This window comes from Massilia sp. Root351 (genome assembly GCF_001425045.1).
In the GTDB taxonomy this organism is placed as follows: Bacteria; Pseudomonadota; Gammaproteobacteria; order Burkholderiales; family Burkholderiaceae_D; genus Rugamonas.
In genome coordinates this window covers 1-115343 of sequence record NZ_LMDJ01000032.1, presented here as the reverse complement: position 1 = coordinate 115343, position 115343 = coordinate 1, and the positions used below count along the sequence as shown (strand labels likewise).

Annotated in this window: 93 protein-coding genes, 1 tRNA gene, 1 other RNA gene and 2 pseudogenes (1 of these 97 running past the window's edge); 56 read left to right on the top strand and 41 right to left on the bottom strand. The window is 65.4% G+C overall.

The features are described from left to right. From ASD15_RS23405 to ASD15_RS23385, 5 genes are all read right to left on the bottom strand, one after another. Positions 1-345: the 5' end (the start) of a fatty acid desaturase gene (locus ASD15_RS23405; RefSeq protein WP_057157453.1), read on the bottom strand. 858 nt of this gene lie to the left of the window's left edge; the window shows 345 of its 1203 coding nt (coding positions 1-345); it begins with the start codon at positions 343-345; its stop codon lies beyond the left edge, outside the window. A gap of 124 nt (positions 346-469) precedes the next feature. Then, a complete protein-coding gene (locus ASD15_RS23400; RefSeq protein WP_057157452.1) occupies positions 470-1792 on the bottom strand; it encodes a mechanosensitive ion channel family protein in 1323 nt (440 codons plus the stop codon). A 63-nt stretch (positions 1793-1855) separates the two neighbouring features. Beyond that, positions 1856-3175 (bottom strand): RsmB/NOP family class I SAM-dependent RNA methyltransferase, encoded by a 1320-nt coding sequence (locus tag ASD15_RS23395; RefSeq protein ID WP_057157451.1) that lies wholly within the window; start codon positions 3173-3175, stop codon positions 1856-1858. A gap of 16 nt (positions 3176-3191) precedes the next feature. Continuing rightward, positions 3192-3803: a phosphoribosylglycinamide formyltransferase gene (gene purN, locus ASD15_RS23390; protein WP_057157450.1), complete on the bottom strand. Its 612-nt coding sequence runs from the start codon at positions 3801-3803 to the stop codon at positions 3192-3194. 58 nt (positions 3804-3861) lie between these two features. Beyond that, complete coding sequence (locus ASD15_RS23385; RefSeq protein ID WP_057157449.1) at positions 3862-4260, bottom strand: barstar family protein; 399 nt, start codon at positions 4258-4260, stop codon at positions 3862-3864. 358 nt (positions 4261-4618) lie between these two features. On the opposite strand from ASD15_RS23385, the gene ASD15_RS23380 reads away from it, so the two are divergent. The 4 genes from ASD15_RS23380 to ASD15_RS23365 all read left to right on the top strand — a co-directional run bounded on the left by ASD15_RS23380 (position 4619) and on the right by ASD15_RS23365 (position 7977). Beyond that, positions 4619-5128: a glycine zipper 2TM domain-containing protein gene (locus ASD15_RS23380; protein ID WP_057157448.1), complete on the top strand. Its 510-nt coding sequence runs from the start codon at positions 4619-4621 to the stop codon at positions 5126-5128. 112 nt (positions 5129-5240) lie between these two features. Further along, positions 5241-6053, top strand: a complete 813-nt coding sequence (locus ASD15_RS23375; RefSeq protein WP_057157447.1) for a spermidine synthase — start codon at positions 5241-5243, stop codon at positions 6051-6053. An 18-nt stretch (positions 6054-6071) separates the two neighbouring features. Next, positions 6072-7838, top strand: coding sequence for a GspE/PulE family protein (locus ASD15_RS23370; RefSeq protein WP_057157445.1), 1767 nt, complete (start codon positions 6072-6074; stop codon positions 7836-7838). Positions 7839-7901: 63 nt separating this feature from the next. Further along, positions 7902-7977, top strand: a tRNA-Lys gene (locus tag ASD15_RS23365). A 111-nt stretch (positions 7978-8088) separates the two neighbouring features. Here ASD15_RS23365 and ASD15_RS23360 read toward each other — a convergent pair. Both ASD15_RS23360 and ASD15_RS23355 read right to left on the bottom strand, forming a co-directional pair. Beyond that, the gene (locus ASD15_RS23360) at positions 8089-8385 is read right to left on the bottom strand and encodes a hypothetical protein (RefSeq protein ID WP_157201126.1); all 297 of its coding nucleotides are present in this window, start codon (positions 8383-8385) and stop codon (positions 8089-8091) included. Positions 8386-8475: 90 nt separating this feature from the next. Further along, positions 8476-8859: a hypothetical protein gene (locus ASD15_RS23355; protein WP_157201125.1), complete on the bottom strand. Its 384-nt coding sequence runs from the start codon at positions 8857-8859 to the stop codon at positions 8476-8478. A gap of 77 nt (positions 8860-8936) precedes the next feature. On the opposite strand from ASD15_RS23355, the pseudogene ASD15_RS23350 reads away from it, so the two are divergent. The 3 genes and pseudogenes from ASD15_RS23350 to ASD15_RS23340 all read left to right on the top strand — a co-directional run. Further along, a pseudogene (locus tag ASD15_RS23350) lies at positions 8937-9227 on the top strand (type VI secretion system tube protein Hcp); the annotation flags it as partial. A gap of 196 nt (positions 9228-9423) precedes the next feature. Further along, positions 9424-10008: a LysE family translocator gene (locus ASD15_RS23345; RefSeq protein WP_057157440.1), complete on the top strand. Its 585-nt coding sequence runs from the start codon at positions 9424-9426 to the stop codon at positions 10006-10008. Positions 10009-10017: 9 nt separating this feature from the next. Further along, positions 10018-11496, top strand: coding sequence for a PLP-dependent aminotransferase family protein (locus tag ASD15_RS23340; RefSeq protein WP_057157734.1), 1479 nt, complete (start codon positions 10018-10020; stop codon positions 11494-11496). A 39-nt stretch (positions 11497-11535) separates the two neighbouring features. Here the strand turns inward: ASD15_RS23340 and ASD15_RS23335 are convergent, their stop codons facing one another. Continuing rightward, positions 11536-15057 (bottom strand): Dyp-type peroxidase, encoded by a 3522-nt coding sequence (locus tag ASD15_RS23335; RefSeq protein ID WP_057157438.1) that lies wholly within the window; start codon positions 15055-15057, stop codon positions 11536-11538. A 233-nt stretch (positions 15058-15290) separates the two neighbouring features. On the opposite strand from ASD15_RS23335, the gene ASD15_RS23330 reads away from it, so the two are divergent. Both ASD15_RS23330 and ASD15_RS23325 read left to right on the top strand, forming a co-directional pair. Further along, positions 15291-16049, top strand: a complete 759-nt coding sequence (locus ASD15_RS23330) for a helix-turn-helix domain-containing protein (protein ID WP_057157436.1) — start codon at positions 15291-15293, stop codon at positions 16047-16049. 28 nt (positions 16050-16077) lie between these two features. After that, the gene (locus ASD15_RS23325; protein WP_057157434.1) at positions 16078-16812 is read left to right on the top strand and encodes a hypothetical protein; all 735 of its coding nucleotides are present in this window, start codon (positions 16078-16080) and stop codon (positions 16810-16812) included. A 20-nt stretch (positions 16813-16832) separates the two neighbouring features. On the opposite strand, the gene ASD15_RS23320 is transcribed toward ASD15_RS23325, so the two are convergent. Together ASD15_RS23320 and ASD15_RS23315 are read right to left on the bottom strand one after the other, a co-directional pair. Next, a complete protein-coding gene (locus ASD15_RS23320; protein WP_157201124.1) occupies positions 16833-17255 on the bottom strand; it encodes a hypothetical protein in 423 nt (140 codons plus the stop codon). A 140-nt stretch (positions 17256-17395) separates the two neighbouring features. Beyond that, positions 17396-17704: a DUF1272 domain-containing protein gene (locus ASD15_RS23315; RefSeq protein WP_057157432.1), complete on the bottom strand. Its 309-nt coding sequence runs from the start codon at positions 17702-17704 to the stop codon at positions 17396-17398. Between the two features lie 55 nt (positions 17705-17759). Between ASD15_RS23315 and ASD15_RS23310 the strand changes: the two genes are divergently transcribed. The 5 genes from ASD15_RS23310 (at position 17760) to ASD15_RS23295 (ending at position 23295) form a co-directional block, all read left to right on the top strand. Next, the gene (locus ASD15_RS23310; RefSeq protein ID WP_057157733.1) at positions 17760-18770 is read left to right on the top strand and encodes a GlxA family transcriptional regulator; all 1011 of its coding nucleotides are present in this window, start codon (positions 17760-17762) and stop codon (positions 18768-18770) included. Positions 18771-18838: 68 nt separating this feature from the next. Further along, entirely contained in the window at positions 18839-18979 is a 141-nt protein-coding gene (locus ASD15_RS32620) for a hypothetical protein (RefSeq protein ID WP_157201123.1), read from the top strand. Continuing rightward, positions 18979-20061: a rod shape-determining protein RodA gene (rodA, locus tag ASD15_RS23305; protein ID WP_057157430.1), complete on the top strand. Its 1083-nt coding sequence runs from the start codon at positions 18979-18981 to the stop codon at positions 20059-20061. Before ASD15_RS32620 ends, rodA begins: the two co-directional genes overlap by 1 nt. A 19-nt stretch (positions 20062-20080) precedes the next feature. Further along, positions 20081-21013, top strand: a complete 933-nt coding sequence (locus tag ASD15_RS23300) for a TonB family protein (protein WP_082552098.1) — start codon at positions 20081-20083, stop codon at positions 21011-21013. Positions 21014-21132: 119 nt separating this feature from the next. Further along, on the top strand, positions 21133-23295 hold the full coding sequence (locus ASD15_RS23295; protein WP_082552097.1) for a S9 family peptidase: 2163 nt from the start codon (positions 21133-21135) through the stop codon (positions 23293-23295). A 22-nt stretch (positions 23296-23317) separates the two neighbouring features. Here the strand turns inward: ASD15_RS23295 and ASD15_RS23290 are convergent, their stop codons facing one another. Next, on the bottom strand, positions 23318-24355 hold the full coding sequence (locus ASD15_RS23290) for a lysozyme inhibitor LprI family protein (RefSeq protein ID WP_162249942.1): 1038 nt from the start codon (positions 24353-24355) through the stop codon (positions 23318-23320). Positions 24356-24511: 156 nt separating this feature from the next. Between ASD15_RS23290 and ASD15_RS23285 the strand changes: the two genes are divergently transcribed. After that, positions 24512-24949: a hypothetical protein gene (locus tag ASD15_RS23285; RefSeq protein ID WP_057157426.1), complete on the top strand. Its 438-nt coding sequence runs from the start codon at positions 24512-24514 to the stop codon at positions 24947-24949. 12 nt (positions 24950-24961) lie between these two features. On the opposite strand, the gene ASD15_RS23280 is transcribed toward ASD15_RS23285, so the two are convergent. The 6 genes from ASD15_RS23280 to ASD15_RS23255 form a co-directional block, all read right to left on the bottom strand. After that, positions 24962-26272: an MFS transporter gene (locus ASD15_RS23280; RefSeq protein ID WP_057157425.1), complete on the bottom strand. Its 1311-nt coding sequence runs from the start codon at positions 26270-26272 to the stop codon at positions 24962-24964. 148 nt (positions 26273-26420) lie between these two features. Further along, positions 26421-27188: a BON domain-containing protein gene (locus ASD15_RS23275; RefSeq protein WP_057157424.1), complete on the bottom strand. Its 768-nt coding sequence runs from the start codon at positions 27186-27188 to the stop codon at positions 26421-26423. 110 nt (positions 27189-27298) lie between these two features. Next, the gene (locus tag ASD15_RS23270; RefSeq protein WP_057157422.1) at positions 27299-27997 is read right to left on the bottom strand and encodes a hypothetical protein; all 699 of its coding nucleotides are present in this window, start codon (positions 27995-27997) and stop codon (positions 27299-27301) included. A gap of 113 nt (positions 27998-28110) precedes the next feature. Next, a complete protein-coding gene (locus tag ASD15_RS23265; RefSeq protein WP_057157421.1) occupies positions 28111-29865 on the bottom strand; it encodes a methyl-accepting chemotaxis protein in 1755 nt (584 codons plus the stop codon). 134 nt (positions 29866-29999) lie between these two features. Continuing rightward, the gene (locus ASD15_RS23260; protein ID WP_057157419.1) at positions 30000-31700 is read right to left on the bottom strand and encodes a DNA mismatch repair protein MutT; all 1701 of its coding nucleotides are present in this window, start codon (positions 31698-31700) and stop codon (positions 30000-30002) included. Positions 31701-31746: 46 nt separating this feature from the next. Next, positions 31747-32358 carry a short chain dehydrogenase gene (locus ASD15_RS23255; protein WP_057157418.1) on the bottom strand — a complete coding sequence of 204 codons (612 nt, stop codon included), beginning with the start codon at positions 32356-32358 and terminating at the stop codon, positions 31747-31749. A 103-nt stretch (positions 32359-32461) separates the two neighbouring features. Between ASD15_RS23255 and ASD15_RS23250 the strand changes: the two genes are divergently transcribed. Then, positions 32462-33370: a LysR family transcriptional regulator gene (locus ASD15_RS23250; protein ID WP_057157417.1), complete on the top strand. Its 909-nt coding sequence runs from the start codon at positions 32462-32464 to the stop codon at positions 33368-33370. A 211-nt stretch (positions 33371-33581) separates the two neighbouring features. Here the strand turns inward: ASD15_RS23250 and ASD15_RS23245 are convergent, their stop codons facing one another. From ASD15_RS23245 to ASD15_RS23235, 3 genes are read right to left on the bottom strand one after another with little or no spacing between them, the layout of a single operon-like run. Beyond that, positions 33582-35033: an efflux transporter outer membrane subunit gene (locus ASD15_RS23245; RefSeq protein WP_057157416.1), complete on the bottom strand. Its 1452-nt coding sequence runs from the start codon at positions 35031-35033 to the stop codon at positions 33582-33584. 19 nt (positions 35034-35052) lie between these two features. After that, positions 35053-36654, bottom strand: a complete 1602-nt coding sequence (locus ASD15_RS23240) for a DHA2 family efflux MFS transporter permease subunit (RefSeq protein ID WP_057157415.1) — start codon at positions 36652-36654, stop codon at positions 35053-35055. 4 nt (positions 36655-36658) lie between these two features. Continuing rightward, positions 36659-37771, bottom strand: coding sequence for an HlyD family secretion protein (locus ASD15_RS23235; protein ID WP_057157414.1), 1113 nt, complete (start codon positions 37769-37771; stop codon positions 36659-36661). Between the two features lie 190 nt (positions 37772-37961). Between ASD15_RS23235 and ASD15_RS23230 the strand changes: the two genes are divergently transcribed. From ASD15_RS23230 to ASD15_RS23205, 6 genes are all read left to right on the top strand, one after another. Beyond that, complete coding sequence (locus ASD15_RS23230; RefSeq protein WP_057157413.1) at positions 37962-38633, top strand: TetR/AcrR family transcriptional regulator; 672 nt, start codon at positions 37962-37964, stop codon at positions 38631-38633. 82 nt (positions 38634-38715) lie between these two features. After that, the gene (locus tag ASD15_RS23225) at positions 38716-38898 is read left to right on the top strand and encodes a hypothetical protein (RefSeq protein ID WP_057157412.1); all 183 of its coding nucleotides are present in this window, start codon (positions 38716-38718) and stop codon (positions 38896-38898) included. A 154-nt stretch (positions 38899-39052) separates the two neighbouring features. Next, a complete protein-coding gene (locus tag ASD15_RS23220; protein WP_057157411.1) occupies positions 39053-40285 on the top strand; it encodes an RNA polymerase sigma factor in 1233 nt (410 codons plus the stop codon). Positions 40286-40303: 18 nt separating this feature from the next. Then, positions 40304-42556, top strand: a complete 2253-nt coding sequence (locus ASD15_RS23215; protein ID WP_082552096.1) for a protein-disulfide reductase DsbD — start codon at positions 40304-40306, stop codon at positions 42554-42556. A gap of 16 nt (positions 42557-42572) precedes the next feature. After that, positions 42573-43178: a redoxin domain-containing protein gene (locus ASD15_RS23210; protein ID WP_200954072.1), complete on the top strand. Its 606-nt coding sequence runs from the start codon at positions 42573-42575 to the stop codon at positions 43176-43178. A 109-nt stretch (positions 43179-43287) separates the two neighbouring features. After that, complete coding sequence (locus tag ASD15_RS23205) at positions 43288-43575, top strand: DUF3144 domain-containing protein (protein WP_057157409.1); 288 nt, start codon at positions 43288-43290, stop codon at positions 43573-43575. 13 nt (positions 43576-43588) lie between these two features. Here ASD15_RS23205 and ASD15_RS23200 read toward each other — a convergent pair whose 3' ends face one another. Continuing rightward, entirely contained in the window at positions 43589-44500 is a 912-nt protein-coding gene (locus tag ASD15_RS23200; RefSeq protein ID WP_057157730.1) for a LysR family transcriptional regulator, read from the bottom strand. Between the two features lie 92 nt (positions 44501-44592). Between ASD15_RS23200 and ASD15_RS23195 the strand changes: the two genes are divergently transcribed. Next, a complete protein-coding gene (locus tag ASD15_RS23195; protein ID WP_057157408.1) occupies positions 44593-45018 on the top strand; it encodes a PACE efflux transporter in 426 nt (141 codons plus the stop codon). 109 nt (positions 45019-45127) lie between these two features. Beyond that, the gene (locus tag ASD15_RS31975; RefSeq protein WP_082552095.1) at positions 45128-45742 is read left to right on the top strand and encodes a hypothetical protein; all 615 of its coding nucleotides are present in this window, start codon (positions 45128-45130) and stop codon (positions 45740-45742) included. Between the two features lie 381 nt (positions 45743-46123). Here ASD15_RS31975 and lpdA read toward each other — a convergent pair whose 3' ends face one another. Genes lpdA through aceE form a run of 3 tightly spaced genes read right to left on the bottom strand, consistent with a single transcriptional unit; the run spans position 46124 to position 52321 of the window. Further along, positions 46124-47923 (bottom strand): dihydrolipoyl dehydrogenase, encoded by a 1800-nt coding sequence (gene lpdA, locus ASD15_RS23190; protein WP_057157407.1) that lies wholly within the window; start codon positions 47921-47923, stop codon positions 46124-46126. A 9-nt stretch (positions 47924-47932) separates the two neighbouring features. Beyond that, the gene (aceF, locus tag ASD15_RS23185; RefSeq protein ID WP_057157406.1) at positions 47933-49603 is read right to left on the bottom strand and encodes a dihydrolipoyllysine-residue acetyltransferase; all 1671 of its coding nucleotides are present in this window, start codon (positions 49601-49603) and stop codon (positions 47933-47935) included. A gap of 21 nt (positions 49604-49624) precedes the next feature. Beyond that, a complete protein-coding gene (gene aceE / locus ASD15_RS23180) occupies positions 49625-52321 on the bottom strand; it encodes a pyruvate dehydrogenase (acetyl-transferring), homodimeric type (RefSeq protein WP_057157405.1) in 2697 nt (898 codons plus the stop codon). A gap of 229 nt (positions 52322-52550) precedes the next feature. On the opposite strand from aceE, the gene folD reads away from it, so the two are divergent. From folD to ASD15_RS23145, 7 genes are all read left to right on the top strand, one after another. Next, positions 52551-53396 (top strand): bifunctional methylenetetrahydrofolate dehydrogenase/methenyltetrahydrofolate cyclohydrolase FolD, encoded by an 846-nt coding sequence (gene folD, locus ASD15_RS23175; protein ID WP_057157404.1) that lies wholly within the window; start codon positions 52551-52553, stop codon positions 53394-53396. 31 nt (positions 53397-53427) lie between these two features. After that, positions 53428-55512: a M3 family metallopeptidase gene (locus ASD15_RS23170; RefSeq protein ID WP_057157403.1), complete on the top strand. Its 2085-nt coding sequence runs from the start codon at positions 53428-53430 to the stop codon at positions 55510-55512. Between the two features lie 28 nt (positions 55513-55540). Continuing rightward, entirely contained in the window at positions 55541-56170 is a 630-nt protein-coding gene (locus ASD15_RS23165) for a glutaredoxin family protein (protein WP_057157402.1), read from the top strand. 52 nt (positions 56171-56222) lie between these two features. Then, positions 56223-56648, top strand: a complete 426-nt coding sequence (locus ASD15_RS23160) for a DNA polymerase III subunit chi (protein ID WP_057157401.1) — start codon at positions 56223-56225, stop codon at positions 56646-56648. Next, positions 56645-56998, top strand: coding sequence for a hypothetical protein (locus tag ASD15_RS23155; RefSeq protein ID WP_057157400.1), 354 nt, complete (start codon positions 56645-56647; stop codon positions 56996-56998). The genes ASD15_RS23160 and ASD15_RS23155 overlap by 4 nt, the downstream gene beginning before the upstream one ends. A 156-nt stretch (positions 56999-57154) precedes the next feature. Next, positions 57155-58297, top strand: coding sequence for a branched-chain amino acid ABC transporter substrate-binding protein (locus ASD15_RS23150; RefSeq protein WP_057157729.1), 1143 nt, complete (start codon positions 57155-57157; stop codon positions 58295-58297). A gap of 103 nt (positions 58298-58400) precedes the next feature. Continuing rightward, the gene (locus ASD15_RS23145; protein WP_057157399.1) at positions 58401-59531 is read left to right on the top strand and encodes a branched-chain amino acid ABC transporter substrate-binding protein; all 1131 of its coding nucleotides are present in this window, start codon (positions 58401-58403) and stop codon (positions 59529-59531) included. 56 nt (positions 59532-59587) lie between these two features. Here ASD15_RS23145 and ASD15_RS23140 read toward each other — a convergent pair whose 3' ends face one another. Beyond that, entirely contained in the window at positions 59588-59899 is a 312-nt protein-coding gene (locus tag ASD15_RS23140) for a c-type cytochrome (RefSeq protein WP_057157728.1), read from the bottom strand. A gap of 135 nt (positions 59900-60034) precedes the next feature. Between ASD15_RS23140 and ASD15_RS23135 the strand changes: the two genes are divergently transcribed. Then, on the top strand, positions 60035-60259 hold the full coding sequence (locus tag ASD15_RS23135) for a TIGR04438 family Trp-rich protein (protein ID WP_057157398.1): 225 nt from the start codon (positions 60035-60037) through the stop codon (positions 60257-60259). A gap of 38 nt (positions 60260-60297) precedes the next feature. Here ASD15_RS23135 and ilvD read toward each other — a convergent pair whose 3' ends face one another. Beyond that, a complete protein-coding gene (ilvD, locus tag ASD15_RS23130; RefSeq protein ID WP_057157397.1) occupies positions 60298-62160 on the bottom strand; it encodes a dihydroxy-acid dehydratase in 1863 nt (620 codons plus the stop codon). Between the two features lie 130 nt (positions 62161-62290). Between ilvD and ASD15_RS23125 the strand changes: the two genes are divergently transcribed. Together ASD15_RS23125 and lgt are read left to right on the top strand one after the other, a co-directional pair. Beyond that, positions 62291-63193 (top strand): LysR family transcriptional regulator, encoded by a 903-nt coding sequence (locus ASD15_RS23125; protein ID WP_057157396.1) that lies wholly within the window; start codon positions 62291-62293, stop codon positions 63191-63193. Further along, the gene (lgt, locus tag ASD15_RS23120; RefSeq protein ID WP_057157395.1) at positions 63187-64005 is read left to right on the top strand and encodes a prolipoprotein diacylglyceryl transferase; all 819 of its coding nucleotides are present in this window, start codon (positions 63187-63189) and stop codon (positions 64003-64005) included. Before ASD15_RS23125 ends, lgt begins: the two co-directional genes overlap by 7 nt. 9 nt (positions 64006-64014) lie before the next feature. On the opposite strand, the gene ASD15_RS23115 is transcribed toward lgt, so the two are convergent. The 6 genes from ASD15_RS23115 to ASD15_RS23090 form a co-directional block, all read right to left on the bottom strand. After that, the gene (locus tag ASD15_RS23115) at positions 64015-64473 is read right to left on the bottom strand and encodes an EVE domain-containing protein (protein ID WP_057157394.1); all 459 of its coding nucleotides are present in this window, start codon (positions 64471-64473) and stop codon (positions 64015-64017) included. 77 nt (positions 64474-64550) lie between these two features. Continuing rightward, positions 64551-64729: non-coding RNA, 6S RNA (gene ssrS / locus ASD15_RS31965), on the bottom strand. 46 nt (positions 64730-64775) lie between these two features. Next, positions 64776-65087, bottom strand: coding sequence for a cell division protein ZapA (locus ASD15_RS23110; protein WP_057157393.1), 312 nt, complete (start codon positions 65085-65087; stop codon positions 64776-64778). Continuing rightward, positions 65084-65380 carry a hypothetical protein gene (locus ASD15_RS23105; protein ID WP_307188301.1) on the bottom strand — a complete coding sequence of 99 codons (297 nt, stop codon included), beginning with the start codon at positions 65378-65380 and terminating at the stop codon, positions 65084-65086. Before ASD15_RS23105 ends, ASD15_RS23110 begins: the two co-directional genes overlap by 4 nt. A 339-nt stretch (positions 65381-65719) precedes the next feature. Next, a complete protein-coding gene (locus ASD15_RS23095; protein ID WP_057157390.1) occupies positions 65720-66316 on the bottom strand; it encodes a PEP-CTERM sorting domain-containing protein in 597 nt (198 codons plus the stop codon). Positions 66317-66329: 13 nt separating this feature from the next. Next, a complete protein-coding gene (locus tag ASD15_RS23090) occupies positions 66330-69647 on the bottom strand; it encodes a hypothetical protein (RefSeq protein ID WP_057157389.1) in 3318 nt (1105 codons plus the stop codon). 319 nt (positions 69648-69966) lie between these two features. On the opposite strand from ASD15_RS23090, the gene groES reads away from it, so the two are divergent. The 4 genes from groES (at position 69967) to ASD15_RS23070 (ending at position 73333) form a co-directional block, all read left to right on the top strand. Next, entirely contained in the window at positions 69967-70257 is a 291-nt protein-coding gene (groES, locus tag ASD15_RS23085; RefSeq protein WP_056393686.1) for a co-chaperone GroES, read from the top strand. A 29-nt stretch (positions 70258-70286) separates the two neighbouring features. Continuing rightward, positions 70287-71933 carry a chaperonin GroEL gene (gene groL, locus ASD15_RS23080; protein WP_057157388.1) on the top strand — a complete coding sequence of 549 codons (1647 nt, stop codon included), beginning with the start codon at positions 70287-70289 and terminating at the stop codon, positions 71931-71933. A gap of 149 nt (positions 71934-72082) precedes the next feature. Continuing rightward, positions 72083-72724, top strand: a complete 642-nt coding sequence (locus ASD15_RS23075; protein ID WP_057157387.1) for a PEP-CTERM sorting domain-containing protein — start codon at positions 72083-72085, stop codon at positions 72722-72724. Between the two features lie 69 nt (positions 72725-72793). Beyond that, positions 72794-73333 (top strand): hypothetical protein, encoded by a 540-nt coding sequence (locus ASD15_RS23070; protein ID WP_082552093.1) that lies wholly within the window; start codon positions 72794-72796, stop codon positions 73331-73333. Positions 73334-73391: 58 nt separating this feature from the next. Here ASD15_RS23070 and ASD15_RS23065 read toward each other — a convergent pair whose 3' ends face one another. Further along, positions 73392-74666: an MFS transporter gene (locus tag ASD15_RS23065; RefSeq protein WP_057157386.1), complete on the bottom strand. Its 1275-nt coding sequence runs from the start codon at positions 74664-74666 to the stop codon at positions 73392-73394. Between the two features lie 10 nt (positions 74667-74676). Then, positions 74677-75204, bottom strand: a complete 528-nt coding sequence (locus ASD15_RS23060) for a PadR family transcriptional regulator (protein WP_229418312.1) — start codon at positions 75202-75204, stop codon at positions 74677-74679. A gap of 131 nt (positions 75205-75335) precedes the next feature. On the opposite strand from ASD15_RS23060, the gene ASD15_RS23055 reads away from it, so the two are divergent. Then, complete coding sequence (locus ASD15_RS23055) at positions 75336-76004, top strand: hypothetical protein (protein WP_057157384.1); 669 nt, start codon at positions 75336-75338, stop codon at positions 76002-76004. 32 nt (positions 76005-76036) lie between these two features. On the opposite strand, the gene ASD15_RS23050 is transcribed toward ASD15_RS23055, so the two are convergent. Both ASD15_RS23050 and ASD15_RS23045 read right to left on the bottom strand, forming a co-directional pair. Beyond that, positions 76037-77914, bottom strand: coding sequence for a glucokinase (locus ASD15_RS23050; protein ID WP_057157383.1), 1878 nt, complete (start codon positions 77912-77914; stop codon positions 76037-76039). Between the two features lie 104 nt (positions 77915-78018). Next, positions 78019-79641: an alpha-glucosidase gene (locus ASD15_RS23045; RefSeq protein WP_057157382.1), complete on the bottom strand. Its 1623-nt coding sequence runs from the start codon at positions 79639-79641 to the stop codon at positions 78019-78021. Positions 79642-79891: 250 nt separating this feature from the next. Here ASD15_RS23045 and ASD15_RS23040 point away from each other — a divergent pair, with 250 nt between their 5' ends. The 7 genes from ASD15_RS23040 to ASD15_RS23010 all read left to right on the top strand — a co-directional run bounded on the left by ASD15_RS23040 (position 79892) and on the right by ASD15_RS23010 (position 90552). After that, positions 79892-81517 carry an oligopeptide:H+ symporter gene (locus tag ASD15_RS23040; protein WP_057157381.1) on the top strand — a complete coding sequence of 542 codons (1626 nt, stop codon included), beginning with the start codon at positions 79892-79894 and terminating at the stop codon, positions 81515-81517. A 362-nt stretch (positions 81518-81879) separates the two neighbouring features. Then, positions 81880-82869 (top strand): ABC transporter substrate-binding protein, encoded by a 990-nt coding sequence (locus ASD15_RS23035; protein WP_057157380.1) that lies wholly within the window; start codon positions 81880-81882, stop codon positions 82867-82869. A 12-nt stretch (positions 82870-82881) separates the two neighbouring features. Continuing rightward, positions 82882-83703, top strand: a complete 822-nt coding sequence (locus ASD15_RS23030) for an ABC transporter permease (protein WP_057157379.1) — start codon at positions 82882-82884, stop codon at positions 83701-83703. A 10-nt stretch (positions 83704-83713) separates the two neighbouring features. Further along, positions 83714-84517, top strand: coding sequence for an ABC transporter ATP-binding protein (locus tag ASD15_RS23025; protein ID WP_057157726.1), 804 nt, complete (start codon positions 83714-83716; stop codon positions 84515-84517). Between the two features lie 24 nt (positions 84518-84541). Next, positions 84542-86359 (top strand): ATP-binding protein, encoded by a 1818-nt coding sequence (locus ASD15_RS23020; protein WP_057157378.1) that lies wholly within the window; start codon positions 84542-84544, stop codon positions 86357-86359. Next, positions 86340-87713 (top strand): sigma-54 dependent transcriptional regulator, encoded by a 1374-nt coding sequence (locus ASD15_RS23015; protein WP_057157377.1) that lies wholly within the window; start codon positions 86340-86342, stop codon positions 87711-87713. Before ASD15_RS23020 ends, ASD15_RS23015 begins: the two co-directional genes overlap by 20 nt. 109 nt (positions 87714-87822) lie before the next feature. Further along, positions 87823-90552 (top strand): alpha-1,6-glucosidase domain-containing protein, encoded by a 2730-nt coding sequence (locus ASD15_RS23010; RefSeq protein ID WP_057157376.1) that lies wholly within the window; start codon positions 87823-87825, stop codon positions 90550-90552. A gap of 72 nt (positions 90553-90624) precedes the next feature. Here the strand turns inward: ASD15_RS23010 and ASD15_RS23005 are convergent, their stop codons facing one another. The 3 genes from ASD15_RS23005 to ASD15_RS22995 all read right to left on the bottom strand — a co-directional run bounded on the left by ASD15_RS23005 (position 90625) and on the right by ASD15_RS22995 (position 95414). Then, positions 90625-92256: an alpha-amylase family glycosyl hydrolase gene (locus tag ASD15_RS23005; RefSeq protein ID WP_307188300.1), complete on the bottom strand. Its 1632-nt coding sequence runs from the start codon at positions 92254-92256 to the stop codon at positions 90625-90627. Positions 92257-92327: 71 nt separating this feature from the next. Further along, positions 92328-93959 (bottom strand): alpha-D-glucose phosphate-specific phosphoglucomutase, encoded by a 1632-nt coding sequence (locus ASD15_RS23000; protein WP_057157374.1) that lies wholly within the window; start codon positions 93957-93959, stop codon positions 92328-92330. 102 nt (positions 93960-94061) lie between these two features. Next, positions 94062-95414, bottom strand: coding sequence for an MFS transporter (locus ASD15_RS22995; RefSeq protein ID WP_057157373.1), 1353 nt, complete (start codon positions 95412-95414; stop codon positions 94062-94064). Between the two features lie 185 nt (positions 95415-95599). Between ASD15_RS22995 and ASD15_RS22990 the strand changes: the two genes are divergently transcribed. The 8 genes from ASD15_RS22990 (at position 95600) to ASD15_RS22955 (ending at position 107054) form a co-directional block, all read left to right on the top strand. Beyond that, a complete protein-coding gene (locus tag ASD15_RS22990) occupies positions 95600-98008 on the top strand; it encodes a TIM-barrel domain-containing protein (protein WP_057157372.1) in 2409 nt (802 codons plus the stop codon). Between the two features lie 138 nt (positions 98009-98146). Further along, the gene (locus tag ASD15_RS22985; RefSeq protein ID WP_082552092.1) at positions 98147-99976 is read left to right on the top strand and encodes a monovalent cation:proton antiporter-2 (CPA2) family protein; all 1830 of its coding nucleotides are present in this window, start codon (positions 98147-98149) and stop codon (positions 99974-99976) included. 99 nt (positions 99977-100075) lie between these two features. Next, on the top strand, positions 100076-100480 hold the full coding sequence (locus tag ASD15_RS22980) for a GFA family protein (protein WP_057157370.1): 405 nt from the start codon (positions 100076-100078) through the stop codon (positions 100478-100480). A gap of 130 nt (positions 100481-100610) precedes the next feature. Next, on the top strand, positions 100611-102785 hold the full coding sequence (locus ASD15_RS22975) for a TonB-dependent siderophore receptor (protein ID WP_229418311.1): 2175 nt from the start codon (positions 100611-100613) through the stop codon (positions 102783-102785). A gap of 4 nt (positions 102786-102789) precedes the next feature. After that, positions 102790-103098, top strand: a complete 309-nt coding sequence (locus ASD15_RS22970; protein WP_057157369.1) for a DUF3649 domain-containing protein — start codon at positions 102790-102792, stop codon at positions 103096-103098. 8 nt (positions 103099-103106) lie between these two features. Next, entirely contained in the window at positions 103107-104828 is a 1722-nt protein-coding gene (locus ASD15_RS22965; protein ID WP_082552091.1) for a PepSY domain-containing protein, read from the top strand. Then, a complete protein-coding gene (locus tag ASD15_RS22960; protein ID WP_057157368.1) occupies positions 104825-105178 on the top strand; it encodes a DUF3325 domain-containing protein in 354 nt (117 codons plus the stop codon). The genes ASD15_RS22965 and ASD15_RS22960 overlap by 4 nt, the downstream gene beginning before the upstream one ends. 28 nt (positions 105179-105206) lie before the next feature. Beyond that, positions 105207-107054 (top strand): M2 family metallopeptidase, encoded by a 1848-nt coding sequence (locus tag ASD15_RS22955; protein WP_229418310.1) that lies wholly within the window; start codon positions 105207-105209, stop codon positions 107052-107054. A gap of 104 nt (positions 107055-107158) precedes the next feature. Here the strand turns inward: ASD15_RS22955 and ASD15_RS22950 are convergent, their stop codons facing one another. Together ASD15_RS22950 and ASD15_RS22945 are read right to left on the bottom strand one after the other, a co-directional pair. Beyond that, positions 107159-109885 (bottom strand): TonB-dependent receptor, encoded by a 2727-nt coding sequence (locus ASD15_RS22950; protein ID WP_057157367.1) that lies wholly within the window; start codon positions 109883-109885, stop codon positions 107159-107161. 272 nt (positions 109886-110157) lie between these two features. Next, a complete protein-coding gene (locus tag ASD15_RS22945; protein WP_082552090.1) occupies positions 110158-111129 on the bottom strand; it encodes an alpha/beta hydrolase in 972 nt (323 codons plus the stop codon). A 122-nt stretch (positions 111130-111251) separates the two neighbouring features. Here ASD15_RS22945 and ASD15_RS22940 point away from each other — a divergent pair, with 122 nt between their 5' ends. Both ASD15_RS22940 and ASD15_RS22935 read left to right on the top strand, forming a co-directional pair. Beyond that, positions 111252-113894 (top strand): alpha-amylase family glycosyl hydrolase, encoded by a 2643-nt coding sequence (locus tag ASD15_RS22940; RefSeq protein WP_082552089.1) that lies wholly within the window; start codon positions 111252-111254, stop codon positions 113892-113894. A gap of 413 nt (positions 113895-114307) precedes the next feature. Then, positions 114308-115232 (top strand): annotated as a pseudogene (locus ASD15_RS22935) (IS5 family transposase). The last annotated feature ends 111 nt before the right edge of the window (positions 115233-115343 follow it).

The following is a 115343-nucleotide window of genomic DNA, read 5'->3' as shown; positions in this document are numbered from 1 at the left end:
CGCGCGGTACAGCTCGGCGCCTTCCCAGAATACTTTTTTGATGCCACGGGTGACCGGGCTGTGCGGATCTTCCTCGGTATCGCACTTGGCGTGGTGCTTGCGGTGGATCGCGGCCCATTCCTTGGTCACCTGGCCGGTGGTCAGCCACAGCCAGAAGCGGAAGAAGTGGCTCGGGATGGCGTGCAGCTCCAGCGCGCGGTGCGCCTGGTGGCGGTGCAGATAGATGGTGACGCTGGCGATGGTGATATGGGTGACGATCATGGTGAAGGCGAATACTTGCCAGCCCGATGCGCCGGTGATGCCGTTGCTGAGAAATTCGAGAACTGCTTGCAAACTAAAAGTCATTACTACTCCAGAGAGGGTGTCCCATGCGCCGGCGCGGCTTTTGTAGCCCGCCGGAATATCTATTGTTGTGCGTCATTGTACGCTGAAACACCCCCCGATTGAGCGGCCAGCCAGCTGTGCCTGACTATTTTTTAGGCGTTTCTGTATCTTCTGGTAACGGTACTGGACCAATGATGCGCATCTCCCGTTGCGGGAATGGCACCGAAATTTTGTGTTCTTGCAAGGCTTTCCAGATCGCCCGGTTGACGTCCGACGTCACTCCGCCACGGCCGTTTTCCGGGTCCGCTATCCACCAGCCCACCTGCAGGTCGAGCCCGTCGGCGCCGAAATTGACCAGCGTGGCCGACGGCGGCTTGTCCTTCACCACGCGCTCGATCGACAGCGCCGCCTGCTCCAGCAAGCCCAGCGCCTGGTCCACGTCGGTGTCGTATGCGACCGACACTTTGGTGCTCAGCCACAAGTTTTTGTTCGACAGGGAGGAATTCTGCACGGCGCCCGACACCAGCATTTCGTTCGGCACGATGGATTCCACCCCGTCCAGGCCCTGCAGCACCGTGTAACGGGTGTTGATCTGCGTCACGCGGCCGGTGTACTTGTCCACCGTGATCATGTCGCCTATGGTCAGGCTGCGGTCCAGCAGGATGATGAAACCGGACACGTAGTTGCTGGCGATCTTCTGCAAGCCCAGGCCCAGGCCCACGCCCAGCGCGCCGCCGAACACCGACAGCACGGTCAGGTCGATGCCGACCATGGACAGGCTGCCCAGCACCGCCACCACGATCAGCAGCGCGCGGCCGAAGCGCGCCAGCACCACGCGCAGGCTGGAGTGCACGGTCTGCAAGCCCATCAGACGCTCCTCCAGCGCCGCGCCGGCCCACAGCGCCAGCATCAGCAGCACCACCACCGAAATGGCCGCCTGCAGGATGTCGGCCACCGATACCTTGTTCTTGCCCAGCGGCAGTACCGTATGGTCGAGGTAGAAGAACACATCGTCCCACCAGCCGGTGATATACATGGCCACGCAGGCCCATACCAGCAGCTGGAAAATCTTTTCGAAGGTCAGCATGGTGGCGCCGATCTCGCCGCCGCGGCGCGCGAACACGCGGCGCAGCAGGAAGAAAACGAAGCGGATCGCCGCCAGCGAGCCGAAGATCGGCAGCGCCACCTTCAGCAGGTGCACTTTCTGGTAGCGCACCAGCACCACCTGGGCGATGAAGATCAGGCACGCGATGGCCAGCGGGCCGATCACGCGGCTGAAGCTCTCCATGCCGAAGCGCGCCATGCCGGTGGCCGGCTCATGCGCCGTGACGCGCTTGCGCAGCAGCCCGGACAGCACATAGCCCAGCACGATGGCCAGCACCAGCGCGCCCAGCTGCCACATCAGGCCGGGATCGCGCAGGTCGGTCAGTAAATCGGTAATCAGGTTCTTCAGGGGTTCTTGCTTCATCGTTCTCGCGGGTAGATGGAAAAAGGGCCAGCTCAGCGGCCGGCCCTATTATCACTTAGTTACTTAGCCTGCGCTGTCCCGGTCGCCGGCCTCGTCGGCGTCCGGCGCCGGTTTTTCCTTCTTCGGCATCGGCTTGCGCTCGAACACGGCGGCGAAGAAGCCGTCGGTCTGGTGCTTGTGCGGCAGCAGCTTCAGGTAGTCGCCCATCTCCAGCGCGATCTTCTGCTCGGCCAGCACTTTGCTCATCGGCACCAGTTCGAAATCAGGATGCTTGGCCAGGAAATCGGCCGCCACGTCGTCGTTTTCTTCGTTCAGGAAAGAGCAGGTGGCATACACCAGGCGGCCGCCGCCTTTGACCAGGCGCGCGGCGCCGGCCAGGATGGCCACTTGCTTGTCGTGCATTTCACCGATGGCGCTTTCCGCCTGGCGCCATTTGACGTCCGGATTGCGGCGCAGCGTGCCCATGCCCGAGCATGGCGCGTCGACCAGCACGCGGTCGATCTTGCCGGCCAGGCGCTTGATCTTGGCGTCGCGCTCGTGCGCGATCTGCACCGGGTGCACATTGGACAGGCCGGAGCGTGCCAGGCGCGGCTTCAGCTTGGCCAGGCGCTTCTCGGACACGTCGAACGCGTACAGGCGGCCGGTGTTGCGCATCAGCGCGCCCAGCGCCAGCGTCTTGCCACCGGCGCCGGCGCAGAAGTCCACCACCATCTCGCCGCGCTTGGCGCCCAGGATCTGGGCCAGCACCTGGCTGCCCTCGTCCTGCACCTCGATGGCGCCGCTCTTGAACAGCGGCAGGTTCTGCAACTGCGGCTTCTTGTGCACGCGCAGGCCCAGCGGCGCGTACGGGGTCGGATCGGCGGCGATCGGCGCTTGCGCCAGTTCGGCGATCACTTCATCGCGGCCGGACTTCATGGTGTTGACGCGCAGGTCCAGCGGCGCCGGGGTGTTCAGCGCGTCGGCCAGCAGCAGCGCCTCGTCCTCGCCGAACTGGGCCACCAGCTTCTCGAACAGCCATTTCGGCATGTTCGAGCGCATCGATTTGTGCATCAGCTTGCGGTCGATCTGCATCACGCGCTCGATCCACTCCAGCTCTTCCGGCGTGACGCCGCCCAGCGAGTCGGCGCCCACGGCGTCGGCCAGGCCCAGCAGGGTCAAACGGCGCATGGTGGCGCCGCTGCCCGCTTCCGACTGGTCGGTGAAGAAGGCGCGGTTGCGCAGCACGGCGTACACGCCCTCGGCGATGGCGCCGCGTTCGCGGCCGCCAAGGCGGGGATGGTCTTTGAAGTAGCGCGACAGGGTGCTGTCGGCGGGGGCGGTAAAGCGCAAAATCTCGCGCAGCACTTCTTCGGTGCTGGCGAGTATCGCTGGTGGCAATCTCATGGAATTCCTTGGTTAATTACTTGTTATGGTCAACGATGACCTTGCCGTCTTCGATCGTCAGCCGGTCTTCAACAAACCAGCGGATGGCGCGTGGATAGAGTTCATGCTCCTGCACCAGCACGCGCGCCGCCAGCGTGGCGGGCGTATCGCCCGGCAGCACAGGCACGGCGGCCTGGTCCACCATGGGACCGTGATCGAGTTCGGCGGTAACGAAATGCACCGTCGCACCGTGTTCCTGCATGCCGGACGCGAGCGCCTGCTCATGCGTGTGCAAGCCGGGGAACAGCGGCAGCAGCGAGGGATGGATGTTCAGCATGCGGCCGGCGTAATGGGCGGTGAACGCCGGGGTCAGGATGCGCATGAAGCCGGCCAGCACCACCAGGTCCGGCTTGAAGCCGTCAATGACTTCCTGCAGCGCGGCGTCGAAGGCCTCGCGGCTAGGGTATTCCTTGTTGGCGACGACGGCGGTCGGAATGCCGTGCTCGTCGGCGAAAGCCAGGCCGAGCGCGTCGGGACGGTTGCTGATGACAGCCGCGATGCGGGCCGGCCATTGCTCGGCTTGCGCGGCGCGGACCACGGCTTCCATATTGCTGCCGCGTCCAGAAATGAGGATGACGATGTTTTTCATAGCCCGCTATTATACCTGCGTGGCGGGCCGGGCCTTCCAAACCGGGTTTGGCGCGGCCTTATTCGAAGGAATAGAAGACGCGGAACGGCACTTTCTTCTCGGCCCAGAAGTCGGCCGCGTCGCGGAACACGTCCAGCAGGCACTCGCGCGCCTCGCGGTCGAATTTCTGGGTGTTGGGCAGCTGTTCCAGCACGATCAGGAAACCGGTCTGCTCGCCGGCCTTGGCCATGGTGTCGGTCAAGGTGACGCGCAGCGCCTCGAAGTTCTTGCCGCAAGGCTTAGGGAAAAGGAATGACTCCGCGATGATGCCCAGCACTTGCTGCTTGGTCAGGCCGGCATTGCAATGCGCGTATAAAAAGTGCTGCCCCAGGCGGGCTGCCTCGTCTTGCAGATCGGTGACACGAAATGCACGAATGGACTGGACAAGGTTGGGCGGCACAGTTATCAACAAACTCATTTTTCCCTCAAATCGACCTGTTAATGTACGGTTTGCTTTTCGCTATAGTGGTTACCTATACATGGAGGCCACGGGCGGGTCATTGCGCCGGCGGCGAGTCGCGTTTCTCTATGTCAATCTGATCCCATACGGTTGTTAGGGTAACGTGTTGTATCCTGCGAATCAACACGTAAGTGACGTCTAACGCAAGTTTTGTAAGAAATAGAACATTTCGTCAGTATTCCACGGGAATCGGCGCTGTTACAAATTGTTGCCATGAGCACTGTTTTCCGCGCAGCGGCAGGATTACCATAGCATCAGCCATCCCTCCCCTGTGGATTGCATACCCGGACTATCCAACACAAACAAGAGGTATCAAATGAACATGCCATCCAAACTGTTGCTGTCGGCCCTGTGCCTGGGCGCGCTGCCGTTCGCGCAAGCGACGGAATTTGAAGATTTCGGCCGCGTGGTGCGCGTGCAGCCGCAGGTTGAGCAGGTCAACGTGCCGCGCCAGGAATGCCGCACCGAGTATGTGCAGGTGCAGCAGCCGGCTCAGCGCAGCGCGGGCGGCTCGATCGTCGGCGGCATCGCCGGCGCGCTGCTGGGCAGCCAGATCGGCGGCGGCCACGGCCGCACGGCGGCCACGGCGGCCGGCGCCATCGCCGGCGCCGTGGTGGGCGACCGCGTCGACAACCAGAACGCCCAGCCGGGCGCGGTCAGCGAACAGGCGGTGAAACAGTGCCGCACCGTGGACCACTGGGAGTCGCGCACCAACGGCTACGAAGTGACGTACGACTACCGCGGCCGCAACTACACCAGCATCATGTCCTTCGACCCCGGCCAGCGCGTGCGCCTGCGCGTATCGGTCGAGCCGATGCAGAACTGATTCGTAACTTACGCCACAGCAAGCCGGTCGCCGACCGGCTTTTTTCATTGCGCCTTGCCTTGCGGTAAGCAGGCGCGGGATAATAGACCTTCATCTCCAGGCTGGCCCTCTCATGCTGATCAAACGCAAATCCATCGAACAAGTAGAATCCTCGCGCCCCGCCACCGCGGCGGCCGCGCCGAAAGCGCCGCGCAAGGTGAAATACGCGCCGGTCACCCTGTCGGAACAGGATGGCGTGCGCTATCTGCACTTCGGCACCGAGTGGGTGCAGGGCGCCATGCGCATCCGCAAGCCGGACTGGCCGGAACTGGAGTACGCTCAGCAGATGATGGCGTGGATGCTGTGGATCGAACAGCCGCGGCGCATCGCCCAGCTGGGCCTGGGCACGGCGGCGCTGACCAAGTTTTGCTATAAACAGTTTCCGCAGGCGGACATCACCGCGATCGAGCTGAACCCGTCGGTGATGGCGATCTGCGCGTCGATGTTCAAGCTGCCGGCCAACGACGAGCGCCTGCACGTGCTGGAAATGGATGCGCTGGACTTCGTCAACGACAAGGCCAACCACGGCGCGCTCGACGCGCTGCAGGTGGACCTGTACGACGCCACCGCGCGCGGCCCGGTGCTGGACACGCCGCAGTTCTACCAGGCCTGCAATGCCTGCCTGGCGGACCATGGCATCATGACCGTCAACTTGTTCGGCGACCATCCAAGCTATGCCAAGAATATCAAGGCGATGAAGTTTGCCTTCGGCCAGGTGGTGTGCCTGCCGCAGGTACACGACGGCAACGTGGTGGCGGTCGCCTTCAAGCAGGCCCGCCCGATGGACCTGGAAGCGCTGAAGGTGCGCGCCGCGCAGATCGTGGCCGACACCAAGCTGCCGGCCAAGTCCTGGGTCAAGGGCATCCAGCAAGCGCTGCAGAAATAAAACCGGGACCTCAGCCAGATGAAAGCACTAGACCTGCAACAAATCTTCACCTGGCTGCTGGCCGATGGCCTGGTCGAGAAGGCCAACGTCAAGGCCGCCTACGCCCAGGCCCAGGGCATCCTCAAGAACACGGTCGGCGCCATGCACCCGCTGTGTGCGGTGGCCCACTGCAAGCTGCTGTCGGCCCAGCCGCCGCACCGCCTGCTCACGCTGGACATGCTGACCGAATGGCTGGCCGGCCACGCCAAGCTGCCCTTCTACCGCATCGACCCGCTGAAAATCGACTTTACCAAGGTGGCCGACGTGATGTCCGCCAACTACGCGTCGCGCTTCAACATCCTGCCGGTGGAAATGAGCATGGACACGCTGGTGGTGGCCACCGCCGACCCGTTCGCGCACGAATGGGAAGCGGAAATCGCCAAGATTTCGCGCCGCGTGGTGCGCCGGGTAATCTCCAATCCGCTCGACATCGCGCAGTACACCTCGCAGTTCTTCGCGCTGGCCAAGTCCATCAAGAAGGCCAACAAGTCCAACGGCCAGGACCTGGCGCTGCGCAACAACTTCGAGCAGCTGGTGGAGCTGGGCAAGAGCAACCGCCAGGTGGACGCCAACGACCAGCACGTGATCAACATCGTCGACTGGCTGTGGCAGTACGCCTTCGAGCAGCGCGCCTCGGACATCCATCTGGAGCCCAAACGCGACCTGGGCACGATACGCTTCCGCATCGACGGCGTGCTGCACCAGGTGTACCAGGTGCCGGCCGTGGTGATGATCGCCATGACCGCGCGCATCAAGCTGCTGGGCCGCATGGACGTGATCGAGAAGCGCCGCCCGCAGGACGGCCGCATCAAGACCCGCACCGCCGGCGGCCAGGAGATCGAACTGCGCCTGTCGACCCTGCCCACCGCCTTCGGCGAAAAGCTGGTGATGCGCATCTTCGACCCGGAAGTGGTGGTCAAGACCCTGCCCGAACTGGGGTTCCCGGAAGACGACGCGGCGCGCTGGGACGCGCTCACCAAGCGTCCGCACGGCATCATCCTGGTCACCGGCCCCACCGGCTCGGGCAAGACCACCACCCTGTACACCACGCTCAAGGCGCTGGCCACCTCGGAAGTCAACGTGTGCACGGTGGAGGACCCGATCGAGATGGTGGAGCCGGCCTTCAACCAGATGCAGGTGCAACCGGGCATCGACCTGTCCTTCGCCGACGGCGTGCGCGCGCTGATGCGGCAGGACCCGGACATCATCATGGTGGGCGAGATCCGCGACCTGGCCACCGCCGAAATGGCGATCCAGGCCGCGCTGACCGGCCACCTGGTGCTGTCCACCTTGCACACCAACGACGCGCCGTCGGCCGTGATGCGCCTGCTGGAGCTGGGCGTGCCGCACTACCTGCTGGAAGCGACGCTGATCGGCATCATGGCGCAGCGCCTGGTGCGCACGCTGTGCCCGGACTGCAAATCGCCGGACGGCCAGATCGCCGACGACGTGTGGCAAGGCATAGGCGGCGCCTGGGACCTGCCCAAGCCGGAGCGCGTGTACCGCCCGCTGGGCTGCCCCGAGTGCCGCCAGACCGGCTACCGGGGCCGCACCGGCATCTACGAGCTGCTGACGGTGACGGAGGCGTTCAGCCAGCAGGTACAGGAGGAGACCGACATCGCCGCGCTGCGCCGCCAGAGCATCGCCGACGGCATGAAGCCGCTGCGCATCGCCGGCGCCTACAAGATCGCCGAGGGCGTCACCAGCGCTGAAGAGGTGCTGAAAGTGACCTCGGCGCTGGCCTGAAGAAAAAAGCGCGCAAAAACCTTTGCAAGCCCGCAGCGACCTGTATATAATACGGCCTCTTTCGGGTCGTTAGCTCAGCTGGTAGAGCAGCGGACTTTTAATCCGTTGGTCGCAGGTTCGAATCCCGCACGGCCTACCACGAATACGCAGTACCAACGAAGGCTTACCCGCTCCGGCGCGTAAGCCTTTTTTGCGTCCCTATAAGGAACTGCTCGGAACTGCTCAACTGGGGAATGTGCAGCTTCCTGACTTATGACTCCAGTGAAGCCCACGGCCAAGGCAATGCGATATCGCGCAGCGCCGCCTTAACCGAGACGTGCATATGATGCGTATGCCCGTTCTTACCCCTGTACGGTCGCCAGCCCTTGCCTGCCTTGTCGGCATTGTAGATCCGCCTGTTCCAGATCACGTAGCTCACCCTGAAATCCAGAAGCACGAGCTTGGAGAAAAAGTGGCAATCCACGCCGTTTTCCGGATCATGGGTCAGATCGAACGCGTTGCCGTCGTTATGGTCGCTTTTCCTTTTCTGATGGGCTGCGTCGCCCATCAATCGGTCGGCTATGCGGCTGCGTTTCGAGCAGAGGGCGGTAGCGTCGGCTAGAGCACGTTTGCATGCGGCTGATGGCTGAGGCATACGTCATCCTTTCATTTGTGGTTTTGACTTCAAGTCGGTTCGCAGGCACTCCAGGTGCCGGTCGTTGGCGAATCGTCTGGCTTGCTCATACGCCTCCGGTCCGAGGACCTCAACAGCCCGGGTGACGCAGGCACCATCGGGGGATATTTTCGCGACGGCCAGGAACGATACGCGTTTCGGATACTCCAAATCACTCTGGTCGAGACTGTGGACTCGCACGATGACCGCGACTGGCATCAGTTTTCCGTCCACCTTCGCCATGCGCCATTCAGCCTTGGCCCCCAAGGTCGAAAAACCACGCGTGACCACGTCCCGGTAATCAAGCGGAAAAACCCGCCTTTCTGGCGTTACGACACTGATGGAACTACGTTCATCGTCGTCCAGCATGAGCAAGCGGAAGCCTTGGACACCGGGACAATCCATCGTGGTGGCGCCGCTCGATTCGTCATCGACATGCCTGGCACACGCCCATTCTGCTGCAGACTTGTTCGGCAGGGAAAACGATCCCCAGAGCCAAGTTCGAATTCATGCGCGCGGACGGACAAGGCGAAAGAGTCAGGTATGTCGAGATCGAACTCGAAAATGTTTTGATCGGGGCGGTCGTACCGAATGTCATGGACGGCAACATTCTTACGGAGCACGTCAGCATCAAGTATTCGAAAGTGAAGTGGAAGTACACTCAGCAGAAGATTATGGGCGGCGCGGGTGGAAACACTGCAGGTGGCTGGGATTTGTCGGCCAACAGGATTTGCTAGGGAACACACGGGCCTGCGGCGAATTAAGCTGTATCCTGAAGGCTTCCCCCCTCGGCCCAACGCCTTTTTCCATCCGTGGCAACTGTAACTGTCCACCGACTGATACAGCATGCCTCTGTGCCCTCGGCCTTGTGCCTTGTCCCTTCCCCACCCCGCTTCTAGACTTGTGCCATCTCCACGCTGCGGATTGCACACCATGACCGAACTCCTTCCCTTGATGAGCTATTGCCTGGTCATGTCGGCCACGCCCGGGCCGAACAACGTGATGCTGGCCGCCACCGGCGCCAACTTCGGCGGGCGCGGCGCGCTGCCGGCCATCCTGGGCATCCAGGCCGGCATGTTCGCGCAGACCATGCTGATGTGCGCGGGGCTGGGCAGCGTGTTCGTGGCCTACCCGCTGGCGCAGCAGGTGCTGCGCGTGGCGGGATCGCTGTACCTGGTGTATCTGGCCTGGAAGCTGAGCGGGGCTGCGGTGGGCGGCGCGCAGGCGCCGAAGGCGGTGTCGTTTGCCCAGGCCGCGACGTTTCAGGCGCTGAATCCCAAGAGCTGGGTCAAGGCCATTACGGTGGCGTCGGTGTTCATGCCTGCGGGGCACAACCCATTCGCCGGCGCGCTGCTGGTGGCCGCCGTCGGCACCTTGGTGGGCATGCCATGCAATGCGATGTGGGCCTTGTTCGGCGTCTCGATCCGCCGCCTGCTGACAGACCCGCGCAAGCAGCGCGTGTTCAATTTGACCATGGGCGCAACCCTGGTGGTGCTGGCCGTGATGTTTTTACGCTAGACTTTGGCCATGTTCTCCATTGACCGTTCCTCGCCCATTGCCCTGTCCAAGCAGATTGAGACCAAGCTGCGCCATATGGTCGAAAGCCGGGCCTTGCCCGGCGGCGCCAAGCTGCCATCGATACGCCAGCTCGCCACCCAGCTGGCAGTGAGCACCAACACCGTGGTGGCGGCGTACGACAGGCTGGTGGCGGCGGGCGTGATCGATACGCATGGCACGGCGGGCTTCTTCGTGTGCTCCACCAACGACGCCGCCAGGTCGATTCCCGACGAGGTTGCGCTGGAAGCGGGCGAAGAGCAGGAGCCGGTCTGGCTGGCGCAGCAATCGAACGATCAGCGCAGCGGCATCCTGCTGGCCAGCAGCGGCGCCTTGCCGCCCACCTGGCTGCAGGATGCGGTGCCGGCCGCCACCGTGCAAAAGGCCTTGTCACGCAGCGCCGCAGGCATGGCCTCGCGCTGTCCGCCCCAGGGGCTGCCGGAACTGCGCGAGCAGATCGCGCTGCTGTTGCGTGGCATCGGCGCGTCCTTCGACGCCGGCCATATCCTCACCACCTTTGGCAGCACCCATGCGATCGACCTGATCTGCCGCAGTTTTCTGCAGCCCGGCGACACCGTGCTGGTGGAGGACCCTGGCTACTTCCTGATGTTCGGCCGGCTGCGCCAGGACGGCATGCGGCTGGTGCCGATCAAGCGCCGCCCGGATGGCCTGGACCTGGACGAGCTGGAGGCCGCCTGCCGCGAGCACCGCCCGCGCCTGCTGTTCGTGCAGACGGCCTTGCACAACCCTACGGGGTGGAGCAGCAGCGCGGCCAATCTGCACAAGCTGCTGATACTGGCGCAGCAATACGGTTTCCTGATCGCCGAGGACGACGTGCACGGCCATTTCCAGCAAGGCCACAGCACGCGGCTGGCGTCCCTGTCCGGGCTGGACGGCGTGATTTACTACTCCAGCTTCTGCAAGGCGCTCAGCCCTGCCCTGCGCATGGGCTACCTGGCCGCCGCGCCGGGCTTGCTCAAGGTGCTGATGCGCACCAAGATCCATTCCATCATGACGACGCCGGCGCTGAACGAATACGTGCTGCTGGAAGTACTCAGGGCCGGCGGCCTGCGCAAGCATCTGGACCGCTTGCAGCGCAAGATCATGGCGGCGCGCAACGCCAGCACGCGCCAGCTGAGCGCGGCGGGCGTGCTGTTCGAGCAGCCCGGCGACGCCGGCCTGTTCTTGTGGGGCACCATGCCGGAAGGGCTGGACGTGGACTTGCTGGTGCAGGACGCCTACCGCAACAAGATCCTGCTGATGCGCGGCGCCGCCTTCTCGGCGAACGACACGCCGGACCGCCACATCCGCTTCAACGTCGCCTTCAGCCAGCATCCGCGCCTGAGCGCCTACCTGCAGGAGCGCTTGCAGGCCGTGGCCGGCGCGCGCTCAAGCCTGGCGCGCGCCAGCGGTGCGGCCAGCGGCATGGCCGGTCCGGACGGCAAGCGCTGACACCATTGCCGCCACTGCTGCCGGCGCCGCCACCGCCCGCTAGTCCGGCGTGAAGTACTGGCGCCGCTGGTGCTGCGCCTGGTGGGCCGGGAACATGGCGGCGTAGAACTCGGTCCAGCCGCCCATGCGCACCCGCACCAGGTCGTAACGTTCCGGGTCCAGCGCCGCCGCCTGGTAGGTGGCCAGGTCGGCGCAGGTCAGCGTGATCAGGTTGGAGCCGGTTTCGCCGCGCGCGTAGGCGCGCACGAACTGGCGCAGCTGCTCGAGCGGGAAGTCTTCCTTGATGTTCATGTCCACCGGCGAGGCGTTCGACAGGCCGAAGTTGACGGCGTCGAAGTCCACGCTGCTGAGCGACTGGTAGATGTTGCGGAAGGCGGGCGCCGGCGGCAGGTCTTGCGGCGCGGGCGCGGGTGACAGGTCGGAGGCGATCGGCATGCCGTTGCGCCGGCCGTCGGCCGACGCACCGCAGCCCAGGCCGTCACCGACATAGCCTTCGAAGGTGCCGATGCCGGGCGTGACCACGAATTCGATCGGCCCGAATTTCTGCGTGATGTTATCCAGCGCGCCTTTCAGCGCGCGCGGGTTGCGGATCACGTCGACGCAAGTGTGCACCATGCGTTCGATCATCCACTGCCCCAGTTCATCCACCTCGGCATTCCCCGCGCCCCACTTCGGCAGCGCCAGCGCAATCTCGCGCAGCTCCTGGTAGCGGCGCCCGCGCTCGCCGGCGTCGGCCGGCCCCAGCAGCTCGCTCTGGTACGGCTCGATCATGGTGCTGCCCCAGTCGTTGATCAGGCAGTCCACCAGTTCCGGCAAGGTGGTGACGGCGGTGGCCGGGTCGAACACCATGGCGCGGATGGCGTACAGCGAATCAATGGTATTGGACACGCCCACGCACAGCGGCGCGATCATGTTGAATTTGGCGCCGCCATTGGTCAGATCCGTGCCGCTGTCCACGCAGCCTTCGATCAGCGTCGACAGCAGCGGGCTGGGGCAATATGCGGCCAGGTTGCCGAAGTTCTGCAGGATCACGTTGTAGCTTTGCACCGTCAGCCATTCCAGCTGTTTCAGGAAGATATCGGTCAGCATGACGAAGCTGGTGATCTGGTCCGCAGGCGGCGAGCGGAAGGTCTGCTTCAGGCCGCGCAGGTACACCGGCCCGGCCGCGCCGTAAGTGGCGCCCTGGTTCAAGGTCTGCTCCAGCGCCGCCATGGGCGTGACGTTGTTGAACGAGAAGGCGGTGGCGCCTGCCAGCATCGGCTCGTAGCAGCCGTCGGCCGCGTAGTCGCGCGACCATTTCAGCGACACGCTGCCGTTCACGCCGGACTGCCGCAAGGCCTGGCACAGGCGGTCGTCCTGGTACAGGATGGGATGGGCGCCGCCGGCCAATACGCAGCGCGCCGCCTCGTCCAGGTATTCGGCCGGCATGTCGCGGTACACGCGCAGCGACAGCGTGGGCGCGTTGACCGGGATGCGGCGTGCCGCCTTCAGGCATAGCATGGTGACGGCGTTGGCCCCGCCGGTCGGGACCGGATCGTCGTTGGCGACATAGCCGCCCACCGTGATCTGCTGCACCCACTGGTTGATGCCGCCGCCCTGCGGGAAATTGCCGCCGGTGCCGCATACCGCCGTGGTGCCGTAAGTGACGTAGTCGGTGATGGCGCCGCGGTTGACGAAGGCGTTCTCGCCTATCTTCAGCCACAGGCAATCGATGATTTCCTGCGCGCGCTCGGTGGCGATATTATCGCGCTCGAGCAGCGGCGCCAGGATCTGGTCCAGGCGGCCGAACGAGGTCAGCTCGCCCACCAGGTGCAAGCAGCAGTGGAAGGAGAACACCAGCTGCACGCCGTCGAGGAAACTGGACGGCGCTTCCTCGCGCAGGCGGCGCAGGCGCTGCGCCGCCTCGCGCAGGTTGTCGCCCTGCGCGCCCGCCGGCGCGGCGGCGTCGGCGACGCGCGCCCAGTTGCCCAGGTAGGCTTGCACACCGCTGAGCGAAGCCAGCGCGGAGGCATGGAAGTCGGCCTGCGCCAGCAGGGCCGCGTCGTCCGGCTGCCGGCGCAGCCTGGCGGCGACAGTGTCGGCGGCAGCGCCGATTTCGCGCATCAGCCCTGCCACGCCCAGCGTCACCAGCTTCTGGTAGCCCGGTACGATGTGGCCCATGGCCGACCATTCGTTGACCTGGCCGCCCAGCCAGCCCGCCATGGTTTCCTCCTCGCTCAGGTAGGGCATCACTTCCTTGCCCCGGCCCAGCGTGAAGTCCGGCAGCACGCCGACCACCAGTTCCTCGGCATGGATGCGCAGCAGATTGTTGTCGCGCGCCAGCGCGGATGCCGGGTCGGACAACAGGCCGCCCAGCGTGGCCTGGTTGGCCAGGCCCTTGCGCACCATCACAGATCTGCCCATGTCCGCAGCCGGCGCCAGCGTGGACAGGTGCGGCAGGCGCGGGAACGGCGTGCGTTCCAGCCAGCCATCGCTCCAGTGCGAGAACGCGCGGCCCAGCAGGGCCAGCATGCGCGGGCCGGGTGCATCGCCGCCAATGTAGCGCCCTTCGCTCATCTGGTGCAGATAATCCTGCGAGTTGTAGAACATATAGCCGTTGGCGCTGCGCACCTGCCAATGCGGATCTTCCTGCACGTCGTCGATAGTGGCCGCCGGCACGTCCAGCTCCTGCGCATTGGGCACGTACCAGTAGCTGCCCGCCACGCCCTGCACCACGCTCATCAGGCGGTCCACCGGGCGGCCCGGCACGTCGCCCATCATGTGGCCGAGGATGGCTTCGAAGCGCGGCTGCTCGTTGCAGAAGGCCACAAACATCAAGCCCTTCTCGCGCGCCGCGCTGCCGTCCTCGGTGCCGAACGGCAGCGCCTGGCGCAGCAGCTTGCGGTTGTCGCCGTTGGCGTCCTTGATGTGGACCCGGTGGATGTGCGCATCGGCGTCGTGCTGCGGCAGGATGGCGCCGGCCGGATTACGACCCAGCATGGCGTCTTGCGCGTCTGGCCGCATGGCGCCGATGCTGTCCCAGTCGAACAGGAATTTCTGCGTAAAGCCGAAGCAGGCACCGGGGAAAGCACCGCCGGTCAGGATGTCGGAGGCCAGGTTGACCGGGTCATTGGGGTTGGTGATGCCGTCCAGGTAGCGCCCCGCCATCACTTTGCCGTCCGGCCGCTTGCCCACAGGCTGCACCTCGATCTGCGCGGCCAGCGCGTCGAGCGCGCCGCGCACGCCCTCCAGCAGCTGCGCGGCGGCGGACACGCTGTCCGCTTTCACATACAGCAGCACATCGCCGCCGGTGTCGGCCAGCTTGGAGAAGGCGTCCAGTACGCGCCGTTCCACCGGAATGTGGCGGTCGTGCCAACTGCCCCACAGCCCCGGATCGAAGGCGGCGATCAGGCCGGCGTTGCCGCCGGCGGCGTGCGCCGTGTGCGCCAGCGCGCGCACCGCCGCCAGCAGCGCAGGCCGGGTGGCCGGACTGCGGTCACGCAGCGTGATGGTAACGATCTGGCCAAAAACGGCACGGGTAAGCAACCCGTATTGAGCATGGCGGACGGCTAGTTCGGACATGGAATTTCCTTCAGAAAAGGCGATCTGGCGGCTGGGTGTTGCCAGATACTACCGGCGCCAGGCGACCAACAATCTCACTTATTGTCACTGCCGGTTACTAGCTTTATTGCAGTGACGACACATTTTTGCCTATTCATTACATATTCTGCAATATTCCTGCATATTCATCTTCTAATTCATGCACGAATCCCCAAGAATATGCCCCATAACATTCCCAGAAAGGTAAGGAATCAATGAACTTCGGCGAGCGGCTCAAACAACTGAGAACGGACAAAAACCTCACGCAGCCGCAACTGTCGGCGGCGATCGGCATTGAGCAGTCCTACTTGTCCAAACTCGAAAACGACAAATCGCAGCCGTCGGCGGACATGTTCAGCGCGGTCGTGAAAGCGCTGGAGCTGACTCCCGCCGAGTTCCTGAACGGCATCGACAGCAAGGTGCTGCACTCCTCGCTGCGCCATATCCCGGAGGTTAGCCAGTTTCTGGAGGGCAGCGTGACGCGGCGCGTGCACGACGCCCGCAAGTGGCTGTTCGGCGCGGCCTCTGCCTGCGCACTGGGCTTCGCGCTGATGCTGGCGGCCAACGACGGCATTTTCTCGGCCAACAACCAGTACAAATATGTTTCCAGGGGCGTGATCCTGAAGAACGAGTCAGACAATGTGTTTGACCAGTTCAAGCAGATCCAGGACCTGAAGCTGGCCGCCAACACCATCGGCCGCGAAGAGCATGCCCGGCAGCTGGCCGAGTTCGAGGCGTCCCGGGTGCGGCTGATGACCGTGGAATTCTGGGGCGACCGGGGCAGCGTGTTTTTCGAAGACGCCGGGAACGGACGGCGCAAGTTCGAACTGGCGGGGGTGCGCTATGTGCGCTCGCCCGCCAACAAGGTGCTGCAGTACCTCGGCGGCCTGTTCGCGTTCTGCGGCGTACTGGCCTTATTGCTGGAATGGCGGATGCGCAGGACCAGTGCAGTGATAGCAAACGAATTGAAGTAAGCCATATAACTGAAAAAGGAGATGTGACGTGTCGCAAATCAGGACGTTTTTAGCAGGTGCAACCACCATGGCCAGCACGCTGGCCGCCGTGTGCATGCTGACCGGCGCCAAAGAGCCGCCACGGCACGAGCACTTTGACGAAATCACCGTGGGCAGGATCAACATCGTCGAGCCGGACGGCACCAAGCGCATGGTGATTTCGAACATGGCGCAGTTCCCCGGCGACTTCACACAAGGCAAGGAAGGCGCCCGCCCCGACCGCAACAGCTTTGCGGGCATGCTGTTCATTAACGAGGAAGGCACCGAAAACGGCGGTCTGATCCAGAAAGGCAGCATTGCCGCCGATGGCAAGGTATCGTCCGGCCTGTCGCTAACCTTCGACCGCTTCCGCCAGGATCAGGCGCTACAACTGCTGAACAACGACAGTGCAAACCATCAGATGACGGCGCTCAAGATCAACGACGTGCCCAACTTCAAAACGACGTCGATGGAAGACGTGCGCCGCTTTGGCGAGGAGGCGAAGAAGCTGCCCGCAACCGAGCGCCAGGCGTATTGGCGGAAACTGTCCGAGCAGGGCCGCCTGAGCACCAACCGCATCTGGCTGGGCAACACCGGGGAAAAGGGATCGTCCCTGCAGTTGAAGGACGCGCAGGGCCGGGTGCGCATGCTGCTGCTGGTGAGCGCAGACGGCAAGGCTGAAATCCAGATGCTGGACGAAACCGGCAAGATCAGCAAGTCCATCACCCCGGCCTCCAAGGAATAGCCGCGGCGCTGGACCTGCGGTCAGGGCGACACGGCCGGCGGCGATGCGGTGGTTGCGCCGACATGGAAACTGCCGTCGAACTGCGGGCTGGGCGCCTCCATTGCCACGCTGCCCGCCGCCGAACGCGCGCCCTGGCTGACGGTCCAGTTCTTCGCGCCGCAGGCTGCCGCCGCAGGCCCGCTGCAGACCCAGGCGCTGCAGCCGTCCGTGACCACCGTCAGCGCCAGCGGCTTCAGGTCAGCCAGCAGATAAGTCATCGATTCAAAGTTGGGATTGAAGCGGTTGCCGCGCGTACGGGTGGCGTGCAGGCCGCCGGTCAGCACCACGACCGGGAGCGGTTCCGCCTCGCAGGCAGGCTGTGGCTTTGGCTGCGCCGCCGCCGGCAGGAACGCCGCCGCCAGCAGGAATGCCGCCAGACGGAATACAGGCACGGACATAGGCATGGGGCTTCCTTCGTGAAATCCTGAGCGCCAAGCACGGCGGGCTGGACCTGTTGGCGCGCGTGGCCAGGCACAGCGGCCGTCGCGGGCGCCGGCCTGCTTGCGCTGGCGTTCGTGCGGCGCCGCCGCGCCCAAGCCGGCGCTTAGCGCTCTTCCGGCGACAGCGCCTTGAACTGCGCCGCGAACTGGGCATGCGCCGCCGCGTCCACCGGACGATGCTTGGGCTCGGTGCGCGCCGGATCGTTGCCCAGGTAGTTGTTGTTCTTCCAGTTGCGCGCTGGCCGCACCGGCCGCTTCTCGAAGCCGCCGCCACAATTGGGACAGACGTTGGCCAGCACGCCGTCAACGCAGGCGGCGCAGAAAGTGCATTCGTAGCTGCAAATGCGCGCGTCCGGCGCCGCCGGCGGCAAGTCTTTGTTGCAGTGTTCGCAGCTCGGTCTCAGTTCCAGCATGACTACTCCAGGGATTGAATGTCCAGCCAGTGTAGCCGTGCTAGACTTGGCATTCATGACATTCAACGTTGAAAAACTGCCAGACACTGCTGCGATTGCCGCTGTGGCCACGGTACGCCTCCTGGTCTTCCCCGACTTTCTGCTGCTGGACGCCACCGGCCCGGTGCAGGTCTTCTCCACCGCCAACGACGAGTGCCGCGACGCCGGCCGTCCGCCGGCCTACCGCATCGAACTGCTGTCGCTGCATGGCGGACCGGTCGCGTCCTGCTCCGGCGTCGCTGTCATGACCTCGCCGCTGCCCTCGCCTGACGCCATGCAAGGCGCCACGCTACTTGTTTCCGGCGGGCGCGGCGTGCGCGCGGCGCTGGCCGAGCCCGCGCTGCTGCACTGGGTAACGGCGGCGGCGCGCGTGGCGCGGCGCTGCGCCTCGGTCTGCACCGGCGCCTTCCTGCTGGCCGAAGCGGGCCTGCTGGCGGGCCGCCGCGCCGTCACGCACTGGCAGGATGTGGACAGCCTGCGCCGCGAATACCCGGCAGTGCAGGTGCAGGACGACGCCATCTACATCAAGGACGGGCCGGTCTACACGTCGGCCGGCATCACGGCCGGCATCGACCTTTGCCTGAGCCTGGTGGAGGAGGACCTGGGACGCGCCGCCGCCGTCAGCGCCGCCAAGCGGCTGGTGGTGTACCACAAGCGGTCCGGCGGGCAGCGCCAGTTCAGCGCGGAGCTGCTGGCGCAGTCCAGCGGCGGCGGCCTGGCCCAGCGGCTGACCGCGTGGCTGCGGCCGCGCGCGGCGGATGACATCGATGTGGAGCGGATGGCGGAGGCGATGGCGCTGTCGGCGCGCAGCCTGCACCGCCGCCTGCGCGAAGAAACCGGGACTTCCCCAGCACAGCTGCTGGCGCGCGTGCGGATGGAAACCGCGTGCAGGCTGCTGGAAGCGGCCGGCTGCAGCATCAAGCAGGTGGCGCGGCTGTCCGGCTTCGGCACCGAATACAAGCTGCGCCGCGCGTTCGCGAAACAACTGGGCGTTCTGCCCAGCGAGTACCGCGAAAGGTTTGCCTGAGGGTTTGCGCGGGGCCGCTGCCAGGCTCTGGAAATGCTAAAATAGCATCTTTCCACGAGAGAACAAGCATGAGCCAGCAACAACACGAAGACCGCCGTTTCCGCCGCCGCCTGCTGATCCTGGCGGCCATCGCGCTGGTGGGGCTGCTGGCCCTGGCGGCGCGCCTGGTCTGGCTGCAGGTGCTGCACGGCGCGCAAGGCATGCTGTAATGCAGCGCCGTCTCAAGGCGCTGTTCGCCGTGCTGGACCCGCAGCTGACGCTGTGCATTCTGTTGCTGCTGGCCACCGGCGTACTGACCATGTACTCGGCCGGCGCAGACTTCCCGGGCCGCTTCGCGCTGCATCTGCGCAATGTGCTGATCGCGCTGGGCATCATGTGGGCGGTGGCCAGCGTGCCGCCGCCCACGCTGATGCGCTACGCCGCCCCGATCTACGCGGCCGGCGTGCTGTTGCTGCTGGCGGTGTTCATGGTGGGCGAGATCAAGAAAGGCTCGCGGCGCTGGTTGCATATCGGCTTCGACATGCAACCGTCCGAGATGATGAAGATCGCCATGCCGCTGATGCTGGCCTGGTTCTTCCACCAGTACGCCAGCCTGAAGCGCTGGAAGACCTTCGCGGTGGCGGCCTTGCTGCTGCTGGTGCCAGCCGCCCTGATCATGAAGCAGCCCGACCTTGGCACCGCGCTGTTGGTGCTGGCGGCAGGCGGCTACGTGATCGTGCTGGCGGGGCTGTCGTGGAAGGCCATGGCCGCGCTGGCCGTGGCGGGCGCCGCCAGCATCCCCATCGCCTGGCCCATGCTGCACGAATACCAGCGCCAGCGCGTGCTGACCCTGCTCGATCCGGAAGCCGACCCGCTGGGGAAGGGCTTCCAGATCAAGCAGGCCGGCATTGCCATCGGTTCGGGCGGCGTGGACGGCAAAGGCTGGCTGCAAGGCACCCAGGGACACCTCGGCTTTGTGCCCGAGCGCACGACCGATTTCATCTTCTCCGTGTACGCCGAGGAATTCGGCCTGCTCGGCATCGCGGTGCTGCTGACCCTGTACTTCCTGCTGATCGCGCGCGGGCTGGCCATCACGGCCGGCGCCACCACGCTGTTCGCGCGCCTGCTGGGCGGCGCCGTCACCATGATTTTCTTTACCTACGCCTTCATCAACATCGGCATGGTCAGCGGCATCTTCCCGGTGGTCGGCGTGCCGCTGCCCTTCATCAGCTACGGCGGCACGGCGCTGATGACGCTAGGTGTCGGCGCCGGCATCCTCATGAGCATTCAGCGCCAGCGCAAGCTGGCTTAACTTTCTTTTTTAGGTCCGTATGAAATTCCAGGTTTCAATTGCACAGCTGTTGCTGGCCATCGGCGCCGCTGGCGCCATTCACGCTGACGCAGCCGCATGCAGTACGCGCGACGTTTGTATCTCGGCCGTCATGGATGCAGCCCGTTCAGGCAATCTGGTCTCCACCCTGCAGCTCACCACCGAGCTGCGAAAGACGGCACTATTGCCCGCTACCAAACCCGGCAGCGCCAGCGCGCCCCTTGGCCCATCCGACCCACCTCACGGAAACGCCGACGATACGCTGATCGCCACGCTGGAAGCAGCCAGTGCCAAAGATGAATTCTCGCCCGACGTACGGCGCACGCTGGCGCAAGCCTACTTGAGCGCCGGCAGACCGCACGATGCGGAACGTTATCTGCGGGAGTCGGTCGCCCTGATACCAATCCACGCGCAGCTATGGGGCGACCTGGCGACGGCACTCACCATGCAGGGCAAGACCAGCGATGCCGTCTCGGCACTGGTGGTTGCCTACGCCTTCGCAGCGGACCAAGGGCAGGCCCGCAAACTTTATGAGCAGGCCGCCGCCATGTCGCCGCTGCAAGCCATGCGCCCTGTGTACGCCGAAACCCTGGCAGCACTGGCATCCATGCCGCCACTGCCCGAGACCGGCACCGGCAAGAAAAACAAGCCGGACAAGATGATCGCAATTCAAAATCCCGAGGAATGCGCCAAGCCGGATTGGCCGCGGCACTCGCTGCGGCGCGAAGAAACCGGGACCGTGACAATCGCCTTCTACGTCGATGAAAACGGGAAATTGGCAGGCATCCGAAATGCCGGCTCAAGCGGCCATATTGCATTGGACCTGGCGGCCATGGCCGGCCTTGCCTCTTGCAAATTCAGTGCCGCAGTCATCGACGGCAAGCCGGCTGCACTCTGGATGAAGATGCAATACGTCTGGACGCTGCAGGAATAAGGCGGAGCCGGCCGCCGATCGGATCTGGACGGATACATTGGAGAAACAATTGGCTGATTGACAGGGGGCAAGGTTTTGCCCACCATCTACTGCTTCGATCCACCAGCCGGACTTAGCACATGACCCCTACCCGATTGCTCCATCCCCTGACCGCCCTGCTGCTGGCCACCGCCGGCTTCGGCGCGGCGCATACCGCCCACGCCGCCGACGCTACCGCGCCGGCCGCCGCGGCGACTGCCAGCACCGGCATCGCCGCCAAGCACGCCATCACCCACGAAGACGTGTGGCTGATGAAGCGCGTCGGCGCGCCCATGCCCAGCCCGGACGGCAAGTGGGCCGTGTTCGCCGTCACCGACACCGCCTACGACAGCAAGGAGCAGTGGTCCGACCTGTGGATCAAGTCCCTCACCGACGACAGCACCGCGCGCCGCCTGACCTTTTCCAAGGGCGGCGAAGGTGCCCTGAACTGGTCGCCGGACAGCAAGCAGCTGATCTTCGTGGCCAAGCGCGACGGCGACGAAGCCAGCCAGATCTACCGCATCGACGTGGCCGGCGGCGGCGAGGCCCAGCGCCTGACCACCCTGACGCTGGGCGCGCGTTCGCCCAAGTTCAGCCCGGACGGCAAGCAGATCCTGTTCGTCAGCGACCTGTTTCCCGGCAATACCGACGAGGAATCGGTCAAGAAAACCTTCAAGGAACGCAAGGACCGCAAGTACAGCGCGCGCGCCTATGAAACCTTCCCGCCGCGCTTCTTCGACAAGTGGCTGGACGACAAGCAGGTGCGCCTGTTCGTGATGGACGCGCAGATCGGCGCCAAGGCCAAAGACATCCTGTCCGGCAGCAAGCTGGCGGCCATGCCGGGCTTCGGCGGCGGCCAGGGCGACGAAGGCCAGTCGCTGGACGCGATCTGGACCCCGGACGGCAAGGCCGTCGTCTTCAGCGCCTCGACCAACCGCGACGAACTGGCGCGCGCCTCGGCCTACACCCAGATCTTCTCGCTGCCGGCCACCGGCGGCGAGGCGACCCGGCTGACGGCGGACAAGCACAGCTACAGCAGCCTGAAGTTCTCGCCGGACGGCAAGACCCTGCTGTGCCTGACCCAAGCCGAAACCGAAGGCAAGGTGTACGACCTGGACCGCCTGGCCAGCTTCGCGTGGCCGCTGACCAGCCCGCAGCCGAAAATCCTGACCGCCGCGCTGGACCGCTCGGTGTCGCGCTACGCGCTGCCGGCGGACGGCAAGCGCATCTACTTCACCTTCGAGCACGCCGGCCTGGAGCAGCTGCACTCGATCGGCTACGCGGGCGGCGAAGTGAAGGCGGAAGCGTCGGCCCCAACCGGCAGCATCAACTCGCTGAACGCGGGCGGCACCGCGCTGGTGGGCGTGTGGGAATCGGCCATCAATCCGCCGGAGGTGTTTGCCTTCCATGGCAAGGCCCCCAAGCGCCTGACCTCCTTCAACGTGGAGAAAGCCGCCGGCATCGACTGGCAGGCGCCCGAGCACTTCTGGTTCAAGACGCCGGATGGCCGCCAGATCCACAACATGATCGTCAAGCCGGCCAACTTCGACCCCAACCAGAAGTATCCGCTGTTCGCCGTGATCCACGGCGGCGCCGCCAATATGTGGCGCGACCAGTTCGTGCTGCGCTGGAACTACCACCTGCTGGCCAAGCCGGGCTACATCGTGCTGCTGACCGACTACAAGGGCTCCACCGGCTACGGCGAGGAATTCGCCCGCTCGATCCAGTTCGATCCGCTGAAAGGCCCGGGCGACGAGATCAACCAGGCGGTGGACGAGGCCATCAAGAAGTACAGCTTCATCGATGGCAGCAAGCTGGCCGCCGGCGGCGCCAGCTACGGCGGCCACCTGGCCAACTGGCTGCAGGCCACCACCACGCGCTACAAGGCCATCGTGTCGCACGCCGGCGAGATGGACCTGGTGATGCAATGGGGCACCAGCGACAGCGTGTACGGCCGCGAAGTCAACAGCGGCGGCCCGGTGTGGGGCAACTTGCCGGTGTGGCGCGACCAGAGCCCGATCATGCAGGCCGGGAATCACGAAAAGGGCACCGGCTTCAAGACCCCCATCCTGATCACGGTGGGCGAGCTGGACTACCGCGTGCCGGTCAACAACGCGCTGATGAACTTTGCCGCGCAGCAGCGCCTGAACACGCCCAGCAAGCTGGTGGTGTTCCCGGACGAAAACCACTGGGTGCTGAAAGGGGAAAACAGCCGCTACTTCTACAACGAAGTGCACGGCTGGCTGGCGAAGTACCTGAAATAAGCGCTCCCCGCCCAGGCGGCGCTCAGGACTCGAACTCTTCCAGCTGTTCGATGCGGCGCTGCGTCAGCAGCGCCTTCCACGCGTGCGGCGCCACCCCCGGGTAGCGCGCCGCGCCCAGCGCCACCCAGGCGTCGCGGTACGCCAGCCAGGCGCGCTGCGTGAGCGTCACCCCCTCCTTCGTCACCGTGCCATGCCCCAGGGCAGGTGCGCCCTCCTGCTGCGGATGCTGCATCAGGCGCTGGTAGACCTGGTTCAGTTTCTTGTCCAGTTGCTGGTACTGCTGCTCGGAGTAGCGCGGCAGCTTGCCCCGTTCCGCGTCCCGCACATCGTGCGCGAACAGATCCATTTCCACGGCGCGCGCCTCGATGGCCAGCGCGCCGCGCAGGGTGCCGCTCATGTCGGTCTCCTGGTCGGCGCGGCGCGCTGCGAACTGCTCCAGCGCCTGCTGCAGCCTGGCGGCGGCGGCCTGCTGTCCCGGCTGCCATGATTTCATCAGCGCCGCCAGCTTGCCGCTGCGCTCCTTGCTGCCCAGCCTTTCCTCGATGGCCGCGCAATGGCTGCCCATGAAACCGCTGGTGATGTCGTCGCACTGGTCGAAAGGCTGCGCTTCGTGGTGCTGCATGCGCTCGTTCAGGTGGGCCACGCGGCCGTCCATTTCGGCCGGCGCGGCCGCCAGCGAACAGGCGTAGCGGACCGCCAGGCCGTCATTGCGCGACACGCCATAGCCGTTGGCATACAGCATCATCAGCACGCTGGCGTCGCTCTCGGCGTAAGCGCAGTGGCGCACCTTGTCCCAGTCGGCCGGCGAGGCGCCGGGGCGGGCGCGGGTGTCGTAATACAGATTTTCGGCGCCGCAGCCGCGCAGCCCGTGCAGGGAACCCGGCGGCGGCAGCTCGCGCGCGGGCGGCTGCACATGCTGCACGCTCAGGCACTGGCGGTACCAGGCCGATTTGCGGTCGGCCATGCTGCCCATGGCGGACGTGTTCGGATAATCGGCTTGCGCCGCCGCCAGCACAGGCTGCAGCAGGCACACTATCGCGAAAAGACCGGTCCGGCTCATGTATGCGTCTCCACCACTGTTGTTGTTCCCACAGTATAGAGACGAAACAGCCACAGCACCACGCAGATTCGCTGTGGCAAAAAAGTTACAAAAATATATACTACTTCCCTTTGAGCAAGTTACAATAAGTGCAAGTTCACTACTGCGGGAAACCCAATGAAACAGCTGTACGCTGCCTTGTTCCTGGTTTTTGCCCAAGCCGCCCATGGCGCGGAAATCGATCCCCAGCAAAAATCGCCTTGCGCGCAGCCGAACTTTCCCGTCCGCTCCACCACGCTGGAGAGCGTGCGCCTGGTGGAAAAAGCCCTGCGCGAGTGGCGCGCCTGCTTCCGCGTCGCCACCGCCCAGCGCCAGGGGGTGGACGACATGATGGCTTCCGCACACGACTACCAGCTGGTCAAGGCGCGGCACGAAGCCTGGGTGAAGGCAACCGTAGCGCAAAGCAACGGCCAACCCTACGGCAAGCTGGCGGCCAACCGCGTGGAACGCGATTTCTGGGAGAACCTGATGGCCGACCGCAGCTACCCTGCCGCCAAGCACAGCCCGGTGCGCCAGGCCGAGGCAGCGCTGCACCAGGTCTCCGGCTCGAACTGATACCCCGCAGCTTTATGCGGCCGCCTTCACCGGTACCGCAGCCGCGGCAGCCTGCTGCCGCCGTATCGCCAGCACCAGCAGCGCCGCCGCCAGGCAGGCCGCGCCCGCCGCGAACAGCGCCGGATTGTAGGTGAACCACAAGGTCCGCACCCGGCCCGCGCCGTACGCCGCCACGGCCGCGCCCAGCTGGTGGCCGGCAAACACCCAGCCGAACACCATGCCCGCACGCTCCTTGCCGAAAGTGGCGCCCACCAGCTTGACGGTAGGCGGCACGGTGGCAATCCAGTCCAGGCCATAGAACATGGCGAACAGCGACAGCCCGTACAGCGTGAAGTCCGAATACGGCAGCCACAGCAGCGACAGGCCGCGCAGGCCGTAATACCAGAACAGCAGCTTGCGGTTGTCGTAGCGGTCCGACAGCCAGCCGGAGGCGATGGTGCCGATCAGGTCGAACGCCCCCATCATGGCCAGCACCGAGGCGGCCGGCACGGCCGACAGGCCGGCGTCGCCGCACAGCGAAATGAAGTGGGTCTGGATCAGGCCGTTGGTGCTCAGGCCGCAGATGAAGAAGGTGCCGAACAGTATCCAGAAGGTGCGGTTGCCGGACACGCTGCGCAGCACGGCGAACGGCGTGCCGAAAGTGATTTTCATCGGCGCGGCAGCCGGCGCGGCGGCAGCGGCGGCGGCCGGATCCATGCCGAACGGCAGCAGGCCGAGGTCCGATGGCCGGTTACGCATCAGCAAGAAGGCCGCCACGGCCACCAGCGAACAGGCGAAGAACACCGGCAGCAGCGCCATGCGCCAGCCATAATGCTCGATCAGCCAGGCGCCCAGCGGCAGGAACACCAGCTGGCCGGTGGCCGAACTGGCCGTCAGCAAGCCGATGATCAGGCCGCGCCGCGTTTCAAACCAGCGGTTGGCCACCACCGCGCTCAGCACCAGCGCCGTCATGCCCGAGCCTACGCCCAGCATCACGCCCCACAGCGCCACCAGGTGCCAGAACTGGCTCATGCGGGTGGCCAGCAGCAAGCCGGCGGCCACCAGGCCCAGCGCCGTGACCACCACGTTGCGCAGGCCGAAGCGCTCCATCAGGATGGCGGCGAACGGTCCCATCAGGCCGAACAGTGCGAAGCGGATCGCCAGCGCGGACGAAATCTGCTCCACGTCCCAGCCGAACTCCTTGCTGAGCGGCTGCAGCAGCGCACCCGGCAGGCCGAGCGCGGCCGACGAGGTCAGCGCGGTAAAGAAAGTGAGGGCGACGATGACCCAGGAATAGTGCCAGCCACGGCGCGCGAGCCAGGCGGAAAGGGGTTGAGCGAACATAAGTTGCCTCTTGGAATGTTAATCAATGCTGCATTCCACCGGATTTTAAATTATGATCATAATTTAAGCAAGCAGAGAAAAGCCCGCGCAGGCGCGGGCTGGATGGCGCGGCGGAACGGCCCGGCGGGCCCATCCCGGTCCGCTTCCGTTATTTGGTGTTTTTCACCTGGATGGAGCTTTTCACTTCGGCCACGCCCTTCACGCCGCGGGCCAGCTGCACGGCTTTATCGGCCTCCGCCTTGGAAGGCACGAAGCCGCTCAGCATGACCACGCCCTTCACGGTTTCCACGTGCACGTCCATGGCCTTCACGCCGGGATCGGCAGCCAGGTCGGCTTTCACCTTGGTGGTGATGACGGTGTCGCTGACAGCGTCGCCGGCGGCGGCGGTGGCGTTGCGGGTGCTGTCGGCGGCCGTGGTGGTGGTGGCGGCCGTGCGGTCGCGCATGGTGTCGGTGGTGGCGGCGGTGCGGTCGCGCATGGTATCGGTGGCGGCGGCGGTGCGCTCGGCTACGGTCGGCGTGGGGTCGGCACGGCGGGCGTCGGCGATGGCCGTGTCCTTGGCAGCCTTGGCGTCATGCTTGCAAGCGCTCTTGGCGTTGCCGGTCATGTCGTCGCATTTTTCCTTGGCCAGTTCATACTCGGCGTCGGCCACATCTTCGCGGGCCTTGCGGATGTCCTTGGCGTCGGATTTGTGCTGGGCCACAGCGTCGGCTTCGGCTTTGGCCTTGGCCACTTTCGCCTCTTCCTGGCAGATGTCCTTGGCGTTGCCTTTCAGGCTGCCACATTGCGCCTTGGCTGCCTTGTAGTCGGCGGCAGCCTTGTCTTTCATGGATTTGTAGGCAGCAGGATCGTTGTCGGCAATGGCATAGCCACTGCTGATGGCGCCGGCCAGTGCAAGGATTACGAATTTGTTCATGATAGGTCCCCCTAAGTGATGGTTGGCCTAGTGATTAAACGCCCGTGGCGAAATCCACTCTGTACGCTAACCAACACAAGACTCATCAAATCGGCGGGGGCCGATACAGCCTACTCCGTCGCTTGCAAGCCCTGCTTCCACAAGGAACGGGCTTGCTCGAACGGCGTGGCGCCGTCCGCGAACGCGGCGCCATTGGACGCCAGCGCCAGCCAGGCCTCGGTATCATGCGACACGTGACTATCGGGCTGCGCCGCGCGCACTTGCTGCAGCCAGCTGTAGACCTGGGCATACTGGCCGGGATGGCTGCGCTGCATCCATGCCAGCGCCACCAGGTCGGCAAAGCCCTCTTCGCGGCGCGTCTCGCGCAGCTCCTGGGTCAGTTTCTGGATTTCGGGAGGCTGGGCCGCGTCCGCCGTGCGCTCCTGGAAGCCGCTCGGCACCGAGTGCCAGGCGCCCTGCGCGTAGCGCCAGCAATGCGCCACTTCGTGCGCCGTCATGGCCTCTATCATCAAGGCGCGCTGCGCGGCAGGAACGGTCCGCAGCACGTCTTCCGCAGCAGGGTTGCCGCGCATGGTCAGCACCAGTTTGCAGCGGCCGCCGTCGAAGCCCATGGCCAGCGGCACCGCGCCCGGCTGGGCTTGCGGCTGCACGATGATATCGATCGGGAGCTGCTGCTGCTTGGCATACGCCAGCACGGAAGCGCCCGCCTGCAGCCAGCGCGACTCCACATCGGTGAGCTGCGCGGCCGCAGCAAAGGCCGGCAAGGACAGCAGCGCGGCGGACAAAATTGGCAAGATGACTTTAGGCATGTTTTTACCCCTCTGAAGGGAATAATACATGCCGCAAGTCAACTCGTAACAGCTGTTACAAAATATTTGCTTGGTGAAATGGCATATTTGCCAAACAAAAAATTGTCGCTTTTTTAAAACTCTTCCCAGCCGTCGTCCGGGCCCGCGCTGGCGGCGGCTTTCTTGGGAGCAGGCTTGGCATCCGGCTTTGCGGCAGGCAGCGCTGCGGCGCGCGGGGCGGGCGCGGCACGGCCAGCCGCAGGGCTGACGCTGGCGGCGGGGCGCGCGGCCGGCGGGGCGGCCAGGGCCGGCAGCCTGGACTCGTCCAGCTTGAAGATGCTGACCACTTCCGACAGGTTGCCGGCCTGGTCCTGCAGCGACGAGGCGGCAGCGGCGGCCTGCTCCACCAGCGCGGCATTCTGCTGCACCACCTGGTCCATTTTGCCCACCGCTTCGTTTACCTGCTCGATGCCCGAGGTCTGCTCCGCGCTGGCGGTGGAAATCTCGCCCATGATGTCGGTCACGCGCTTGACGCTGTTGACGATGTCCTGCATGGTCGCACCGGCCTGGTCCACCAGCTTGGCGCCGGCGTCCACTTTCTCCACCGAGTCGTCGATCAGGCTCTTGATCTCCTTCGCGGCGCCGGCCGAGCGCTGCGCCAGGTTGCGCACTTCGGTGGCCACCACGGCAAAGCCCCTGCCCTGCTCGCCCGCGCGCGCCGCCTCGACAGCCGCGTTCAGCGCCAGGATGTTGGTCTGGAAGGCGATGCTGTCGATGACGCCGATAATGTCCACGATCTTCTTGGACGATTCGTTGATCGACGCCATGGTGTGCACCACCTGGTTGACCACCGCGCCGCCCTTGACCGCCACTTCGGAGGCCGACAGCGCCAGCTGGTTGGCCTGGTGGGCGTGGTCCGAGTTCTGCTTGACGGTGCCGGTCAGCTGCTCCATCGACGAGGCGGTCTCCTCGATGTTGGCCGCTTGCTGTTCGGTGCGGCTGGACAGGTCCATATTGCCGGCCGCGATTTCGCGCGAGTTGGTGGCGATGGTCTGCGTGCCCGCGCGCACCTGGCTGACGATGTTGACCAGGCTGTCGCGCATGCCCTGCATGGCGTGCAGCAGGCTGCTGTTGTCGCCCGGCTTGGTGTCGATCTTCACCGCCAGGTTGCCGGACGCGATGCAGGCCACGATGGAGGCCGCGTACTCCGGCTCGCCGCCCAGCTGGCGCAGCAGGCCGCGGCTGATGAACCAGGCCGCCGCCACGCCCACGCCGATGGCGATCAGGCACAGCACCACCATGAACACGAAGAAGCTGCGCGCCACGCTGGTGGCGCTGTTGGCCTGCTCCATGCTCATTTTTTCTTCCAGGTCGATCAGCTTGTTGACCGACGCCAGCCACTCGACGAAGGCCGGCGCGGCCTGCTGCTGCAGCAGGGCGGTCGCTTCCGCCAGCTGGTCGGCGCTGCGCAGCGCGATCACCTTGGCGATCAGCGGCTGGGCCTTGGCCTCGCTGGCCTTGATGCCCTCCAGCGCGCTCTTCTCTTCCGGCGTGACGTTCTTGCCGGCCGAGATGATCTGGTCCAGCGGCGCGGCCGACTTGGCGTAGTTGTCGGCCAGCGTCTTGATCTGCTCGATGTGCGGCGCGGCCGCGCCGGCGTCGGCCGCCAGCACCACGTCGCGCAGCGCGATGGAACGGTCATGCACGCTGCCGCGGAAGTTGATCGCGTAGCGCTGCTTGACGTTGTTCACGTCGCTGATATTGGTGAGGATGGTGTCGATCTTCTGCACCCGGTTGATGCCCAGCGCGGTGACGATGATGAGGAGGAGGAAAACCAGGCCGAAGCCGGTCGCCAGGCGCGTGCTGATTTTGCTGCTTTCGATGTCCATGTTGGTATCCCGGTTACTGTTATTGACTATTGGAAATAACGGGAAAATTTAACACGGACCGGACATTCCTGCTTGCCGACCAAGAGAGAGGCTGCGGCGGGTCGAAGCCGGGAACGCCCCGCCGCAGTGCCGCCTTATTTTTTCAGCAAGGCTTTGGCCGTGCTGAAAGCCGGGCGGATATCGTTCGGCACCGTCTTCATCTTGTCCAGGGCCTGCTGCACTTCGGGGCGGATCACCACGTACCTGGCCATCATGTCCTTGGCGCGGGCGTAGTCGCCGGTGGCCTCGATGGTCAGGAACTCGCGGTCCAGGTCCAGCACCGCCTGCTTGATCTTCTTGAAGTCCACCGAGAAGATGCCGCCGCCGTGCGACACAAAGGCCCCCTTGTCCAGCAGGTAGTTGACCTGGATCGCCATGCCGCGCGCGTGGGAGCTGGTCAGGCCGAAATGCAGCGTGCGGAAGGCCGACGCCAGGAAGGTGGTGTACAGTTTGCGTTCGGCCGCCTCGCCCTGGCCCAGCGTGCTTTGCAACTGGCCCTTGTCCATCATGTGCATCAGCGCGTACAGGCCGGTGATGTCCGCCTTGGCCTCCTCGATGGTGGAATAGGTTTCCTTCAGATCCTGGCGCGGCGTGGACGCCACGCCGCTCACCTTGGTCGCGTGCGGGCCCAGGCCGTGCATGATTTCATGCGCCAGGATATGGGTGAAGAAGGAATCGAAATCGACGTCCTTCTGGTCCGCCGGCTTCAGCACCAGCTTCGAGATCGGCGTCAGCGTGGATTTGAATTTCGCCTCCTGCACATTCTTCAGCATCACCCGCTTGGATCCGCGCTGGCTGATGATGCGCTCGTCGTTCGGCAGGTTGTAGGCGGCGGTCTGCACGCCCATGTTGCCGTCGCCGGCGCCGTAGACCTGGTTTACCACCACCATGGGCGCCAGCGCGCCGACTTTCGGATTGCGGTACTGCGGGTCCAGCGGCAGGTTGTCCTCCAGCTCCTGCATGTGCTGCGCGAAGAAGTTCAGCTTCTCGGTTTCCTTCTGGTCGCGGATGCTCACGTAAGCCTCAAAGGCGGCCTTGTAGCCGAACAGCTCGTCGTTGTAGGTCTCGTACGGGCCGATGGTGACATCGACCGGCGAATCGAGGTCCATCCACGCGAAGTCGGACGCCAGATAGTCGTTCGACAGGAAGGCGTCCGCGCGCAAGGTGAGGAATTTTTTCAGCGACACGTTGCCGGTGGCGGCGGCCGCCTCGCGCAGCAGCGCGGCCAGCTTTTCCAGTTCCGGCTTGTATTCCTCCGAATACTTCACGGTCTTGAATTGGCCGGCCGCGTCGGCACGGATGGTGGTGAAGAACCACTGCGCCTGCTCCTTGTCCGCACCCGACAGGCTGTTGATCCACGCCTCGATGGCCGCCTTGCCGGCGCCGGACGGATAGAAGTTGGCCGCTTCCGGCTTCTTCTGCGGGACCTTGATGCCTGCCACGTCGGCCGGCAGGAAGGACACGTTGCCATCCAGGATGGACCACGGCCCCTTGTTGAGCCAGAAGTAGTCCAGCCGCGCCTTGCCCAGCGGCGTCGCGTCCTTTTGCAGCGCGGACCACAGCGCCTCGTTGCCCTCCCAGCGCTGGCGCAACTGCAGCACGTCGACGACCTTGGCCGCCTCGATCAGCTTGACGATGGCCTGCTTGTCGCCGGCCGACAGCCTGGACGTATCGGCCTTCAGCTCGACCGGCGCAAAGCGTCTGGCCATCTTGTTCAGTTCATCGACGCTCGCGGGCGCTGCGGTGGCAGCGCTGCCCGCGAAGGCCAGCACCAGAGGAATCAGGATATTTTTCATGGGGACTTTGCGATGGTTGATCGGAAAGCGCCCATGGTATAACCGATCACCAGACCTTGTACACCTGCCCGGTCTGCGCGCCCTCCACGCTGCGGCTGTAGGCCAGCGCCACGCGGCTGGCGGGCGCGGTCTCGAAGCCGGGGAAGAAGGGCCCGTAGCTGTCCAGCGATTCCGTCAGCAGGGTCGGGCTGACCACGTTGATGCGGATCCCGCGCGGCAGCTCGATGGCCGCGCCGCGCGCATAGCCCTCGACCGCCGCATTGACCATGGCGGCGCTGGCGCCGTTGCGGATCGGCTGGTGCGCCACGATGCCGCTGGTGAGCGTGATGGAGCCGCCGTCGGCGAGGAACTCCTGCGCCACCTGCGCCGCGTTCACCTGCCCCATCAGCTTGCTCTCCAGGCCCACGCGGAACTGCTCCGGCGTGAATTCGGCCAGCGGCGCAAAAGCCAGCCGTCCGGCCGCCACCACCACCGCATCCACCCTGCCGTGCGCTGCAGCGATTTGCGCGAACACGGCGCGCACCTGGCCGATGTCGGCAATGTCCGCGCGATACTGCCCGCTGCTGCTGCCGACAGCGACGATCTCGTGGCGCTGGCCGAGCTGCTCCGCCACTGCCTTGCCCACGGTGCCGGTTGCGCCGATGACGATGATTTTCATGCTGGTTCTCCTGTAGTGTTGGTAAGTGCAGCCAGTATGGCCACCTTCACGCCAGGAATAAATGCACTAGAATGAACAACATTACTAATCGGAAGTTAGCAATATGGACAAGCTGCGCAGCATGGAAGTCTTCGTCGCGGTGGTCGAGCGCGGCAGTTTCACGGCCGCCGCCGAGGCCTTCGGCATCTCGCCCGTGATGGTCGGCAAGCACATCCGCGCACTGGAAGAACGGCTGGGCGCCGCCCTGCTGGCGCGCACCACGCGGCGCCAGAGCCTGACCGAGATCGGCCGCCAGTACGCCGACCAGTGCAGGGCCATCCTGGCGCAGATCAGCGCGGCCGAATCGGGCGCCGAAGCGATGCGCGCCGTCCCGCGCGGCAAGCTGAAGATTACGGCGCCGGTATCGTTCGGCAGCGAATGGGTCAGCCCCGCCATGACCGAGTACCTGGCGCTGCACCCCGAGGTCAGCCTGGAGCTGAACCTGAACGACCGCATGGTCGACATTGTGGAAGAAGGCTACGACGCCGCGATCCGCATCGGCGTGCTGGAAGACTCGGGGCTGGTAGCGCGCGCGCTGCGGCCCTACGGCATGGTGATCTGCGCTTCGCCCGCCTACCTGGCGCGGGCCGGCACGCCGCGCACGCCGGAAGACCTGGCGCAGCACGAATGCCTGGACTTCATGCAATGGACGCACCAGGTGCGCTGGCGCCTGAAAGGCCAGCCCGGCGCCGGCAAGGTGCGCGAAAGCCGCTTCCGCTCCAACAACGGCCAAGCCTTGCGGATCGCAGCGTTGCGCGGCTTCGGCATCGTGATGCAGGCCGAAATCCTGCTGGCGCAAGACATCGCCGCCGGCCGCCTGGTACCGGTGCTGCACGACCACGTCCCGGCGGCGCGCCCCATGCACCTGGTCTACTCCCGCGACCGCCAGCCCACGCCCAAGCTCACCACCTTCATCGCCTTCATGCTCGACCGCTTCAGCCCCACGACGCCTTTTCCTACCCCTTCATCCTAATCCTACAAGCGCTCTGAGCCGCATTTCCCCCACTTCGGGGTCAGACCCCGAGTGTGCGGCTGAGTTCGCTTATAGAGTGAAACAACGCCAGCAACCGCCATCTGGATCTGCCCCGCCGCAATATTCCAGCCTGGCGAGCTGTGCCGCATTCGAAAGGATTCGGGGTCTGACCCCGGTGTTCAGGGAATGCGGCTCAGCTTGCTTGGTTTGGTTAGCGGGAGGCGATGGCGGCGAGGGGGCCTTGGGATTGCCAGCCGGCACCGAGGGCGCGGGCGACGGCGACCGTGGCGAGCAGGCGCTGGGTGGTGATTTGGGCGGCGGCGCGGTCGGCAGCCAGACTGCTGCGCTGGGCATCCGTCACGTCCAGGTAGGTGGAGACGCCGCGCTCGTAGCGGGCGCGCGCGACCAGGTAGGCGCGCGCCGCGGCTTCCCGCGATTGCGCTTGCACCAGCTCCTGCTTCTGCCTTTGCTGCACGTCCGATAACGCGTCTTCCACTTCGCGCAGCGCCGTCAGCAGCTTGCCTTGGTGGTTGGCCAGTGCTTCTTCGTAACGCGCCTTGGCCAGCGCGAGGTTGGCGCGGTTGCGGCCGCCGTCAAAAATCGGCAGCGACAATGCCAGCGGGCCGACGCTGAACTGGCGCGAACCGCCCCGCGCGATTTCGCTCAGGCTTTCGGACGCGTAGCCGAAATTGCCGGTCAGGCTGAGCGTGGGGTAGAACGCGCCTTCGGCCACGCCGATCTGCGCGTTGGCGGCGCGCAGCGTGGCGACACTGCCAGCCAGGTCGGGACGCTGCGACAGCAAACTGGCCGGCAGCCCGACCGGGATCGCCGGCGGCTGCGGCAGGCTGGCCACCGCAGCGGCCGGCAGTTGCATGGCCGACGGCGATGCGCCCGTCAGCGTGGCCAGGCTGTGCTCCAGCGTGTTGCGCTGGCGTTGCACTTCCTGCAGGTCCGCTTCGGCGTTGGCGCGCTCGATGCGGGCGCGCGAGGTGTCCAGCTCATTCGACAGCCCGGCGTTGAAGCGGGCGTTGACCAGTTCCTCGCTTTCGCGGCGGCTGTCGAGCGCGCCGTTCAGGATGGCGATCTCGGTGTCCAGCCCGCGCAGCTGCCAGTAGGTGGTGGCCACCTGCGAGGACAGCAGCAACAGCACGCCGTCCCGGTCCGCCACAGCCGCCAGCGCTTGCGCGTCGGCCGCTTCAACCATGCGCCGCACGCGGCCCAGCAGGTCCACTTCGTACGACATCGAGGCGCCCAGCGAGTAGTTGTTGCCGTGGATGGAGCGGTTGCCCAGCGCGATGCCTTGCGAGGTGTTGGCCGAGGTGCGCGAGTTCGACACGCCGCCATTTACGCTCAGCGAGGGCGATTCGCTGGCGCGCGCCAGGCCCAGCTGCGCCTGCGCCTGCAGCAGGCGCTGCGCGGCCGCTTTCACGCTGGGATTGTCGCGCAGCGCGCTCTGTTCCAGGCGGTTCAAGGTGTCGTCGCCGTAGATGGTCCACCATTGCGCCGGCAGGCGCGCTGCGCCCCGCTCGCCCACCGGGGCATGGCGGTAGCCGGCGTCGGCCACATTCTGCGGCGCGCTGAAATCGGAACCCACGGTGCTGCAGCCTGCCAGCGCCAGCCCAACAGCGGCGGCCAGCGTGACCTTTTTGAATGAACTGAACATATCGTTTATACCTTTTAGATTAATGCGCGCCGCCGCCGGCGCCGCCGGGGGATTTGACCTTGTCGGACATCCACAGCACCGGTATGCAAGCGAGCAGGATCGCGGCGACAATGAAGAAGCCGTCGTTGTAGGCCATCACGTAGGATTCGCGCCGCACGATGCCGTCGATCGCCTTCAGCGCCTGGTCGGCCGCCATGGAGGCGTCGTAGCCTTTGCTGATGAAGGACTGCGTCAGTGCGGCCAGACGCTCCTGCGCGGCCGGCGCGAACGAGTTGATGGCCTCTCCCAGCCGCTGCGAATGGAAGTGCTCGCGCTGCGACAGCGAGGTGGCCAGCAGCGCGATGCCGATCGAGCCGCCCAGGTTGCGCGTCATGTTGAACAGGCTCGATGCCGAGGCCACGTCTTTCTGCGGGATGCCTTGCATGGCGAAGTTCGACAGCGTCAGCATCACGAAGGGCTGGCCCAGCGCGCGCACCACCTGCGACGCCAGCAGCTGGTCGTAGCCGGTGGTGGCGTCCATGTAGGCGTTCATCAGGCAGGACAGGCCGAACAGCAGCAGCCCGAAGGAGCACAGGATGCGGTTGTCCACCTTGCCCGACAGCTTGGCTACGAAGGGCATGATGAACAGCTGCGGCAGGCCGGCCCACATGATGACTTCGCCGATCTGCATCGGCGAGTAGCCGGCGATCTGGCCCAGGTACAGCGGCAGCAGGAAGGACGAGCCGTACAGCGCCATGCCGAACACCGCCGACAGCGCGGTGGCGACCAGGAAGTTGCGTTGGCCGTACAGCGCCAGGTTGACGAAGGGGTTGGCCCGCGTGGCGCTGGTGACCACCCAGCCCAGCAAACCCACCAGCGCCAGCGAGGCGAAGGCGATGATGAAGCCGGAGTCGAACCAGTCCTTGCTGTTGCCTTCTTCGAGGAAGATGGTGAGGCAGCCCAGGCCCAGCGCCATGAAGCCGATGCCGATCCAGTCGGTCTTCAGCAGGTCGCCCCACTTGGTCTTTTCCGAATCCAGCCCGTAGGCGATGCCGGCCATCAGCAGCAGGCCGGGCACCCAGTTGATGTAGAAGATCGATGGCCAGCCGTAGATTTCGCTCAGGTAGCCGCCCAGTGTCGGGCCCATGGACGGCGCCAGCGTGGCGGTCAAGCCGAAGATGGCCATGCCGGCGGCGCGCCTGGAAGGCGGCAGCTTGAGCATCACCAGGGTGAACGCCATCGGGATCAGCGCGCCGCCGGTGAAACCTTGCGCCATGCGGAACACAATCATGCTTTCCAGGTTCCAGGCCGCGCCGCACAGGGTGGAGAACAGCAGGAACAAGGCGGTGGTGCCCATCATGTAGCGGCGCGCGCCGAACACGCGGGTAAACAGCGCGGTCATGGGGATGACGATGATCTCGGCCACCAGGTAGGCGGTGGAGATCCACGAGCCTTCTTCCTGCGTGGCCGACAGGCTGCCGAGGATGTCCTTCAGCGAGGCGTTGGTGATCTGGATGTCGAGCACCGCCATGAAGGCGCCCAGCATGCCGGCGCCGACCGCGATCCAGGTGCGCAGGTCGACCTTCTGGCCGTTCTGCGGCAGCGCCGGGGCGCCTGCGGCGAGTGTATTGGTGCTGCTCATGGCTTTACTTCAGTTCCACTTCGGCGATGGCCGACATGCCGGGCACCAGGCGGCCGCTCAGCGCTTTCACGTCTTCCGGCTTGAAGGTGACTTTGACCGGCACGCGCTGGACGATCTTGGTGAAGTTGCCGGTGGCGTTATCGGCCGGCAGCAGCGCGAACTGCGCACCGGAGGCGGGCGCGAAGCTGTCCACGCGGCCCACCAGGGCCTTGCCCGGCATGGCGTCGATCGTCACGTGCACCGGCTGGCCCACTTTCAGTTCGGCCAGCTGGGTTTCCTTGAAGTTGGCGGTGACCCAGACGTTGTCCTGCACGATGGCGGTCAGCTGCTGGCCCGGCTGCACGCGCTGGCCCACTTCCAGCGAGCGCTTGCCGATGCGGCCGTCCACCGGCGCCAGGATGCGGTTGTAGGCCAGCTGCTGGCGCGCGTCCTTGAGTTGCACGCGCAGCACATGCACTTGCGCCTTGAGCACTTCGCGCGCGGCAGTGGCGGCGGTGGTCTGGGCCTTGGCGGCGGCGGCGCTGTCCTTGCGCGCGGCCAGGTCGGCGGTGGCGCCGGAGCGGCCGGCGTTGGCCGCGTCCAGTTCCGCCTTCGACACGGCCTTCATCTGGCTGTTGTACAGCTGGCCGTAGCGCTCGGCGTCCTGCCTGGCGCGCAGCAGCTGCGCTTCGGACTGCGCCACTTGCGCGGCGGCGGCCGACGCCTGGGCGTTGACTTGCGCGATCTGCGCGTCGGCCTGCAGCACCTGCTGCTCGGCGGTGGCGATCTGCGCTTCGATCTGCTCCACCTTCACGTGCTGGTCGAACGGGTCCAGCTCGGCGATCACGTCGCCCTGTTTCACCATCTGGTTGTCTTCGATCAGCACCTTGGTCACCACGCCGGAAATGCGGGCCGACACCGGGTGCACATGGCCGGCCACATAGGCGTTTTCAGTTTCAACAAAGTAATGGCTGCGGTACCACATGCGGGCGCCGGCGCCGATGGCGGCCAGGGCGATCAGGCCGGCGATGACGAGCACGCGGCGGTTGGGTGCGGCGGCGGGGGCCGCCGGGGCGGCCGGCTGCGCCGCTTGGCCGGCAGCGGCGCTCAGCATTTTTTGCTCTGCTTGGTTGGACATGCGGGCTCCGAAATAATGAAATGGAATAGGTGCATTATTCGACAAGCGCTGCGGCAAGTCAAGAAATGAAACGATTGCATTTCATTTTATTTTGGACTACAGTCCCCATCTGATAAGATGCCGAGTAACCAGACAGCAAGCCGCCATGACATCCGCCAGTCCAGAAAAGTTGCAAGGAATACTACCTGCAATGCCAGAAGTCGAGTTTTTCGGCGTCGCCCACTGCCCCGCCAAGACTGCGGGCCGTCCGCGCGCCTCCGAGACCGAAGCCCGTACCCAGGAACTGGTGGACACGGCCGGCCGGCTGTTCCTGGAAAAGGGTTACAGCAAGGTCAGCCTGGAAATGATCGCCAGGCAGGCGCGGGTGGCGGTGCGCACCATTTACGTCAAGTTCGGCGGCAAGGCCGGGCTGTTTACGGCCGTCATCAACGCCGGCTGCGCGCCCTTCTTCGCCACCATGCACGACATGGAGACTTCGGTGCGCCCGCTGCGCGAGGTCCTGCTGGACTTTGCCTTGCGCTTCGGCCAGCTGGTCGCGTCGCCGCAGGTGCTGGCGGTGCACCGCATGGTCATCGCCGAGTCCATGTCCAATCCGGAACTGGCGCTGGCCTTCTTCGAGGCCGGCCCCAAGCAGACCCGCGAAGCGGTGCAGCGCTACTTCGCCCGCCCCGATATCCGCGCCCAGTTGCGCCAGGACATGCCGCCCGACGCGCTCACCGTGCATTTGCTGAACTGCATCATGGGCGACCAGTTGAAACGCTACCTGTTCGTGATCAACGCGACCGCGCCCATGCCCGATGTGCGCCGGCAGGTGGAAGTGGGGGTGGAGCTGTTCCTGGGCGGCGCGCTGCGCAAGGACTGAGCCGCGCTGTAAGCTTGTGTGCGCTAGCGCACTGAGAAAAACCGCCGTCCCGCGCATCCTGTGCCTTTAAACAGGAGGTTGTATGAGCAAGTTCACTCGTCTTGAATGGAGCAAACAAGTAGCCGCGCTGAACGAGCGCATCAAGGGCTTCCAGGCGAACCCCACCAAGGAACAGCTCGAAGCGGCCATCGACGAATTGCGCGCCTACGCAGAGGCTGCGCGAGCGGGCGGCATCGAGATCCCTTCGCGCTTCATCGCTAGCTGAACGCTAGCCTGGCACCAAACGGGTCACCACCCAGCGCGCCCGAGGGCGGCACACCAACCGGGAATTTTTCCCGGTTTTTTTACGCCCCCGGCTAGGCGCTGGCACGCGCTTTGCCTTAAGCTAGATCCTTGCGCACAACCCTGACCGATCCGACGTGGCACCACCCGACACCGACACCATCGCGCACGTGCTGTCCCTGTACCGCCCGCAGGCGCTGGCGGCGCTGCTGCGCACCTTCCGCGACCTGGACCTGGCGCTGAACGCCTGGCAGGACGCGGCCATGCGCGCGCGCCTGCTGTGGCCGGGCAACGGCCTGCCGGGCGATCCGCTGGCCTGGCTGGTCGCTTGCGGCCGCAATGCCGGCCTGGCGCCGGTCAGCATGCACGGCCAGGCCCTGTCCGACCCCGACTACGTGGCCGACAGCGTGGACGCCAATATCGGCATCCAGCGCAACGCGGACTTCATCCCGTTTCGCGAGGACACGCTGCGGCTGCTCTATATCTGCGCCAGTCCGGGCCTGCCGCCGTCCTACCAGATCCCGCTGTTGCTGCACCTGGTGTGCGGCCTGGACGTGCAGCAGATTGCGCACGCCTTCCTGATCCGCCAGCCGGCCATGGAACAGCGCATCGCGCGCGCCAAGCGCCGCGTGGCCGAAACCGGCACCTCGTTCGAGCAGCCGGCGGCGCACGAGCGCGCCGAGCGGCTGAAGACGGTGCTGGCCATGGTGTACCTGCTGTTCAGCGAAGGCTACGCGTCAAGCAGCGGCCGGCAGTACATCCGCATGGAGCTGTGCGAGGAGGCCATCAGGCTGGCGCGCCTGCTGGCGCGCATGTTCCCGCACGACGGCGGCGCGCTGGGGCTGGCCGCGCTGCTGATGCTGCAGCACGCGCGCGCCGGCGCGCGGGTGGACGCCAGCGGCGCGCTGATCCTGCTGGACGACCAGGACCGGCGGCGCTGGAACCAGGCCCTGATCGAGCAGGCGCTGCCCATGGTGGACACGGCGCTGCATTGCCGCGAACTGACGCCCTACCAGATCCAGGCGGCGGTGGCGGCGGTGCACGCGCAGGCCGAGAACGCGGCCGACACCGACTGGGCTGAAATCGACCGCCTGTACGCCGTGCTGCAAGTGGTGCACCCCTCCCCCATCGTGACCCTGAACCGGGCGGTGGCAGTGGACAAATTGCGCGGACCAACGGCGGCGCTGGTGCTGATCGATCCGCTGGCGGCGGAGTTGTCCGGCTACGCATATTATTTCAGCGTGCGCGGCATGCTGCTCAAGCGCCTGGGGCGCAACGGCGACGCGCAAGCGGCCATGCTGCGCGCGCGCGAGCTGGTCAACAGCGCGCCGGTCGCCAGCCATATCGATATGACGCTGAATCTGTTGTGACGGAGGGCTCAGGCCTTGATGCGTAACGTAAAGTTTCTTGCTGCCGTGCTGGCAGCCGCCCTGATGTCCGCACCACCGGCGCGCGCTGCGGCGGCCAACGACAGCGCCGCAGCGGCCGCCAGCATCAGCGCAGCCGCAGCGACTACTGCCACTGCAGCCACGGCCGCCGTGGTCACTGAGCACGTGCGGGCCGAGCTGCTGGCGCACGCGCCGCAGGGCCTACAGCCCGGCAAACCACTGTGGCTGGGCCTGGCGATCGAGCATCAGCCGCACTGGCACACCTACTGGAAGAATCCGGGCGACTCGGGCCTGCCGACCACGCTGTCCTGGACGCTGCCGCCCGGCTTTGCGGCTGGCGAGATCGCGTGGCCAACGCCGCAGCACTTGCCGCTTGGCCCGCTGCTCAACTACGGCTACGAAGGCCGCGTGCTGCTGCCGGTGCCGGTGACCGTCCCAGCCGGCTATGCAGGCAAGACGCTGGGCGTCAAGCTGCATGCGGAATGGCTGGTGTGCAAGGAGATCTGCCTGCCGGAATCAGGCGACTTTCACCTCACCATCCCCGTCGACGCGCCCGTCAGCGCGCACCAGGCGCTGTTCGACGCGGCGCGCGCCGCCGCGCCGCTAGCCTTGCCGCAGGCCAGCGCCAGCGCCCGCGTGGACGGCAAGGCGCTGGCCATGGAGATTCGCGGCCTGCCCGCAGCCGCGCAAGGCCAGCCGCTGCGCCTGATGGTGGAAGACGCGGGCGTCATCGATTACGCCGCCAAGGTGGACCAGCGCTGGGCGGATGGCCTGCTCACGCTGCGCGTGCCGCTGTCGGCGCAGCGCAGCGAAAGCCCCGCCGCGCTGCACATCGTCCTGAAAGCCGCCAGCCAGCCCGCAGGATGGGCGCTGCCGGTCACCATCGCTGGCGGCTGGCCCGCCCCTGGCTCGGCCGGCACCAGTGCGGCTGCCCCTGCGGCTGCCCCTGCTGCGGCCCCTGCACCAGCAACAGTCCCGGCATCCGCCGGCAGCGCGCCCGCCTTCCTGCTCACGCTGTTGTTCGCCTTCCTCGGCGGCGCCATCCTGAATTTGATGCCCTGCGTGTTCCCCGTGCTGTCGCTCAAGCTGGTCAGCCTGGCGCAGCACGGCAGCGAACGCGAACAGGCGCGCAATCAGGCAATCGCCGGCGGCCTTGCCTATACTGCCGGCGTGGTGCTGTCGTTCGCCGCGCTGGCCGGCCTGCTGCTGGCCCTGCGCGCGGGCGGCGAGCAGCTGGGCTGGGGCTTCCAGCTGCAGTCGCCGCTTGTGGTGTTCCTGCTGGCCGCGCTGTTCACGCTGATCGGCCTGAACCTGGCGGGCGCATTCGAGTTCGGCACCATGCTGCCCAGCGCGCTGGCCAGCTTCCGCGCCCGCAACCGCCTGCTGGACGACGCCTTGAGCGGCGCGCTCGCGGTGGCGGTGGCCTCGCCGTGCACCGCGCCCTTCATGGGCGCCGCCATGGGCGCCGCGCTAACGGAATCGGCCCCGAAGGCGCTGGCCATCTTCGTGGTGCTCGGCCTCGGCATGGCGGCCCCCTATCTGGCGGCATCCTGCTGGCCGGGCCTGGCCCGCGTACTGCCGAAACCGGGCGCGTGGATGCAACGCTTCAAGGTGCTGATGGCCTTCCCCATGTTCGCCACCGTGGTGTGGCTGGCCTGGGTGCTCGGCCAGCAGACCGGGATCGACGGCATGACCGCTGCACTGGCCATGCTGGTGGCGCTGGCCTTCGCCGCCTGGACCTTGGGCACGCCGGTGCGCCGGCCCCGCTCGCGCGTGCTGCTGGGAGGTGCAGGCCTGCTGACGCTGGCGGCGGCAGTCGGCACCGCCGGCCCGCTGCTGCGCGCCGGCGATGGCAGCGTTGGGGCGGCCAACAGCGCAGCGAATGGCGCGAAGAGCGCATCCTTGGCTGGCGCGCGCTGGTCCGCCTGGTCCGAAACGGCAGTGGCGCAAGCGCGCGCGGCAGGCCAGCCGGTGTTCGTCGACTTCACCGCCGCGTGGTGCGTCACCTGCCAATTCAACAAGCGGGCGGCATTGGCCGATGCCAGCCTGCTGGCGGACTTCGAGGCCAGGAACGTAGTACTGCTGCGCGCAGACTGGACCCGCCGCGATCCGGCCATCACGCAGCAACTGGCCCGGCTGGGCCGTAACGGGGTGCCGGTGTACGCGCTGTACGCCCCCGGCGACGCCCCGCCGCAGTTGCTGTCCGAACTGCTGACGGTGGAACAAGTAAGGACGGCTTTAAACCAACTCTGACCTGAAAGGAAATCGCATGAAAACCCTGACGTTGACAGCAGCATTGATCGCAGGTTTGACGGGCAGCGCACTGGCCATGGCGCAAGCGGTGGTGGGCCAGCCCGCCCCGCTGTTCACCGGGGTGGATACGGCCGGCAAGGCGGTCTCGCTGGACAGCCTGAAAGGCAAATACGTGGTACTCGAATGGGTCAATCCCGACTGCCCCTTCGTGCAAAAGCACTACAACAGCGGCAATATGCAAAACACGCAGAAGCACGCGGCCGGCAAGCAGGTGGTGTGGCTGTCGGTAAGCACCAGCGCCGCGCCGGACGGCGACCCGAAAGCGGCGGCGTCGCTGGCCAGCTGGGCCAAGGAGAAGAAGGCCACGGCCAACGCCATCCTGGTCGACAGCGGCAAGATCGGCCGCGCCTATGGCGCGCGCACCACGCCGCATATGTACCTGATCGATCCGGCCGGCAAGCTGGTGTACGCCGGCGCCATCGACAGCAAGCCCAGCGCCAACGCCGCCGATATCCCCGGCGCCAGCAACTACGTGGTGCAAGCCATCGACGAGGCCACCGCAGGCAAGCCGGTCAGCAAGCCGGTGACCCAGCCCTACGGCTGCTCGGTGAAATACGGCTAGCCTGCCGCGCCGGCCGTCCACAAGGCGGCGCCTGCGCGCGCCGCCGCTCGACTAATGCGCCGATTCGTGGCAGGATGCCCACTCGTTTAAATTATTTCCAGAGACATCCATGACTACCCCTACCTCCGACGAACAATTCTGGCAACTTGTCGACGCCTTCATCAACCTGGCCAACGACAAGGCCCAGACCCTGGACCGCAACACCATCGGCCCGGCCATCCTGTTCGCGGCCACCCGTTTCAACGCCTATATGCTGGCTGTCTCGACCGGCAACCAGGAAGCCTTCGCCCAACAGAAGGACGCTGCCATCCAGTACTACAAGGAGCAACACGAGAAGATGCTGAACGATAACTTCGGCGACTTCGAAGTGAACTTCGAGAAATACCGCACCAAGTAATCCGCCGCCCGGCCTAGTCCTGCGCCGGGCGCGCCTCCAGCCCCGAGATATCCTTCATCAGGGCGATCAGCCGCTTGGCCCCCAGGCCGAGCGGTTTGTCATTCAGCCACACCACATCCACCCATAGCCGCACCTGGTTGCTCATGTGCTCGAAGCCGATGCCGAGCAGCTCGCCCGCGTCCACCAGCGGCGCGGCCAGCCGTTTCGGCAGGTAAGCCCAGCCCAGTCCCGCCTGCACCAGTCCCAGCGTGGCCAGGTGGCTGTCGGTGCGCCATACCTTGCGCGAGATGAGGATGCGTTCGTCCTGCGCCTGCGTGTCGCGGCTGGCGATGGCGATCTGGCGAATGTCGACCAGGTCTTCCCAGCGGAAACTGCCGTTGCGGCCCCGTGCCTGCGGATGTTGCGGCGAAATCACCGCCACCAGCACCTCGCTGCCCAACTCCTGGAAATCCTCGCGCTCGTCCACCCGCTGGCGCTCGTAGATCAGCGCCAGCTGGGCCTCGCCCTGGTGCAGCATGCGCAGCGCGTCGGCCTGCGGCGCCGAACGCACCTCGACCTCCAGCGACGGGAATTCCTCCGCCAGCCGCGCCAGCGGATGGCTCCACGGCGCCGACAACAGTTCCGGCGCAATCGCCAGCGTCAGGCGCTGCTCCAGGCCCCGGTGCAGCGACAAGGCGTGCGCCTGCAGGCGGCGCAGCTGGCCGGCCATCTGGCGCGCCTCGGCTTCCAGCGCGCGCGCCATCTCGGTCGGGCGGGCGTTGCGCGAACTGCGCTCGAACAGCTGCAGGTCGAGTTCCGCTTCCAGTTGCGCCACCGCCATGCTGACGGCCGACGGCACCCGGCCCAGCGTGCGGGCCGCCGCAGAAAATGAGCCGTGGTCGAGCACGGCAAGGAAGATGGCGACGTTGTCGCTGGAGAAAGCCATACGCCACATACTGTCAGAAAAACTGATGGCTGTCGACTTTTTCAATCAAAAAAACATCGATACCATGGCGCCACTGAATCAAGGGGAAAGCCATGCAAGGAATCAAGCGAAAAGTCGTCTACGTGTCGTTGTTTGAACTGATCGCCGTCGGCCTCACCAGCAGCGCGCTGATGCTGCTGGGCGGACACGACGCCGGGCACGCGGGCATTGCCGCCGTGGGCTCGTCGCTGACGGCGGTGGTGTGGAACCTGATCTACAACTCGCTGTTCGAAGCGTGGGAAGCGCGCCAGGCCACGCGCGGCCGCAGCGTGAAGCGCCGGGTGGCGCACGCGCTTGGCTTCGAGGGTGGCCTGGTGCTGGTGCTGGTGCCGCTGTTCGCGTGGTGGCTGAACATGTCGCTGTGGGACGCCTTCGTGCTGGACCTGGGCCTGGTGATCTTCTTCATGGTCTACACCTTCATCTTCAGCTGGACCTTCGACCGGGTATTCGGCCTGCCCGCTTCGGCGATGGCCCGTTGAACCTTTGAGCGCTTAGCTTGGCCGGGATCAACGCCCTGAACCACGCCCCCCGCTAGGCTTTGAACTTCCACCGACATCGGCGCGCTAAGCCGAAAAATGGAGGTTCGACATGGCGACAAGCCATCTCGCGCGCAAGCAGGCAAGTGCGCATGAAAATCGAGCTGGCAAGGAATTAAGCGGCGCGCAATGGGCGCGACGCTTTCCAGGCAGTAGAGGCACCAGTGACCTTAGCGGCACTTTCCGTCATGCCGTGGAAGATTTTATAGCCGCCATGGCTGAAGCCGGCATCAGGGTCAAAATGGATGCCACATACCGGCCCACAAAACGATACGACCTGATGCATTGGGCTTGGCGCATCGTGAATGACAAAGCCGACGTCAGCTCGATTCCTGCCATGGGAGGCGTGGATATCGAATGGCAGCATCCGGCAGGTGCCGACACAGTGCGGGCAGCAGAGGACATGGTCGGTGCGCTGTCGATACGCCGACTGCGCACGAGACCCGCGCTTCGCTCCCAACATAACTTGGGCCTGGCAATAGACATGTCGCTGTCCTGGCATGGAACAGTTTCAGTGAAGGACGCAAACGGCAAGTTGGTAACGATCAGAACAATGCCTCGTACCGGAATGAATCGGCAGTTGATCGAAATCGGCGCCACATATGGCGTGAAGAAATACGGTGGTGGCGGCCGTGATGTCCCTCACTGGTCGAACAACGGACGCTAATACGAGGGGGGAGCAATGAGGATTAAAACAGTGGTCCTGCTTGCGTGCCTATCGGCCCCCGCAACCGTATTCGCCAAAAACACAACTCCGCAGGATGTGCAGGCATTCATACGTAACGCCAACGCTTGCGAACATTTTGCGGGAGAGTTTGACGGCGGGTTGAGCGAAAAGCGGCAGCGGGAAATCGAGCGGTCCGTCGTCAAGCACTGCCAGACTGCGCAAAAACAACTTGAGCAGCTAAGCGCCAAATACAGGAAGAATCCCCGCGTGACGAAAATAATTCGCGCTCACGCAAACGATTCGGTTGCCGGCTTTCGATGAGCCGGACAGGCGCGTCGCGGGTGTAAAAAAACCCGCCGTGGCGGGTTTTTTGTTTGCTGCTTAGCGCTTGCGCGGTGGCGGCAGATCGGTGCAGACGCCTTCGTACACTTCGGCGGCCATGCCGATCGACTCGCCCAGGGTCGGGTGCGGGTGGATCGTCTTGCCGATGTCGGTGCCGTCGCAGCCCATTTCGATGGCCAGCGCGATTTCGCCGATCATGTCGCCGGCGTGCGTGCCGACGATGGTGCCGCCGATGATGCGGTGCGTTTCAGCGTCGAACAGCAGCTTGGTGAAGCCTTCGGCGCGGCCATTGGCCACGGCGCGGCCGCTCGCTGCCCAAGGGAAGTGGCCCTTCTCGACCTTGATGCCCTTGGCTTTCGCTTCGTCTTCGGTGATGCCGGCCCATGCCACTTCCGGATCGGTGTAGGCCACCGATGGAATCACCTTCACGTCGAAGTGCGACTTCTGGCCTGCCGCCGCTTCTGCCGCAACGTGGCCTTCATGCACCGCCTTGTGCGCCAGCATCGGCTGGCCCACCAGGTCGCCGATGGCGAAGATGTTGGGCACGTTGGTGCGCATCTGGCTGTCGACGTTGATGAAGCCGCGGTCGGTGACGATCACGCCGGCTTTGTCGGCGGCGATCTTCTTGCCGTTCGGGCTGCGGCCAACGGCCACCAGCACCATGTCGTAGACCTGCGGGGCTGGCGCGGTGGCGCCGGCTTCCGCTGCTTCGAAGGTGACCTTGATGCCTTCCGGCAGGGCCTCGACCGCGACCGTCTTGGTCTTGGTCATGATGTTGTCGAAGCGCTTCTCGTTGAACTTCTGCCAGACCTTGACCGCGTCGCGGTCGGCGCCTTGCATCAAGCCATCCATCATTTCGACCACGTCGATGCGCGCGCCGAAGGTGGAGTAGACGGTGGCCATTTCCAGGCCGATGATGCCGCCGCCGATGACCAGCATGCGTTTCGGGATCTGGCGCAGTTCCAGCGCGCCGGTCGAATCGACGATGCGCGGATCTTCAGGCACGAACGGCAGCTTCACAACCGCCGAACCGGCGGCGATGATGGCTTGCTTGAACTGGACAACCTTCTTGCTGCCGTCCTTGGCGGTGACTTCGATGTGGTTCGCGCTCAGGAACTGGCCGACACCGGTAACGACTTGCGTCTTGCGGGCTTTGGCCATGCCGGCCAGGCCGCCGGTCATGTTCTTGATGACGCCTTCTTTGTAGGCGCGCACCTGGTCGATGTCGATGGTCGGCTTGGCGAAGGTGACGCCGGTCTTGGACATGTGCGCGGTTTCGTCGATCACGGAAGCCACGTGCAGCAGCGCTTTCGACGGGATGCAGCCCACGTTCAGGCACACGCCGCCCAGCGTTTCGTAACGCTCGACGATCACCGTGTTCATGCCCAGGTCCGCAGCGCGGAAGGCAGCCGAGTAGCCGCCAGGACCGCCGCCCAGCACCATCATGTCGCAGTCGATGTCGACCTGGCCGGCATAGCTGCCACCGGCTGGGGCGGCGACCGGTGCGGCCGGTGCGGCAGCAGCCGGAGCCGCTGCGGCGGCCGGTGCCTGAGCTGCGGCCGCAGGCGCAGCAGCAGGTGCGGCTGCGGCGGCTGCGCCGGCGGCTTCCTCAACCACCAGCAGCACAACGCCTTCCTTCACTTTGTCGCCGAGCTTGACCTTCAGTTCCTTGACCACGCCGGCGTGCGACGAAGGCACTTCCATGCTGGCCTTGTCCGATTCGACGGTGATCAGCGACTGGTCGACCTTGATCGTATCGCCGACCTTGACCATCACTTCAATCACTTCAACTTCGGCGAAGTCGCCGATGTTGGGGACTTTGACTTCCACTGTGCTCATGGTCGCTCCTTACAGCAGAATTTTGCGCATGTCGCCGAGCACTTCGCTCAGGTACACGGAGAAGCGGGCCCCCATCGCGCCGTCGACCACGCGGTGGTCGTAGGACAGCGACGTACCCATCATCAGGCGCGGCTGGAAGGCTTTGCCGTCCCACACAGGCTTGATCGACGCTTTGGACAGGCCCAGGATGGCCACTTCCGGTGCGTTCACGATAGGCGTGAAATGCGTGCCGCCAATGCCGCCCAGCGAGGAAATGGTGAAGGTGGCGCCTTGCATGTCGGTCGGCTTCAGCTTGCCTTCGCGCGCTTGCAGCGACAGTTCGGTCATTTCGCGGGCGATCTGCGAAACGGACTTCTGGTCGGCGTTCTTCACAACCGGTACCACCAGGCCATTCGGCGTATCGGCAGCGAAACCGATGTTGTAGTACTTCTTCAGGATCAGGTTTTCGCCGTTTGCGTCCAGCGAGGCATTGAAGGTCGGGAACTTCTTCAGCGCGGCGACCGATGCCTTGATCACGAAGGCCAGCATGGTCAGCTTGGCGGCATCCTTGTTCTTGGCGTTGGCGTTGTTGGTCTCGACGCGGAATGCTTCCAGGTCGGTGATGTCCGCGTCGTCGAATTGCGTGACGTGCGGGATCTGGACCCAGTTGCGGTGCAGGTTGGGACCGGAGATCTTCTTGATGCGCGACAGTGGCAGCAGTTCGGTTTCGCCGAACTTGCTGAAGTCCAGCGACGGCCATGCCAGCACGTTGAAGTTGCCGCCGCCCGAGGAGGCTGGCGATGCGGCGCCGGCAGGCGCTGCCACGGTACCGGCCATCACGCCCTTGACGAAGTTCTGCACGTCCTGCTGGGTGATGCGGCCTTTCGGACCGCTGCCAGGCACTTTGCCCAGGTCCACGCCCAGTTCACGGGCGAACTTGCGGATCGATGGCGATGCGTGCGCCAGCTTGCCAGTGGTGACCGAGCCTTGCGATGCGGCCGGAGCGGCTGCGGCTGCGGCTGGTGCCGGCGCAGCGGCCGGTGCCGGCGTCGAGGCAGCAGCCGGTGCAGCGGCGGCAGGTGCAGCGGCCGGTGCAGCAGCGGCAGCGCCGCCCGAAGCCTCCACCACCAGCACAACCGTACCCATGGCAACCTTGTCGCCCAGCTTGACTTTGACTTCCTTGACCACGCCGGCATGAGACGACGGAATCTCCATGCTGGCCTTGTCCGATTCAACGGTCAGCAGCGACTGGTCCACCTTGATGGTGTCGCCAACCTTGACCATCACTTCGATGACTTCCACTTCCTTGAAGTCGCCGATGTCCGGCACTTTGACTTCGACCGGACCAGCCGAGGCGGCCGGCGCAGCGGCAGCCGGAGCCGGAGCAGCGGCGGCAGGCGCTGCCGGGGCAGCAACAGCGGCAGGGGCGGCGGCCGGTGCGGCGGCAGGAGCGGCGGCTGCGCCATCAGCTTCCAGCAACAGCAGCAGCGAACCTTCGGCAACCTTGTCGCCTACCTTGACCTTGATTTCCTTGACCACGCCGGCGGCGCTCGAAGGAATCTCCATGCTGGCCTTGTCCGATTCAACGGTGATCAGCGACTGGTCTACTTTGATGGTGTCGCCGACTTTGATCATCAGCTCGATGATTTCAACTTCCTTGAAATCGCCGATATCCGGGACTTTAACTTCCACAATGCTCATAGCGTTTGCTCCGTATTCTATTTATTGGGTCACCGGATTTGGCTTGTTCGGGTTCAGGCCGTACTTGACGACTGCCTGCTCAACCACGGAAGCCTCGATCTTGCCTTCTTCAGCCAGCGATTTCAGCGCAGCGACCGTGATGTAGTAACGGTTCACTTCGAAGAACTCGCGCAGCGCGGCGCGGGTGTCCGAGCGGCCGAAGCCGTCGGTGCCCAGCACGCGGTAGGTGCGGTCTTTCGGGATGAAGGCGCGGATCTGCTCAGCAAAGGCACGCATGTAGTCGGTGGTCGCCACGATAGGACCGGTGGTGTCCTTCAGCAGGTTGGCCACGTACGGCACGCGCGGTTCCTTGGTCGGGTTGACCAGGTTCCAGCGTTCGGCGTCCTGGCCATCGCGCGCCACCAGGGTCAGCGACGGAGCGGACCACACGTCGGCGGCGATGTTCCAGTCGTTCTTCAGCAGCTCTTGTGCGAACAGCGATTCGCGCAGGATGGTGCCGGAGCCGATCAGCTGCACGCGCTGCTTGAGCGACTTGTCGCCTTCCTGCAGCAGATACATGCCCTTCAGGATGCCCTCTTCCTGGCCCGGCTTGATGCCTGGGTGCGGATAGTTCTCGTTCATGATGGTGATGTAGTAGAACACATCCTCCTGGTTCTCCACCATGCGGCGCAGGCCATCCTGGACGATCACTGCCACTTCGTGGCCGAAGGTCGGATCGTACGGCATGCAGTTCGGCACAGCGGCTGCGAACAGGTGGCTATGGCCGTCTTCGTGCTGCAGGCCCTCGCCGTTCAGCGTGGTGCGGCCGGCGGTGCCGCCCATCAGGAAGCCACGGGCGCGCATGTCGGCGGCAGCCCATACCAGGTCGCCGATACGCTGCATGCCGAACATCGAGTAGTACGTGTAGAACGGGATCATCACGCGGTTGTTGGTCGAGTACGAGGTCGCCGCGGCGATCCACGAGCTCATGCCGCCGGCTTCGTTGATACCCTCTTGCAGGATCTGGCCGGCCTTGTCTTCGCGGTAGTACATCACCTGGTCTTTATCGACCGGCTCGTACAACTGGCCTTGCTGGTTGAAGATGCCGACCTGGCGGAACAGGCCTTCCATACCGAAGGTGCGCGACTCGTCGACCAGGATAGGCACAACGCGCGAACCGATGCTCGGGTCCTTCAGCAGCGTGGTCAGGATACGCACGAAGGTCTGGGTGCTCGATACTTCGCGGCCTTCGGCGGTCGCGTCCAGCACGTTCTGGAACGCGGACAGCGGCGGCACGGTCAGCTTCTCGTCCGCCTGCATGCGGCGCTGCGGCAGGTAGCCGCCCAGCGCGGCGCGGCGCTCGTGCAGGTACTTGATTTCAGGCGCGTCGTCGGCCGGCTTGTAGAACGGGATGTCGGCCAGCTGGTCGTCCGGGATCGGGATCGAGTAGCGGTCGCGCATTTCGCGCACGGCTTCGTCGGTCAGCTTCTTGGTGTTGTGCGCGGTGTTGCGCGCTTCGCCGTGCTTGCCCATGCCGAAGCCCTTGATGGTTTTCACCAGCAGGACGGTAGGCTGGCCCTGGTGTTCCTGGGCGACCTTGAAGGCGGCGTAGATCTTGTGCGGATCGTGGCCGCCGCGGGTCAGGCGCCAGATGTCGTCGTCGGTCATGTTGGCGACCATTTCCAGCAGCTTCGGATGCTTGCCGAAGAAGTGCTTGCGCACGTAGGCGCCGTCCTTGGCCTTGTAGTTCTGGTATTCGCCGTCGATGGTTTCCATCATGACTTTTTGCAGGATGCCTTCCTTGTCCTGCTTCAGCAGGGCATCCCAGCCCGGACCCCAGATGACTTTGACCACGTTCCAGCCGGCGCCGCGGAAGTCGGCCTCCAGTTCCTGGATGATCTTGCCGTTGCCGCGCACCGGGCCGTCCAGGCGCTGCAGGTTGCAGTTGACCACGATGACCAGGTTGTCCAGCTTCTCGCGTGCGGCCATGCCGATGGCGCCCAGCGATTCCGGTTCGTCCATCTCGCCGTCGCCGCAGAAGGCCCAGACCTTGCGGCCGGTGGTGTCGGCGATCGAGCGGGCGTGCAGGTACTTCAGGAAGCGCGCCTGGTAGATCGCCATCAGCGGGCCCAGGCCCATGGAGACGGTCGGGAACTGCCAGAAGTTCGGCATCAGTTTCGGGTGCGGATACGACGACAGACCCTTGCCGTCGACTTCGCGGCGGTAATGGGTCAGTTGTTCTTCGGTCAGGCGGCCTTCCAGGAAGGCGCGGGCGTACACGCCGGGCGAGGAGTGGCCCTGGATGTACAGCAGGTCGCCGCCGTGGGTGTCGCTCGGCGCTTTCCAGAAGTGGTTGAAGCCGATGCCCAGCATGTTGGCCAGCGAAGCAAACGAGGACAGGTGGCCACCGAGGTCGCCGTCCACGCGGTTGGCCTTGACCACCATGGCCATGGCGTTCCAGCGCATCCACGAACGCAGCTTCTCTTCGTATTCCAGGTTGCCCGGGCAGTGCTGCTCGAGGTGGGCGGGGATGGTGTTGACGTAGGCGGTGTTGGCCGAGAACGGGATGTCCGAGCCGCTTTGGCGGGCCAGGTCGATCAAACGTTCCATCAGATAGTGCGCGCGGTCCGGGCCTTCATTTTCCAGGACGGCTTGTAGCGCCTCCAGCCATTCTTTGGTTTCTTGCTTATCAGAATCGTTGGCCGTGAGTGCCGTGACCTGGTCAAGTTGAGGTGCCATGCGGTGAGTCTCCTAGTGTGAATGCCCGGATCGCTATCGGACGGTGCGTCGTGATTATTTACTAAGACTTCGGATTAGTGTGAAGATTCTAACAGCGATTTCCTGATTTTTCAAATTACGATAAAACGTTTCATATTATGGGATACACCTAGATTCCGGCTCCCGCGGCAGGGCCGCCGGGACGCTCCGGCCTTATAATTCTGGTTTTCCTTCCCACCTCTCCAAAATCATGTCTGCTCAACTGATCGACGGTATCGCCCTCTCCCAAAAACTGCGCGCTGAAATCGCGGAACGCGCCGCCAAACTCACCGCCCAGGGCAAACAGCCCGGCCTGGCCGTGATCCTGGTCGGCGAAGACCCGGCCTCGCAGGTCTACGTGCGCAACAAGGTAAAAGCCTGCGGCGATGTCGGTTTCCATTCGGTGCTGGAGAAGTACGAGGCCGACCTGAGCGAAGCGGCCCTGCTGGCGCGCATTGCAGCGCTGAACGAAGACCCGGCCATCCACGGCATCCTGGTGCAGATGCCGCTGCCCAAGCACATCAACCCGCACAAGGTGATCGAAGCCATCGCCACTGCGAAAGACGTGGACGGCTACTCGGTGCTCAGCGCCGGCGAGCTGATGACCGGCCTGGAAGGCTTCCGCCCCTGCACGCCGTACGGCTGCATGAAGCTGATCGAGTCCACCGGCGTGGACCTGCGCGGCAAGCACGCTGTCGTGATCGGCCGCAGCAACACGGTCGGCAAGCCGATGGCCCTGCTGCTCTTGCAAGCGAACGCCACCGTCACCATCTGCCACAGTGCCACCCCGGACCTGGGTCTGTACACCCGCCAGGCCGACGTGGTGGTGGCCGCAGTCGGACGCCGCAACACGCTCACCGCTGATATGGTGAAGCCGGGCGCCATCGTGATCGACGTGGGCATGAACCGCGACGACGCGGGCAAACTGTGCGGCGACGTGGATTTCGCCAACATCAAGGAAGTGGCTTCGCACATCACGCCGGTACCTGGCGGCGTGGGCCCGATGACCATCACCATGCTGTTGATGAACACCATCGAGTCGGCCGAGCGCAAATAATCAAGGCTTTTTAGGCCACATTGGACGGACTATGACTACTGACGCACTGAACAACCCCCTGCTGGATTTCACCGGCCTGCCCCGCTTCGACGCCATCCAGGCCGAGCACGTCACGCCGGCCATCGACCACCTGCTGGAAAAAAGCTACGCCGTGGTCGCGTCGCTGGAAGCGCCGACCGACGAGGTAACGTGGGACAACTTCGTGGCGCCGCTGGAAGACTCGTCGGAGCTGCTGGGCCGTGCGTGGGGCGTGGTCAGCCATCTGAACAATGTGGTCGACACGCCCGAGCTGCGCGCGGCCTACAACGAAAACCAGCCGAAGATGACCGAGTTCGGCACCGCCGTGGCGCAAAACGAGGCGCTGTTCGCCAAGTACAAGGCGCTGCGCGCCAGCGCCGCGTTCGAGGCGCTGGACCCGGCCCGCAAGCGCATCATCGACAACGCCATCCGCGACTTCCGCATGGGCGGCGCGGAACTGCCGGCCGAACAGAAGGAGCGCTTCGCCGCCATCCAGGAAGAACACGCGGCGGTCTCGACGCGCTTCTCGGAAAACGTGCTGGACGCCACCAACGACTATAAATTGACGGTCGAGAACGAAGCCGACCTGGCCGGCCTGCCGGACGATGTGAAGCAGGCCGCCAAGGCGCTGGCCGAAAAAGAAGGCAAGGCCGGCTGGATGTTCTCGCTGCATTTCCCTTCCTACTACCCGATCCTGCAATTCGCCGACAAGCGCGAACTGCGCGAAACCGTCTACCGCGCCAACGCCACCAAGGCTTCCGAGCTGGGCGACGCGTTCAGCAAGCGCGAGGACTGGGACAACACGCAAAACATCGTCACCCTGCTCAAGCTGCGCGACGAGGAAGCCAAGCTGCTGGGCTACAAGAACTTCGCCGAAGTGTCGCTGGTGCCGAAGATGGCGAAAGACCCCGAGCAGGTGATCGCCTTCCTGGAAGACCTGGCGCGCCGCGCGCGGCCGTACGCCGAGCAGGACTTCGCCGAGCTGAGCACCTACGCGAAAGACGAGCTGGGCATCGGCCAGCTGCAAGCCTGGGACATCCCCTACGCGTCGGAAAAACTGCAGGAAGCGCGCTACGCCTTCTCGGCCCAGGAAGTGAAGCAGTACTTCCCCGAGCACAAAGTGGTCGACGGGCTGTTCCGCCTGATTTCCTCGCTGTTCTCCGTCACCATCGCGCCGGACGACGCGCCGGCCTGGCACAAGGACGTGCGCTTCTACCGCATCGAGCGCGACGGCAAGCTGGTGGGCCAGTTCTACCTCGACCTGTACGCGCGCGCCGGCAAGAGCGGCGGCGCGTGGATGGACGACGCGCGCGGCCGCCGCCTGGGCGCGAACGGCCAGCTGCAAACGCCGGTCGCCTATCTGACCTGTAACTTCACCGAACCTGCCGTGATCGACGGCACGGTACAGCCATCGCTGTTTACGCACGACGAAGTGATCACGCTGTTCCACGAGTTCGGCCACGGCTTGCACCACATGCTGACGCAGGTCAACGAGCTGGGCGTATCCGGCATCGCCGGCGTGGAATGGGACGCGGTGGAACTGCCGTCGCAGTTCATGGAAAACTTCTGCTGGGAATGGGAAGTGCTGAGCCACATGACGGCCCACGTGAGCACCGGCCAAGCGCTGCCGCGCGCGCTGTACGACAAGATGCTGGCCGCCAAGAATTTCCAGTCCGGCATGCAGACCCTGCGCCAAGTCGAATTCTCGCTGCTGGACATGCATTTGCACTACGATTTCCAGCCCGACGGCGGCAAGTCCGTGCAACAGGTGATCGACGAGGTGCGCGCGCGCTTCGCCATCGTGATCCCGCCGGCGTTCAACCGCTTCCAGAATTCCTTCGGCCACATCTTTGCCGGCGGCTACGCGGCCGGCTACTATAGCTATAAGTGGGCAGAGGTCTTGTCCGCCGACGCCTACGCGGCCTTCGAAGAAGCGCAGGCGCTGGGCCAGGACGCGGTGTCCGAAACCGGCAAGCGCTACCTGCGCGAAATCCTGTCGGTGGGCGGCTCCCGCCCGGCGCTGGAATCGTTCACGGCCTTCCGCGGCCGCGAACCGAGCATCGACGCGCTGCTGCGCCACAGCGGCATGGCGGCATAGCGGCATAGGGCTGAACAGGGAGAACGGCATGCAGGCGCGGTTCAAGATATTGGCGAGGTTGGCGGCATGGGCGTTGCTGGCGTGCGCAGGCACGGCCAGCGCGCAGATGTACAAGTGGAAGGACGCCAGGGGCGTCACGCACTACACCGACACGCCGCCGCCGGCCAACGCGGTGCCGCTGAAAGCCTTCAGCACCGCCGCCAGCCAGCCGGCCCTGCCGGCGGAACTGGCGGCCGCCGTGCAAAGCCGTCCCGTCACGCTATACACCACGGTCAACTGCGCCGGCTGCGACCAGGGCCGCACCCTGCTGCAGGCGCGCGGCATTCCCTACACTGAAAAAACCGTCAATAGCGTGGAGGACCACGCGGCGCTGAAACGTGCCGGCAGCGCGGGCCAGCTGCCGCTGCTGCTGATCGGGCGCGGCAAGCAGATCGGCTTCGAAGCGGACACCTGGACCACGCTGCTGTCCGAGGCCGGCTACCCGGCGCAGGCCATGCTGCCGGCCGGCTACGGCAACCCGGCCCCCGCGCCGGCGGCGCCTCCGCCCGCCCCGTCCGCCCAGGAGCGCGCACTGGCTGCCGCAAAAGCCGCCGCCGAGCAAGCACAACGCGAACGACGTTTGCCGCCGATCAACGCAGCGCCGGATTTCCGTTTCTAAACTCCCGCTACGGTTAAAATGCTGGACCGACATTCGTATTGCCAGTCCAGCCATGACCCGTATCGATTTCCACACCAACGTTCCCGACAAGATCGCCTACGCTTGCCGCCTGGTGCGCAAGGCATACGCCGCGCGCAACCGCATCGTCCTGATGACGGACGATATGGAGCAGTTGGCCGATCTTGACGAGGCGTTGTGGAGTTTTTCGGGCATCGACTTCCTGCCGCACGTGCTCAGCAACGACCCGCTTGCGCCGGAAACGCCCATCGTGCTGGCCTGCAGCGACGATGCGGAGTTGCCGCACAGCGACCTGCTGGTCAACCTGTCGCGCCGCACGCCGGCCAGCTTCCCGCGCTTCCAGCGCGTGATCGAGGTCGTCTCATCGGAGGAAACGGACGCGGCGGCGGGCCGCCGGCGCTACGTGTCGTACAAACAGCAGGAATACCAGCCCACCCACTTCGTCGCCAATAAATCATGAGCCTCGTCCGCCCTTTCGATGCCTCCATTCCCGTCCTGACCGAAGTGCTGGACGACCAGCCGGCGCCGGCCGAAGCGCCGGCAGTGCAGGTCGCGCCACAGCCGCAGCCGCAAGGCGGTGAATGGCAGGCGCTCGAACGCCAGCTGTGCGAGCGCGTCCTGCAGCAACTGCAGTCGCGCGTGGACTTCGTGCTGGAGCAGCGCATCAAGGACAGCATGGAGGAAGTGCTGGGCAGCGCGCTGCGCGGCCTGACCGCCGAAATCCGCAGCGGCCTGCACGACACGCTGTCGAAGATCGTCACCCGCGCCGTGGCGCAGGAATTGACGCACCTGCAGGCGCAAAAAAAATAATCGCGCGCCGCGCCGATTAGTATCAATTTAGCCAAATTGCACAAAACCATTGCTTCCTGCTTTGCGTAGCGGATAATTTGTTGTACCTTCTCGTGCAGCAGAACCAGAAGTGGCGTTCATGAGACGCCGCCGTTACTAATCCATCGGAGAATGTTCATGCAGTTCAACACCAAGTTGATTCCATTTGCCATCGCTATGGCTTTCGCAGGCAGCGCAGGCGCACAGGAAATTATCAAGATCGGCCACGTCGGCCCAGTCTCCGGCCCCTCTTCCCACCTCGGCAAGGACAATGAAAACGGCGCCCGCATGGCGATCGAGGACTTGAACGCAAAGAACCCGCAGATCAACGGCAAGCCGGTGAAGTTCGTGCTGCAGGCCGAAGACGACGCCAGCGATCCGAAGCAAGGCACCACGGTGGCGCAGAAGCTGGTCGACGCCCACGTCAACGGCGTGGTCGGCCACCTGAACTCCGGCACCTCCATCCCCGCTTCCAAGATCTACTCGGACGCCGGCATTCCGCAGGTGTCGCCAGCCACCACCCAGACCAAATACACCCAGCAGGGCTTCAAGACCACCTTCCGCATCGTCGCCAACGACGCCAAGCTGGGCGGCACGCTGGGCGCCTACGCCGTGAACAAGCTGGGCGCCAAGAAGATCGCCGTGATCGACGACCGCACCGCCTACGGCCAGGGCGTGAAGGACGAGTTCGTTAAAGGCGCGACCAAGGCCAAGCCCGGCGTGCAGATCGTCGCCAAGGAATTCACCAACGACAAGGCCACCGACTTCAACGCCATCCTGACCTCCATCAAGGCCAAGAATCCGGACCTGGTGTTCTTCGGCGGCATGGACTCGGTGGGCGGCCCGCTGCTGCGCCAGATGAAGGCGCTGGGCATCAACGCCAAGTACATGGGCGGCGACGGCCTGTGCACCGACGCGCTGCCGCGGCTGTCCGGCGACAACGCGCCGGAAAGCGTGGTCACCTGCGCCGAAGCCGGCGGGGTCGGTCCGGAACTGCAGAAGAACATGGACGACTTCCGCGCCCGCTACAAGAAGAAATACAACCAGGAAGTCCAGCTGTACGCGCCCTATGTGTACGACTCGGTGATGCTGATGGCGCAGGCCATGATGGACGCCAAATCGGCCGACCCGGCAAAATACCTGCCTTACCTGGCCAACATCAAGTACCAGGGCGTGACCGGCCTGATCACCTTCGATTCGAAGGGCGACATCAAGGATGGTTCGCTGACCTTGTTCACCTACAAAAATGGCGTAAAAACCAAAACGGAAGTCATCAAGTAAGCTTTCCCCCGAATTTTGTCCTGAATAATCGGCGATAAATCGGCGATAATTGCTACAGGCCGTCCAGCGCTGGACGGCCTTTTTTCATTTTAAGGAAAGCACAATGCAAACAAAGTACATCGCTGCGGCGCTCGCGCTGGCATTCACCGGCGGCCTGCCGGTCGTAGCAGCGGCCCAGGAAGTGGTCAAGATCGGCCACGTTGCGGCCACTTCGGGCCCGTCGGCCCACCTGGGCAAGGAAGATGAAAACGGCGCCCGCATGGCGGTGGAGGATTTGAACGCCAAAGGCTTCAAGATCAACGGCAAGGCCGTCAAGTTCGTGCTGCTGGCCGAAGACGACGCCGGCGACCCGAAACAGGGCACGGCCGCCGCGCAGAAGCTGGTGGACGCCAAGATCAACGGCATCATCGGCCACCAGAACTCCGGCACCTCGATTCCCGCCTCCAAGATCTACTACGACGCCGGCATCGCCCAGATTTCCGCCTCGGCCACCAGCCCGGTGTACACGCGCCAGGGCTTCAACACCGCCTTCCGCATCGTCGCCAACGACAACAAGCTGGGCGGCACGCTGGGCCGCTACGCGGTGCAGAAGATCGGCGCCAAGCGCATCGCCGTGATCGACGACCGCACCGCCTACGGCCAGGGCGTGGCCGGCGAATTCATCAAGGGCGCCAAGGGCGCGCAGATCGTGGCCAAGGAATTTACCACCGACCGCGCCAGCGACTTCACCGCCATCCTGACGTCGATCCGCGCCAAGAACCCGGACCTGGTGTTCTTCGGCGGCATGGACGGCATTGCCGGCGCGCTGCTGCGCCAGATGAAGGCGCTCGGCATCAAGGCCCACTTCATGGGCGGCGACGGCGTGTGCACCGAAGCGCTGCCGAAACTGTCGGGCGGCGCGGACGGCATCGTCACCTGCGCCGAAGCGGGCGGCATCCAGCCCAACCAGCGCAAGGCGCTGGACGAGTTCTCGGCGCGCTACAAGGCCAAGTACAACTCGGAAGTGCAGATCTACGCGCCGTACGCCTACGACGCCGTGATGGCGATGACGGCCGCGATGGCCGAGGCGAAATCGGCCGATCCGGCCAAGTACCTGCCCTTCCTGGCGAAGATCAAGTACCAGGGCATCACCGGCCCGATCAGCTTCGACAAGTATGGCGATATCAACAACGGCGCGCTCACCCTGTACGGCTACAAGGACGGCAAGCGCCAGCTGATCGAAGTGGTGCGCTGAGCGGCCAGGCCAGCGCCAAACAACAAAAAAGGAGCCTCGGCTCCTTTTTTGTTACATCATTTCTGGGTCAGTATCCATTTCACCAGGGTCTTGGCTTCCGCCTCGCTCACCTGGGGATTGGCTGGCATCGGGATCGCGCCCCACACGCCGGAACCGCCCTTGACTACCTTGGTCGCCAGCTTGGCTTCGGCGTCCTTCTGGCCGGCGTACTTCGCCGCCACATCCTTGAACGCTGGACCGACCAGCTTGTTTGCTACAGCGTGGCAAGCCATGCAATTCTTGGCCTTGGCCAGGTCAGCGTTCGCCATTGCGGATTGCGTTGCGAAAGCCGACACGGCCACCATACCCAACATCAGAAATCGTTTCATCGTTTTCTCCATAGTAACTACATTCATTCTAACGCCTTTCCACAACGCTGGCATGATAGCCCGGGTTGACGGTCCCCACAATATCAGCCCCGGTATAGGCGTTTCTTTTGTAAGATGATGTAAAGGAGAATTCCCATGCCGCTGATTTTGCTGATACTGGCCCTGTGCGGGCTGCGCTACTTCGAAGTATGGCGCTTTGCCGAGGTGTCCTGGTGGTGGATCGTCGGGCTGATGGTGTTCGCCTTCGCCTGGTTCGAGGTGCTGGAACCGATGCTGGGCCTGGACAAGCGCAAAGCCCACAACGTCGACGAGCAGCGCCGCAAGGACCGCGTGAAGCAGAGTTTCGACAAGAAGAAGTAACAACAGGGGTCAGGCCCGGCGGGCCCGCCCCCTGCTCCTTAGCGTTTGAGCTGCGACAGGTCGCGCACGGCGCCGCGGTCGGCCGAGGTGGTCAGCGCGGCATAGGCCTGCAGCGCTTGCGAGACGTAGCGGTCGCGGTTGACCGGCAGCCAGGCCTCGGCGCCCTTCGCTTCCATGGCGGCACGGCGCGCGGCCAGTTCGGCGGCGTCGATGCGCAGGTTGATGCTGCGGTTCGGGATATCGATGTCGATCATGTCGCCTTCTTCCACCAGGCCGATGGCGCCCCCTTCAGCCGCTTCCGGCGAGGCGTGGCCGATCACCAGGCCGGACGAGCCGCCCGAGAAACGGCCGTCGGTAAACAGCGCGCAGGCTTTGCCCAGGCCCTTGGACTTGATGTAGGAGGTCGGGTACAGCATCTCCTGCATGCCGGGGCCGCCCTTCGGACCTTCGTAGCGGATGATGACGACGTCGCCTTCATGCACGGTGTCGCCCAGGATGGCTTCCACCGCCGCGTCCTGGCTCTCGAACACGCGCGCCTTGCCGCTGAATGTCAGGATGCTTTCGTCCACGCCGGCCGTTTTCACGATGCAGCCTTTTTCCGCCAGGTTGCCGTACAGGACAGCCAGGCCGCCGTCCTGCGAATAGGCGTGCGCCTTGTCGCGGATGCAGCCGGTTTCGCGGTTCAGGTCCAGCGACGCGAAGCGCTCCGACTGCGAGAACGCGGTCTGGGTCGGCACGCCGCCCGGTGCGGCGCGGAACAGCTGGTGCACGGCCGGGTCGTCGCTGCGCTTGATGTCGTTGCGCTCGATGGCGTCGCCCAGCGTGGGCGCGTGGATGCTGTAGACCGAGGTGTCGAGCAGGCCGGCGCGCGCCAGTTCGCCCAGGATGGAGACGATGCCGCCGGCGCGGTGCACGTCTTCGATGTGGAACTTGTCCGTCATCGGCGCCACCTTGCACAGGCAGGGCACTTTGCGCGAGATGCGGTCGATGTCGGCCATGGTGAATTCGACTTCGGCCTCATGCGCGGCGGCCAGCAGGTGCAGCACGGTGTTGGTGGAACCGCCCATGGAGACGTCCAGCGCCATGGCGTTCTCGAACGCGGCCTTGGTGGCGATGTTGCGCGGCAGGACCGACGCGTCGTCCTGCTCGTAGTAGCGCCTGGCCAGTTCCACCACCAGGCGGCCGGCTTTCAGGAACAGTTCCTTGCGGTCCGAGTGGGTGGCCAGGATGGTGCCGTTGCCCGGCAGCGACAGGCCCAGCGCCTCGGTCAGGCAGTTCATGGAATTGGCGGTGAACATGCCGGAGCAGGAACCGCAGGTAGGACAGGCGGAACGCTCGATCTCGGCCACGTCGGCGTCCGAGACGGTGCTGTCGCCGGCCTTGATCATGGCGTCCACCAGGTCCAGCTTGATGATCTTCTGGCTGCCGTTGACCACCTTGACCACCTTGCCCGCTTCCATCGGGCCGCCGGAGACGAACACCACCGGGATATTCAGGCGCATGGCGGCCATCAGCATGCCGGGGGTGATCTTGTCGCAGTTGGAGATGCAGACCATGGCGTCGGCGCAGTGCGCATTGACCATGTATTCGACCGAGTCGGCGATCAGGTCGCGCGACGGCAGCGAATACAGCATGCCGCCATGGCCCATGGCGATGCCGTCATCGACTGCGATGGTGTTGAATTCCTTGGCCACGCCGCCGGCCGCTTCGATTTCGCGCGCCACCAGCTGGCCCAGGTCTTTCAGGTGCACATGGCCGGGCACGAACTGGGTGAAGGAATTGACCACGGCGATGATGGGCTTGTCGAAATCGCCATCCTTCATGCCGGTGGCGCGCCACAGGGCGCGGGCGCCGGCCATGTTGCGGCCGTGGGTGGTGGTGCGGGAACGGTATTCTGGCATGGCGGACTCCTAAGCTACTCCTATGATAGACAGCCAGAGTGCCTTGCCCGCACTGCGGTGTCAAATATAAGATTCCGCCTCCTGTGATACGCTACACATATCACAGCAACGAAATACCATAGGATTCCATATGAACCTCGAATTGCGCCAGCTGCGCTACTTCGCCGCCGTGGCCGAGGAGCTGCATTTCGGCCGCGCCGCGCAGCGCCTGCACATGACGCAGCCGCCGCTGTCGCAGGCGATCCAGGCGCTGGAGGAACTGCTGGGCGCGGCCCTGTTCGAGCGCAACCGGCGCGGCGTGGCGCTGACGGCGGCCGGCATTGCCCTGCTGCCGGAAGCGCGCCGCCTGCTGGCGCAGGCGCAGGAACTGCCGCAACTGGTGCAGCGCGCCGCCGCCGGCGAAGTGGGACGCTTGGCGCTGGCCTTCGTCTCGTCGGCCGACTACAGCGTGCTGCCGCCCTTCCTGCGCGCCTACCGCGCGGCTTTCCCCCAGGTGCAGATCGCGCTGCAGGAAGCCACCTCCGACTTGCAGCTGGAAGACCTGCTGCAGGGGCGCATCGACGCCGGCCTGCTGATCCCGCCGCTGCCCGAGCGCGCGCGCGGCGAGCTCGACTACCTGCCGGTGCTGAAGGAGCCGCTGGTGCTGGCCGCGCCGGCCGGGCTGGCGGCGCTGCACGGCAAGCGCAAGGTGGCCCTGGGCGCGCTGCCGGCGCTGCCCTTGATCATCTTCCCGCGCGCCATCTCGCCGGCGCTGTACGACGCGGTGCTGGGCGTGTTCCGCGCGGCCGGCATCACGCCCGTGATCGGGCAGGAAGCGATCCAGATGCAGACCATCGTCAGCCTGGTGTCGGCTGGCATGGGGCTCGCACTTGTGCCACAATCGGTGTCGAATCTGAAGCGCCCGGGAGTAGAATACCGCGCGCTGCTCGACGCCACACCGCTGGTGGAGACCGGGCTGGCCTGGCGCCGCGACAATCCCTCGCCGGTGCTGCAAGGCTTCCTTGACCTGTTAAGAAAGAACACGCAATGCTGATACACCCGCTGCCCGATCCCATCGCCTTCTCGCTAGGCCCGGTCAAAGTCCATTGGTACGGGCTGATGTACGTGCTGGCGTTCGCGCTGTTCGTGGCGCTGGGCCGGGTGCGCATCAAGCAGCCGCACATCGCCAGGCTGGGCTGGCAGAACAAGGACCTGGACGACATGCTGTTCTACGGCATGCTGGGCGTGGTGCTGGGCGGACGGCTGGGCGAGGTGCTGTTCTACCGCTTCGACTTCTTCCTGCAAAATCCGCTCGAGATTTTCGCCGTGTGGCGCGGCGGCATGTCCTTCCACGGCGGCTTCCTGGGCGTGATGCTGGCCATGTGGCTGTGGGCGCGCAAGGCCGGGCGCAATGTGCTGGACGTGTACGACTTCATCGCGCCGCTGGTGCCGCTGGGCTACGCGGCCGGGCGCATCGGCAACTTCATCAACGCCGAGCTGCCGGGCCGCTATGCCGACCCGTCGCTGCCGTGGGCCATGATCTGGCCCAACGTGGACGCCATGCCGCGCCATCCGTCGCCGATCTACCAGGCGCTGGTGGACGGACTGCTGGTGTTCATCATGCTGTGGATGTTCGCGCGCCACGCGCGGCCGCGGCTGGCGGTCGGCGCCATGTACACCCTGCTGTACGGCTGCGCCCGCTTCTTCACCGAGTACTTCCGCACGCCGGACTACGAGGTGAGCTTGCTCGGCTTCACCATCTCTTCGGGCCAGATGCTGTCGCTGCCGATGATCGTCGGCGCCATCGTGCTGCTGCTGTGGTCCTACAAGCGCAACATCTCCGCCACCGCCCCGGCGCCGGCCTAGCTTCCTTGCTTACTTGAGCAGGGCCAGGATGGTTTTCCATTGCGCCGGGGTGACCGGCGTGATGGACAGGCGGCTGCCCTTTTGCAGCAGCACCATGTCCTCCAGCGCGGGGATGGCGCGCAGCTCGGCCAGCGGCAGCAGGCGCGTCTTGCGCACGGCCTTCACGTCCACCATCTGCCAGCGCGGCTCTTCCGGCTTGGACTTGGGATCGTAGTAGTGGCTCCCGGGATCGAACTGGGTGTCGTCCGGATAGGCGGCGCTGGCCACTTCGGCGATGCCGGCGATCCCCGGCTGCGGGCAGCTGGAATGGTAGAACAGCACGCCGTCGCCCACCTTCATCCCGTCGCGCATGAAGTTGCGGGCCTGGTAGTTGCGCACGCCGAACCACGGCACCGTGGACTGCGGCCGCGCCAGTACGTCGTCAATGCTCATCTCGTCCGGTTCGGACTTCATCAGCCAGTAAGCCATGGCGCTCCTTGGTAGGCAAGCTAGGGACGTAAAAAAGCGGCTGCGCACCGAAGTGCTAGCAACCGCTCTTTGGGGAATGAAGCCCCGCCTGTGCCGCTATGCCGGCATCCCGAACCTGGTGGCTCAGGTGGTCACAGTTAGTTCAATTTCGGGTTCATCGGGCTAGCGACGCTCACTCCCATCAAACAAATTTCCGCGACCGTTGCATACAAATGGTTCAAGGAATATATGGCATCCGCGAACACTGCAGGGTGACACGGAGTTTACTCCTCTATCGCCGCCAGGGAAAGGCCTTTTGTTCGTTAAAACAGATTTTCTTGCGGCGTCAGCGCGCTGTCGAGCACCTTGTGCATGGCCGCCATCTTGTCCTGCATGTCCAGCACCGACATGTCCGACAACGGGCCTTGCGGCGCGCGCGCGGACAGGAATTCGGCCGCCATGCCCAGCGCCGCCATCACGGCGATGCGGTCGTTGCCCTTGACGCGGCCGGCGTCGCGGATGGCCGTCATTTTCTTGTCGAGGAAGCTGGCCGCTTCGCGCAGCGCGCGCTCCTCTTCTTCCTTGCACGCCAGGCGGTACGGCTGGCCCATGATGGTTACGTCCAGATGTATCATTGCACGTCCTCAGGTACCGGCGCGGCCGCGGCCGCGCCGGCGGCGCCTTCAATGGCAGGGATCTTTTCCAGCAGCGCCGACACGCGCGCGTGCGCTTCCGCCAGGCGGCGCTGGCAAGCCGCATTGTCCGCCGCCAGCGCGGCGTTGGCATGGCGCAGCTCCGCATTCTCGCGGCGCAGCGCCAGGCTCATCTCGGCAAGCTGGTCGATTTTGTCGGAAAGTTCTTGGAATTCTGAAATCATCCCGCAACTATAGGATGGCAAGGGAAGCCGCGTCAACAGGTACACGCGCATGATGCACATATTTAGGAGGACTCCCAGGACTATGGGAAAAGTGCCAGGCTTGATGGGCGCGCTAACACTGCCGCTGGCCCTGCCGTTGACGATCTTGCCCGCGCCCGTCCAGGACGAACTGCGCGTGCAGCCGGACGGCTATGCGCTGGTGCAAGGAGTAGTGCTTGAGAACATGCGCGGCTGCGAACGCGACCTGCCCTGCGCGCTGCGACTGCGCGTGCAGGGGCAGGACGTGCGTCTTCTGTATCACGCCGGCGAAGGCGCGGCGCGCTGCCCGGACGACCTGGTGCGCCGGGGCCTGGCCATCGGGCCCGGCACACCGGTGCGCGCGCAAGGCCATTACCGCCTGGCAGGCGCGGTGCACTTCCTCGACCTGTGCCGCCAGCCCAGCAGCGCCAGCCCGGCCAGCAGCAGCGGCGCCGCCGACGGCTCCGGCACCGGCAGCAAGCTGGTCACGGTGGCCGAGTAGTCCAGCCACATGCTGTCGGCGGCCGACACATAGCTGCCGCCCGCCAGCGGATCGCCACTCCACCACTCGGCCGTCAGCAGGAAGCTGCCCTGGTTGACGTAGCCGAGCGGCGCGTTGGCGTGCCATGTCAGGCCGTACAGCCCGAAGGCGCCGCTGGCCGGCATGCTGTCGGCCTGTCCCGGCCCCAGGATCGGGAAGCGGAACATCGACGTCGGCGTAGCGTACTGGAAGGTGTCGGCGCTGACGCCGGTGGTCACCAGCCACAGCGCGGCGTCCAGGTTGGCGATCTCGTAGCCCCAGGACAGCGCGCTGCCCGCCCGCCCGCCGATATGGCCGTTTGCCGGCGTGGTGGCCGCGCTCCAGGATTGCGCGGCGGCCCCAGCGCTCAGCAGCAAGGCCGCCGGCAGCGCCGCCAGCAGGGCCACACGGCGGCCCAGGCCGCGCATGGTGTGCAAGACGTTGTGCATTTTCCTACTCCTATCAAGGCAAGATCATGTGACTGGAAGAGAAGCGCAGCGCGCGGCCGGCACTGTCCACCAGCGCGCCGCCCTCGATCAGCGAAAAGCGGCGCAGCGTGGCCGGTACGGTCACGTACAGCCGCACCGTGGTGGAGACGCCCGGCGCCAGGTCGGGCAGCGCGAGCGGCAAAGTGGGGGACATGGGGTTGATGCCTGGCAGGCCGCTGCCCAGCAAGGGCTGCAAGGCCAGCGAGTCCAGCCGCACCTGCCGCGCCGGGCCGATGCCGTTGTTGGTGAGCCGGACATCGAGATACAGCACGCCCGGCGCCGCCGTGCCCTGGCCCGCCAGCGCGCCGTCCACGCGCGGCGGGCCGTTCTGGCCGCAGGCGCTGTCGACAAAGAACTTGGCGTCGCCTGCGGTAACCTGCCCTGCCGCGTCGAATGCGCGCGCGACCAGGTGGAAGTAGCCGCTGCCTGGCACGATGAACTTGAAGGGCAGCTGGCCCAGCGGCACTGCGGTCCAGCCGGCGCCGCCATCCAGGCTGTACTCCACCCGCGCCAGCGCCACGCTGCCTTGCGCCGCCGCTGTGATGGTGGCCTGGACGCAGGTGGTGGGCAGCGTATTCAGCGGCACGGCGCGCAATGCCAGCACCGGCGGCGCGCCGGCCACGAGCACCGTGACGGCGGCGCTGGCGGTGTTGCCGTCCTGGTCCGTGGCGCGCATGGTCACCATGTGCGTGCCGGCGCGCAGCGTGCCCACATTGAGCACCGCGCCTGTGCCCAGTGCACCATCCAGGCTGGAGGTCCAGCCGATGGCCGCGCCGTCCAGCATGCCGTCGTCCACGTCGTAGGCGCGGCCCTCGAACTGTACCAGTGCCTGCTGCGCGAAGGCCGCGCCGTGCGCCGGCTGCACGATGGCCACGTCCTGCGGCACCTTTTTCAGCACCGTCAGCGGCGGCGAGGTGGCCGTGCCGGTGTTCACGCCGTCCGACACCACCAGCTTGATGCGCACGCTGCCGTTCCCGCCGGGCAGCGTGTCGAAGTCGGCCTTCAGCGTCAGCGCAGCCTCCTCCTTGCCGATCTGCGCCCAGGTGGCGCCGTTGTCGGCCGAGTAGTAAACCTTGGTGGTGTAGCGGTCGCTTTCGGCGTCCGGGTCCGCCACCGACCAGGCGATCTCCTGCACCCCGCTCACGCTGCCCGCCAGCGGCCGCAGCATCTCCACCACCGGGGCAATGCCGCCCAGCGTGTAGCTGCCCAGCGTGGCGCCGGACGGATCGAGCACCACGATGGCGGCGGCAGCCGCGTTGTAGGGAATGAGTTCGAAGAAGGCCGGATTGCCGGCCGGGTCGCCATCCGGGCTCTCGGCGCGCGCCACCGACGGCGTGAACTCGCGCGTAAACAGCACCGCGCCGCCGCTGCCGCGCACTTCGATGCGGTGCGTGCCTTCACCCCGGTCGTTCGGCCCGCGCCGCGCGTCGTCGAACAGCGCGTCCAGTATCAGCGTATCTGGCTCAAAAGTGCCGGACACGCTCCAGAACACGCCGTCCACCACGGCGCGCGGCGCCGGCGCCGGCACCGGGCCCGCCACGGCGGCGTCCCGGCCGCCGGCCACGATGCTGGGCCCGGCCACCGCGCCGCCGCCCAGCGCCGTCATGGCGCGCTTGTAGCGCAGCGGCGAAATCCAGCGCGGCACGCAATAGCTCATGATGTCGAAAGTGTCCTCCGGGGCCAGCGCCCGCGCGTTGCCCGCGTCGAAGCCCACCTCCAGCCGCGCCGCGCTCTGGATGCGGTTGTCGGCGAAGGGCCAGTCGGTGTCCGCATCCGCCGCAGTGTTGTAGCAGCCCGGCGGCGCGGCGCCAGCGGCCGGCGCGCCGGTGTTGGTGTGGCGCAGGCCGAGCGTGTGGCCCACCTCGTGCGCCACCACCTCCCGCACTGTCTCCACGCCCAGCCGCATCGCGCTGCTGCGGCCGATGGCGGCGTGCGAAGGAATGTCGTGCGCAACGCCGCCAAAGCCGCCCGGCGCCGCCGTACGCGCCATGCCGTAGTAGGTGCGGTGCTCGCCGCCCAGCGCCGACAGCCAATCGAAGAAACCGTATAAATCGTTTGCATCCTTGGCCGCCGCCACCCACCAGCCGAACGGATCGGCGTACACCGAGGCGTCGCGCCGCACCACGCTGTTGGTGATCTCCAGGCCCACCGCCGAGGTCGGCGCGATCTTGCGCAGCAGCGTGGTGTTGCCCGCCAGCGCGCTGGCCGGCGCGCACTGCCAGACCCCGGCCGCATTCCGGGCGTCGCACACCGTCACCCCCTTCAGCGTCAGGGTATCGGTCTTGCGGCTCTTGAACGGCAGGTCGTGCTCCTGCAGCACGTTGCCGCCGGAATCGACCACCTTGAGGTTGACGTCCCAGTTCCCTTCCGGCGGGACAAAGTAGAAGTTCACCGCGCGGCAACCGTTGCGCTCGCGCCGCTGATCCTCCGGCTGGCACTGCGGTTGCAGCGTTACGGTGCGGTCCTGGTTGATCTGGCCGCTCGCGCGCAGGGTCACCGTGGTGACCGCGTTCACCTTGTGCATGTAGACGCGCAGCACGCCCAGCTTGCCGGCCACCACCGGCACCGGCGGTTCGCGGCCGGCGCCCAGGCTGGACTTGAGCGCAGCCAGGTCCTGGTACTGCTGGATGGCCTGCGTCATTTCCACCGCCTCGACCCCGATGGTGCCGCACACCTTCAGGTTGTCGATGGCGGTCTGGTTGGTGTTGCCGATCACGCGCACGGTCTTGATCTGGTTGCCGTCGGCCTGCACCGACAGCGGATCCCACCGGTTGAACTCCCCGGTCGGATCGCCCACGCCGCCGCGGACGTTCGGCGCGCCGCTGGCCGTGGCCAGCACATTGCCGCCCTCATCGAGCGCCTGCAGCGTCACGTTGACGAAGGAGGTGTAATACAACTGGACCTTGGAGGCCTTGTTGCCCAGCACGATATCGCGCGTGCTGGGATCGCCGCCCAGCCAGAAGGCCACCGTCTGCGGCGACGGCTCCTGCGCGATATTGCCGGTGCCGCCGGCATCCTGGTCGATCAGGCCCAGCCAGCCCGGCGAGGAAATGCCATCGAATTCCGGGATCGGCGCGGTGTCGCCCACGCCTTCAAAGCCGATCACGCTGCACTGCCGGCCGTCCTCGATGGCGGTGGCGCGCGGCGCCGGCGGCGCGGCCGGCATGCCGGAAGCCGGCCGCGCAGCGCCGCGCGGCTGCTGCAGCACCGGCCCGCCGGCCTGCGCTGATGCCGGCGGGCCGGCGGCCAGCAGGCAGCCGGCCACGACGCCGGCTAACAATGACTTGAACATGGACGGCCTCCTCGCAATTGAGCTATCACCTCCAGTCTAGGCATGCTTGATTTAAATGAAAACTTGTTATTCATGCCATTGCATAACGCTTGAGCCAGCGCAAAGCCGAGTGTGGTTTGCGCGGCATTGGACCCTGTTTTCCATAGGTGGCAATCAAATAAGTTCATGCCTGTCTTGAAATAGGGCATAAGCGTCCCTATAATTGGCACTCGTTAGCCGAGAGTGCTAACAAGATTTCCGAGGCAGCGGCCTGGCAAGCGCCGGCCGCTGCCTCATCGGCACCACACGGTACTTACCACCATTGATAAAGGAGTTTTGTATGAACCTTCGCCCTTTGCACGATCGCGTCATCGTCAAACGTCTCGACCAGGAAACCAAAACCGCATCCGGCCTGATCATTCCTGACGCAGCCGCCGAAAAACCAGACCAGGGCGAAGTCCTGGCCGTGGGCAATGGCAAAGTGCTGGACGACGGCAAAGTGCGTCCGCTGGAAGTGAAAGTGGGCGACCGCGTTCTGTTCGGCAAATATTCCGGCCAGGCTGTCAAAGTCGACGGCGACGAGCTGCTGGTGATGCGCGAAGAAGACATCATGGCTGTTGTAAACAAATAACTTAGAAGCAATTTCAGGAGAATCCGAACATGGCAGCTAAAGACGTAGTATTCGGCGACGCAGCGCGCGCCAAGATGGTTGAAGGCGTAAACATCCTCGCCAACGCAGTAAAAGTCACCCTGGGTCCCAAGGGCCGCAACGTAGTGCTGGAGCGTTCTTTCGGCTCCCCTACCGTGACCAAGGACGGCGTGTCGGTCGCCAAAGAGATCGAACTGAAAGACAAGCTGATGAACATGGGCGCGCAAATGGTCAAGGAAGTTGCTTCCAAGACCAGCGACAACGCCGGCGACGGCACCACCACCGCGACCGTGCTGGCCCAGGCGATCGTGCGCGAAGGCATGAAGTTCGTTGCCGCCGGCATGAACCCGATGGACCTGAAGCGCGGCATCGACAAGGCAGTCGCTGCCACCGTCGAGCAGATCGCCATCCTGGCGCGTCCATGCACCACCACCAAGGAAATCGCCCAGGTTGGCGCGATCTCGGCCAACTCCGACTACTCGATCGGCGAGCGCATCGCTGAAGCGATGGAAAAAGTGGGCAAGGAAGGCGTCATCACCGTGGAAGACGGCAAGTCGCTGAACGACGAGCTGGACATCGTGGAAGGTATGCAGTTCGACCGCGGCTACCTGTCGCCGTACTTCATCAACAACCAAGAGAAGCAAGTTGCCATCCTGGACAATCCATTCGTCCTGCTGTGCGACAAGAAGATCTCCAACATCCGCGACCTGCTGCCGGTACTGGAACAAGTTGCCAAGGCTGGCCGTCCGCTGCTGATCATCGCCGAAGACATCGAAGGCGAAGCGCTGGCGACCCTGGTTGTGAACAACATCCGCGGCATCCTGAAAACCTGCGCAGTGAAAGCCCCGGGCTTCGGCGACCGCCGCAAAGCCATGCTGGAAGACATCGCCGTCCTGACCGGCGGCCAGGTGGTTGCTGAAGAAATCGGCCTGACCCTGGAAAAGATCACCCTGGCAGAACTGGGCCAGGCCAAGCGCATCGAAGTGGGCAAGGAAAACACCATCGTCATCGATGGCGCCGGCGACGGTTCCAACATCGAAGCGCGCGTCAAGCAGATCCGCGTGCAGATCGAAGAAGCGACCTCGGACTACGACCGTGAAAAACTGCAAGAACGCGTCGCCAAGCTGGCTGGCGGCGTTGCCGTGATCAAGGTCGGTGCAGCCACCGAAGTTGAGATGAAAGAGAAGAAGGCCCGCGTGGAAGATGCACTGCACGCCACCCGCGCTGCGGTTGAAGAAGGCATCGTGCCAGGCGGCGGCGTCGCCCTGCTGCGCGCCCGTGCCGCCCTGACCGTCAAAGGCGACAATCCTGACCAGGAAGCTGGCATCAAGATCGTTCTGCGCGCGATGGAAGAGCCACTGCGCATGATCGTGCAGAACGCCGGCGAAGAAGCATCGGTTGTTGTTGCGGCAGTGCTGGCCGGTTCCGGCAACCACGGCTACAACGCATCGAACGGTACCTACGGCGACATGGTTGAAATGGGCGTGCTGGACCCAGCCAAGGTGACCCGCTCGGCACTGCAAAACGCAGCGTCGATCGCCGGCCTGATGCTGACCACCGACTGCATGGTTGCTGAAATCAACGAAGACAAGCCAGCCGGCGGCATGGGCGGCATGGGCGGTATGGGTGGCATGGGCGGCATGGACGGCATGATGTAATCGCCGTAGCGCGCCGAACCGCACCGGTTCATCGCTGAGAAACCCGCAAGGCTCGCGCCTTGCGGGTTTTTTTATTTGCACAAGGAATGTGCAGGCGGCGTCATTCCGGGCTATAATCTCGATGCATTGCAGGAAACACTTGTTTCCTCTTGATAATTATCTACATCCTGCCCATGAAGACCGCCAGCCTGCTCCGCCTCCTCCTCGCCACCTGTTTCCTCGCCCCTGCCGGCGCCCAAGCCTCCACCATCCAGATGGTCAGCAATGGCGGTTTTGAAACCAGTTCCGTTGCCAGCGGCACCTGGGCCATCACCAGCAGCCTGGCGGGCTGGACTGCGGGCGCGCTGGGCGTGGAAGTGCGCAACCACGTCGCGGGCGACGCCTACGCCGGCCAGCGCTACGTGGAGCTGGACACCACCGGCAACAGCTGGATCAGCCAGACGCTGGCCACCTCGGCCGGCAGCACCTACGCCCTCAGTTTCGCCTACGCACCGCGCGAAGGCGTGGCAGCCGCGTCGAACGGCATCGAAGTGTTCTGGAATGGCGCTTCGAAGGGCATCTTCACCGGCAACGGCGGAGCGGGCAACGCGTGGAATGTCTACAAGATGAACCTGGTGGGCCTGGGCGGCGCCGGCGAGCTGAAGTTCGCCGCCGTGGGCGCCAGCGACAGCCTGGGCGGCGCGCTGGACGCCATCTCCGTCACCGCCGTCCCCGAACCGGCCACCCTGGCCACCATGGGCTTCGGCCTCGGCCTGATCGGCCTGTTCCGCCGCCGCCGAAGCCGTCAATAAGCAAGTTGCTGCGCGGGTGCGCTTGGTTTAGTATGGCCGCAACTCATACTATGACAAGGCTGCATCGACATGGCACCGCGCTCTTCGAATTCCAAAACCGCTGCGATTGCCGGGACGCTGGCCGGGCTGCTGGCGGCTGGCCTGGGTGCTTATTACCTGTACTCGGAGCGGCAACCGGCGCAGCCTGCCGCGCCGGCGGCCACGCTGGCCGCAGCCGCCAATGCCGGAAGTGCGCCGCGGCAAGGCGCAGCGGGTGTGCAAGCGGCATCCGCGAAGGGCGCGCTGAGCCGCGAGCAGGCGGTGGCGGCGCTGATGGCGCTGCCGGAGCTGAAGGCGTGGGCAGACCGGATAGAGACCGAATCGAAAGGCCAGGCGCGCGGTGCGCTGATGGAGTACGACGCGCAGCTGCGCACCGTGAAGGGCAAGCAGTATTATCAGCTCAGCTTCGTCGAGAACAGCAGCGACGCGGCGCAGCGCTGGGAAAGCTTCCTGGTGGCGCAGTCCGACGGCGAGATCCTGGTGGACGACGATGTCAGCGGCGAACCGATGACGCTGGAGCAGTGGCGCAAGGATAAGAAGCCGCTGCTGCGTCGCGGCCCGGGCGAGTGATGCCGTGGCGGCTTACGCAGGGCGCGCCCTGCTAACCCGCCCTCCCCGCCCGACCGTCCTACGCGGCGGAGCGCGCTGCGGCGGGCGCCGCCACTGCTGCGCTGTGCACCCGGCTGATCCACCATATCGCCATCACCGTCAGCGCGGCGGCGGCCCAGCCGTTGTAACCGTAGCCTGAAATATGCCCGGCCGCGTCGGTGCTCAGCCAGAGCCCGCCGACGAACGCGCCCAGTCCCGTCCCCATCTGCTGCACCGCCGAATTGGCGCTCAGGAAGGCGCCGCGCCGCGCCGGATCCGGCACCGTCGTCATCAGCGCCTGCAGCGGCACAGTGCGGCCCGACAGCGCCGTCATGAAGAACGGGAACATCAACACCATGCCGATCAGCGGCACATGCGGCAAGTGGGTGATCAGCATCAGCGGCAGGATGGAAAACGCCGCCACGGCGCGGAACACGCGCTGCTTGCCGGCGCGGTCGGCCCAGGCGCCGATGCGGCGCGCGCTGAACAGCGTGGCCAGCCCGCCGGCCAGGTAGATCCAGGTGATCTCGGCCGGCTGCACGCCGTAATTGGCCACCAGCACCGGCGAAATGAAGGGAATCACCAGCATGCCGGACATCATCGTCATGCCCGACAGCGCAAAGGCCTTCAAATGCGCCGGCACGCGGAACATGCCCGCCAGCTCGGGCAGGATGCGCGCCAGCGGCACCGGCGCCGCCTTCAGGTGCGCCGACATCGCCGGCAGCGCGCGCAGCGCCACGCACCAGATCAGCACCGAGAAACCCACCAGCAGATAGAACGCCGACTGCCAGCCGAAATGGGCCGACATCATCACGCCCGCCGGCACGCCGGCAATGGCGGCCAGGCTGAACGAGGTCATGACGATGCCGGTGGCCGCGCCGCGCCGCTCAGGCGGCACCAGGTCGCCGATGATGGCCATGCAGATGGCGCCCAGCACGCCGCCGGTCAGGCCGGCGAAGGCGCGCGACAGTACCAGCACATGGAAATTCGGCGCCAGCGCGCACGCCAGGTTGGAGACGGTAAACAGCAAGAACATGGTCAGCAGCAGACGCTTGCGGTCGAAACGGTCGATATACGTCATGGCCAGCAGGCCGGACAAGCCGGCGCACCAGGAATACACCGACACCGCGCCCGATACGGCAGCGGGCGTCTTGCCGAACGCCTGCATCAGCTGCGGCGCCAGCGGCATCATCACCATGAAATCCATGATGACGGTGAACTGGGTCAGCGCCAGCAGCCACAGGATCAGGCGCTCGCGCGTGGCCGACACCGGCGATACAGGCGGCAGGGGTGCTACAGGGGAGACATTGGTCATAGGCTTCCGTTCAATCGAGCTGGTTGATGTCGGCGGCAGCTTTGCGCAGGATAGCGCGGATATGCTGCAACCGTGTTTCGTTCGCCGAGCCGTCGCGCGCGCGCCGGATCACCGCTTCCTTCAGTTCGTGCATCAGCGAGCGCAGGTCGCCGCCCGCCTCGGCCGGCTCGCTCAGGCGCGCCATCATGGCGTCCACCATCTGGCGGTTCTCGTCCAGGAAAGCCTGGCCGTCGGGCGTGACGGTGTGCAGCTTCTTGGCGCCGTCATGGCTGATCGACACGTGGCCCATGTCGTACAGCATGGCCATCAGCGGATAGATCGCGCCGGGGCTGGGCGAGTAGCTGCCGCCGGTGCGCTGCTCCAGCTCCTTGATGATTTCGTAGCCGTGGCGCGGCTTCTCCGCGATCAGCTGCAGCACCACGTAGCGCATGGCGCCCGAATCGAACATTTTGGGACCGCGCCCGCCGCCGCCGCGATGGTGGCCGTGGCCGTGCATATGAGGATGGAAACGGTGCGGACCCTTGAAAAAGTGGAACATGAAATTCTCCATAAGATATATCGAAGTAAGATATATCTTAACCTGTTTTTTAAGAAATTCAAGTTTATTTTTGTGCCACCTGATTTCCCGCATTGCCGTATCATGCAAGCTCTGTCCCGTTGTCCCGTCCCATGTTCAAAAAAATACTTGCCCTCTTTGGAAAAAAATCCTCAGCGGCGCCTGCCGGCCCCGCTGCTCTCAGCGCTCCCTACAAGCAGGATGAGCTCAACCTGATCTACAACCTGCTGTTTTGCGACGAAACCTCGCTCTACAAGCCGCAGGGCACGGAAACCGCGCTGTTCGGCGAACAGGCCGACGCCTCCGTGGTGCGCACCATCGCCGAAGACCACGACGAGGAAAGCCGCGTGCGCATCCTGGCCTGCAACTGGCTGCGCGAGAACGGCCATCCCGTGCCTGCGCACGAATTGCTGGGTGTGATCGTGGAAGTGCCGCTGGAGGAAGGCCTGGACGTGCTGGCCGCGTATGCGGACGGCACCGTGCGCTACATCAACCAGACCGGCAAGTTTGCCGTGTTTGAAGGCGCGCCGGACGCAGTGGCGGCCAGCGCCAAGGCACTGGTGGAAACGGCCAAGCCGGCGCTGCGCCAGGCCACGCTGGCCGCGCGCGGCCGCACGCCGCCGCCTGGCCCCGGCCATCTGCGCATCGGCTTCCTGGCCTCGGACGGCTTGTACTTCACGCAAGGCACGTTCGAAACCCTGGCCAAGGACGCGCGCGCCTCGTCAGCCATCCAGAGCGCCCAGGCGCTGCTGGACCTGGTGGTGCGCCAGGCCAGCGAATAAGGGCGGCAAGCCGCCCGACGGCGCAGCGTTGCTCAGCTGTCCAGGTGCGAGATCAGCAGGCGGCGGCTGTCGGCTTCGACGCCCTCGCCCGCCTTGCGCTCCAGCACCAGCTCGGCGTTCTGCGCGTCCACCGAAATGCCCACCGACAGGATGTCGATCAGCAGCAGCTGCAGGATGCGCGAGATCATCGACAGGAAGGTAGTGCTGTCTTCCGAATGGTCCACCGCCAGGCACACCGATGCGCGCTTGGCCAGCGGCGACTGGCTGCTGGTGATGGCGATCACGTCGGCACCGGCGGCGCGCGCCGCGTCCACCGCGTCCAGCAGTTCCGGCAGCTTGCCGGAATTGGATATGGCGATCACCACGTCGCCCGCCTTCAGCAGCCCTGCCGCCAGCACGAACAAGTGCGAGTCGCCGTAGGCCGCCGTCGGAATGCGGAAGCGGAAGAACTTGTGCTGGCCGTCCAGCGCCACCACGCGCGAATTGCCCATGGCGAAGAATTCGATGCGCTTGGCCTTGGCCACCAGCGCAATCGCCTTGTCCAGCGAGCGTACGTCCAGCTGGTCGCGGAACTTCAGGATGGCCGACACGGTGTTGTCGATCACCTTGGCGCTCAGGTCGTGCGTGCTGTCGGAAACGCGCACCTGGCTGTGGCGCACCGGAATGGCGCCGGTCAGGCTGCTGGCGAACTTCAGCTTGAAGTCGGCCAGGCCGGAGAAGCCCAGCGAGCGGCAGAAGCGGATCACGGTCGGCTGGCTCACCTCTGCCAGGCGCGCGATGTCGGCGATGGGTTCGTTGAGCACCAGGCGCGGCTGCTCCAGCACCAGCGCCGCCACGCGCTGCTCGGCGGGCGTCAGCTCGTGCTGCAGGTGCTGCACGCGCTCCATCAGCGTGTTGGCGCCGCTGCGGCCGCGCAGGTGTTCGGACAAAATCGTCGCCACGCCGTAGAACGCCGGGTTCGGTGTGGTGATGACGTAGGTCGGGATCTCGGACAGATAGGTAGTGAAGCGGCCCTTGGCCTCGAAGCGCGCGCGGAACGGCGAGGAGGCGAACCAGTCGCCCATGCGCGGCACGATACCGCCGCCGATGAAGATGCCGCCGAAGGCGCCCAGCGTCACCGCCAGGTTGGCGCTCGCGCCGCCCAGCATGGCGCAGAAGCACTCCAGCACTTCCAGGCACAACGGGTCCTTGTCGGTCAGCGCGCCGGCCATGATTTCCTGCGCGTTCAGGTCCTTCACGTTGCGGCCGTTGCGCTTGGCGATGGCGCGGTAGATGATCTCCATGCCGGGGCCGGAAATCAGGCGCTCAGTCGACACGTGCGGCCAGGTTTGCCACGCGTACTGCAGGATGGCGTATTCGCGCTCGTCGGCGGGCGCGAAGTTGGTGTGGCCGCCTTCCGACCCCAGGGTGACGAAACCGTCCACCGTCGGAATCACGCCGGACACGCCCAAGCCAGTGCCCGGACCCAGCACGCCGATCACGGAATTGCTGGCCGGGGCGCCGCCGCCCACCTGCATCAGGTCCGCCGGTTTCAGGCCCGGCAGCGACATGGCCAGCGCAGTGAAGTCGTTCACCACCAGCAGCGTATGCAGGCCCAGGGCGCGCCGCACTTCGTCGGTGGAGAATTCCCAGTCGCGGTTGGTCATGCGCACGTAGTCGCCGCTGACCGGATTGGCCACCGCCAGCGCGGCGTGGTTCAGCGTGATGTCGGCATGGTCGGCCAGGTAGGTGCGCAGCAGCGGCACGATGCCGGTGAAGTCGTCGCACTTGAGCACGCGCACGGCACGGAACTCGGACGGGCCGGTCTGCAGCGCGAAGCGCGCATGCGTGGCGCCAATGTCCGCCAGCAGGCGCGGACCGTCCGCGAAAGCGGTGCGGCTGGATTTTTGGTCAACTTCAGCTTGTCTCATCGTCGATTTTGTCTTGTTGGGAAGTTACGCCCCAGAAGGCGGCAAGGATACCCGAAATACGCGATGTATAAAAGCAAACGCCCGCATCGCGGGCGTTACATTTGCTATGCCGCGTAGCCGAACCAGGCTCCGTAGGCCGGCAGCTTCACGCTGCCGTCCGCGCCAGCCTCGCCCGGCAGGCCGGGAGCGGCAATCGTTTCCGCGCCGGCCGCCTGCGGCAAGGTGAGCGTCGCCGGCTCCTTGCCCAGGTTGAACACGGCCAGCACGCTGCGCTCGCCCGCCAGGTCGCGGCGCAGCGCCAGCACCGGCTCCGGCGTGTCGAAGAACACCACGTCGCCGCGCGTCAGTTGCGGCATGCTGCGGCGCCAGGCGATGATCTTGCGCGCGAACGCCAGCGGCGAGGCGGCGTCGGCTTCCTGCACCGAGGCGGCGCGGGCGATGTGCTTCTCGTCCACCGGCAGCCACGGCTTGCCGCTGGTGAAGCCGCCTTGCGCTTCCTGGCTCCACGCGATCGGAGTGCGGCAGCCGTCGCGGCCCTTGAACTCCGGCCAGAAGGTGATGCCGTAAGGGTCCTGCAGCAGCTCGTAGGGCACGTCGGCTTCGGTGAAGGCCAGCTCGTCGCCCTGGTACAGGCACGGCGTGCCTTTCAGCGACAGCTGCATGGCCAGCACCAGCTTGGCCATTTCCGGCGACGGGTTGTCGCCGCCCCAGCGCGTCATCACGCGGATGGAGTCGTGGTTGCCCACCGACCAGGAGGCCCAGCCGTCCTTCACGCGCGCGCCGAACTGCTCCACCTGCGAGCGGATATGCCTGGCCGAGCACACCGGCGTGAGCAAGTTGAAACTGTAGGCCATGTGCAGCTTGTCGCCGCCCTCGGTGTATTCGGCCATCACGGCCAGCGAATCGTCGGCGCCCACTTCGCCGATGGCGACCGCGCCGTATTCGTCCAGCAGCTTGCGCAGCTTCTGCAGGAAGGCCACGTTCTCGGGCTGGGTCTTGTCGTGGATGTGGGCCTGCATGCCGTACGGGTTCACGTCCGTGACGGTGGAGGTGTCGCGCACCAGCGCCGGCGGGTTGCTGCGCAGCTGGCGGTCGTGGAAGTGGAAATTGCAGGCGTCCATGCGCACGCCGTCCACGCCGCGCTCCAGCCAGAACCGCAGCGCGTCCAGGTGCGCCTGCTGCACTTCCGGGTTGTGGAAGTTCAGGTCCGGCTGGCTGACCAGGAAATTGTGCATATAGTATTGCTTGCGGCGCGAGTCCCACTGCCAGGACGAGCCGCCGAACACGGACATCCAGTTGTTCGGCGGGCAGCCGTCCGGGGCCGGGTCGGACCAGACATACCAGTCGGCCTTCGGGTTGTCTCGGCTCTTGCGGCTTTCGGCGAACCACGGATGGTCTTCGGCCGTGTGCGACATCACCTGGTCGATCATGATCTTCAGGCCCAGGCTGTGGGCCTTGGCGATCAGGGCGTCGAAGTCGGCCAGGGTGCCGAACAGCGGGTCGACGTCGCAGTAGTCGGAAATGTCGTAGCCGAAGTCCTTCATTGGCGACTTGAAGAATGGCGAGATCCAGACAATGTCCACGCCCAGCTGCGCGATGTAGTCCAGCTTGGCGGTAATGCCGGGCAGGTCGCCCACGCCATCGCCGTTGCTGTCGTTGAAGCTGCGCGGATAAACCTGGTAGATGATCGCTTCGCGCCACCAGTTCGGGGACAATTGTTTGCTCATGTCGGTATCCAAGTGTTAGATTTGTAGAGAATATACATGATGTTTTTGTTTTTTTCAATTGGAATGCATGGCAGCCAGTCGCATCAATTTCCTTTAAAATCAATCACATAAATGAAATCACGAAAATTCGATACGTAGTCAAACTACAATCGATAAGCACATATTTATCGTATAGCAACTTGCATATACCAGTTGCCAAGGGTAGTGGGTTCGGCATAGCATCCCGATCAGTTAAATCCAGGGAGACAAAATGGCGCAAGCTGATCTACAAACGGGCAACGGCCCGATGCCTCGGCAGATACCGTTCATCATCGCCAACGAGGGATGCGAGCGCTTCAGCTTTTACGGCATGCGCAACATCCTCACGCCATTCCTGATCAGCACCCTGCTGCTGTTCGTGCCCATGGCAGACCGCGTGAGCGAGGCCAAGCACGTATTCCACACCTTCGTGATCGGCGTGTACTTCTTCCCCCTGCTGGGCGGCTGGATCTCCGACCGCTACTTCGGCAAGTACAACACCATCCTCTGGATGAGCCTCATCTACGTCTGCGGCCACGCCTGCCTTGCCATATTTGAAGACAATCTGCAGGGCTTCTATTTCGGCCTGTTCCTGATCGCCTTCGGCGCGGGCGGCATCAAGCCGCTGGTGTCGGCCTTCGTGGGTGACCAGTTCGACCAGACCAACAAGAACCGCGCCAAGACCGTATACGACGCCTTCTACTGGATGATCAACTTCGGCTCCTTCTTCGCCTCGCTGCTGATGCCGCTGTTCCTGAAGAACCTGGGCCCGGCGATCGCCTTCGGCATCCCCGGCATCCTGATGCTGATCGCCACCGTCATCTTCTACCTCGGCCGCAAGCGCTACGTGCACGTGCCGCCCGCCGCTCCCAGCCCGGACTCGTTCACCCGCGTGGCCCGCACCGCGCTGCTGACCAAGCTGCCCGGCCAATCGCGTCCCGGCCTGGCCATCGCCGTCATCGGCGCCCTTGGCGCGGTGGTGTCGCTGTGCATGTCGCCCTGGTGGGGCTTTGTCATCTCGGCCTGCTTCGCGCTGGTGCTGCTGCTGGCGTTCGGCGGCGTCGGCACCGCCATGCAGCTGGAACGCGCGCGCGGCCAGCACCCGGACGAAGCGGTGGAAGGCGTGCGCGCCGTGCTGCGCATCCTGGTGGTGTTCGCGCTGGTGACGCCGTTCTGGTCCCTGTTCGACCAGAAGGCCTCCACCTGGATCGTGCAGGCCAACTCCATGACCAGCCCCCTGCTGTCGATCTTCGGCTGGGAGTTCAAGGTACTGCCGGCGCAGATGCAGGCGCTGAATCCGCTGCTGGTGATGCTGCTGATCCCGCTGAACAATTTGGTGGTCTACCCGATGATACGCAAGATGGGCATCGAACCGACCGCGCTGCGCCGCATGGGCGCCGGCATCGCCATCTCCTCGCTGTCCTGGATCGTGATCGGCTGGGTGCAGGTGATGATGGACGGCGGCACGCCGATGTCCATCCTGTGGCAACTGCTGCCGTATGCGCTGCTGACGCTGGGCGAAGTGCTGGTGTCGGCCACCGGCCTGGAATTCGCCTACAGCCAGGCGCCGCCATCGATGAAGGGTTCCATCATGAGCTTCTGGACCCTGGCCGTCACTGTCGGCAACCTGTGGGTGCTGATCGTGAACTCCAGCGTGAAGAACGAAGCCGTATTGGGCCATATCGCCAACAGCGGCCTGAGCGTGATCGCGTTCCAGATGTTCTTCTTCGCCGGCTTCGCCATGCTCACCGCGCTCGCCTTCGCGCTGTATGCGATGCGCTACAAGATGGTGGACAACTACCGCGTGGAGCCGGATCCTAATCCGTGCTACGGCACGCCGGAGCCGAAGGCGACGTAATCCGCCGCGGTTTCCGCCCCTGCAGTTTGTACAGCCCGCCCCGCGCGGGCTGTTTTCATTCCGCTGCGGGCGTGCGCGGCGACGGCCTGCTGCGGCCCGACATCGCGCTGCCGCAAGACCCTTACCGAGACGACGCGCAAGCCGCCGCGCTGCTGGCAGGGTTGAGGTAGTAGACCGGACCGGCGCGGCGGAAATCCGCACAAGGCATGGCCAGGATTCCGGGTTTACGCCCAGCCAGCTCCCGGCGCTCCGCCATGCGGCAGCGCACCAAACGAATCAAATCAAGCACTTGGCTTTTTCGGCCCGCGTGGCACGGTTTCTGCTCACTAGCTCCTTACAACAAACCCGTTCAGGAGACGAACATGAGCATCAGCAAGAACATCATCCGCGCCCTTCCCTTCGCCATCGCCGCCGCATTCGCAGCGTCCGCAACCACCGCCAGCGCACAGGAAGTGGTCCGCCTCGGCAACCTCAAATTCGCGCACTACGGCGCCGTGTCGTACATCAAGGAGATCGCGCCCAAGTGCGGCATCAAGGTGGAAGAGCACATCTTCGCCAAAGGCCCGGACGTGATGCAGGCCATCCTGGCCGGTGAACTGGACGTGGGCGCCACCGCCTCCGAGGCGGCGATCCAGGGCCGCGCCAACGGCGCCCCGATCTACGTGGTGGCAGGTTTCGCAAAAGGCGGCGCGCGCCTGGTCGCGCGCCCCGACGGCGGCATCAAATCCATCAAGGACCTGAAGGGCAAGAAGGTCGGCGTCACGCGCGGCGGCATCCACGAGGTGCTGCTGGCGGCCGAGCTGCAGCAGGCCGGCATCACCTTCTCCGACCAGCCGGGCAAGGACGTGCAGCTGATCTTCCTGGCGTTCGCGGACCTGAACCAGGCCCTGCTCGGCAAGAACCTGGACGCCATCATGCAATCGGAACCGCAATCGTCGCAGGCCATCAACAAGGGCTTCGGGGTGGAAGTGATGAAGCCTTACGACACGCCGATCGGCGAGCCGGTACGCACCATGGTCATGAGCGAGAAGTTCTACAAGGAGCGCCGCGCAACTGCCGCCAAGTTCATGAACTGCTTCGTGCAGGCCACCAAGACCTTCATCGACAGCAAGCCGACCGCCGAGAAGTATGTGCGCGAAGTGATCTTCAAGAACCAGATCACGGCCGACGACTTCCAGGACGCCATCAGCAACTCGCCCTACTCCTACGACGTGACCGCCCAGCACATCCAGATCACCACGGACGTGATGGCCAAGACCGGCGTGGGCAAGATGCGCAAGCCGCCGGTGGCCACCGAGTGGGTCAAGACCGACCTGCTGGACGAAGCGAAGAAAAGCCTGAACATCAAATAAAGCGGGGACATCATGAAAAAACTGAATTGGCATGAGATCGGCACCGGGCTGGTGGTGCCCGCCGTTGTCGTCCTGCTGTGGCAAGCCAGCGCCATGCTGGGCTGGGTCAATCCGCAGGTGCTGCCGTCGCCGGTGGCGGTGGTGCAGAAACTGATCGAATACGCGCTGCCGCTGACCGCCTACGACCCGGCCGCCTCGTCCTGGCTGTCGTGGGCCATGTCGGGCGAACTGTGGATGGACACGCTGGGCAGCATGTACCGGGTGGTGGTCGGCTTCGCCGTCGGCGCCGGCCTGGCCTTGCCGCTCGGCCTGATGATGGGTTCCAGCCCGCGCGCCTACTCCTGGTTCAACCCGCTGATGCAGCTGCTGCGCCCCATCCCGCCGATCGCCTACATCCCGCTGTCGATCCTGTGGTTCGGCCTGGGCAACGCGCCGGCCGTGTTCCTGATCGCCATCGGCGCCTTCTTCCCGGTGCTGATGAACACCATCGCCGGGGTGCGCCAGGTCGACGGCATCTACATCCGCGCCGCGCGCAACCTCGGCGTGAGCCAGCGCACCATGTTCGTGCGCGTGATGCTGCCGGCGGCCGTGCCCTACATCCTGTCCGGCGTGCGGATCGGCATCGGTACCGCTTTCATCGTGGTGATCGTGTCCGAGATGATCGCCGTAAACAACGGCCTCGGCTTCCGCATCCTGGAAGCGCGCGAGTACTTCTGGTCCGACAAGATCATCGCCGGCATGATCAGCATCGGCCTGCTGGGTCTCTTCATCGACATCGGCATGAATAAACTGAACAATCATTTGCTGCGCTGGCACCGTGGCCTGGAGAACTGAGATGAGCAAAATGGAAAAGAACTTCAGCCACATCGCCGTGCGCGGCGTGAACAAGGTATTCAAGAGCACCGACCGCGAAGTGGTCGCCCTGAAAGACATCAACCTGGAGATCCCGCAGGGCCAGTTCGTCTGCCTGCTGGGGCCTTCGGGCTGCGGCAAGTCCACACTGCTGAACGCCATCGCCGGCTTCTCGCTGCCCTCCAGTGGCGAGATCACCGCCGCCAGCCAGGTCGTGACCGGCCCCGGTCCCGAGCGCGGCATGGTGTTCCAGGAATATGCGCTGTTCCCGTGGATGACCGTGGAGAAGAACATCGCCTTCGGCCTGGAAGTCAAGGGCATGTCCAAGGACCAGATCGACCAGACCGTGTCGAAGCTGCTGGCCATGCTGTCGCTGAGCGACTTCCGCCACCGCTTCCCGAAAGACCTGTCGGGCGGCATGCGCCAGCGCGTGGCGATCGCCCGCGTGCTGGCACTGGACTCGCCCATCATGCTGATGGACGAGCCGTTCGGCGCGCTGGACGCCCTCACCCGGCGCAACCTGCAGGACGAGCTGCTGCGCATCTGGGCCGAGCTGAAGAAGACCATCATCTTCGTCACGCACAGCATCGAAGAAGCGATCTACATGGCCGACCGCATCGTGGTGATGACCTACCGTCCCGGCACCGTCAAGCGCGACATCATGGTCGACCTGCCGCGCCTGCGCGACCCGTCCTCGTCCGAATTCAACGCCCTCAAGCGCGAACTGGGCATGCTGGTGATGGAAGAGCAGCAGCGCCACCACAACGACGAAATGCGCATGGCCGCCGTCGACTGAGGCGCTGCGATGTAAAATCGCTCCATGCGCGCAAAACTGATCAGAGTACTGGCCTTGCTGGGCGCCGCCGCCGCGATCGCGGCGGCCGGCTGGGCCGGCATGCTGCGCGCGCAGGCGGATTTGATGGAGCAGGGACGGCGCCAGCTGGAATTGATGGCGCCGGACCTGCAGTCCGCCATGGAGAAGTATGAAACCCTGCCCTTCGTGCTGGGCTTCCAGCCGGACCTGATCCAGGCCCTGGCCAGCCCCACCGACGCGAACGCCATCGCGCGCCTGAACCAGTCCCTGCAAACCATCCAGCAGCAAGCCAAGGTCGGCGCCATCTATATGATGGACCGCACCGGCCTGACCCTCGGCGCCAGCAACTGGGACCAGCCGCTGGGCTTCGTCGGCAAGAATTTCTCGTACCGCCCCTATTTCAACGAAGCGCTGCATGGCCGCGCGGGCCTGTTCTATGGCATCGGCACCAGCACCAGCGAGGCCGGCTACTTCATCGCGCAGCCGGTGTACCGCAACGGCACGGCCGGCGGACCGGTGGCGGGCGTGGTGGTGGCAAAAATCAGCCTGGCGGACTTTGAGCAGACCTGGCGCAGCAGCGAGCACGCCATCGCGCTGGCGGACCGGCACGGCGTGATCTTCCTCAGCAACCAGCCGCAGTGGCGCTACCGCAGCCTGCAGCCGCTGGGCGCGGCCACCATGGAGGAACTGGCGCGCACGCAGCAGTACATGGGCCAGAAGGTCGCGCCGCTGTCCGAGCATCCGGGCCAGTTCGTGGCGCGGCCCGTGGGGCGCCTGGGCTGGCAGCTGATGCTGTTCCCGGCCCAGACGCGCGTGGTGCGCGCCGGCCTGCTGTGGGCGCTGGCGGCTTTCCTGCTGCTGTCCTGCGCGGCCGTGTCGGGCTGGGCGCTGCACCAGCGCAGGCGCAGGCTGGAGGAACGCAACGAGTCGCGCCAGGCCTTGCAGCAGGCGGCGCGCGAGCTCGATAGCCGCATCGTGGAACGCACGCAGCAGCTGCGCGAGACCAACCAGGACCTGGAGAACAAGTACGCGCGCCTGAAGGCCACGGAGCAGATGCTGCGCTCGACGCAGAATGAGCTGGTCCAGGCGGGCAAGCTGGCCATGCTGGGGCAGATGGCGGCGGGCGTGACCCATGAACTGAACCAGCCGCTGGCCGCCATCCGCGCCTTCGCCGACAATGCGCGCACCTTCCTGCAGCGCGGCCAGCCGGCGCAGGCCGAGGCCAACCTGGGCCACATTGGCGACGCCAGCGCGCGCATGGGCGCCATCATCGCGCAGCTGAAGGGCTTTGCGCGCAAGGATGAATCGATTTGCGCGGTGGAGCTGTCCAAGTCAGTGCGCGCCTCCGCGTTCATGATGGAGAGCGAGTTCCGCCGGCATGGCGTGGCGCTGGCGATCGACACCGGGCCCGGTCCGGCAGCCTCGGCCGGCGGCGCGGACGCCGCCCCGCTGCTGGTGGCCGGCGATGCGGTGCGCATCGAACAGGTGCTCATCAACCTGCTGCGCAACGCGCTCGACGCGGTGGAGGACGCGCCTCAGCGCCAGGTGTCGATCACGCTGGAGCGCGTGGACGGCCATGCCGAGGTGCGCATCAGCGACAGCGGCGGCGGCATCCCAGAGCAGGTGGCGGCGCATTTGTTCGAACCGTTCTACACCACCAAGCCGTCCGGCAAGGGCCTGGGGCTGGGCCTGGCCATCTCATCGTCCATCGTGCAGGCGATGAACGGCCAGCTGACGGCGCATAATCTGCCCGGCGGAGGCGCGCAATTCGTGCTGCGCCTGCCGCTGCAACCGGAAAGCACCAATGCAAGCCATCCTCATTGAAGACGAAGCCGCGCTGCGGCTGGCCACTGCGCAGACACTGGAACTGGGCGGCTTCGCCGTGCAAGCCTGCGCCAGCGCCGAGGAGGCGCTGCCGCTGCTGCGCGCCGACTTCTCCGGCGTGGTGGTCACGGACGTGCGCCTGCCCGGCCGCTCCGGCCTGGAGCTGCTGGCGCAGGTGACGGCGCTGGACGCCGAACTGCCCGTGATCGTGGTCACCGGCCACGGCGACGTCACCATGGCGGTGGCCGCCATGCGCAGCGGCGCCTATGACTTCATCGAAAAGCCCTTCGCCTCCGAGCGCCTGATGGACGCGGTGCGCCGCGCGCAGGAGCGCCGTAGCCTGGTGCTGGAGAACCGCGAACTGCGCGCCGCGCGCGCCTTGCATCCGGACACGCCGGACCTGATCGGCCGCTCGCCTGCCATCGAGCACCTGAAGGTATTGGTGCGCAACGTCGGCCCGGCCGGCGTGGACATCCTGATCAACGGCCAGACCGGCACCGGCAAGGAAGTGATGGCGCGCCTGCTGCACGCGGCCAGCGGCCGCAAGGGCAACTTCGTCGCCATCAACTGCGGCGCGCTGCCGGAGTCGGTGTTCGAGAGCGAGATTTTCGGCCATGAGGCGGGCGCCTTCACCGGCGCGCAGAAGCGCCGCATCGGCAAGCTGGAATACGCCAACGGCGGCACCGTCTTCCTGGACGAAATCGAAAGCATGCCGATGGCGCTGCAGGTGAAGCTGCTGCGCGTGCTGCAGGAGCGCCGCCTGGAACGCCTGGGCGCCAACGAAGGCGTGGCGCTGGACTGCCGCGTGGTCGCCGCCAGCAAGGCGGACCTGCTGCAACTGAGCGCGCAAGGCCTGTTCCGCGAAGACTTGTACTACCGCATCGGCGTGGTGACGATCGATCTGCCGCGCCTGCGCGAGCGGCGCGAAGACATTCCGCTGCTGCTGGCGCACTTCGTGCAGGAAGCCGCGCTGCGCTACCAGCGCCCGCTGCCGCAATGGAGCGCGCAGGACATGGCCGCTTGGCAGGCCGCAGACTGGCCCGGCAACGTGCGCGAACTGCGCAACTTCGCCGAGCGCCTGACCTTGGGACTGGCGCCCTCCCCCTCGCCGTCGGCCTCCTCAGCCCCCTCGGCGCCGGCCGCCGCCGGTGTCCCCGCCGCCGCCACTGCTGCGGCCGTGGGCGATGCCGCCTCCCTCCCCCAGCAAGTCGACAACTTCGAACGCGACCTGATTGCGCAGGCCTTGGCCGCCGCCGAGGGCAACGTCGCCCTCGCCGCCGACAATCTCAGCGTCCCGCGCAAGACGCTCTACGACAAGCTCAAAAAATACCAGATCAGCACCGGCAAAAAGTAGGCACGGCAGACAGAATTCGTAGTAAAGCTACAGCAATTGGATTACCATATCGGACAAATCCAAGCTGCAATTGCCATTTTTGTAGCTCAACTACTTTGGAGACAAGTCTATGGCTGGGAAGATGGGAGCGCAATTGACGCTCGGCGCGGCGTTGGTGATGGCGGCATTCGGGGCGCAGGCGTCGGTTCAGTTGAGTGCATGCGATGCGCCGTTCGAGACCGTGCTGCACAAGTCCAATACCTTCGATGCGCGTGCGGTATGGTTGAACCGCCAGCTCGCCAAGTGGCCGGGCGCGGAAGCCGGCGCCGGCGGCGCCTTCAAGCTCTACCACTCGGCCTCCGGCCAGGTCAGCGCCGCTGTCGGCGCCAAAGTCTCCGGCGCCGATGGCGTGCTGGCCATGGCCATCCATACCGCAGCGATCCCGCCCGACGCGGCGCAGCGCTTCAAATACGTGGGCAGCGGCGCCGTGCTGGCCGTGGCGCAGGCCGACCAGGCCAGGCTGCCCGCCCTGCTCAAGCAGCAGCTGGTGCTGGTGCAGGAAAACGCCGACGGCACCGTGCGCGACGCCACCACCGTGCAGACCGCCGGCGCGCTGGACGATATCTACGCGGCTGCCGGCAAGGCTGCGGACCTGGGCGCCACCGTCGCCAAGGGCCACACCGCCTTCAAGCTGTGGGCGCCGACCGCGCAGCAAGTCTCCGTCTGCACCTACGACAACGGCTACGGCAAAGCCACCGGCGTCGACACCATGCGCTTCGACGCCGCCACCGGCATCTGGTCGGCTACGCGCCGCAGCAATATGTCCGGGAAATACTACAAGTACGCCGTGGACGTGGTCGCTCCCAGCAAGGGCCTGGTGCGCAACCTGGTCACCGACCCGTATTCCATCAGCCTGACCACCGATTCGCTGCGCAGCTACATCGCCGACCTGGACTCGGCCAGGCTGAAGCCGGCAGGCTGGGACAAGGCGCGGGCGCCGAAACGCGTGGCCACGCAGACCGACATGTCGGTGTATGAACTGCATGTGCGCGACTTCTCGATCAACGACAGCAGCGTCAGCGCCGCCAACCGCGGCAAGTACACCGCCTTCACCGAGACCGGCTCGAACGGCATGAAGCATCTGGCCGCCCTGAGCCAGGCAGGCATGACCGACATCCACCTGCTGCCGGTGTACGACATCGGCTCGGTGCCGGAAAAAGGCTGCGTGGCGCCCCAGCCAAGCGGCGCGCCGGACAGCGAGAGCCAGCAGGCGCTGGTGGCCTCCACCTTCATCAAGGACTGCTACAACTGGGGCTACGACCCCTTCCACTACAGCGCGCCGGAAGGCAGCTATGCCACCGACCCGGCAGACGGCGCGCGCCGCATCGTCGAATTCCGCCAGATGGTGATGGCACTGCACAAGGCCAACCTGCGCGTGGGCATGGACGTGGTCTACAACCACACCTACCGCGCCGGCCAGGACGAGAAGTCCGTGCTGGACCGCGTGGTGCCGGGCTACTACCACCGCCTGAACGACAAGGGTGTGATCGAACGTTCCACCTGCTGCGACAACACGGCCACCGAGAACATGATGATGGCCAAGCTGATGATCGACTCGGCCGAGCTGTGGACGCGCCACTACAAAATCGATTCCTTCCGCTTCGACCTGATGGGCCACCAGCCGCGGGCCGCGATGGAAGTACTGCAGGCGCGCGTGGACAAGGCCGCAGGACGCCCGGTGCAGCTGATCGGCGAGGGCTGGAACTTCGGCGAGGTCGAGAACGGCGCGCGCTTCGTGCAGGCTTCACAGCTGTCGCTGAACGGCACCGGCATCGGCACCTTCAGCGACCGTGGCCGCGACGCGGTGCGCGGCGGCGGCGCCGGCGACTCGGGCGAGAAGATGTTCAGCATGCAGGGCTATATCAACGGCCTGGTATACGACGCCAACGCACACGCCGGCCAGCGCCCAAAGGAAGACCTGCTGCGCGCGGCGGACCTGGTGCGCGTGGGCCTGGCGGGCAGTGTGCGCACGTACAAAATGAAGACCTGGCAGGACAAGGAGATGGCGCTGCAAGCCATCGACTATAGCGGCCAGCCCGCAGGTTATGCCAGCGAACCGGGCGAAGTGGTGAACTACGTGGAGAACCACGACAACCAGACCATGTACGACCTGAACGCCTTCCGCCTGCCGCTGGCCACCACCAGCGCCGAGCGCGCACGGGTGCAGATGCTGGGCGCGGCCATCAATGCCTTCAGCCAGGGCGTGGCGTACTACCACGCGGGCTTTGACATCCTGCGCTCCAAGTCGCTGGACAAGAACAGCTTTGAATCGGGCGACTGGTTCAACCGCCTGGACTGGACTTACCAGGACAATTACTACGGCGTGGGCCTGCCGCCGGAGGCGGACAATGGCAAGGATTATGCGCTGATGAAGCCGTTGCTGGCCAATGCGGCGCTCAAGCCGGCGCCGGCCGACATCGCCTTCTCGCGCGACGCTTTCCGCGATTTGCTGAAGATCCGCGCCAGCAGCACCCTGTTCCGCATGCGCACGGCGGCTGACATCAAGCAGCGGCTGCATTTCCTGAATACGGGATCGGCGCAGGTGCCCACGGTGGTGGCCGCGCGCCTGGATGGCGCGGGCTACCCCGGCGCGGGATTCAGGACAGTGACGTATCTGATCAATGTGGACAAGATTGAACAGAGCGTTGTGGCGGATGGAGAGAAGGGCAAGCAATACCGACTGCATCCGGTACACACCGCCAGCGGCGCGGCGGACCGGCGCGCGCAGGCGGCGCGCTATGACAGCGCCACCGGGCGCTTCACCATCCCGCCGCGCACTGCAGTGGTGTTCGTCGAGTAAGTGGCGTGCAAGTGCGGCGGGTCAGCGGGGGCGCGCCGAGCGAAGCGCCACCCGCCGGCCGCCGCCGCAAAATCAGCGCGCGGCAGCGCCCAGCAATGCGATCCCGCCCTTGACGGGCAGCGTAACTTCCCCGCCCTTCACCACCACGCTGGCGCCGGAGTAGTAATCCTTCACTGTCTGTCCATCTGCAAACACACTGCCCACCTTGATGGTGCTGCGCGCAGCCGCCGGCACATCCAACGCCACCACCACCTGGTCGCTGATGCCGCCTTTTTCGTACGTGCGCCTGAAGGTGTACGGCTGGTCCGCGATCTTCTCGTGCAGCCCTGCCCCCACCGACACGTGCGCACGGCGGAACTGCCCCAGCTTGGCCCAGTGCGCGCGTACATCGGCAACCTTGTAGCCGTCGCGCGCCACATTCTTCGCCAGATCATCCCAGTTCATATAGGTGCGCAGCTTGGCATCGCCCTGCGCGCCCGGCGCATCCAGCAAACGCGCGGTTTCATCGCCGTAGTAGATCTGCGCGGAACCCGGCGCCAGCAGCAGCTTGGTCGCGGTCTCGAACGGCTTCGTGCGTGCAGGGTCGAACGGATTGCCGTCGTCGTGCGAGGCGGTGTAATTCACCACTGAGTAGCCCTTCAGCGGACCATGCAGCGCCGCCGAATACTTGCTGAACAAGGTCTCGTAATCCTGCTTCGCATCCCACACCAGGCCGAAGTTGATCATGCTGTCGAAGCCGTTGTCGTAGAAGTCCGTCATGGCGCCGCCGCCCATATCAAACTGCTTGCCGTGCGCGATGTTGTAGTTGTACACCTCGGCCAGCATGTAGAACCTGCCGTCTCCCAGCGCCTTGCCGGGATGCGCGCGCTTCCACTCCTCATGCGCGGCGATCGCCACCGTGCGCAGCTCTTTCCAGATGCCCGGCTCGGTATGCTTGACCGTGTCGGCGCGGAAGCCGTCCACGCCGAACTTGCGCACCCAGTCCGCATGCCACTTCATCAGGTAATAGCGCGGCGCGCGCGGGTAGCCGGTGCGGGCAAAGAACTCGTCCAGTTCCTTCACTTCGCGCTCGTAACGCCCTTCCTTTTTCCACTTCTGCACCAGCGCGTCCGGCAGCGCCACGCTGGCGTTGCTGTTGGTGAGCACGTCCGGCAGGCCTTTCACCAGCGCGCAGTCCACAGTGGTGGCTACGTCCTTGTAGGTGCAGGCGGGATCGAGCCGCACCCAGTCCGACGGCCAGGCCGCCTCGGCGTCCGTGAACGGCGCGGTGTGGTTCATCACCACGTCCAGCAGCACGCGGATGCCTCGCGCGTGGGCCGCTTCGACGAAGTCCTTGAAATCCTTATCGGTGCCCAGGTTGGCGTCGACGGCCGTGAAGTCCTTGGCCCAGTAACCGTGAAAGCCGTAAGACCTGCCTGTGCCCTCGTCGGTCGAACCGTGCAACTGTTCGACCGGCGGCGTGAGCCACAACACGTCCACGCCCAGGCTGTCGAAATAGCCCGCCTTCAGCTTGGCCGTCACGCCTTTCAGATCGCCGCCCATGTAGCCGCGCTGCGGCGCCGCGTCTGCCTTGCGGCCGTATGACAGGTCGTTGCTGCGGTCTGCATTGTTGAAACGGTCCGTCAACAGGAAGTAGACGGTGGCGTTCTCCCACAGGAATGGCTTGGGTGCGGCCTTTGCGGGCTGCGCCGCCTGTGAATTCATGCTGCCCGCGAGCAGCGCCAAAGACAAAGCAATGGGAGATAGTTTCATGCAGTTCGGTCCTGTGGTTGTGGTTATGTGATCACGGTCGGGGTGGCCCTTCCCGTGTGCATGGCGATACTGGCCACGCTTTCGGCGGCGGCGATCAGGCTTGCCAGCGCTTGCTGCGTGGGACGTTGGTGCTGCGATGGATCGGGTTCAAACAATTCCAGGTAGACGCGCAGGGTGGCGCCTTCGGTGCCTGTGCCTGACAGGCGGTAGACGATGCGCGAACCGTCCTGCATGACGATGCGTACGCCCTGCTGCTGCACGCTGGAGCCGTCCACCGGGTCGGTGTAGGCAAAATCGTCGGCGAACTCGACGGTGTGTGCGTTGAGCACCGTGCCGGCCAGCGCAGGCAGTTTGATGCGCAGGTCGGCCATCAGCAGGCGGGCCGCTTCCGGTTCGATGCCTTCGTAGTCGTGCCGCGAGTAGTAGTGGCGGCCGAAGCGCGCCCAGTGTTCGGTGACGATCTGCTGCACCGGCTTGCCCGTGGCGGCCAGCAGGTTGAGCCAGAACAGCACGGCCCATACGCCGTCTTTCTCGCGAATGTGGTCCGAGCCGGTGCCGTAGCTCTCTTCGCCGCACAGCGTGGCCATCCCTGCGTCCAGCAGCGTGCCGAAGAACTTCCAGCCGGTGGGCGTTTCGTAGCATGGGATGCCGAGCGCTTCGGCCACGCGGTCGGCCGCGCGCGAGGTGGGCATGGAGCGCGCAATGCCTTTCAGGCCGCCGCGGTAGCCGGGCGCCAGGGTGGCGTTGGCCGCCAGGATGGCCAGGCTGTCGGACGGGGTGACGTCGAACCTGCGGCCAACGATCATGTTGCGGTCGCCGTCGCCGTCGGAGGCGGCGCCGAAGTCCGGCGCGTCCGCGCCGGCCATCATGGCGATCAGTTCGGCCGCGTTGACCGGATTGGGGTCCGGGTGGTGGCCGCCGAAATCCTCCAGCGGCACGGCGTTGATGACGGTGCCGGCGGGCGCACCCAGCATGCCTTCGATGATGGCTTTCGCGTACGGGCCGGAGACCGCGCTCATGCCGTCGAAGCGCATGCTGAAGCCGCCCGCGAACAGCGCGCGGATGGCGTCGAAGTCGAACAGCCGGGCCATCAGTTCGGCGTAGTCGGCCACGGAATCGATGACCTCGACCCGCATGTCCTCGATCTGCGACATGCCGATGGTGTCGATGTCGATGCCGGGCGCATCGCTGATGCGGTACTGGGTGATGGTTTCGCTGTGGTGGAACATGGCCTCGGTCACGCTTTCCGGCGCCGGGCCGCCGGCGGCGATGTTGTACTTGACGCCGAAGTCGCCATCCGGGCCGCCGGGATTGTGGCTGGCCGACAGGATGATGCCGCCCGAGGCCTGCCGCTTGCGGATCACGCAGCTGACGGCGGGTGTGGACAGGATGCCGCCCTGCCCCACCAGCACTTGCGCGTAGCCATGTGCGGCGGCCATGCGCAGGATGGTCTGGATCGCGGCGCGGTTGTGGTAGCGGCCATCGCCGCCCACCACCAGCGTCTTGCCGGCGCAGTCGCCCAGCGTGTAGAACACGCTCTGGATGAAGTTCTCGAGATAGTGCGGCTGGCTGAAGGTGTGGACCTTCTTGCGCAGGCCGGAGGTGCCCGGCCGCTGGCCGGGGATGGGATGGGTGATAACAGTCTGGATAGCCATGGTCGCTCCGCGTCGGTGATCGTTGCCGCCTGGCGGCGGCGCAACCGCCGTTTTACCGCGTTTGGCGGCAAAACGGCGCGCGGCTGGCCATTGGGATGTCCCTCAGGATGGCTGTTTCAGCGCGCCATCCTGCGCGGCGGCGCGCCTGGCGCCGTGTTCGTGCACGAACAGCGTGAGCAGGCCGGCCAGCGCCATGCAGGCGCCGCCCAGCGCCACCGTGCTGACCGTGTGGCCGCCGAAGAAGTGCTTGGTGACGAAGCCCAGCAGCAGCCCGCTGACGATTTGCGGAATCACGATGAAGAAGTTGAACACGCCCATGTAGAAGCCCATGCGCTTGGCAGGCAGCGCGCCGGCCAGGATGGCGTATGGCATGGTGAGGATGCTGGCCCACGCAATGCCCACGCCTATCATCGGCAGCATCAGCAGGTTCAGGTTATGGATGAACATGATGCTCATCAGGCTGGCGCCGCCGATCAGCAGGCACACCATGTGCACGAACTTGCGGCTGGTGGCGCGGGCGAAGATGGGCAGGATAAACGCGGCCAGCGCGGACACGCCGTTGTACACCGCGAACATGATGCCGACCCAGTTGCCCGCTTCCTGGAATGAGGCCGATTGCGCGTCGGCAGTGCCGAACACGTTGTCGGCCACCGCGTTGGTGGTGTAGATCCACATGGCGAACAGCGCCACCCAGGTGAAGAACTGCACGAAGGCCAGCTGCACCATGGTTTTCGGCATGCTCGCGAAGCCGCCCAGGATTTCAATGATGGCGTGGCTCAGGCCGGGCTTGCTCTCGGCGCGGAACGCTTCCAGGTTCTCGGGCGGGATCTCGTCGGCCGTGAGCACGGTCCACATCACGGCCAGGAAGTAGGCGGCGCCGCCGGCATAGAAGGAGTAGCGCACGCTGTCCGGGATGGCGCCGCCGACCGGCACATTGCTCACGCCCAGCACGTCGGCGAACAGGTAAGGCAGCAGCGAGGCGATCACCGCGCCGCAGCCGATGAAGAAAGTCTGCATCGCGAAGCCGGTGGTCTGCTGCGAGGCATCGAGCTTGTCGCCGACGAAGGCGCGGAACGGTTCCATGGACACGTTGATGGCCGCATCCATCAGCCACAGGATGGCGATGGCCATCCACAGCGCGCTGGAGTTCGGCATCAGGAACAGCGCCAGCGAGGCCAGCACGGCGCCGACGAAGAAGAAGGGGCGGCGGCGGCCCCAGCGCGGGTGCCAGGTGTTGTCGCTCAGGTAGCCGATAATCGGCTGCACCAGCAGGCCGGTGACCGGTGCGGCCAGCCAGAACAGCGGCAGGTCGTCGGCGCTGGCGCCCAGGGTGGAGAAGATGCGGCTGGTGTTGGTGTTCTGCAGCGCAAAGCCGAACTGGATGCCGAAGAAGCCGAAGCTCATGTTCCAGAGCTGCCAGAAACTCAGCCTGGGCTTGATGGATGGTGATTGCATACCTGCCTGTCCCCGATTTTTTGGTCCTGGCTGGATGCCGGACGGAGTGTGTAGTACCGATTTGTAGTAAAGTAACACGGTGACAATGCCGTGTCAATCCGCTTCACCCATAGTAGAATTAGCGGGTTAGCCTGCTTTCCGCCCACCAGAGACACCCGTTTTGTAGTCAAATAACAGAAAACGACATGACCACATCTACCCTGAGCAAGATCGCCCTCCTGCTACTGGCCAGCCCCCTCGCGCTGGCCCAGAACGCCGACCGCAAACTACACAGCGCCAGGCTGAACGGCAACCAGCTGGAGATTACTACCAGCGACGGCAAATACCTCATCAAACCGTACTCGCCGCGTATCGTGGAAACCACATTCGTGCCGCAGGGCGAGGCGTTCGACCCGGCCTCGCATGCGGTGGTGCTGGCGCCCGGCAAGGACAGCGCCACGCTGAAGGATGCCGACGGCAAGCTGGACTACGCCGTGGCGGGCGGCATCGGCGTGACGGTGACCAAGGCGCCGTTCCGCATCGCCTATGCCTACAAGGGCAAGCCGCTGGTGATGGAAAAGCGCGGCTATGCGAAAAAGGACGGCGCCGAAGTGATCGACTTCGAGCTGGACAAGGACGAAGCCCTGTACGGCGCCGGCGCACGCGCGGTGGGCATGAACCGGCGCGGCAACCGCTTCACCTTGTATAACAAGGCGCACTACGGCTACGACGAGCGCTCGGAACTGCTGAACTTCACGCTGCCGGTGGCCATGTCGTCCAAAATGTACGCGCTCCACTTCGACAACGCCGCCATCGGCCACCTGGACTTCGACAGCAAGAAGGACAACACGCTGGCCTACGAGACCATCCGCGGCCGGAAAACCTACCAGGTGATCGCCGGCGACAGCTGGGAAGACGTGGTGGGCGGCTACACCAGCCTGACCGGCCGCCAGCCGCTGCCGCCGCGCTGGGCCTTCGGCAATTTCGCCAGCCGCTTCGGCTATCACACCGAGCAGGAAGCGCGCGACGTGGTGAAGAAGTTCGCCGACGAGCAGATCCCGCTGGACGCGATCGTGTTCGACCTGTACTGGTTCGGCAAGGACATCAAGGGCACCATGGGCAACCTGGCCTTCGACAAGGACAACTTCCCCACGCCGAAGAAGATGGTGTCGGACTTCGCAGCGCAGGGCGTGAAGACGGTGCTGATCACCGAGCCCTTCGTGCTGACCACTTCCAGCAAGTGGCAGGACGCCGTCAACAGCAAGGCGCTGGCCACCGATGCGTCCGGCGCGCCCGCGCGCTATGACTTCTACTTCGGCAACACAGGCTTGATCGACCTGTACAGCAAGGAAGGCAAGGACTGGTTCTGGAATATCTACAAGGGCTTGCGCAACGACTACGGCGTGGCCGGCTGGTGGGGCGACCTGGGCGAGCCGGAAGTGCACCCGTCCACCGTGCGCCATGCCACCGGCACCGCCGACCAGGTGCACAACACCTACGGCCATGACTGGGCGCGCCTGATCGCCGACGGCTACCAGAAGGACTTCCCGCACGAGCGCCCCTTCATCCTGATGCGCGCCGGCTACTCCGGTTCGCAGCGATTCGGCCTGATTCCCTGGTCGGGCGACGTGAACCGCAGCTGGGGCGGACTGAAGGCGCAGCCCGAGATCGCCGTGCAAATGGGCATGCAGGGCCTGGGCTATATGCACTCGGACCTGGGCGGCTTCGCCAATGCCTACCTGGACGACGAACTGTACACCCGCTGGCTGCAGTACGGCGTGTTCCAGCCGGTGTTCCGTCCGCACGCGCAGCAGGAGGTGCCGTCCGAGCCGGTGTTCCGCGAGGCTGCCACCAAGGCGCTGGCGCGCGAGGCTATCCGCCTGCGCTACAGCATGCTGCCTTATAACTACACGCTGGGCTTCGACAACAGCCAGCAAGGCCTGCCGCTGATGCGCCCGATGCTGTACGAGGAACCGCAGAACGAAGCGGTGCGCAACCTGGTGTCGTCCTACCTGTGGGGGCGCGAGTTCGTGGTGGCGCCGATCACCGAGCCGGGCGCGCGCCGCAAGGAAGTCTACCTGCCAGCCACCAGTCCGGCGTGGTTCGACTTCAACAGCGGCCGCCGCTACGCGGGCGGCATCACGGCCGTGGTGCCGGTGGCGATCGACCATATCCCGGTGTTCGTGCGCGCAGGGGCCTTCATCCCGATGGTGGCGCCGGTGCAGAGCACGCGCGACTACAGCACGCGCAAGCTGGAACTGCACTACTACCACGACGCGGCGGTGCCGTCGGGCAGCGGCAAACTGTACGACGACGACGGTGCGACGCCGGACGCCTACGCCAAGGACAAGTACGAGATCGTGCGCTTCGCCAGCGCGCTCAGCGGCAGCGGCAAGCGGCTGCTCATCACGCTGGACTCGGAAGTGGGCAAGCAGTACCAGCGCCCGGAACGCAGCGTGGCGCTGACGGTGCACAACGTGGCCGCCAGGCCGGCCGGCGTGACGCTGGAGGGCAAGCCTGCCAAGTTCGGCTGGGACGCCAAGCGCCAGCTGCTGACCGTGCAGCTGCCGGCCAGCGCACGTGCCGCCAGCACGGTCGCGATCTCGCTGCGCTAAGCTGCGGCGGGCTACGCGGGACTCGCCCCGCCAGCCCGCCGGATTGCACCGCGATGGGCAACTGCTTCCCTCCCATGAGCAATTGTCAAACCGCCCACGCCACCGCATACTGCGTCCTTACACAATAAAGGATATGCGATGGAAGGCTCCAATCTCCTCTTGATGGCACTGGTCTACCTCACCGCCGGCGTGCTGGCGGTGCCGGTGGCGCAGCGGCTCGGCCTTGGCTCGGTGCTCGGCTACCTGGTGGCCGGCCTGCTGATCGGCCCCTCCGCGCTGGCCTTCGTCCATGATCCCGCCGAAGTGATGCACTTCGCCGAATTCGGCGTGGTCATCATGCTGTTCCTGATCGGCCTGGAGGTGCAGCCTTCCCTGCTGTGGCATATGCGCACCGCCTTCTTCGGCCTGGGCGGCCTGCAGGTACTGCTCAGCGGCCTGGCGCTGGCCGCCATCGGCCTGGCCTTCGGCATGAACTGGCAGGCCGCCGTGGCGCTGGGCTTCATCCTGTCGCTCTCCTCCACCGCCGTGGTGCTGCAGTCGCTGGAGGAAAAGGGGCTGCGCAAGACGCCCACAGGCGACGCCGCGCAAGGCATCCTGCTGTTCCAGGACGTGGCCACTATCCCCATGATCGCCGCGCTGCCGCTGCTGGCCGACGACCGGGTGGGCAGCGCCGCCGAAAGCGGCCTGCTGAAAGGCTATCCGGCCTGGGTGCACGCCGCCGCCGTCATCGGCGCGGTGGTCATCGTGATCGTGGTCGGGCGCTTCCTGATGCGGCCGGCGCTGCGCTACATTGCCAAGATCCGCTCGCGCGAAGTCTTCACCGCCGCCGCGCTGCTGCTGGTGGTGGGCGTGTCGCTGCTGATGCAGGCCGTCGGCCTGTCGGCCGCGCTGGGCGCCTTCCTGGCCGGCGTGGTGCTGGCCGACAGCGAATTCCGGCGCGAGCTGGAAGGCGACATCGAACCGTTCCGCGGCCTGCTGCTTGGCCTGTTCTTCATGTCGGTGGGCGCCAGCGTCAACCTGGCGCTGGCGGTGCAGCAAATCGGCCTGCTGGCAGCCATGGTGTTCGGCCTGATGGCGGTGAAAACCATTGTTGTCTACGGCGTCATGCGCGCCTTCGGCATGCCGGCGCGCACGGCGGTGCAAACCGGCGCGGCGCTCAGCCAGGGCAGCGAGTTCGCCTTCGTGCTGCTGGGCCTGGCCTCCACTTCCGGCGTGATCGCGGCCGACATCTCGGCGCTGACGGTGGCCGCCGTGGCCATCTCGATGGCGCTCACGCCCTTCGCGCTGATCCTGTACGACCGCATTGCCGGCCCGGGCTTCTCCAGCAAGCCGGAACCGGAGGCCGGCGCACTGGAGCACGAGCCGGACGTGATCGTGGCCGGCTTCGGCCGCTTCGGCCAGATCGCCGCGCGCCTGCTGATGGTGAACAAGTTCAACATCTCCACGCTGGACGCCAGCGCCGAGCAGGTGGAACTGGTGCGCCGCTTCGGCCGCCGCGTCTACTACGGCGACGCTACCCGGCTCGACCTGCTGCGCGCCGCAGGCGCGGCCCAGGCCAAGCTGCTGATCGTGGCGATCGACGACCGCGACCAGGCCGAGGCGCTGGTGGAAATCGCCAAGCAGTACTTCCCCAACCTCACCATCCTGGCGCGCGCCTACGACCGCCGCCACGCCTACCGGCTGCTGGACCGGGGCGCGCACGTGGTGGAGCGCGAAACCTTCGAGGGCGGCCTGTCCATCGGCCACAAGGCCTTGCTCGCGCTGGGCGTGAAGCCGGAGGACGCGGCCAAGGCCAGCGCCAGCTTCCGCCACCACGACGAGGAGATGATTACCGCGCTGGCCAAGGTGTGGGGCGACGACGAAAAGTACGCCGTGGCGCTGCGCGAGTCGAGCGACCGCATGAACCAGCTGCTGGCGGCAGACATGGAAGAGCGCGCCAGCGTGCCGCAGGCGCAGACCGGCGGCTAAGCCTGCGGCGCCACCGGCAAGCTGCCGTGCACCCCGCGCAACTGCGCTGCGCTACACTTCCCGCAGGCCGGATTTGGCCCGGCCATCAGGAGACTATTCATGAAAAAAACCTATACCGGCAGCTGCCACTGCGGCGCCGTGCGTTTTGAAGCCGATATCGACCTGAGCGCCGGCACCGGCAAGTGCAACTGCTCGATCTGCACCAAGGTCCGTAACTGGGGCGTCATCCTCAAGCCGGACGAGTTCCGGCTGCTGGCCGGCGAAGACGCGCTCAGCGACTATCAATTCAACACCATGAGCGGCCACCACCTGTTCTGCCGCACCTGCGGCGTGCACCCCTTCGGGCGCGGCTATGTCGAAGAGATCGGCGGCCACTACGTGGGTGTGCAGGTCGCCTGCCTGGACGACGTGACGCCGGAAGAACTGATCGCCGCGCCGGTGCACTACGCCGATGGTCGCCACGACAATTGGCAGAACCCGCCGGCCGAAACACGCCACCTGTAGTTGCCCCATAGTTGCCGCCATCCGTGAGGCTGGCTTCCCGGGCTCGCCTGTGATATAATGAGAATCATTCTCATTTAACCAGCCAGCCAACGCAGCGCGTCGCCAGCCATTCACCTTCAAGGATGGCCCGATGCCGCACCCACGTTTTCCCCTCTCGCCGCTGAGCGCCGCCGTGCGCTCGGCCCTGATGCTGGCCGCCCTCGGCGGCGCAGCACCCATCGCCCACGCCGCTCCGGCCGGCGATGCCGAAGGCGCCGCCGCTGCCGCCCCCGCCGTGATGGCGGTCGTCACCGTCGACGGCAAGAAGGAAGACGACACCTACGCCGCCCGGCGCGCCGGCGTGGGCACCAAGACCGACACCCCGCTGATCGAAACCCCGCAGTCCATCTCCGTGGTGCTGCGCGAGCGCTTCGAAGAGCAAGGCGCGCAAACGCTGCGCCAGACCGTGAACTACAGCGCCGGCCTGGTCTCCACCTATTTCGACAGCAGGGTGGACTCGATCAGCTCGCGCGGCGGCAACCCCGCCCTGCTGCAGGACGGCGTGCAGATGAACTTCGGCTCCTACAACACCACCCGCCCCGACCCGTACACGCTGGAGCGCGTGGAAGTGCTGCGCGGGCCGTCGTCCGTGCTGTACGGCCAGGGCGGTATCGGCGGCGTGGTCAACCTGGTGTCCAAGCGCCCGCTGTCCAGCAACCAGCGCGAAGTGCAAGTGCAGGTGGGCAGCAACAGCCGCAAGCAGATCTCGGCCGACATCAACCAGGTGCTGGACGACAAGGGCCAGTGGATGGCGCGCGTGGTGGCCATTGCGCGCGACAGCGACACCCAGGTCAACCATGTGGCCGACGACCGCCGCGTGTTCGCGCCTTCGCTCACCTGGTCGCCCAACGGCGACACCGAGCTGACGCTGATGGCGCTGCGCCAGGAAGACAAGAGCGGCTCGATGATAGGCTTTTTCCCATGGCAAGGCACCTTGCTGCCATCGAAATTCGGCCAGATCGACACCGGCACCTTTACCGGCGAACCGGGCTGGGACGCCTACAACACCGAGCAGACCAACCTGGGCTACATCCTCAGCCACCGCTTCCGGAACGGCATCAAGCTGCGCCAGACGGTGCGCAAATCGAACAGCGAAGTGGACTACCGCAGCGCCTACACCAGCTTCACCGCCGTACCCGCCACCGGCCGCCCGGCGCGCCCGGTGTTCAACGCCGACCAGCGCACCATCAACCGCGACCTGATCCAGCAGTTCAATGAACTGGACACGCTGCTGGCCGACACCCAGCTGGAAGCGAAGTTCGCCACCGGCGCCATCGAACACACCGTGCTGGCCGGCTTCGACCTGCAGCGCGTGGAAACGCGCCAGGCGCGCGGCACCGGCAGCGCCGCCCCGCTGGACGTGTACGCGCCGGTGTACGGCAACTACAAGGCGCCCGCTGCGCTGGCCCACTTGCCCACCACCAAGCTGCACCAGAAGGGCCTGTACCTGCAGGACCAGATCAAGTTCACGCCCAACTGGAGCGCGCTGGCCGGCCTGCGCCGCGACGCCGCCGAGAATGACATCGAAGGCCGCGCCGCCAGCCGCACCGACGACCAGGCCACCACCAAGCGCTTCGGCCTGCTGTATCTGTCGGAACAGGGCTGGGCGCCGTACGTCAGCTATTCCGAGTCCTTCCTGCCGCTGGGCGGCGTGGACCTGAACGGCAAGGCCTTCGCGCCGCAGCGCGGCAAGCAATGGGAAGCCGGCGTGAAGTGGCAGCCGCAGGGCGGCGACTTCAACACCACCCTGGCCGTATACGACCTGCGCGACACCAACCGCAAAACCACCGACCCGGCCAACCCGCTGAACAGCATCCAGATCGGTGAAGTGCAGGTGCAGGGCCTGGAACTGGAAAGCGGCGGCAGCCTGGGACGCGATTGGAGCTGGACCGCCGGCTACGCCTACACCGACGCCAAGGTGGCGCGCAGCAACGGCGCCGACAACGGCAAGCGCCTGAGCGGCGTCCCCGAGCACAACGCGTCGGCCTGGCTGACGCACCGCTTCGCCGTGGCCGGCAAGACCGGCTTCAGCGCCGGTGCCGGCGTGCGCTACCTGTCCTCCTCGTGGGACGGCCTGGACGCGCTGGAAACGCCCGGCATCACGCTGCTCGACGCCATGCTGTCCTACAGCAGCGGACCGTGGCGCTTCGCCTTCAACCTCACCAACCTGGCCGACAAGGTGCAGATCTCGACCTGCCTGGCGCGCGGCGACTGCTTCTACGGCCAGCGCCGCAGCGCAGCGCTGACGGCCCGCTACGCCTGGTAAGCCCATGCGCGTGCCTACTCTCTCCGCGCCGCTGGCCTACCGGCTCGGCGTCGGCGCGCGCGCCGTGGCCGCCATCATCGGCGGCTACCTGCTGGCGGCTGCGGCGGCCGCGTTTCTGGCGCTGCTGCTGCCGCTGCCGCCGCTGTCCGGACTGAGCCGCGCCGACGCCGTCATGGCCGCCACGCTGTTCTCATTTACCGTTTACGCCTGCGCCGTGCTGTGGGCATTCGCCGCCCGCAGCGCTGCGCGCGCCTGGCTGGGCCTGCTGCTGCCGGCAGCCGTGCTGGCCGGCGCTGCCAACTTCCTCTGCTGAGGTTCCCGATGAAAGAAAGCTTCCGCCAATCGATGGCATGGCTGCACACCTGGTCCGGCCTGCTGGTGTGCTGGATACTATTCCTGGTCTTCACCGCCGGCACCGCCAGTTACTTCCGCGACGAGATCAGCCTGTGGATGAAGCCCGAGCTGCACGCGGTCCAGGTACGCGGCGTGGCGGCGGCCACCGCCGCCGAGGTGGCGGTGCGCGCGCTGCAGGAACGGGCGCCCGAGGCCAAGCGCTGGTTCATCACCCTGCCCACCGACCGCACCCCTGCCGTGCGCATCGCCTACACCGATCCGGACAGCAGCAAGCGGCGCCTGAAATCGGCGCTGATCGATCCGGCCAGCGGCATGGAGCTGAAGGACCCGCGCGAGACGCGCGGCGGCGAATTCATCTACCGCCTGCATTTCGACCTGCACTACATGCCCGCCATCTGGGCGCGCTGGATCGTCGGCTTCTGCGCCATGTTCATGCTGGTGTCGATACTCAGCGGCGTCATCACGCACAAGCGCATCTTCAAGGACTTCTTCACCTTCCGGGGCAACAAGGGGCAGCGCTCCTGGCTCGACGCGCACAACGCCACCGCCGTGCTGGCCCTGCCCTATCACCTGATGATCACCTACACCGGCCTGGTGACGCTGATGTTCCTGTACATGCCGGCCGCCACGCAAGCCGCATACAAGGGCGACCGCGAGGCCATGACCGCCGAAGTGTTCCCGAGCGCGGGCAAGCCGGTCAAGCCGGCCGGCGTGCAAGCGCCGCTGGCGGCCATCCGTCCCATCGTCGAGCAGGCCGAGAGCCACTGGGGCGGACGCGCGGCGGGCGGCATCAGCGTGACCAGCCCGAACGACGCCAACGCCCGCATCTCGGTAACGCGCGCGGCGGGACGCGAGCTGTCAAGCAAGCAGCCGGCGATGCAGTTCGACGGCGCCAGCGGCGCGCTGCTGGCGCAGGCCGGCGACGACCCGAGCGGCGCGGCCGCCACGCACGGCGTGATGTACGGCCTGCACATTGCGCGCTTTGCCGGACCGCTGCTGCGCGCCTTCTTCTTTATCTCCGGCCTGGCGGGATGCGCCATGGTGGCCACCGGGGCGCTGCTGTGGGCCGTCAAGAGCCGCCAGCGGCAAGCCAAGACGCTCAAGGCAGGCGGCAAGGTGGGCTTCGGCACGCGGCTGGTGGAGGCGCTCAACCTGGGCGCCATCGCCGGCCTGCCGATCGCCTACGGCGTCTACTTCTGGGCTAACCGGCTGGTGCCGGTGGGCCTGGAGAAGCGCCCGGAAACCGAGATCGCGTGGTTCTTCGCGGCGTGGGGCGCGGCCATGGTGCTGGCCCAGATCCGGCCGGACCGCCTGATGTGGCGCCTGCAGCTGGGCGCCGGCGCGCTGCTGCTGATGGGCATCCCGGTGCTGAACGTGTTCACCACCAGCTCGCACCTGGGCGTGACCATGCTGCAAAGCCGCGGCCCGGTTGCCGTGGCGGGATTCGACCTGACCGTGTTTGCCCTCGGCCTGCTGCTGGCCTGCGCGGCCCACCGCCTGGGCCGCAGCGCCGACAAGGCGGTGCCGGCAGCCAAGGCCGGCGGCGGCAGCCCTGCCCGCGCCGCCGCCCTGGCCCCGGCGCCATTGGCGGCCGAGGCAGCAGCACCGGCAACAGCAACGCCGGCCGCCGCTGGCTCGACGCACACCGCCGGTGCGCGCGAGGCGGCGCCAATCCCGGAGCCGACATGACCACCCTCTACCTGTTCGCGCTGTTCACGCTCAGCTACGGCGGCATGTTCGCACTGAGCATGGCGATGGACCGCCACTACGCCGAGCTGCGCGGACGCGGCGCCGAACCGCCTCCCGCGCTGCGCCGGCGTTGGCAGCTGGGCGGCGCGGCCGCGCTGGCGCTGGCCCTGGCCGCGTCGGCGCACGCGCTGGGCGGCGCGCACGGCTTCCTGATGTGGCTGGGCGCACTGACCGGCGCCTGCCTGCTGCTGGTGCTGCTGCTGTCCTACGCCCTGCGCCTGGCCGTCCTGCTCGGCGTGGCGGCCTACGCCTGTGGATCTGTCGCCTACCTTCTGGCCGGTGTATATTAGCCAACTCACCAACCCGAAGGAGACTGCAGTGTCACAACCGCTGTATATGAAAGCCATCCCCGCCGCCGCGATGCTGGCCGCTTGCGCGTTCCAGCCCGCCCACGCAGAGGGAGCCAAGGCGCCTGCCAAAAGCGCGCCGGGCAAGCCTACCGTCGCCGAAGCCGAACGCTTCCTGAACGACACTGAAAGCAAGCTGGAAAAACTGAACCTGGACAGCGCCCGCGCACAATGGGTGGCGCAGAATTTCATCACCGACGACACCGAAGCGCTGGCCACCTATTTCGGCGAGCGCCAGCTGAGCGCCTCCGGCGAAGCCGCCCTGGGCGCGCGCCGCTACAACGGCCTCAAGCTCAAGGAAGACTACGCGCGCAAGCTCAAGCTGCTGCAGCTGACGCTGATGCTGTCCGACCCGAAGGAGCGCGAAGCCTACGCCGCCAAGAACGCCGCGCTAAACGGCGCCTACGGCAAGGCCAAGTACTGCCCCACCGGCGGCCAGGAATGCCTGCCGCTGGGCGAACTGGAAAAAACGCTGGCCACCAGCCGCGATCCGGCCAAGCTGAAGGAAACCTGGCTCGGCTGGCATGCGCAGTCGCCGTCGTACAAGCAGATGTATGTCGACTATGTGGCCCTGTCCAACAAGGGCGCGCGCGAAATGGGCTTCGCCGACACCGGCGCCCTGTGGCGTTCGCAGTACGACATGCCACCCGAAGCGTTCTCGGCCGAGATGGAACGCATGTGGCAGCAGGTCAAGCCGCTGTACGACGCGCTGCACACCTACACCCGCTACAAGCTGCGCGCCGCCTACGGTCCGGACGTGGTGCCGGCCAGCGGCCCGATCCCGGCCCACCTGTTCGGCAATATGTGGAGCCAGAGCTGGGAGAACATCTACCCGCTGCTGAAACCGGCCAGCAACGCCAGCAGTTTTGATCTGACCAAGGTGCTGGAAGAGCGCAAGACCGACGCCAAGCAGATGACGCAGTACGCCGAGCGCTTTTACACCTCGCTCGGCATGCAGAAGCTGCCCGAGTCGTTCTGGCAGCGCTCCCTGCTGACCAAGCCGCGCGACCGCGAAGTGGTGTGCCACGCGTCCGCCTGGACCATGGACGGCAAGGAAGACGTGCGCATCAAGATGTGCATCCGCCCGACGGACGAAGAGTTCAAGGTGATCCACCACGAGCTGGGCCACATCTACTACGACCTGGCCTACAACAAGCAGTCCTTCCTGTTCCAGGGCGGCGCCAACGACGGCTTCCACGAAGCCATCGGCGACACCGTGGCGCTGTCGATCACGCCGGACTACCTGAAGAAGATCGGCCTGATGAACCAGGAGCCGGAAGCGGACGCCGACATCGGCGAACTGCTGCAGCGCGCGCTGGCCAAGGTGGCCTTCCTGCCGTTCGCCTATTCGGTCGACAAGTGGCGCTGGGACGTGTACGCCGGCAAGACCAAGCCGGCCGACTTCGACAAGACCTGGTGGCAGCTGCGCGAGCAGTACATGGGCGTGAGCCGTCCGGCGCCGCTGGCGGCCGACGGCTTCGACGCCGGCGCCAAGTACCACGTGGCGGCCGACGTGCCGTACGCGCGCTACTTCCTGGCTCACATGCTGCAGTTCCAGTTCCACCGCGCGCTGTGCCGCGAAGCCGGCTATACCGGCCCGCTGCACCGCTGCTCGGTGTACGGCAACGAGAAAGCCGGCGCCAAGCTGCAGCAGATGCTGGCCATGGGCGCGAGCAAGCCATGGCCTGAAGCGCTGAAAGCCGTGTCCGGCGAAGAGCGCATCGACGGCTCCGCGCTGATCGACTACTTCGCCCCGCTCAAGACCTGGCTCGACGAGCAGAACCGCCAGCTGGCCGCCGCCGAAGCCGCGAAGAAGTAAGCGCCGCAGACGGCGGGTTACGCGCCAACCCGCCAATTCGCGCCGCAAAACAAAAGCCCGCCATGCTTGCGCCTGGCGGGCTTTTTCACGTCAGCCGAACCGGTTTAGAACTTGTAGTTCGCGCCCAGCAGCAGGGTGCGGCCGTATTTCTGGTACTCCAGTTGCTGGTTGCGGTTGCCGTTGTAGGTTTCGTAGGCGGCGTTGCGCAGGTTGTTCACCTGGGCGACCAGGCCTACGCCCTTCAGCGGACCGTTCTGGAACGAGTAGCCGATCTGGAAGTCGATGATGTTCTCACCCACCACGTAGCGCAGCGAACGCTCCGCCGCGAAGTTGCCGATCTCGCCCACGAAGTCCGAACGCTTGCGCTGCGAGATGCGGGTCTCGAAGCCGTTCTTCTCGTAATAGAAGGTCAGGTTGGTGGTGTGCTTCGACAGGCCCGGCAGCGGGATGTTCTTGCCGATGCTGCCGCTTGGATCTTCGATCGCAATGCTGCTGTCGGTGTAGGTGTGGCTGGCTACCACACCGAAGCCGTCCAGCATCGGGCTGACCATGTTCAGCGGCAGGGAACCGGACAGCTCCAGGCCCTTCATGCCGCCACCGTTGCCGTTATACGGCGCGGTGTAGTCGCCGATAGGCGTGTTGGCCTTGGTGCCTGGAATGTACTTCGAGAAATCGTAGCTCTTGGTCTGCGTGAAGATGTAGGTGTCCAGCTTCTTGTAGAACGCCGCGGCAGCCAGGTAGGCCTTCTTGCCGAAGTATTTTTCATACGAGATGTCGAAGGCCTTGGCGCGCCATGGGTCCAGCTGCGCGTTGCCGCCGCTGGCGCCCGGCTTGAAGGTCACGTCGCTCACGCCGAAGTCCAGCGCGGAGCGCAGCTGGTCCACGCGCGGACGGGCGATCTGCTTGGCCACCGCCATGCGCACGGTGTTCTCGCCGGCGAACGCAAACGCCAGGTTCATGCTAGGCAGGTAGTCGGTGTAGTTCTTGCCGTCGTGGACAGGCTTGACTTGCTGGCCGGCCGGCGCGGTGCCGTCCCAGTAGTTCGCATTCGACGACTGCTCGGTGCGCTGCGCTTGCACGCCCACGTTGCCGCGCATGGTGACGCTGCCGAAGTCATGTTCCAAGTTGGTCTTGATGAAAGCGGTGGTGATCTTCTCCGACACTTCCCAGTTCTTCGAGATCAGATAGCTCTCGCTGGCGTTCGGCGCGAAGGTCATGTACTTCTGCACCACGGCAGGCACGTTCCACGAAGGGATGGTGCCCACGCCGGCGAAGCCCAGGCCGACCGGCGCGTACAGCAGGTCGCTCGAGATCGTGGTCGGGTTGCCCTTCAGGTTGATGTTGCCTTCCGGCTGGGTCTTGGCCTTCTGGCGGTCGCTGTAGTTGCCGCCCACTTCAAAGCTCGACACCCACGATTCCACCGCTGCCGGCGCGTCGAACTTGGCCGACAGCTTGAAGCTCTTCAGCGTGTCTTCCACTTTCGGGGTCTTGCCGTAGCCGGAGCCGTAGATGGTGCCCTTCACGTACAGCTGCGAAGCGTCGCTGTAGTTGCGGGTTGGCGCCATCTGCGGGAAGTCGCCGCTGCGGAACTGCAGGGCCACGTTGTCCAGGTACTGCACCGAGTTGACCGCGCCCAGCTGCAGATTGTTTTCCAGGCTTACTTCGTCGCGCTTGGCGTTCGAGTAGCTGGCGTCCGCCACCAGGGTCACGCCGTCCAGGCGCACTTCATTGTTCCAGCCGACTGCGCGGATATCATCCTTGCGCTGGTCGTACATGCCGCGCACCAGCGGGTACACATTGTTGGCCACCGAGCTGCCCATGGCGTTGCCGTTGTTGGTGACGTTGGTAAACACCAGGCCGGGATTCAGGCCGCCGTTGTAGCCGCTCAGGTTTACTTCGAACTGGTTGGCGGTGTCTTCATGCTTGAACTGGGACGCATACATGTCGATCATGCTGGTCCACTGCTTGTTCGGACGGTATTGCAGCACGCCCATCAGGCCGTCGCGGCGGTTGAAGCCGCTGCGGCCCAGCGCCTTGATGCCGTCGGTGATGGTGGTGCCGGGCGTCATGCCGGGACGCGCATCGGTTTTCCATGGCTCGTAGATGCCGGTTTCCTGCGCCAGCACTGGCGATTCCAGGTGGGCATAGCCGATGGCCACGCCCAGGGTGCGGTCCAGGAACTGGTCGATGTAGCTGAAGCTGACGCGGTTGCCCTGGTCGTTGGCATTGGAGATCTTGCCGATCGAGTTTTTCTCGCCGCGCACGTTGACGGCGATGGTGCGCTTGGCGAAGGCCAGCGGACGCACGGTCTGCAGGTCCAGCGTGCCGGACAGGCCCTGGCCGATCAGGCCCGCGTCCGGGGTTTTGTAGATGGTGACGCCGCTCAGCAGCTCGGAGGGGTACTGGTCGAACTCGACGGAGCGGTTGTCGCCGGTGGACACTTGCTCGCGGCCGTTCAGCAGCGTGGTGGAGAAGTCAGGGGACAGACCGCGCACCGAGATCACCTGGGCACGGCCGGCAACGCGCTGGGCGGCCAGGCCTGGCAGGCGGGCGATCGACTCGGCGATCGACACGTCCGGCAGCTTGCCGATGTCTTCCGCGGAAATCGCTTCAACGATGGAGGTCGCTTCTTTCTTGACCGAAATCGCGTCTTCGATACCGCGGCGGATACCGGACACGGTCACGGTGGCCATCGGTGCGGATGCTTGTTCGCCGCTGGTTTGTGCATGGGCCGAGCCGGCCAGCGCGGACACGAACAGGGCGCAGGCAGCGGCCACCGGGCTCAGTTGCAGGACTGCGCGCTGCGAGCGCTCAGATGCGAAATTCTTCATAAGGATGTCCCCTCTTTAGACAGATCAAAAGTCCCGCAGGCTGTTTATTTCGACTACACGGGAGCCAGCAATGCAAACGCTCTCAAGACGTTCTATGCGGAATTTTGTACTAAAACTAGATATCAAGTCAATTAAAGTTCATCCCGGCTACGCATTATTACGTGTTATCTCACTGGCTCCGCCTATGAAAACGCTGTCCTCGTTGTATTTCAGCTACAGAGCACGGTAGGCCGACTTGTAGTCCAACTACATAACAAGCAAGCAGACCAGTTCTATCTTGACAACAAAAAGCGCAGCGGCACCTCGACCCGCTCGCGCCACGCCACCTCGCTGTGGTCGGCGCCCGGGAACACCTGGCTGATCCAGTCCACGCCGGCGCGGTAGCCCTTGGCGCGCAGGATGCCGTCCACCTGCTGCTGGTAAGGCGCGTACAGCGCGTCCAGGGTGGCGTCGCCATGGTCGAAATACAACTTGTGGCGCCCCGCGCGCGGCAACTTGCGGGCCAGCCAGTCGAAATAGGCGGCCGCGTAGCGCACCGGGCGCGCATCCTCCTTGTCGAACAGCATGTTGAAATTGGTGGTGATGGGCCAGTGCGTTGACAGGCAGGCCGCGCCGGCAAACACCTCGGGGTAGCGCGCCAGCGCGTACAGCGAGATCAGGCCGCCCATGGACGAACCCATGATGAAGGTGTCCGCGCGTTCCGGACTGGCGCGGAAACGCGCGTCGATGGCCGGTTTCAGTTCGTCGACAATGAAGCGCAGGTATTGCTCGGACAAAGTGGGCTGGCCACCCGGCGTGGGCGGATCGCCCAGCAGCGCGGCGCGCAACTCCGGCGCCAGCGCCTCCACCGCCTGCGCCGGACCGTACTCGCGGGCCCGCTCGCGCGTGCTGGCGATGCCGACGATGATCGCCGGCCGCACCGCGCCGGCCGCCGCCAGCGCCGCCAGCCGCTTGTGCACCTCCCAGGCCTGGCCGCCCATGGCGGTGGCCGGGTCGAACAGATTCTGGCCGTCGTGCATATACAGCACCGGGTAGCGCTCGCCCTGGGGATCGTAGCCGGGCGGCAGCCACACCACGACCTTGCGCGGCGCCACCTGGGCAGAGGGAAAATCGCCCAGGGAGACAAGACTGCCGATCCCGCCAGGCGCCTGAGCCCGGCCCTCCTTCGCCCCGCCCAGCGGCGCCAAGCCCGCCAGCGCCAACCCGAACCCTGCCAGCACTACTCGCCGCCCACGTTGCACCATTCACTCCTCCTGTACCAAAACTAGATAAGAAATTCGGCCTTTTCCCTGTATTATCTGGGAAGAATCCCATCGAAACGCATAGTATGTAGCCATACTACTCAATAATAAAACGGAGACGCCCCATGAAACGCCTGATCGCCGCGGCCCTGCTGGCCGCCTGCGTCCTGCCCGCCACGGGCAAAGATTATCGCATCGACCATATGGAGCCGCCGAACTGGTGGGTGGGCATGCGCAGCAAATCCTTGCAGTTGATGGTGCACGGCAAGCAGATCGCCGACCTGGAACCCAGCATCAGCCACCCGGGCGTGCGCATCCAGAAAGTGGCGCGCGTGGCCAACCGCAACTACCTGTTCATCGACCTCGCGCTGGACGACAGCGCCCAGGCCGGCAAGTTCGAGATCCGCTTTGCCGAGACGGCCAGCAACGGCAAGGCCGGCAAGCCGGTCGCCCGCTACGGCTACCGGCTGCTGGCGCGCGAGCCCGGCTCGGCCGAGCGCCGTGGCTTCTCGGGCAAGGACGCCATCTACCAGGTGATGCCCGACCGTTTCGCCAACGGCAACCCGGCCAACGACAACAGCCCGCGCCTGGCCGAGAAAGCCGACCGCAGCAAGGGCGGCGGGCGCCACGGCGGCGACCTGCAAGGCATGGAAAACGCACTCGGCTACATCGCCGCCATGGGCTACACCATGGTCTGGCCCACGCCGCTGGTGGAAAACGACATGCCGGCCTACTCTTACCACGGCTACGCCGCCACCGACCACTACAAGGTGGACGAACGCTACGGCAGCAACGAAGACTACCGCCGCTTCAGCGCCAAGGCGCGCGGCCTGGGCATCGGCGTGATCCAGGACGTGGTGCTGAACCACATCGGCGGCAAGCACTGGTGGATGCAGGACATGCCGATGCCGGACTGGATCACCTACGGCGGCAAATACGTGCCCACCGAGCACCACCGGGTGGCCGTGGCCGACCCCTACGGCGCGGCCGAAGACAAGCGCAACTTCACGCAAGGGTGGTTCTCGCCCAATATGCCGGACATGAACCAGGCCAATCCCTACGTGGCCACCTACCTGATCCAGAACAACATCTGGTGGATCGAGTACGCCGGGCTGTCCGGACTGCGGGTGGACACCTACGGCTACTCGGACGCCGCCTTCCTCAGCGCCTGGTCGCGCGCCGTCATGACCGAGTACCCCAACCTCAACCTGGTGGGCGAAGAATGGAGCAACCAGATCCCGGTGGTGGCGCGCTGGCAGTACGGCAAGCGCAACCACGACGGCTACGCCTCCTATATGCCCGGCATGATGGACTTCCCGCTCAACGACGTGCTGCGCAAGGCGCTGGCCGGCAAGGGCGAAGGCGAGCCCAACCTGACCAATCTGTACGAGACGCTGGCGCAGGATTATCTCTATTCCCAGCCGAGCAAGCTGGTGCTGTTCGAAGGCAACCACGACATGTCGCGCCTGTTTAGCGAGCTGAAGGGCGACGACGCGCTGTTCCGCATGGCCATCGCCTACGTGCTCACCATGCCGCGCATCCCGCAGCTGTACTACGGCACCGAAATCCAGATGCCCAGCAGCACCGGCGCACGCGACGACGCCTCCTACCGCCATGACTTCCCGGGCGGCTGGGCGGGCGACCAGGTGAACGCCTTCACCGGCGCCGGGCTGACCGATCAGCAGCGTGGCGCGCAAGGGTTCATGAAAAAGCTGCTGAACTGGCGCAAGGGCGCCGGCGTGATCCACAACGGCCAGCTGATGCACTACGGCCCCGAGCAGGATACCTACGTCTACTTCCGTTACGACGGCCAGAACAAGGTGATGGTGGCGCTGAACCGCAACACCAAGCCGGTCACCCTGCAGAGCGCGCGTTTCCACGAAATGCTGAGCGGCGTGCCGGGCGGCAGGGACGTCATCAGCGGCAAGCGCTACGCGCTGGACGGCGAAGTGACGCTGCCGGCGCGCAGCGCGCTGGTGCTGGAGCTGGAAGCGGCAGCCGAAGGCATGGCGGCAGCGGTGCCGCGCGGCGAGCTGCGCATCATCGACAATTTCAGCGCGCCGCAGCTGGGAAACACGCGCGCGCTGCGCATCTACCTGCCCGCCAGCTACCGCACGCATCCCGAGCGCCGCTACCCGGTGCTCTACATGCACGACGGCCAGAACCTGTTCGACGCCAGGACCGCCGCGTACGGGGCCGAATGGGGCATCGACGAAACGGTGGACAAACTGGTCGCCGAGGGCAGGATGGCCGAGATCATCGTGGTCGGCATCGACAACAGCAAGGACCGCCTGGACGAATACACGCCCTGCTGCGACGCCCAATACGGCGGAGGCAAGCTGGCCGCCTACGAAAGCTTCCTGGTCGACACGGTCAAGCCCTATGTGGACCGGACCCTGCGCACCAAGCCGGGCAAGGAAGACACCGCGATCATGGGCTCGTCGCTGGGCGGCATCGCCTCGGTGCTGATCGCGCAGCACCGGCCGGACGTGTATTCGAAGGCTGGCGGCGTCTCCAGTTCATTCTGGTGGAACCAGCGCAACCTGATCGGCAAGCTGCCGGTCGTGCCGGTCAAATACTACCTCGACGCCGGCACCATCAACGACGGCCTGGAAGACACCGCCCTGATGCGCAGCGTGATGCTGGCGCAAGGCTGGCGCGAAGGCGACAACCTCTACTACCACGAAGCGATGGGCGGCAGCCACAACGAAAAATCCTGGGCCGCCCGCGTCGCAATCCCCCTGAGCTGGTTCTTCCCTCCCCACTAGCAGCCTGAGCCGCATCGGCCCCAATTCGGGGTCTGACCCCGAATTGGGGCCGATGCGGCTCAGGCCGGCTGAGACAAGGGCGCCGGCTTTCACGGCCGGTCGCGGAGGTGGTGCCTGGCGCGACAACGCGGATTGCTGAAGCGTCCTCGTCGGAATTCCCCTAAGGAGCCGCTGAATTATTCCTCAGCGGCTGAATCTGCGGCGATCTGAACCTGAGACAATACGACATTGTCCATCACTGCTCAGCCGATCATGCAACGAAGCTTTTCCGACCTTGAGTACGCCGCCAAGAAGAAGCTCACGCGGCGTGACCGATTCCTTTGCNGGAGCCGCTGAATTATTCCTCAGCGGCTGAATCTGCGGCGATCTGAACCTGAGACAATACGACATTGTCCATCACTGCTCAGCCGATCATGCAACGAAGCTTTTCCGACCTTGAGTACGCCGCCAAGAAGAAGCTCACGCGGCGTGACCGATTCCTGGCCGAGATTGATCAGGTGACGCCTTGGGGCAAGCTGCACAAGCTCATTGAGCCGTTTTACCCGAAAGCAGCAGGCGCCGGCCGTCCGCCGATTGGCTTGGCGCGCATGCTGCGCATGTACGTGGCCCAGCAGTGCTTCGGGCTGTCCGACGAGGGCATTGAGGACGCGATTTACGACAGCCAGGCTATCCGGGGTTTCGTCGGCATCGACCTGAATCGCGAGTCGGCGCCGGACGCGACGACCTTGCTGAAGTTTCGCCACCTGCTGGAAGCCAATGGCCTGACGCGCCAAATCTTCGACACCATCAACGGCCACTTGGCCGAGAAGGGTTTGATGATGCGCGAGGGGACCATCGTCGACGCCACCCAAGAAAGGCAACGACTGGCACTTTGGCATGAAGGCCCACATCGGCGTGGACGCCACGTCCGGCTTGGTGCACACGCTGATCGGCACGGCTGGCAACGTGGCCGACGTCACGCAAGCTCACGCGCTGCTGCACGGCGACGAGATTGCTGCGCTGGGCGATGCGGGCTACCAAGGCGTTGAAAAGCGCGACGAGAATCAAGGGAAGTCGGTGACCTGGTTCGTGGCCATGAAGCGTGCAGCGCGCAAGGCGCTGCCGAACAATAAGCTGGGGCGTCAGCGCGAAAAGCTTGAGGTCCTTAAAGCAAGTGTGCGGGCAAAAGTCGAGCATCCGTTTCATGTGCTGAAGAACCTTTTCCGTCATCGCAAAACGCGTTATCGGGGCTTGGCCAAGAACACTGCCCAGCTGTTCACGTTGTTCGCATTCGCCAACTTGGTGCTCGCTGGCCGGCGTTTTAAATTGCCCAACACCCGAGGTCCGTCCCGAGCGTGAAAATCAGTAAGAACGGCGCTGCTTTCGCCACTTTTTCACCGTATTTTTCGCTCGCTGAACTTGAATTGCCCCTACTGAGCAAGCTTTGAGCCGCTAAAAACTCAATTGTTC

Bases quoted from the DNA above. Each gene is read 5' to 3' on its own strand.
- ASD15_RS23065 (WP_057157386.1), bottom strand. From the start codon at position 74,666: ATGACCAATGTCTCCCCTGTAGCACCCCTGCCGCCTGTATCGCCGGTG.
- ASD15_RS23165 (WP_057157402.1), top strand. From the start codon at position 55,541: ATGCAGGCGCGGTTCAAGATATTGGCGAGGTTGGCGGCATGGGCGTTG.
- ASD15_RS23225 (WP_057157412.1), top strand. From the start codon at position 38,716: ATGAGCAAGTTCACTCGTCTTGAATGGAGCAAACAAGTAGCCGCGCTG.
- ASD15_RS23315 (WP_057157432.1), bottom strand. From the start codon at position 17,704: ATGCTGGAACTGAGACCGAGCTGCGAACACTGCAACAAAGACTTGCCG.
- ASD15_RS31975 (WP_082552095.1), top strand. From the start codon at position 45,128: ATGGCGACAAGCCATCTCGCGCGCAAGCAGGCAAGTGCGCATGAAAAT.
- ilvD (WP_057157397.1), bottom strand. From the start codon at position 62,160: ATGCCAGAATACCGTTCCCGCACCACCACCCACGGCCGCAACATGGCC.
- ASD15_RS22945 (WP_082552090.1), bottom strand. From the start codon at position 111,129: ATGGTGCAACGTGGGCGGCGAGTAGTGCTGGCAGGGTTCGGGTTGGCG.
- ASD15_RS22990 (WP_057157372.1), top strand. From the start codon at position 95,600: ATGACCACATCTACCCTGAGCAAGATCGCCCTCCTGCTACTGGCCAGC.
- ASD15_RS22950 (WP_057157367.1), bottom strand. From the start codon at position 109,885: ATGAAGAATTTCGCATCTGAGCGCTCGCAGCGCGCAGTCCTGCAACTG.
- ASD15_RS23035 (WP_057157380.1), top strand. From the start codon at position 81,880: ATGAGCATCAGCAAGAACATCATCCGCGCCCTTCCCTTCGCCATCGCC.
- ASD15_RS23255 (WP_057157418.1), bottom strand. From the start codon at position 32,358: ATGAAAATCATCGTCATCGGCGCAACCGGCACCGTGGGCAAGGCAGTG.
- ASD15_RS23125 (WP_057157396.1), top strand. From the start codon at position 62,291: ATGAACCTCGAATTGCGCCAGCTGCGCTACTTCGCCGCCGTGGCCGAG.
- ASD15_RS22975 (WP_229418311.1), top strand. From the start codon at position 100,611: ATGCCGCACCCACGTTTTCCCCTCTCGCCGCTGAGCGCCGCCGTGCGC.
- ASD15_RS22980 (WP_057157370.1), top strand. From the start codon at position 100,076: ATGAAAAAAACCTATACCGGCAGCTGCCACTGCGGCGCCGTGCGTTTT.
- ASD15_RS23060 (WP_229418312.1), bottom strand. From the start codon at position 75,204: ATGTTCCACTTTTTCAAGGGTCCGCACCGTTTCCATCCTCATATGCAC.
- ASD15_RS23205 (WP_057157409.1), top strand. From the start codon at position 43,288: ATGACTACCCCTACCTCCGACGAACAATTCTGGCAACTTGTCGACGCC.
- ASD15_RS23050 (WP_057157383.1), bottom strand. From the start codon at position 77,914: ATGAGACAAGCTGAAGTTGACCAAAAATCCAGCCGCACCGCTTTCGCG.
- ASD15_RS23320 (WP_157201124.1), bottom strand. From the start codon at position 17,255: ATGCCTATGTCCGTGCCTGTATTCCGTCTGGCGGCATTCCTGCTGGCG.
- groL (WP_057157388.1), top strand. From the start codon at position 70,287: ATGGCAGCTAAAGACGTAGTATTCGGCGACGCAGCGCGCGCCAAGATG.
- ASD15_RS23250 (WP_057157417.1), top strand. From the start codon at position 32,462: ATGGACAAGCTGCGCAGCATGGAAGTCTTCGTCGCGGTGGTCGAGCGC.
- ASD15_RS23150 (WP_057157729.1), top strand. From the start codon at position 57,155: ATGCAGTTCAACACCAAGTTGATTCCATTTGCCATCGCTATGGCTTTC.
- ASD15_RS23345 (WP_057157440.1), top strand. From the start codon at position 9,424: ATGACCGAACTCCTTCCCTTGATGAGCTATTGCCTGGTCATGTCGGCC.
- ASD15_RS23145 (WP_057157399.1), top strand. From the start codon at position 58,401: ATGCAAACAAAGTACATCGCTGCGGCGCTCGCGCTGGCATTCACCGGC.
- purN (WP_057157450.1), bottom strand. From the start codon at position 3,803: ATGAAAAACATCGTCATCCTCATTTCTGGACGCGGCAGCAATATGGAA.
- ASD15_RS23140 (WP_057157728.1), bottom strand. From the start codon at position 59,899: ATGAAACGATTTCTGATGTTGGGTATGGTGGCCGTGTCGGCTTTCGCA.
- ASD15_RS23170 (WP_057157403.1), top strand. From the start codon at position 53,428: ATGACTACTGACGCACTGAACAACCCCCTGCTGGATTTCACCGGCCTG.
- ASD15_RS23025 (WP_057157726.1), top strand. From the start codon at position 83,714: ATGGAAAAGAACTTCAGCCACATCGCCGTGCGCGGCGTGAACAAGGTA.
- ASD15_RS22940 (WP_082552089.1), top strand. From the start codon at position 111,252: ATGAAACGCCTGATCGCCGCGGCCCTGCTGGCCGCCTGCGTCCTGCCC.
- ASD15_RS23380 (WP_057157448.1), top strand. From the start codon at position 4,619: ATGAACATGCCATCCAAACTGTTGCTGTCGGCCCTGTGCCTGGGCGCG.
- ASD15_RS23275 (WP_057157424.1), bottom strand. From the start codon at position 27,188: ATGAACAAATTCGTAATCCTTGCACTGGCCGGCGCCATCAGCAGTGGC.
- ASD15_RS23370 (WP_057157445.1), top strand. From the start codon at position 6,072: ATGAAAGCACTAGACCTGCAACAAATCTTCACCTGGCTGCTGGCCGAT.
- ASD15_RS23285 (WP_057157426.1), top strand. From the start codon at position 24,512: ATGAAACAGCTGTACGCTGCCTTGTTCCTGGTTTTTGCCCAAGCCGCC.
- ASD15_RS23245 (WP_057157416.1), bottom strand. From the start codon at position 35,033: ATGTTCAGTTCATTCAAAAAGGTCACGCTGGCCGCCGCTGTTGGGCTG.
- ASD15_RS23310 (WP_057157733.1), top strand. From the start codon at position 17,760: ATGACATTCAACGTTGAAAAACTGCCAGACACTGCTGCGATTGCCGCT.
- ASD15_RS23210 (WP_200954072.1), top strand. From the start codon at position 42,573: ATGAAAACCCTGACGTTGACAGCAGCATTGATCGCAGGTTTGACGGGC.
- ASD15_RS22970 (WP_057157369.1), top strand. From the start codon at position 102,790: ATGCGCGTGCCTACTCTCTCCGCGCCGCTGGCCTACCGGCTCGGCGTC.
- ASD15_RS22995 (WP_057157373.1), bottom strand. From the start codon at position 95,414: ATGCAATCACCATCCATCAAGCCCAGGCTGAGTTTCTGGCAGCTCTGG.
- ASD15_RS23000 (WP_057157374.1), bottom strand. From the start codon at position 93,959: ATGGCTATCCAGACTGTTATCACCCATCCCATCCCCGGCCAGCGGCCG.
- ASD15_RS23070 (WP_082552093.1), top strand. From the start codon at position 72,794: ATGGCACCGCGCTCTTCGAATTCCAAAACCGCTGCGATTGCCGGGACG.
- ASD15_RS23330 (WP_057157436.1), top strand. From the start codon at position 15,291: ATGAACTTCGGCGAGCGGCTCAAACAACTGAGAACGGACAAAAACCTC.
- ASD15_RS23280 (WP_057157425.1), bottom strand. From the start codon at position 26,272: ATGTTCGCTCAACCCCTTTCCGCCTGGCTCGCGCGCCGTGGCTGGCAC.
- ASD15_RS23375 (WP_057157447.1), top strand. From the start codon at position 5,241: ATGCTGATCAAACGCAAATCCATCGAACAAGTAGAATCCTCGCGCCCC.
- ASD15_RS23215 (WP_082552096.1), top strand. From the start codon at position 40,304: ATGCGTAACGTAAAGTTTCTTGCTGCCGTGCTGGCAGCCGCCCTGATG.
- ASD15_RS23290 (WP_162249942.1), bottom strand. From the start codon at position 24,355: ATGAGCCGGACCGGTCTTTTCGCGATAGTGTGCCTGCTGCAGCCTGTG.
- ASD15_RS23110 (WP_057157393.1), bottom strand. From the start codon at position 65,087: ATGATACATCTGGACGTAACCATCATGGGCCAGCCGTACCGCCTGGCG.
- ASD15_RS23030 (WP_057157379.1), top strand. From the start codon at position 82,882: ATGAAAAAACTGAATTGGCATGAGATCGGCACCGGGCTGGTGGTGCCC.
- ASD15_RS32620 (WP_157201123.1), top strand. From the start codon at position 18,839: ATGAGCCAGCAACAACACGAAGACCGCCGTTTCCGCCGCCGCCTGCTG.
- ASD15_RS23020 (WP_057157378.1), top strand. From the start codon at position 84,542: ATGCGCGCAAAACTGATCAGAGTACTGGCCTTGCTGGGCGCCGCCGCC.
- ASD15_RS23295 (WP_082552097.1), top strand. From the start codon at position 21,133: ATGACCCCTACCCGATTGCTCCATCCCCTGACCGCCCTGCTGCTGGCC.
- aceE (WP_057157405.1), bottom strand. From the start codon at position 52,321: ATGGCACCTCAACTTGACCAGGTCACGGCACTCACGGCCAACGATTCT.
- ASD15_RS23300 (WP_082552098.1), top strand. From the start codon at position 20,081: ATGAAATTCCAGGTTTCAATTGCACAGCTGTTGCTGGCCATCGGCGCC.
- ASD15_RS23355 (WP_157201125.1), bottom strand. From the start codon at position 8,859: ATGCTGGACGACGATGAACGTAGTTCCATCAGTGTCGTAACGCCAGAA.
- rodA (WP_057157430.1), top strand. From the start codon at position 18,979: ATGCAGCGCCGTCTCAAGGCGCTGTTCGCCGTGCTGGACCCGCAGCTG.
- ASD15_RS23115 (WP_057157394.1), bottom strand. From the start codon at position 64,473: ATGGCTTACTGGCTGATGAAGTCCGAACCGGACGAGATGAGCATTGAC.
- ASD15_RS23105 (WP_307188301.1), bottom strand. From the start codon at position 65,380: ATGCGCGTGTACCTGTTGACGCGGCTTCCCTTGCCATCCTATAGTTGC.
- ASD15_RS23265 (WP_057157421.1), bottom strand. From the start codon at position 29,865: ATGGACATCGAAAGCAGCAAAATCAGCACGCGCCTGGCGACCGGCTTC.
- groES (WP_056393686.1), top strand. From the start codon at position 69,967: ATGAACCTTCGCCCTTTGCACGATCGCGTCATCGTCAAACGTCTCGAC.
- ASD15_RS23055 (WP_057157384.1), top strand. From the start codon at position 75,336: ATGTTCAAAAAAATACTTGCCCTCTTTGGAAAAAAATCCTCAGCGGCG.
- lpdA (WP_057157407.1), bottom strand. From the start codon at position 47,923: ATGAGCACAGTGGAAGTCAAAGTCCCCAACATCGGCGACTTCGCCGAA.
- ASD15_RS23200 (WP_057157730.1), bottom strand. From the start codon at position 44,500: ATGGCTTTCTCCAGCGACAACGTCGCCATCTTCCTTGCCGTGCTCGAC.
- ASD15_RS23385 (WP_057157449.1), bottom strand. From the start codon at position 4,260: ATGAGTTTGTTGATAACTGTGCCGCCCAACCTTGTCCAGTCCATTCGT.
- ASD15_RS23040 (WP_057157381.1), top strand. From the start codon at position 79,892: ATGGCGCAAGCTGATCTACAAACGGGCAACGGCCCGATGCCTCGGCAG.
- ASD15_RS23235 (WP_057157414.1), bottom strand. From the start codon at position 37,771: ATGTCCAACCAAGCAGAGCAAAAAATGCTGAGCGCCGCTGCCGGCCAA.
- ASD15_RS23160 (WP_057157401.1), top strand. From the start codon at position 56,223: ATGACCCGTATCGATTTCCACACCAACGTTCCCGACAAGATCGCCTAC.
- ASD15_RS23045 (WP_057157382.1), bottom strand. From the start codon at position 79,641: ATGAGCAAACAATTGTCCCCGAACTGGTGGCGCGAAGCGATCATCTAC.
- aceF (WP_057157406.1), bottom strand. From the start codon at position 49,603: ATGAGCATTGTGGAAGTTAAAGTCCCGGATATCGGCGATTTCAAGGAA.
- ASD15_RS23240 (WP_057157415.1), bottom strand. From the start codon at position 36,654: ATGAGCAGCACCAATACACTCGCCGCAGGCGCCCCGGCGCTGCCGCAG.
- ASD15_RS23155 (WP_057157400.1), top strand. From the start codon at position 56,645: ATGAGCCTCGTCCGCCCTTTCGATGCCTCCATTCCCGTCCTGACCGAA.
- ASD15_RS23135 (WP_057157398.1), top strand. From the start codon at position 60,035: ATGCCGCTGATTTTGCTGATACTGGCCCTGTGCGGGCTGCGCTACTTC.
- lgt (WP_057157395.1), top strand. From the start codon at position 63,187: ATGCTGATACACCCGCTGCCCGATCCCATCGCCTTCTCGCTAGGCCCG.
- ASD15_RS23230 (WP_057157413.1), top strand. From the start codon at position 37,962: ATGCCAGAAGTCGAGTTTTTCGGCGTCGCCCACTGCCCCGCCAAGACT.
- ASD15_RS23095 (WP_057157390.1), bottom strand. From the start codon at position 66,316: ATGCACAACGTCTTGCACACCATGCGCGGCCTGGGCCGCCGTGTGGCC.
- ASD15_RS23090 (WP_057157389.1), bottom strand. From the start codon at position 69,647: ATGTTCAAGTCATTGTTAGCCGGCGTCGTGGCCGGCTGCCTGCTGGCC.
- ASD15_RS23005 (WP_307188300.1), bottom strand. From the start codon at position 92,256: ATGAATTCACAGGCGGCGCAGCCCGCAAAGGCCGCACCCAAGCCATTC.
- ASD15_RS23335 (WP_057157438.1), bottom strand. From the start codon at position 15,057: ATGTCCGAACTAGCCGTCCGCCATGCTCAATACGGGTTGCTTACCCGT.
- ASD15_RS22960 (WP_057157368.1), top strand. From the start codon at position 104,825: ATGACCACCCTCTACCTGTTCGCGCTGTTCACGCTCAGCTACGGCGGC.
- ASD15_RS23395 (WP_057157451.1), bottom strand. From the start codon at position 3,175: ATGAGATTGCCACCAGCGATACTCGCCAGCACCGAAGAAGTGCTGCGC.
- ASD15_RS23195 (WP_057157408.1), top strand. From the start codon at position 44,593: ATGCAAGGAATCAAGCGAAAAGTCGTCTACGTGTCGTTGTTTGAACTG.
- ASD15_RS23010 (WP_057157376.1), top strand. From the start codon at position 87,823: ATGGCTGGGAAGATGGGAGCGCAATTGACGCTCGGCGCGGCGTTGGTG.
- ASD15_RS23260 (WP_057157419.1), bottom strand. From the start codon at position 31,700: ATGAAAAATATCCTGATTCCTCTGGTGCTGGCCTTCGCGGGCAGCGCT.
- folD (WP_057157404.1), top strand. From the start codon at position 52,551: ATGTCTGCTCAACTGATCGACGGTATCGCCCTCTCCCAAAAACTGCGC.
- ASD15_RS23340 (WP_057157734.1), top strand. From the start codon at position 10,018: ATGTTCTCCATTGACCGTTCCTCGCCCATTGCCCTGTCCAAGCAGATT.
- ASD15_RS23400 (WP_057157452.1), bottom strand. From the start codon at position 1,792: ATGAAGCAAGAACCCCTGAAGAACCTGATTACCGATTTACTGACCGAC.
- ASD15_RS22985 (WP_082552092.1), top strand. From the start codon at position 98,147: ATGGAAGGCTCCAATCTCCTCTTGATGGCACTGGTCTACCTCACCGCC.
- ASD15_RS23360 (WP_157201126.1), bottom strand. From the start codon at position 8,385: ATGGGCGACGCAGCCCATCAGAAAAGGAAAAGCGACCATAACGACGGC.
- ASD15_RS22965 (WP_082552091.1), top strand. From the start codon at position 103,107: ATGAAAGAAAGCTTCCGCCAATCGATGGCATGGCTGCACACCTGGTCC.
- ASD15_RS23270 (WP_057157422.1), bottom strand. From the start codon at position 27,997: ATGCCTAAAGTCATCTTGCCAATTTTGTCCGCCGCGCTGCTGTCCTTG.
- ASD15_RS23015 (WP_057157377.1), top strand. From the start codon at position 86,340: ATGCAAGCCATCCTCATTGAAGACGAAGCCGCGCTGCGGCTGGCCACT.